We start from the raw sequence: 115,343 nt of genomic DNA on the forward strand, positions 1-115,343 counted from the left end.
GCTGCGTCGCCTGCAACCTTTGCGCGGCGGTGTGTCCGGTGGACTGCATCGCGCTGCAGAAGGCCGAGGACGTTGACGGCCGCTGGTATCCGGAATTCTTCCGCATCAACTTTTCCCGCTGCATCCTCTGCGGCCTGTGCGAGGAAGCCTGCCCGACCTACGCGATCCAGCTCACCCCCGATTTCGAGTTATGCGAATACGACCGCCGCAACCTGGTGTACGAAAAGGAGCACCTTTTGATCCAGGGCACCGGCAAGTATCCGGGCTATGGTTTCTACCGGGTAGCGGGCAAGGCCATCGCCGGCAAGGACAAGGGGGAGGCGGAAAACGAAGCACACCCGATCGACGTCCGAAGCCTCTTGCCCTGACCGTAACCCCACAGGCACCGACATGGAACTGACCCTCTTCTACCTCTCTGCCCTGGTCGCCGTCGCCGCCACCTTCATGGTGGTGATCCAGTGCAACACCGTGCATGCCCTGCTCTATCTCATCGTCTCGCTCCTCGCCTCGGGCTTCATCTTCTACCTGCTGGGGGCTTTTTTCGCGGCGGTGCTGGAAGTCATCATCTACGCCGGGGCGATCATCGTGCTGTTCGTGTTCGTGGTGATGATGCTCAATCTCGGCAGCAAGACCATCGAGCAGGAGAGACAATGGCTGTGTCCCGGCATCTGGCACGGACCCGCCGCGCTCTGCACCGTCCTGTTCGCGGAGCTGCTGATCACCCTGACGCGTTCCGGCGCCCACGAGGCGGGCCGGATCGTCGAGTCCAAAGCGCTCGGCATCGCCCTGTTCGGCCCCTATCTGCTGGCGGTCGAAACGGCCTCCATGCTGCTGCTGGCGGGTCTGGTCGGCGCCTATCACCTGGGCCGCCCTCTCAGGTCCGGGAGCTGAAGCGATGGCGCCAATTCCCTTCGAACACGCGCTGCTCCTGGCCTCGGTTCTGTTCGTGCTGGGCCTCGTCGCCCTGCTCATCCGCCGCAACCTGATCGTGATGCTGATGTCGGTGGAGATCATGCTGAACGCGGCGGGGCTGGCCTTCATCGCCGCCGGGTCGCGCTGGGGCCAGCCCGACGGCCAGATCATGTTCCTGCTGATCCTGACCCTCGCCGCCGCCGAAGTCGGCGTCGGCCTGGGGCTGGTGCTTCAGATCTACCGGCGTTACAAGACGCTGGACGCGGATCGCCTGAGCGAAATGCAAGGCTAGGAGTCGTCATGCTGAATCTGTTGTGGCTGGTTCCCTTCCTTCCTCTGGCGGGCTTCCTGATCCTCACCGGGAGCGAAGGCCGGCTGCCCAAGGCCTACGTTCCCTGGATCGGCGCCGGCTCGGTCGGATTGTCGGCGGCCCTGGCGGCAGCCCTGGCTTTCGAGCTTCTGGCCCTGGCTCCGGAGGCCCGGCTGTTCCGGCAGACGCTGTGGCACTGGATGGCGGCGGGCGACTTCGGCGTCGACTTCGCCTTCTACCTCGACGCCCTGTCGCTCAACATGCTGCTGGTGGTCACCGGGGTCGGTTTCCTGATCCACGTCTATTCCGCCGGCTACATGGCAGACGACCCCGGCATGGCCCGCTTCTTCGCCTACATGAATTTGTTCGTGTTCGCCATGCTGATCCTGGTGCTGGCGGACAACCTGCCGCTGCTGTACCTCGGCTGGGAAGGCGTGGGGCTATGCAGCTACCTGCTGATCGGATTCTGGTACGAGAAACCCGAGAACGGCTACGCGGCCCGCAAGGCTTTCGTCGTCACCCGCGTCGGGGACACCGCCATGGCGCTGGGCCTCTTCCTGCTGTTCGCCCAGCTCGGCACGCTGGACATCCAGGAGGCCATGGCCAGGGCGAGCGCTCAATGGCCGGCGGGCTCGACCCTGGCCACCGCAGCGGCCCTGCTGCTGCTCGGCGGCGCCGTCGGCAAGTCGGCCCAGTTGCCGCTGCAAGTCTGGCTGCCGGACGCCATGGCCGGGCCCACGCCGATCAGCGCCTTGATCCACGCCGCCACCATGGTCACGGCGGGCGTCTACCTCATCGCCCGCACCCACGCCCTGTTCGCCCTCGCTCCCGAGGTACAGACCCTGGTCGCTGTCATCGGCGCGATCACCCTGCTGATGTCCGGCTTCAGCGCCCTGACCCAGACCGACATCAAGCGCGTCCTGGCCTATTCCACCATTAGCCAGATCGGCTACATGTTCCTGGCGCTGGGCGTGGGCGCCTGGTCCGCGGCGATCTTCCACCTGACCACCCATGCCTTCTTCAAGGCCCTGCTGTTCCTCGGCGCCGGCGCCGTCATCCTCTCGCTGCACCACGAACAGGACATCTTCAGAATGGGGGGCTTGCGGCGCAGCCTGCCGCTGGTGTTCTGGACCTTCGTCGTCGGCCTGGCGGCCCTGGTCGCCCTGCCTTTCACTTCGGGCTACTACAGCAAGCACGAGATCCTGCTCAACGCCCATGGCGCGGGCGCTGCCGGCCCCTGGCTATGGGCCGCGGGCACGGCGGGCGCGGTCCTCACCGGCCTCTACAGCACCCGGCTGCTCCTGGTCGCCTTTTTCGGCACGGAGCGGACGCCAGCCCGCCCGCACTATGACTCCAATATCGGCGTGCCGCTGGTCGTCCTCGCCATTCTTTCCCTGGCCGGGGGACTGGCGAAGCTGCCCCTGTTCCCGGCACTGCCTGAAACCGGCACCGAGCTCGCCCCGAGCGGAGCCGAGGGGGAAGCCGGCGGTTCGATCGGCCTCTTGACCACGGCGGCGCCCTTCCTCGGCGTCGCGATCGGCTACCTCGTCTACCGCGCCGGAACCGCTTCCGCCGAAGCCGTGCTGAAGCTCCCCGGAGGCGAGGCATTGCGCCGCCTGTGGTTCAGCGGCTGGGGCATGGACTGGCTGTACGACCGGCTGTTCGTCCTGCCTTTCGTCGCTCTCGCCAGGCTGAACAAGGGCGATGCCGTCGACCGGCTGTATCAGGGAATCGTCGCCCTTACCCGCCTCGGCCACCGCCTGCTGGTGCCCACCCAGACCGGGCAGCTCCGGCGCTATGCCGCCGGTATGCTGTTCGGAGCCGCGCTGGTCCTGGCCGTGGGGGTATGGGCATGATCCTGCTCTGGCTGATCCTGGTTCCCCTGATCGGCGGGCTGCTGTCGCTCCCGGCCGGGCGCTGGCGGGACGACGCTCCGCGCTGGCTGGCGCTGGCCGCCTTGGCCGTCGACGCCGCGCTGGTCCTGTCCCTGTTCGCGGACACCGGCGCCGCGCCCAAAACCGCCTGGCTGGCGCAGATCGACTGGGCCTGGATCCCGCGCTTCGGAATCCGCTTCCATCTGGCTCTGGACGGGCTCAGCCTGCTGCTCGTCGCCCTGACGGTATTTCTCGGCTTCGCCGCGGTGCTCTGCTCCTGGACCGAGATCCGCGAACGCCAGGGTTTCTTCCATTTCAACCTGCTGTGGACGCTGGCGGGGGTCATCGGGGTGTTCCTCGCCCTGGACCTGTTCCTGTTCTTCTTCTTCTGGGAAGTCATGCTGATCCCGATGTATCTCCTGATCGGCATCTGGGGCCACGAGAACCGGGCCTATGCGGCCATGAAGTTCTTCATCTTCACCCAGGTCAGCGGACTCTTGATGCTGATCGCGATCCTCGGTCTGGTGTTTCTGCACTACCAGACGACGCGGACCCTGAGCTTCGACTATTTCGAGCTGCTCGAGGCCGATCTTTATCCCGGCGCTGCCCGCTGGATCATGCTCGGCTTCTTCGTCGCCTTCACGGTCAAGCTGCCAGCCATTCCCTTCCACACCTGGCTGCCGGACGCCCATACCCAGGCGCCGACCGGCGGCAGCGTCCTCCTCGCCGGGGTGTTGCTGAAGACCGGCGCCTACGGCCTGCTGCGCTTCGTGATCCCGCTGTTTCCCGGTGCGGCGCAGGATTTTGCGCCTTTCGCCATGGCGCTGGGCGCGGTCAGCATCCTCTATGCCGCCAAGCTCGCCTTCGCCCAGACCGACCTCAAGCGCCTCATCGCCTACACCAGCGTCAGCCACATGGGCTTCGTGCTGCTCGGCGCCTTCGCCGGCAATGCGCAAGCACTGCAGGGCGCGGTGATGACCATGCTGGCCCACGGCGTCAGCGCGGCAGCGCTGTTCATGGTCGCCGGCGCCCTGCAGGAGCGGCTGCACACCCGCGACATGGACAAGATGGGAGGCTTGTGGGCACTGGCGCCCCGCATCGGAGCGATCACCCTGTTCTTCTCGGTCGCCGCGCTGGGCATGCCTGGGCTGGGCAATTTCGTCGGCGAATTTCTGGTGCTGCTGGGGAGCTTCCGCGTCGATGCCGCCATCACCGCGTTCGCCGCGCTCGGCCTCATCCTGGCGCCGGTCTATGCGCTGTACGTGATGCAGCGGGCGTTCCACGGGCCGGCTTCGCCCCGCGAAATCCGCGACTTCGGCCTGCGCGAAATGGGGGTGATGCTGTTCCTGATCGCCGCGACGACCTGGATGGGGCTCCATCCCCAATCCATGCTGGCCTACACCGACGCCACGGTGAACGGACTGACCCGGACCCTGGCCCAGCGAGGAACCTGACGTGACCGCCGACGCATTCACCGCCCTGCTCCCCTTCATCGTTCTGTCGGCGGCCGCCGTCGCCGTGATGCTGGCCATCGCGATCCGGCGGAGCTTCCGCCTCATTTTCTGGCTGACGGTCGGCGGGCTGCTGGCGAGCCTGTCCACCCTGCCCCACGCTTTGTCCGTCGCACCGCTCCGGGTCACGGACCTGCTGCTGGTCGACGCCTACGGCCTGTTCTTCCATGCGCTCTTGCTTCTCGCCGCGCTCGCCGTCGCCCTCCTGTGCCTGGCGTATTTCCGCCGGCGCGAGAATGAGAACGAAGAAATCTTCGTGCTGCTCCTCACCTCGACCCTGGGGGCACTGCTGCTGGTGTCCAGCGCCCATCTCGCCATGTTCTTCCTCGGCCTGGAGGTGCTGACGATCTCCCTGTTCCCCATGATCGCCTACAGCGTCCGGGCCTCCCGCCCGCTGGAAGCGGGCATCAAATACCTGATGCTGTCGGGACTCGCCTCCTCTTTCCTCATGTTCGGCATGGCACTGGTCTACGGCGACCTGGGCGTGCTCTCGTTCGAACAGATCGGCGCGAGCGGCGCGGAACTGGAGCAAAAGCCGCTCGCTCTCGCCGGCCTGTTCCTCATCCTGGCCGCGATCGGCTTCAAGCTGTCGCTGGTGCCGTTCCACCTGTGGACGCCGGACGTCTACCAGGGCGCGCCCGCGCCGGTCACCGCCTTCCTGGCGACCGTGTCGAAGGCGTCCGTGTTCGCCCTGCTGCTCAGGTTTTTCACCACCGTCCATGCCGAGCGCTCGGAAACCTTTCTCTGCGTGCTCGGACTGCTGGCCGTCGTGTCCATCCTGGCCGGCAATCTCCTGGCGCTGCTGCAGGACAGCCTGAAACGCCTGCTCGCCTACTCATCGATCGCCCACATGGGCTACCTGCTGGTGGGATTCGTCGCCGCGGGGCTGCTGCGGCGGGACCTGCAGGCGGAAACGATCGCCTTCTACCTCGCCGCCTACACGCTCACCAGCCTGGCGGCCTTCGGCGCCATTTCGGCCATTTCCGACGACGCCCGCGAATCCGACCGGCTCAGCGACTACGCCGGCCTGTTCTGGCGCTCGCCTTGGCTCGCCGCGGTACTGACGCTCTCCCTGCTGTCTCTGGCGGGCATCCCGCTCACGGTCGGCTTCGTCGGCAAGTTCTACGTCTTCGCCGCCGGCGTGCAGGCGGAGACCTGGCCACTGGTGGCCACCGTCGTCGTCGGCAGCGGCATCGGCATCTACTATTACCTCCGGGTCGTGCTGGCCATGATCCAGCCGGCTGACGCCGGGCATCGGCTCGCACTGCATCCGGCGGCCCGAACCGCCTTGGCCGTCACGGCGCTGCTCGTCCTCGCGGCCGGATTGTTCCCTCAGCCGCTGATCGATGCAGCGGCGAACACGCCACATTCGCCCACCACCGCTGACAACCAGCACCGGGCCGCCGCTTTGCCGGCCGCCGGCCGCTAGCTGCGCACCCATCTTGCAACGATGTTCCGCCCGTCCCCGGCTCCATAACCGCCTTCACTCCCCCGACCATGTCCGACTTTGAATTCAGCCGCCGCCCGATCAAAGCCCGCGACACGCGCTGGGCCGCTTCCATCGCGTCCTGGCTCGCCTACTCCGGCATACGTCCCAACCTCATCTCGGTTTTCAGCGCCGTCTTCGCCGCTGGGGCAGGCGGATGTCTGGCGGCGACGCCCTACTGCGAGGCGGCCGGGGCGGCGGTTCTTTTCGTGACGGCGGCGCTGTGCGTACAACTGCGGCTGCTGTGCAATCTCTTCGACGGCATGGTCGCCATCGAAGGCGGGTTCAAGACGAAATCGGGCGAAATCTTCAATGAACTCCCGGACCGGTTTGCCGATGCCTTCATCCTGACCGGTCTGGGCTATGCAAGCTCGATGTGGCCCTACGGCCCGACCCTGGGCTGGCTGGCCACGGCCCTTGCGCTGGGCACCGCCTATGTGCGCGCACTCGGCGCGGCGGCGGGCGCCGGTCAATGTTTCCTCGGGCCGATGGCCAAACAGCATCGCATGGCGGTCGTCACCGCCGCATCGCTCGCAGCGGCCGCGGCGTGCTTCGCGGACTGGCAGGCGTGGGTGCTGATGGCCGCGCTCGTGATACTGGTCGCCGGCACCGCTGCTACTCTCCTGCGGCGCACCCGTTGGGTCGTGCGGGCGCTGGAGGCCAAGCCGTGATCGCGAAGTCCTTCGTCATCCTGCTGGTGCGGCTGCTGACCGGCATCCGCGCCCACTGGCAGGGCACCGAGCCCGACGCCAGGCAGCGGGTCTATTTCGCCAACCACACCAGCAATCTCGATGCGGTCGTGATATGGGCGGCGCTGCCGGAGGCGCTGCGCAAGATCACCCGGCCCGTCGCCGCACACGACTACTGGTCGCGCGGCCTGGTGCGGCCCTATCTGGCGAAACGCGTTTTCAACGCCGTGCTGATCGAGCGCCGGAACGTGACGGTCAAGAACAATCCGCTCACACCCATGCTCGCCGCGCTGGATGCCGGCAGCTCGCTGATCATCTTTCCCGAAGGCGGGCGGATGGCCGGTGGAGAACCCGCGGAATTCAAGAGCGGCATCTACCATCTCGCCGCCCGCCGCCCGGAGGCCGAACTCATCCCTGTGTGGATCGACAACGTGAACCGCGTGCTTCCCAAAGGCGAAATCTTCCCGGTGCCGATGCTCGGCAGCATCACGATCGGCGCGCCGATCCGGCGGGAGGAAGACGAGACGAAGGAAGACTTTCTGCGGCGCACCCATGCGGCACTGTGCCGCCTCGGAGGATTTTCGCCATGACGATGGACCGGCACATCCTCTGGCTGGCTGCGGGTATTCTCGGCGCGCTCGTCGTGGCCTCGGTCATCGGCGCAATCCTGGCTGCCCGAATCAAGACCGAGGCGGGACGCGCCACCGTCTCCAACCTCAATGCCCGAACCCGCGCCTGGTGGGTGATGGCGTTCATCTTCGGCGGTGCACTCGCCCTCGGACAGGTCGGCGCGGTGGTACTGTTCGGCCTGCTGTCCTTCCTCGGCCTGCGCGAATTCATCACCCTCACGCCGACCAAACGGGGCGACCATCGCGCCCTGTTCTGGATGTTTTTCGTGATCACGCCGGCGCAATACTGGCTCGTCGCCCGCGGATGGTACGGGATGTTCGCCATCTTCATCCCGGTTTACGCCTTTCTGTTCCTGCCGGTGCGATCGGCGCTGGCGGGCGACTGCGAAAACTTCCTCGAACGCACCGCCAAAGCCCAGTGGGGCCTGATGGTCTGCGTATATTGCCTCAGCTACACGCCGGCGCTGCTCGCCCTGGAAATACCGGGTTTTGAGGGACGCAATGCCGAACTCGTGATCTTCCTCATCCTGGTCGTCCAGATGAGCGACGTGCTGCAGTACGTCTGGGGCAAGACGGTCGGCCGCCACAAAGTCGCGCCCACCGTCAGCCCCGGCAAGACCTGGGAAGGCCTCATCGGGGGCGTACTGTCCGCATCGGCCCTCGCCGCCGGCTTGTGGTGGGCGACGCCGTTCACGCCCTGGCAGGCGGGCCTGACCGGATTTGCGATCTGCATCGCTGGTTTCTGCGGCGGCCTCGTCATGTCGGCGATCAAACGCGACCGCGGCGTCAAGGACTACGGTGCCCTCATCGAGGGGCACGGCGGCGTGATGGACCGCGTCGATTCGCTGTGTTTCGCGGCTCCCCTGTTCTTCCACCTCGTTCGGTATTTTTGGACGTGACACCGGCCCGAATTCTCCATCACCGCGTGAGCCCACAAAGCGGCGGCAAGCTTGCCGCCACAAGGCGGCCCGCCGGGGTGGTGCTATGATCCGTTTCGACATCAACCAGCCGCACCCTTCGCCAAATGATTTGGCCCGGTCTGCCCATTGCCCGCTATCGCTTCGAATTCTCCTCCGAGTTGCCGGTCCGGCTGCCCGAGTATCCCGGCTCCGCCTGGCGCGGCGCCCTCGGCCATGCGCTCAAGCGCGCGGTCTGCGTGGTCCGCGGCACCCCCTGCAAGGACTGCCTGCTCTACCGCGCCTGCGTCTACTCCTACGTATTCGAGACACCGCCACCGGCGGCGGCCCTCAAGATGCGGAAATACAATGCCGCCCCGCATCCGTTCGTGCTCGACGTGCAGCCCAATCCCGAGCCCCAAGTCTTCCGGCTCGGCCTGACCCTGATCGGCCAGGCCGAACGCCAGTTGCCTTACCTCGTACACGCCCTGCAACAGGCAGGACGGCAGGGCATCGGCAAACGGGACAACCGGCTCGAACTCCAGGCCATCCAACAGACCGACGGCAACGGCGGCATCCACCCGATCTGGACCGCCGAACAGCCGCTCATTCCGCTGCCGGCCTCAATCCCCGTCATCCCGCCGCCGCCGGAACGCTGCCGGGTCCAACTGGAAACCCCCCTGCGCCTGCGCCGGGAAGAGCACCAGGTCGGCCCCAGGGATTTCGGCTTCGCCGACCTGTTCGGCACGCTGCTGCGGCGCCTCTCCATGCTCAGCTATTTCCACACCGACACCCCCCTGGAAACCGATTTCGCCGGTCTCATGGCCCAGGCCCGCAGCCTCGTCGTGAAAGAAGCCGAGCTGGCCTGGCACGACTGGACCCGCTATTCCTCCCGGCAAGACACCACCATGCAGATGGGCGGACTCACAGGCAGCTTCGTCCTCGACGGCACGGCCCTCGCCCCGTTCTGGCGTTACCTCTGGCTGGGCCAATGGACCCACGCCGGCAAGGCCACCAGCATGGGCTTGGGCCGCTACCGGCTCCACACCGAACCCGCGGACGTACCGCAGCCCGCGGCGACGGCCTGATTCCGCATATCTCCGCCTCCGTGCCCGACCTAAGCATCGTATGGAAACGCCAGAACTCCCCTACCCCCGGCGCATTCTGCTTGCAGTGACCGGCCTCACGCCGCAAGTCGTCACTGAAACCCTCTATGCCCTTCGCCGTCGAGGGGATCAAGCCCTGCCGACCGAAATCCATCTCCTGTCCACCGCCGACGGCATCGAACGCGCCCGGCTCACCCTGCTCAGCGACGAGCCCGGCTGGTTCCACCGGCTGCGGCGGGATTACGCGCTGCCGGCCATGCGATTCGACGAATCCTGCCTGCACGTCCTCGAAGACGGCGCCGGGCGGGCGTTGACCGACATCCGCACCGAAAGCGACAACATCGCCGCCGCCGACACCATCACCGACTGGATCCGCCACCTCACCGACGACGACGCCTCCCAGCTACACGTCTCGCTGGCCGGCGGACGCAAATCTATGGGATTCTACGCGGGCTACGCCCTTTCGCTGTATGGCCGGCCCCAGGACCAGCTCTCCCATGTGCTGGCGATGCCGCCGTATGAATCGTACCCGGACTTCTTCTACCCCACCCCGGCCAGCCGCATCATCTATACCACCGGCGCCGACAGCCGGCCGCTGGACACCAAGGCCGCCGCCGTCACCCTGGCCGACATACCCTTCGTCCGGCTGCGGCAAAACCTCCCCAAGACCCTGCTCAAAGGCCGCGCCCGCTTCTCGCACGTGGTGGACGCCGCTCAATCCTCGCTGACCCAGCCCAAATTGACGATTGATCTTGAACGCCGGAGTATCCAGGCCGGCGGCCTCAGCCTAACCCTCGCCCCGACTCAACTGGCCTTCCTCGCCTGGTTCGCCCGCCGCCGGCTGGCGCAAGCGCCGGCGCTGTGCTGCCCCTCGGACGGCGTTTCCGAACCCGACTACGCCGCCGCCTACCTCAGCAAATACATGAAAATCATCGGCGCCATGGGTGACGGCGACCGCACCCAAGAGCGGCTTCGGCACGGCATGGACAAAGCGTTCTTCGAGCAGACCAAATCCAAACTGCACCGCCGCATCGACGACCTGCTCGGCCATGCCGCCGGCCCCTACCTGATCGGTCACGACGGCGGACGCCCCCGGCGCTTCGGCCTCACCCTCCCGCCGGAAGCCATCCGCTTCGGCCGCATCGAAGGCTGAAGCCGCCCCCCGCACACCGACCTCCACACCGGCCACCACGGCGCCAGACCTTCGAGCGCGACATGTTCCTGAAATCACACCTTGATGAAGAAACCAATCTTCGCGGTCGCCGGCCCACACCTGTCCGCAGGCAGCACAGCTTGGCAACGGACAGAACGCTCCGAAGCCATGAATACCGGCTACAAGCTCGTTGGCGGCGCGCTCCGATGCCCAGTACCCCATCGCTCCGGTCACTTGCCCACCTACCGGCCGTGTTTTGCCTCCCCACGGAATCCCATGTCGCATACCGACCAAGTCGGCGAGTGAATTCCGCGGCTTGCTCACCACCGGCCTCGATGCTTAACTACGGCCTGGAACCTGCGCCGTCAAAATCCAGCGAGGCGCCGGTTCGCGCATGGCTGCCGAAAGTCAGCTTTTCGAGCGGCCGATTTTTCTTCAACCCCCTCTATAACAAAATGATTTTTAAGGAGAAATATGACGAAGCAGGTAGTAATCGAGACCTGATGAAGAAGGGATTAAGACACGACAGGCGCGAACGTATTCGTCTATCCGTCCCAGGTAGTAATCGAGACCTGATGAAGAAGGGATTAAGACTCCACCAACTCGACGGACGCAAGAATCGCATTCGGTAGTAATCGAGACCTGATGAAGAAGGGATTAAGACTAGTCTCAAGTCAGTCTGTTAGTGTCGCTCTAGCGGTAGTAATCGAGACCTGATGAAGAAGGGATTAAGACAAGACTTCTTCATCAGTTGTGTTTAGCTTTTCAGGGTAGTAATCGAGACCTGATGAAGAAGGGATTAAGACTAGAGCAAGCGTATCAGCGTTCATAGTCTAGTCGGTAGTAATCGAGACCTGATGAAGAAGGGATTAAGACCGCCATTCGGAATCTGGCTGTTCAGCACAGCCGCGTAGTAATCGAGACCTGATGAAGAAGGGATTAAGACCGCCGGGGTAGAACCGGCACTCCCCGTCCGCTCCGCCCGCCATCACCCGGCAAGCTTGCGATATCTGACAAGGATCAGTCGCTTGCACTACACTTCGCGGCGCCGTGAATGCTCAGGCGCACCGCGGCGGATACGCCCCCCTCGATCAAAGGAGCACGGCATTGATCCTTCAGGAACGTCTCGACGCGTCGAGCCCGATGGCGCCGGCGGCTGTTCTTCGCTATCCAGGGAAAGTCGGCGGACGCGCCCGCCTCGGCGGAAAGGAAGGCTACGCGAATTTCCGCTCCGGTCTGGACACTTTGGAAAGTTAGCCTCGGCTCCCCTCGTCACGTAATCATGGAAAGCGAAGTTCTCGTCATCCCACAGCCCTATTGGTCGGCCCTGGAAACCGTGATGACGGATGATTCCGCACGGTCTCCTGCCAAAGCCGGCAAAGCCTCCCCGCCGGACGAGCAAGATCCGCACGCGGCCTGGTCCCGTGCCATGAAGCATTGGCCTGCCGAGACTGTCTGGCTGCGGCGGGCCGATGCCGAGGGCGACGAGGGCTACCTGCAGATCATTCCTTATGCCCTGCTGCGGGACGGCTCCGGCGCCCTTTGGTGTTACCGCCGCCGAGGGGGTGATGCACGGCTGCGGGAACGTTTCAGTTGCGGGGTCGGTGGGCATGTGGACCGGGAGGACGAAGATGCCACCCTGGCTGCCACCGTATGGAACGCCCTGCTCAGGGAACTCGGCGAAGAGCTGAACTGGCAACCGCCGCCCGAGCCCCACCAACCCCTGGCCTGGATTTACGAAGGAGTTTCCCCCATCGGCAGAGTCCATGCAGGCCTGCTTTATCTGCTGGACTGGCGAGGCGCCGAGCCGCCCCGGTCGGTCGATCCTGCCTTGGCCGGCATGGGTTTCCTCCCGGCGGCGGAAATCATTGCCGAACCTCGTTTCGAATTGTGGAGCCGGCTTGCCGCCCGGCATGTTTCGGAGCGCGGCGAATGACTCACATCCTGCTTTGCACCTTGGGCGCCTCCTGGGCCGTCATCCCCGAGGCATACGGCTTTCTCGCCCCCGACCGTCTGCCACTGTTGCAAAATCATCCGGCGAGCGAGGAACTCGCCGCGCTGCGCTCCCGCTACGGTTTGGCCGCACCCGACGAGATCTGGGTGTGCACGACGCAAGGCGACAGAACCCGCGAGAGCATCGATTCTCTGCTCGACTGGCATCGCTGCCTGGATTTCCCGGTCGCACTGCGAATCTGGCAGGCACAAGGCACGGACCAGCTCGCCAGCCAGGCTGAATGCGACCACATGCGTGAACTGATCCTCCGCGCGGCGCTGCTCGCCCACGATCACGCCCGAGGCGGGCAAGTGCTGCTGTCGCTGGCCGGCGGGCGGAAGACCATGAGCGCCGATCTGCAGCGGGCCGCTTCGGTGTTCGGCTGCCAGGCCTTGCTGCATGTGATCGAAAACGAGATGCCGCCGGTATTGAAGAATCCCAAGCCGGAATTCCTGACCCGCCCGCTTCCCGCCACGGTCGACGCAGGCCGGAGCTGCGCCGGAACCATCCTGCCGCTGATCGCCACCGGGGCTTCGCCCCGCAGCGAGTTGTTGGACGTCGCCTTGGATGAGCGTCCGCCGGTCTCCGCCGGCCGCTTTCCTTTGCCCCTGCCCGAGCCGGGGGCCGTTCTGGCTTGGGCCGCACCGCCAGCCTGTGCCTTGGCGCAGGAGTTGGGCGAACGCGACACCGCGGGGAGCCGCCTTCTCGGCAATTACCTGCAGCAACTGAGCCACGCCGAGCAGCACGAAAACTGGCGCAGCCTGTACCGCCTGCCGCCTCGCACCATCGAAGCGCTCCGCGCCACGCCGCTTGCGCCCGATCACCGGGGCTGGCTGGAACGCCTGCCCAAGGCGGATCTGCACCGGCATTTGGGGGGCTGTCTCGACCTCGCCGCCCAGCGGGACGTCGGCCAGGCGATCTGGCAGACGCTGACGGACACCGAACGCTCTGCGGCTTTGGCCCGTGTGGCGTCGCTGCTCCAAACCCCGGACTGGCCCGATGACTGGCCGAACCAGCTCCGCGCAGCGCCGCAGCCCCGGTCGCATTGCGCCGCAGCCCTCTTGGTGGAAGCCGACGACGATTGGCTCCACCGCAATCTGTACGGCGTCACCGAGCCGCGCATTGCCCTGCGCGAAAGGCATCCGCTGAAATTCGCCGCTTACGAACGTCCCGGCGAGTTGTCCGGTTCCGCTCTGTTGGCGCACCCGGCAGCCATCGAGCCGTATGCCCGCGCGGTCGTCCGCCAGGCCCTCGATGAAGGGCTCTTGTATGTCGAGCTACGCGGCAGCCCCCAGAAATACGGCGATGGCCTCGCTTTTCTGCGGCAACTGCGCGAGGCCTTGCACAAGGCCCTGCCCTGTCCCGCCGACGGCCCGGTTCCGCGCTTTTCCTTCACCGTCATCGCCGACCGCCGCCAGCGCGACCGCATCGCCCAGGTGATCGAGCTCGCCGTGCAAGCCAAGGAGGCGATGCCGGATTTCGTGGCGGGGTTGGACCTGGCCGGCGACGAGGGCACCACCCGGCCGGAGGAGATCGCCAGCCCGTTCAAAAAAGCATTCGAGATTTGCCTCCCGATCACCATCCACGCCGGCGAAGGCGAATCGGCCGAATCGATCTGGCAGGCCGCCTATCATCTGCACGCGGACCGGATCGGCCACGGACTCAGCATTGCCGAACATCCCCAATTGGCGGAGCGCTTCCGCGACCGCGGCATTTGCCTGGAGCTTTGCCCGACCTCGAATCGGGAAGTCGTCGGCTACCGCGATCCCGCCGTGGAATCGAGCCAGGGCTGCCCGGCTTACCCGGTGTTGGAGCTCTGGCAAAAAGGACTGCCGCTGACCTTGTGCACCGATAACCCCGGCATCAGCCGCACCCGCTTAAGCGATGAATACCTGGCGGCGGCGCGCATGAGCGGCGGCAAACTCTGTCTTTGGGATGCGCTGGCCATGATCCGGCAGGGATTCACCCACGGCTTTCTGCCGGCGCCTGACAAGGCGGAATTGCTCCGCGCCGCCGATGCCCAAATCTATCGGCGGGTGCTCGATGATTTTGCTGACATCCCGGCTTGATATCGTTTTTCAACGGATAACTCATCGGATAGCTCGATGGCTTCGCTCGTTAGGTGTCCACGAGTTTTTAGTTTCGGGGCAGAGGCGAAACCAGCACTCCCTTCCCGTACCCCCGCCCCGTTCTCATCCGGCAAGCTTGCGATACCTGACAGGGATCAGCCGCTTGCACTACACTTCCGGCCCTTGCTAACACCCAGGCGCACTGCGGCGGATACGGACCGCGCATCTATCAAAGGAGCATGGCATTGACCCTTCAGGAACGGCTCGACGCTTCCAGCCGCATGGCGCTGGCGGCTTTTCTTCACGATCTGGGTAAGTTCGCCGAACGCGCCCGTATAGGCGAAGCCAATGAAAAACGCGCCGATGGGACCACACGCATCGCGCTGGAAAAACAACTCCACTGCCCCAGTTTCAACGGTCGACATACTCACATCCATGCGGCTTACACCTCGATCGGTTTCGATTTGCTGGAACAGCACCTGCCTAATCTGGTAGGGGAACACATGACGCCGTTCGCTCCCTGGCGCGATCGTGATGTCGACGACTCCATCATCAACGCCGCCGCTCGACATCATCGGCCAGGCACCTATCTGCAATGGATCGTAGCGACGGCGGATCGGCTCGCGTCCGGCTTCGAACGTGAAGAATTCGATGCCTACAATGCTGCGCCGGACGAGGAACAGCCAAAGCTCAATCATTACACCAAGCGGCAGCTCACTCTGCTCGAAGGGATTCGCCTTCAACCCAAAGCTAATGCGGAATCGGCCCCCCAATATCGCTACCCTCTCAAGCCGCTGTCGCCGAAGTACTTGTTTCCGGTATTGGCCGAAAGCGCGGAGCAGGCCGACAGCAAGAAAGCCCAGGGCGAATATCTCGAGCTTTGGGACAGCTTCAGGGCGAATCTGGAAAAAATCCCGCAAAGCCACCGGACCGATTTGGCGCTGTGGCTGGACCATTTCGACTGCCTCTGGCAGACGTTCACTCACGCCATTCCTGCGGCCACCGCCGGGCAGGTCAAACCGGAAGTGTCGCTTTACGACCATTCCCGGACTACGGCGGCCTTGGCGGTAGCGCTATGGCGCTTCCATCAGGACCGGGGCGAGGACACTGACGCCATCCGGGAACAGTTGCGCGTGCAGTGGGACCGCCAACGTGCTGACAGCGGCGAGAGTCTCGAGGCTTGGGAGAGCGAGAAGTTCCTGCTGATCCAGGGCGATTTCTTCGGCATCCAGGATTTCATCTTCGCCAGCGGCGGCGAAACCCAGAAGCGGGCCGCCAAGCTGCTGCGAGGACGCTCCTTCTACGTCTCGCTGCTCACCGAGCTGGCAGCGCTACGGCTGCTGGAGAAGCTCGCCTTGCCGCCGACCAGCCAGGTCGTGAACGCGGCGGGCAAATTCCTGATCGTCGCGCCGAATACGGCAGAAGCCCGCGCTACGGTGGCAGAGGTTCAAGCGGAATTCGATGTTTGGTTCCTGCGCCACACTTACGGCCAATCCGGCATCGGGTTGGCCATGCTGGCGGCTCGATCGCGGGACTTCCAGGCCGGCAAACAAGATCAGGAAAGTCCGTTCCGAGCGCTCATGAAGCGTCTGTTCGAGCAACTGGATGAGGCCAAGCTCAGGCGCTTCGGGTTGTGCGGCGAGACCCCGGCCGACCCGCTGTTCCGGGATTTTCTCAACGCCTTCACCTCAAAAGGAGTTTGCGGCATCGATGGGCGTTCCCCGGCAACGGTCGAAGAAGACGGCATGCAGATCGGCGCCATGGCGGCGGACCAGATCAAGACCGGGCACCTGCTGGCAAACCGGCAGCGCGTGCTGATATCCGTCGAACGCCTGAACCACCGCGGCCTTAGCCTGCCGATCTTCGGCTTTCATGTGAGCTTTACCACCGGCGAGGATGACAGCGGCCGATTCGGGCGCGAGGCGAAAACCGCCAATCTGCGCCGTTGCTGGGATTTTTCCCTCCCCGAATCGCCGGACGCGCCACTGTGGAAAGGTTACTCCCGCCGCCACATCAATGCCTACGTGCCGCGCTTCGACGCCGTCAACGAGTGGGAAGCGGAACGCTACCGCGGTATAGAAAACCCGGCAACGTTCGATCCCCACCCGAATGAAATCAAGACTTTGAACCATCTGGCGCGAGATGACCGGCAGGTCGACCCTAACGGAAACTGGTATGGGCAGGAAGCGCTCATGACGCTGAAGGGAGACGTGGACGATCTGGGACAAATATTCCAAAAAGGGCTCGAGCGACCGAGTTTCGCCAAGATGGCGGCACTTTCGCGGCAGATGAACGCCTTCTTCGCCATCTACCTGCCCTGGCTGTGCGAACACGGCGAGGACGGCGGCGTTAAGCGCTACCGCAACATCTACACCGTGTTCGCCGGCGGTGATGATTTTTTCCTGATCGGCCCTTGGCATTCGACCCTCAAACTGGCGCAGCGCATGAAGAGCGATTTCGCCAGCTACGTGGCCCATAACCCGGAAATCCACTTTTCCGCCGGGTTATCCATGACCAAACCAGGTCTGCCGATCCGCCAGTTGGCGGCGCTCGCCGAAGAGGGGCTGGAGGCGGCGAAGGCCTATCGTCCGGCCGACGCCCCGGACGCGGGTCCGGCAAAAAATGCCGTCACCTGCTTTGGCCAGCCGGTAAGCTGGAAAGACTTCGACGCCATTCTTACGCAGGAGACGGAGTTGGAACGGCTCGCCGGTGAATTCGGATTGTCGACCGGCTATGTTTACGGTCTGCTTAATCTGACCGACATGGCGACGGCAGTGAGCCAGCATCCGGAAAACGCACTCTGGCACGCCTATTTCGCCTACCGCACCCGGCGCATGCTGGAATCGCGCATCAAGGGCGGCGAGGACCGCGAACGCACCGAGCGGAAGCGCCGCACCTTGCAAGGCGAACTAGCCGCGGAGATCGCACACAAGGGCATCGAACAATTCGGGGCGGCCTACAAGATCGCCCTGTTTACCTATCTGTATCAGCAACGGGATTGAGGTGAGACACATGGCGGACAATCGCGGACAGCGGCATAACACGGGACAGGGCGGGCGCGCCCCGGAGTATCGGCCCCAGCCGCCGGTACTGGACACCAGCACGGTGACGTTCGCGCCGATCAACGCCGAGCTGTTCTGCCAGACGGCAAAAAATATGGCGCAGGCCGTGGCCGACGCGGATCGGAACAGGAATAAATCGACTCAGTTGCGCCGTTTCTACGACGAGCTGGTGTTGTGGGAAACCCGAGTGAGCCAAGCTCCCAAGGAACATCAAGCTGACAAGTTCAACGAGTGCCTGCCTTTCATCCGCATGATCAACGCCAAGGCGGCCTATGCCGAAGGCCGCAAGCTTGTCGACTCCACATTCGTCGGTCTGCTGCACCATACTCTGGCGCAAGTCACGGACGCCAAGGCACTCGGCACCTGCAAGCTGTTCTGGGAAGCCTTTATGGGCTTCTACAAGCAATTACGCGGTGACAACTGAACCGCCCCCGACGACAAGGACACCCTCCATGAAACTCATCGCCATCCAGAAGCTCACCGGCACCCTCCAACTGGTCTCCGGCCTGCACATCGGTTCCGGCAACACCGAGATGCACATCGGCGGCACCGACAACCCGGTGATCAAGCATCCGCTGACTCAGCACCCCTACATCCCCGGCTCCAGCCTCAAGGGCAAGATCCGCAGTCTGCTCGAATGGGAGCTGGGCGTGGTAGGCATCACCGACAGAGATCCGCTGGGCTTCAAACACATCGGAAAGATGGAGCCTGCGCAGCGCGAGACCGCCAAGGACCTGCTGCGGCTGTTCGGCGGCGCGCCGGAGGGCGGCAATCACTACAGCGACCTGGTGAAGGAGATTGGCCCCACCCGCTTGGCGTTCTGGGACTGCGCTCTGGAGCCCGGCTGGATCGAGGAAATGAACGGCCGCAACCTGTTACTAACCGAGAACAAGTCGGAAAACATGATCGACCGCATCCGTGGCGTGGCCGAACATCCCCGCAACACCGAGCGGGTGCCGGCTGGGGCACGCTTCGAGTTCAGTCTGACCCTCCGGCGCCACGATACCGACGGTGACCTGCTGGCAGCCGTGTGGAAAGGCCTGAAACTGCTGGAACTGACCGGCCTGGGCGGGTCCGGCTCGCGCGGCTATGGCAAGCTGAAATTCACCCGGCTGGAACTGGACGGGGAAGACCGGCTGCCGCAACTGCGGGAAATCCGCTTCAATGCAGCTGCCTGAAAATAGGGGGCGGTGATTGAAAGAGCGAATCTTCATGCGGCAGGCACCGAACTTCAGGAACTGACATGAACCTTTACCGGCTCACCCTGCGCCCACTCTCCGCCTTCGGTTCGGAACCCCTGGGCGACATGCTGTTCGGCCAGTTGTGCTGGGCTGCGCGCAACCGCTACAGTGAGGAACGGCTGGGTGAGTTGCTGACGGGCTATACCGCTAACCGACCCTTCGCCGTGATTTCCGACGCCCTGCCGGCCGGTCATCTGCCCCGTCCCGCCCTGCCCGGACATTGGTTTGAGACTATCGACAACGAAGACCGAAAGGCAGCGAAGAAGCGAGTCTGGATGCCTCTGGAGCTTGCCACTGCCCCCGTCGCCGAATGGGTCCGACACTGCAAGGCTCCGGGGGATATCGCCGGCGCGATTCCCCGCGAGCATTCCCAGCCGCACAACACCATCCACCGCCAGACCGGCACCACCGGCGAAGGCCAGTTCGCTCCCTATGCCATGAGCCAGCTCTGGTACGGCCTGGATTCGGTGCTCGAGGTGTACGCCGGACTGGACGAATCACGCCTGAGCGCTGGCGAGCTAGAAGCTTTGTTCGGCGACATGGGGACGTTCGGTTTCGGCCGCGATGCCAGCATCGGTCTGGGCAAATTCCAGGTGCTGCGCATAGAGCCGTTCGCTTGGCCCGAGCCAGCCAGCACCGATGCCTGGCTGACGCTGGCCCCATGCGCGCCGCAGGGATTGGGCTTCGATGCCAGCCGCAGCTTCTATCGGATATTCACCCGCTTCGGCCGTCACGGCGATATCGGGGTGCATCAGGGCCATCCGTTCAAGACCCCTGTCCTGCTGGCTCAAACCGGCGCCGTGTTCGCCCCTATCCCGCGTGCGGGAGCTGAATCGACGGGAGGGGCATTCATCGGTCAGGGCTTGGGCGGTGGCAATACCTTGTCCCGCGCCATACCCGGCACCGTACACCAGGGCTATGCGCCCGTCATCGGCATCCAACTGCCGCAGAGGGAGGCGGCCGCATGAAGGCTTTCGCCAGTTATCGGCTACACATCACCCCCCTTTCGCCCATTCACATCGGCACCGGTGAAAGCTTCCAGCCAACCAATTATGTCATCGAAGGCGGCATCCTCCATGAATTTGATAGCGGCGCGGTGACGGAGGCGCTGTCGGCCGGGGAGCGCAAGGAACTGCTGCGGATCGCCAGCGCAAAGCCGAACGAGGAGATGATCAAGGCGATGCAGGGCTTTTTTTACAACCGCAGGGAAGCACTGCTGCCTTGGGCAGTCCACCGGGTGCCGGTTCTGCCCCAAGTCGCTAGTCTTTATGCAAGCCGGGTGGGTCAAACCGCCAATCAGGAAAGCTCTGGCGGACAAGTGTTGAACCGCCTGGAAATCGACCGCACCGCCTTCAATCCGATCAGCCGCCAACCGGTGCTGTTCGGATCTTCGCTGAAGGGCGCGATACGGACAGCTTTGCTGGATAAGGTGAATGGAGGAAACCGGGCACTGCCCGACGAACGCAAGGGCTTGCATGAGTTCCAGGGCCGTTTGCTGAGCTATCGCGATCCGGGCAGCCGGAGGCTCAAGTTGGAACGCGATCCGCTGCGTTTGGTACAACTGTCGGATTCGGCCTGGCGAGAGTCTTCCGGACTCACAGCCACCTCGGTGCATCTGGCCGTGAACCGCAAGAAAACGCCGGTCAAGGACGAAAAAGGCCAGTTACGCAGAGCGATGGGCGAAAATCTGTACCAGATTCTGGAATGCGTATCGCCCTGGCGCTACCGGACATTTTCCGGGCAGCTCAATCTGCAACGGCTCGACGGTTTACCCCGGCAAGAGCAAATGCCCGCACGGGAATTTCGCTATACGGTGGAAGCGTTGGCCACGGCCTGCAACCGCTTCTATCTCCCGGTGCTGGCCGGGGAAACCAAGGCTCTGAAAGAACGCGGCTTCGCCGATCACAAATGGTGCGAAGCCCTTCAGAAGACGCTGAAGCAGTCTCAAGACAGACTCAAGGCCGGTCAAACCTTCGTGCTGCGGGTGGGACGCCATAGCGGCGCCGAGTCGATGACGGTTTCTGGCACCCGGAAGATCAAAATATTGAAAGGCAAGGGTCAACCAGCCGATGACGCCGATGCCGCCAAAACCCTCTGGCTCGCCGCCGAAACCAAGGACCAACAAACCGGCCTGCTGCCGTTCGGCTGGCTGCTGATGGAAATCGAACCCCTGGACGCACCCGAAACCGATTGGCCGGAACTGAAGGCCTTGTGCGAGGAACGCCTGGGCGGGGCGCGCGAGTTGGCGGAGCGCCTGCAGGCGCAGACCGTTCAGGCCGAAAAAACTCGCGCCGCCGTAGCGGCAAAGCACCGCGAGGAACAAGAACGTACCCGGCTGGCAGCCGAACAGCAGGCCCGAGCCGAGCAAGAACGGGCAGAGCGTGAGCAGCGGCTGCAAACGATGGGACCGGAACTGCGCGCCATCGAGGAGTTTCGCGTCTATTACGCCGACCAAAGGCAGAAAGGCCGCTACCAGCCCGGCAGTCAATTCGACGAAAAACGCCGCGCACTCCTCCAGGCAGCCCTTGGCTGGACCGAGCCGGCGACGCGCCGGGAAGCCGCCGCGCTGCTGCGTGAAACCATCAAGAACTGGACCGATTGGCCATCGAAAAAGGAACGCAAGGCGGAATTCCGCTCCGGCCTGGAAGCGCTGGAAAGCTGATTTCCCGAATGGACGCCACAAAACCTGCCAAAGCGTGGCACTGAGCGTATGGAATCGAACCCATGTCAGCCATCCCACACGGTCTTGATCTGGTAACGCCGAATCATCGGGTCCGGCGTAACGAGTGCCATGCCTTGAGCGATGATCTGACAGATCAGTATGCGATCAAAGAGGTCTCGGTGGATGGGCGGAAGGGTTGAAAAATATCGGACGGCCAGCACTTCGCGCACCGGCCCGGTGAGAGGGGCTGATCCCAAATGAGTCACAGAAAGCTGCAGGTATCCAGCAGCAGCCTCATTTCCTGTCCTCAGCTTCGGGCTTCCAGTTTGGATCAAAGTCTGGATTCAGCGGGTCGGATGGCAGCATATACGAACCTTCCCACAAGCCCAGTTCTTCCTCGCTCAGCGGCTCGAAAAATTCAGGGCCCACATAGCCCATCCCTTTGGTCAGGCCGATGGGGCAGCGGTGTTTCTCCGCTTCTCCCGGCTTGATCGGCATCAACTGTGCGATCGGCTTGTTTCCCCGAGCTATCACCACCGTTTCACCCGCTTCAACGGCAGCGAGATATTCCGAAAGATGCGCCTTGGCCTCATGAATGTTGACCAGATTCATTATCCAATTCCCAACAAGTTGACCTACCTTCGCCTGGCTGCGTTGGATGCGCCAGATGGCCCCCGCGAGGAAGCCGCAATGAACGGCTTTGGCAGTTCAGCAGATGCCGCGCAAACGCGTGTACGCCTCGCGCGGTGCGATGACGGGCAGGCCCTCGATTTCGCCCAGCGCCAGCAGTGCCTTGTCACCGGTCACGAACCAATCGGCGCCGGCAGACAGGGCGGCCGCGATGATCCAGGCGTCGTCCGAGTCGGGAATGCCTGCCGCGGGTTGGCCGGCGGCAGGCACGACCACTGCGTATTGGCGGAAGAACAGCTCCGCGCGCGCCACGGTGTCGCCGTCCACCTTCAGCTTGTCGCGGGCAATCCTCCTGAACTCGCCGAATACCCGTTCGTCCAACAGGATGACCGCGTCCATCTCCACCAGCGCCTCCAGCAGCTCCGCGCACAGTCCTGGCCGGAACCGTCCGCTCAACCAGACGTTGGTGTCGACAAATATCTTCACGAGAAGTCGCGGAAGAAATCCTCATCCGTCAGGTATCCGGCGCGATCAGCGTATGGCTTCAACAGCGCCCGTGTCTGCCGCAACTCTTCCAGCGCCGCCTCGCGGCGGAGCATCTCGCGCACCAGGTCGCTCTTGGTACGGTGCATTTGCGCCGCAAGCCGGTTCAGTTGCTGGTCAAGCTGGTCGTCGAGCCGAATGGTGAGTGTGGACATGCTGGAATCTCCCAAACAATGTAAGACAGCGTATCACAAAAGGATAACGCCATGAGCATCGCCGCCGTACCCACCTATTTGGGCAACGACTTTCAGGACGCTTCGCCGGGAATGCGGTTTGGAATGTATTTAACGCTTTGGGAAGGTGCTGCTTGGTCAAAAACGAGAGACAAACCACTTGATGGGGTCAAGCGTCTTGGCGACAACGATAAGAAGACCATGCAGGCGCTGATTGCCCGGCAAGAACGATGTTTTGACGCCGTTGCGTCGTCTGAAAGCACGCTCCGCCTCGAAGCCCAATCCATCGCCCCCTTCACCACCGGCCTCGGCAACGAGCACCCGCTGGAAAACGGGTTCGCCTTTCTCAATCCCTACGGCCTGCCCTATCTTCCGGGCAGCGGGGTCAAGGGCGTGCTGCGGCAAGCGGCGCGGGAATTGGCTTCGGGCGAATGGGGAGAAACGCACGGCTGGGACGAAGAGCACCCTCACCCTAAATCCCTCTCCCAGGGGGAGAGGGACTTGGCAGAGAGGGAGTGCCTGTCCGTCGTCGACATCCTTTTCGGGTTGGAATCGAAAAACGGCGATACCGAGCACTTACGCGGCGCGCTGAGCTTCTGGGACGTCATCCCCCGAATCAAAGGCGACAGCCTCATGGTCGAAATCATGACCCCGCACCAGAAGCATTATTACCAGGATGGCCAATCCCCCCACGACTCCGGCCAGCCCACCCCCATCAGCTTCCTCACCGTGCCGCCCGGCTCCGGGTTCACCTTCCACGTTCAATGCGACCCCGCGCATCTCAAGCGTCTCTCACCGAAGCTTGCCATCGATGGCCAATGGCAAAAACTGATCGAAGCCGCGTTCGAGCACGCGTTCCAATGGCTCGGCTTCGGCGCCAAGACGGCGGTGGGATATGGGGCGATGCGCTCGGACAAACAGCGCCAAGCGCAGGAAGCCGCAGCCGCGGAACGTGCAGAACAACTGAAGGAAATCGCCAGAAAACAGGAGGAAGAGCGGCAAGCCGAGCAGGCTGTTCCATGGCCCGGTGCGCGCATCAAATTCAACCGGAACAACGGAACGCTCTCGGTCGAGAAGGACGGCAAGAGCGCCTCCGCCCTCGCGCCACAAGGAAAAGAATTGCTGGAAACCTTGCCATCGGAAATTCAAAAGAAGGTACTCGCCAATCAGTTCATCAAAGTCACAGCCTACGTGTGCGAAAAAACCCTGATACGGCTGGAGATGGCATGACCACCTTCTTGGTCACCCGCCACTTAGGTGCACGAGTTTGGGCGGAACAGGAAGGCATCCGCGTCGACCGGCTGGCCGACCATCTCGATCCGGCGGAAGTCGAGCCGGGCGATACGGTGCTCGGCACCCTGCCGGTCAACCTCGCCGCCGAGGTTTGCGCCCGCGGCGGCCGGTATCTGCACCTCAGTCTGGCCTTGCCAGGGGAATGGCGCGGGCGGGAACTTTCCGCCGACGATCTCCGCCGCTTCGGGGCGCGCCTGGAACAATTCGAGGTGCGGGCCATCCCGTCGGCTTGACGGCCGTACGGTCCCGTCGGTCGTGATGCTGGAGACGAAACCGAAGCTCGGCATTGCCAGCGGACTACCGATTCCGTAACGGGAAATCCTGGAATGTAAGTTCCGAACAAACCGATCCGTGGGAACCAAGCACACCCGTGAAAACCCTCATCAGCTTCCTCGGCAAAGGCCAACTCAACCCCGCTACCGGCTACCAAACCGCGACCTACCGTTTCGAAGACGGCAGCGAACGCACCTCCCCCTACTTCGGACTGGCCCTGGCTGAACATCTACGGCCCGACCGGCTGGTCATCCTCGGCACCTCCGGCAGCATGTGGGACGTATTCATCGAGCATCAGGCCCAAGCCGGCGAACATGAAGAAGCCCGGTTGCTACTGCTTGACGCCGCACAGGCAAACCGGGTTGACGATGCGCTGCTCGAAAAACTCACTCCGTTGCTGGAAGACCGATTGGGCGTGCCGGTATACCCGGCCATCGTGCCTTATGCCGTGAGCCAGGAAGAACAGGTTGCGGTACTGCGAAGGCTCGCCGACACCGTGAAGGAGGGCGACGAGGTTTTTCTGGACATCACCCACGCCTTCCGGACGCTGCCGATGCTGGCGCTGGTCGCCGCCCAATATCTGGAGCGGGTCAAGAAAGCCCAAATCGCCGATATTTACTATGGGGCTTTCGGCATGGAGAGCGGAAACGCCACTCCCGTAGTGCGTCTGAACGGCCTGCTCCGGCTCATGAACTGGGTTCAAGCCCTGGCCGCCTATGACAAGGACGGGGACTATGGCGTTTTCGCCCCTCTGCTCGAGCAGGAAAACTTCGATAAGGGAAAAGCCGAACAGTTGAGCCTGGCCGCCTTCCGTGAACGCACCGGCAATCCGGTCCAGGCCCAGCAATCGCTCAACACCGTCTATTCAGCGATAGAGCAACTGAATACGCCGATCGGCGGACTGTTCCAACCCGAGCTACTGCGCCGCCTCGCGTGGTGCCGCAAACCCCGCCGCGCCGACTGGGAGCTGGCATTGGCGGATGCCGCGCTGGAGCGCTCCGATTTCCTGCGCAGCGCGATCTTCCTGCAGGAGAGCTTCATCACCGGCCAGGTCTACGGGCGCAGGGAAGACATCAACGACTACCAGGCACGAGAGGCAGCCCGCACTGACCATCGGGATCGGGAAGGCTTCAAGCTGCTCACCCGATTGCGCAACGCCATGGCGCACGGACTGCGGACCAACGACAACGATGTGCGACAGGCGATGACAGACGCGAATAAGCTCCGGACAACGCTCCAACAGATTCGTAAGGCGCTCTTCGGTTAAAACCGGCAGCCCCCTCGTCACCGCTCGGGGAACGGCAAGCAAAAGCCACCGGCTGAGCGCAGTCGAAGCCGGCTCCCCCGGCAAGCTTGCCACCCCACCCTCCCCGCCCTTCGCCCGGTAATGTTGCGTCATGGCGAAACGCACCCTCTACCTCGGCGCTTACGACATCTCGAACGACAATCGGCTGCGGGCCGCGCTGAAAGTGCTGCGCAACTACAGCACCGGCGGCCAGAAATCGGTGTTCGAATGTTTTCTCAGCGCCAGTGAAAAACGCCAACTGCTGGAAGACATCGGCGGAGTGATCAACCCCGCCGAAGACCGCTTCTTCTTGATCCGGCTCGATCCGGCACCCAAGGTCGCCGTCCTCGGCATTGCCATCCCGCCGGCCGATCCCGAGTACTACTACGTCGGATGACATTCCCATGGGCACACTGTATCTGGACCGCAAAGACCTCGAACTCCGCCACGAAGGCAAGCATCTCTGTCTCTATGAAAACGGCGCCAAAAGCGGCACGGTACCGATCAACCTGATCGACCGGGTCGTGATTCGCGGCGCCACGACCCTGACCACCGGCGCCATCGGCGCCCTCACCGAAGAAGGCATCAGCCTGGTCCTGCTCAGCGGCCGCCATGGCAAGCACCTCGCCACCGTGCTGGGCCGCCCCCAAGGCGATGCCTGGCGCCGCATCGGCCAGTACCGCTGGTACCACGACGCCGATTACCGCGCCCGCTGGGCCCGTACGCTGGTGCTGCACAAGCTGCGTGCGCAGCAGCGCATGCTCGCAGACGCCCTGCCGCTGCGGCCCGATTGCCGCAAGCCGCTCACCGATGCCTACAACCGCCTGGCCGAACTGCTCGGCAAAGTGCAGGCGCAGACCCTCGAAGCCGGCACCCTGCCCAGCCTGCGCGGACTGGAGGGGGCGGGCGCCGCCGCTCATTTCGGCGCCATGCAAAGCCTGTTTCCCCCGGCACTCGGATTCACCGGCCGCAACCGCCGGCCGCCACGCGATCCGGTCAACGCCGTGCTGTCGCTGGCCTACACCCTGCTCCACTTCGAAGCCGTCGCCGCCTGCCATGCCGGCGGGCTGGACCCCTACGTCGGCTTCTATCACGAACCCGCCTACAACCGGGAGTCGCTGGCCGCAGATCTGATCGAACCCCTGCGTGCCCACATTGACGGATGGGTCTGGCGGCTGTTCGCCGACCGTGTCCTGCGCGAAGACCACTTCACCCGTAACAGCGATGCCTGCCTGCTTGGCAAAGCCGGACGCGAACGCTTTTACAGCACCTTCGAAGTGCGTTGCCGCCCCCTGCGCCGCTTACTCCGGCGCTACGTCCACCGCATCGCCATGCGGCTCATCGAAGACCACGACGCCCAACGGAGTCCGGGCGCATGAAACCGCTTTACCTCTACGGTACCGGCATTCAAGTCACGGTGGACGGAACCGCACTGCGGATCAGCCAGCCCGAGCACGCCGCGCGCTGGTATCCCCTGGTTCGCCTGTCCAGGGTCGTCTCCACCCGCAGCGTGGAATGGAGCCTCCCGGCATTGTTGCTGTGCGTCGAAGCGGGGATCACCGTCACCTTTCTGGGCACGGACGGCACAGTCGCCATGCGCTGCCTCGGCGCCCGTCCGTCCGCGCACGACCGCTTCGCCCAGCGTCTCGCCGAATTCCTCCAGCATCCCGACCGCGACTCGCTGTATGCCGATTGGCTCAACAGCGTGGAACGCAGCGCCGTCCGCGCCCAGCTACGTCGGGCAGGCCTCGACCCGGCTCCGGATCTGACCGCCACCGAACTGCGCCGGCTGTTCCTGCATTCCGCACGCGAAATGGGCGGCTATGCAGCGTACCGGGCCATCGGCGCTCACCTGCGCAATCTCCTCGACGCCTACGTCACTCAAACCCAGCATGACCTCGGCGTGGACCTCGGATTATGCGCCTCGCTCGGTTTCGACCCGGTAGCCGGCTGGGTCCGGCTGCTGCAGTGGGAATTCGAACTGCCCTGCGCCGCCTGGCTGGAATCACGGCTCCGGCGTAACCGTATCGCCGAGGCGCCGGAACCCGGTGAAATCCTGGCCTGGTTCGAACAACGGCGGGAACGGCTGGATTGGCTCAGTCACAGCATCACCCGCCGCATGCACCGCTGGCTGATCGAAATGAATTGAACCATGGCCTTCAACGCCCCCCGTCTGCACATCATCAGCTACGACATCGCCGATCCGCGTCGGCTGACCCGACTGCACCGCTATCTCAGTGGCATTGGCATGCCGCTGCAATATTCCGTGTTCGTGGTCGAACTCTCGCCCCGCAAACTGGCTCGCGTGCTCGAAACCATCCAAGACATCATCGATCCGCGCCGGGACGACGTCCGCGCCTATCCCTTTCCTCTCAACGGCGAACGCATCCGCCTCGGCCGCCAGAGTTTTCCCGAAGGCGTTTTTCTTATCGACAGCGAATGCGACCTGCTTTCCCTGACCAAAATCTGAACCGCCCGCCTTGTCCGGAGCGCACACCGATGGTTTACTACGTGAGGGCCAAGAGCCTTGAAGACCGAGAAAGCCCAGCTCACAGGAGTCAGCTTTTGGAACCAGCGATTTTTCTTCAACCCCCGTTGCAAACCCATGATTGGAAAGGAGAAAAATGACGAAGCAGTAGTAACTGAGACCTGATGAAGAAGGGATTAAGACAGTCCGGCATCAGTGAGAGTTAGGCGATAGATGTGGTAGTAACTGAGACCTGATGAAGAAGGGATTAAGACTAGCAGTGCTTGAAGTATTTGCGTTCATTGTAGTGTAGTAACTGAGACCTGATGAAGAAGGGATTAAGACCTCTTGCTCAGCGTATGCCTTGCGCTTCTGCTCGGTAGTAACTGAGACCTGATGAAGAAGGGATTAAGACGGACGGCGAACTCGGAATCCACCTTGATGCGGTAGTAACTGAGACCTGATGAAGAAGGGATTAAGACGTCACATTGTAAACCCGTGCCAGCTCACTCAATGCGTAGTAACTGAGACCTGATGAAGAAGGGATTAAGACATGCGCTGCTCCAGCGCCTCCAGGAAGGCCTTCGGTAGTAACTGAGACCTGATGAAGAAGGGATCAATACTCGAGGGCCCCTTCGAGTAGCACCGCCGCAATCGGTAGTAAATGAAAGCTGATGAAGAAAGGATTCAAAGTAACGGTCCACCGGCAAGGCAGGAATTTTCGAAGGACGGCCACTTACAGCCTAACTGCCGTCGGGCAAGAGCCATCTAACCGCACGCGTCGTTCGGCGGGCCGTCTGCGGCCGGCGGCGTTTCGGCAATCGGCCTGCTGACAGCAACCGGCCGATTGCACTAGACTTTGCGCCGCGACCGGCGGTACGGCCGTATCGCGTGGGGTGTCGCTGCGTCGGGTTGGGCTCGGCGCCCCCCATCGATGGGCGCTTCGAGAGCTTCTACCGGAAGCGGCCTACGCTTTACACTTCATGCGTCTCTCTTCACGAAGATCGGAAGCCGGACTTCGGCTACTCCCCTCGGCGTTTCGCTGAAAATTTGCCAGCCCGAACGATGCGTATCGAATTGCACAATGTCACCGTCGCCCTTGCCTACGCCGCGGCAGGGTTCGGCACCTCGGCGCTGCTCGCGGGATACAGCTTCTTCCCTTCGCCGTTCTGGCCGCCGGCCGGCATCGCCCTGGCGGCGGCGCTCTTGGGCGGCACCCGGCTGTGGCCCGGCATCTTCGCCGGCGCCTTCTTCGTCAATTGGGGACTGTTCGGCGAACCCTTTCTCCTGGCGGCGGCCACATCCCTGGTCAACGTCGCCACCCCGGTTCTCGGCGCGCTGCTCGTCCGCTGGACGACGCGCTCCAGACAGCCTTTCTTCCGTCTGCGCCACGTGGTCTGCTTCGTCGTTTTCGGCGCGCTCGTACCGGCCTGCCTTGCGGCCTCTGCGGGGGTCGCCCTCGCGGTCGCCTCCGGGCTCGTTCCGCTGACCGGCGTAGACAGCGCCTGGTGGCGCTGGAACCTTTCCGAAGCGGGAGGCATTTTTCTTCTGGGACCGACGCTGATCCTCTGGTGCGGCAGGCGCCGCGGGCGCCCGCTGCCGGGCAAACCTTGGGAGGCAATCACGGTGGCGGTCTCGACGCTGGTCTTCGCCGCCGTCGTATTTCTGGGAATCCGTGCGCCGGTGCACCCGTTCGAAGGACTTCCCTACCTGCTGTTCGCTCCGGTTCTGTGGCTGACCGTGCGCAGTTCGCTGCATGCGGCCACCGCCCTGTTGTCGGCCGTGGCACTGGTCGCGATCGGCGGCACCCTGCTACGGCATGGGCCGTTCCATCTCTTGGGAAGCACTCAGCCCTTGCTGAACGTCGGCTTGCTGGTGGTAGCCCTGGGGACCTCCACGCTGGCCACGGGGGCCCTGGTCAGCGAACGCCGCACTGCCGAACAGAAACTGCTGCGGATGAACGAGACTCTCGAACGGCGGGTGGCGAAGCGCACCGAAGAACTGCATTACCGCGCCACCCGCGATGGCCTCACCGATGTATGCAACCGCGCCTATTTTTTCGAGCGGGGCCAGGCGATACTGGCCGAGGCGCGCGATTCCGGCCGTCCCCTGGCAGCCCTGGTCGTCGATGTCGACGATTTGAAAGTCATCAACGACAGCTACGGCCATCACATGGGCGATGCCGCCATCACTCGGGTCGCTGAAGCCTGCCGTGCCGGACTGCGGGCGGGCGACCTGGTCGGGCGGATCGGCGGCGACGAATTCGCCGCGCTCCTGCCGGACACGGACGAGGCCGGCGCCCGCCGGGTTACCGCCCGGATCGTCCGAACGCTTCGATCGGTTTCGGCTTCCGGGCCCGGCGTCGGAGCCAGCATCGGCGTAGCGATGCGCGAAGCATCCGATACCGGACTGGACACCTTGCTGCGCCGGGCCGATGCCGCCATGTATGCGGAGAAGCAAGGCCGTTCCGGCGCGGAGCCGTAGCGATGACCGAGGCCCGCGTCCATGCCGCCCGCCGCGAGCTCCGCTTGGCCTGCCGGGTCGAGTTTTCCGGCAGCTCGGCAATCAGCGGCACCACTCGGGACCTGTCCCCCGTCGATGTCTCGCTGCAAAGCGCGGCCCTGCTGACACCGGTTCCGCGCCGCCCCAAGCCGGGAGACCGGGGCGTACTCACCCTCACCGTCCGCGGTCCCGGTCTGACCAACGCCTTGCTGAAAATCCCCTGCCGGGTGGCTTTCATCAACGGCAATATTCTCAACGTGCAGATCATGACGGCGGGCCTGGACACCCACCAGCAGGAAACCTTCGATCTCTTGTTCAAGCACTGAGCTAGCGGTTTTCGAGGCGATTGAAATCGAACAGCGACGCTTCCACCCGGTCGGCCTTGCCAAAGGCTTCGTGCAAGGCATCGGCGTGCGCCCAGAAGCCCGGATCCGTGCGCCGGACGGCAAAGCGGGCGGCGAGTGCTGCGTAACCCTGCTCCGACCGGAGGCGGCTGACCAGATCGACGAACGCCGCCAGCCGGTTGCTCCTAAGCCGGTAGAAGGCATTGGGATAGGCGCCGATGAAGCCGGGTGTGACCAGCAGGGTGTCCTCGTCGGGCAGCCGCCGGTTTGCCTCGGAAAACAGCTCGGATATGTTGCTGTGGGCGCTGTTGCGGATCAGGGTGTAATGGCGGTCGACGCCGTCCACGCCTTGGACCGTCAGGAAACTCGATTCGGGAAGAAAGAACAGCACCCTCCCCCGCAAGCCGGCGAGTTTTTTCAAGAGGTCGGCGTTGGGGTCGTCCCGGGGGTTTTCGGCCAGGTCGTAGCGATGATCCAACACCGGCGCGAGATGCGCTTTCCAGAGTCCGAACAGTTCCGGCAAGGGATCGCCGGTCCGGTATTCCACGCCCGTGCGCTGGGTGAAATAGGCCTTGCTGCCATTGAGATAGGACTTCACTTCGCCTCCTGCCCCGCGATACCAGAGGTCGCGCACGGCGTTGCGGTCTCCCCCCGGCAGCAGGCCGAGGAAGTTCAGCTCTCCCTCCATCCGCAGAAAATCCATATACAGGCGGGCCTCTAACTGGTGCGCGGTGTTGCCGTAGACGTCGAAGCCGGCGACCAGGAGGTAGTGGATGCGCTCCAGCAAGGTGTAGCCCATGATGAGGGCGGTCTGCGGCCGGTCGCCCAGCAGTCCCTTGACCACGCTGGCACTGTCGAAATGACGGAACACGGTGAGCGCGGCGTTCGCGTTGGTCCCGTCGCCGTCCCACAGCATCGACAGGCTCGGGCTGCTGCTGCCGGTGAATCGCCGGTTCGTCAGTTCCGATTTGCGTTTCAAATATTCGGTCTGACCCTGCGAATAAGACAGCCATTTGGTGAGAAGCGCATTACTCTGCTGTTCCGTCGGAAGGCTGACCTCCTTCAGTACGTCGGCCAGAAACGCCGAGGTTTCGTTGAACGTCGGGTTATCGGGATGCATGAACCCGATCCAGAAGTGGTCGGTGATCACGTTGAGGGCCACCTGGCCCCGGCACACCGGCCCTTTGATGAAACTCATGACGGTGAACTGCGCCTCGTCCAATAACAGCCGGTAACGGGAACGTACCGGAATCTGCTCGAAGGCGATGAACGGATTCGCCGAGACCTTCGGATCGTAGGACGGCAGCGCCTTCACCGCATACGTCTCGTCCAGAAACCACGCCTTGATGCGCGCCATGCGTGCCGTGTCGAGGGCATAAGGCATGTGGGTCTTGGACACCAGGGCCGGGCGATGCGGGCGGAGGCGGTAGTAAACCCGCGCCACGCCCGGATCGTCGTAGGGGCGACGGGTCGCGATGAGATCGATGGGCCGACCCGGCGGCGTGCGGGAGCGGACGAGCTCGAAGTAGTCGCCAGGCGGAAGCTCGTCGAAATGGAGATGGGCGAGGAACCAGTGTTCGTACAGATAGCGGCTCATCAAGCGCGTCTTGGCATCGGCGCCGTTGAGGAATGCCTCCCAGCGGGCAATCTGATCGCGCTGCGCCCCGGTCAGGGCGGGCTCCGGGGCGGCGGGAGCGCCTGCTTCCAGCCACGCCGTGACCGTGCGGTTTTCCCGCTCGGGGAGCGGCGGAAGTCCGTAAGGCATGCCCCATTCGGGGTGCTCCGATTCGAAGCGGCCGATCTCTTCGATGGCCGGGCACTGCTGGCTGCGGTCCAGGGAAAAATCGTAGCGATCCTGGGGCAGTGAGCCGAATCGGGGGAAATCGAACCGGCGCTTGAGGGCCAGCAGGCGCGCCATCACGCCTGCTTCACGATTGGGCTTGGCGCCGGGGTTGCGCTCGTTGAGCACGGGTTGGAATCCCTTGTTTCGCCATTCGGCATTGCTGGCGGCATCCTGGAACAAACGGGTGGGCTGGGCTGCCAGCAGGCGGGCGGCATCGTAGACCCGCTCGCCGTTGGCGCCGCGCGTCACCCCGTCGTAACTTCCCAACTGCAGTTGGCAGGGCGCATCGTAGCAGGCATGGCAAACCACGCAGCGGCTGTCCAGGATGGGTTTGACGTCGCGCCGGTACTCGATGGGCAGTGCCGCGATGCTCCGGGACTGGTCGAAACGGCCGGGGTCGGGCGCGCCGTAGCGCTGGTCCAACTGGTATCGGCCATAGGCGGCGCAGCCGGCGATGAGGGCGGCGAGGAAAAGCGCGACAAGGGTACGCATTCAGAAATCTCCGGAAGCAACGCTCGGTATTTTCGCCCGGCAGCGGCGTCATCAAGGGTACATCGGGCCTAAGGTAGCAAACACGCCGCCACGGAGCTAACGCCGATCTTGGTTTCCCCTGGGCGATCAACTATCCTCCAGCCGGAGTTGTCTCGCCCGCCTTCCTGTCCATCGAGCCGAAACCGGATATCAATCGCATGCGCCATAAATTACGCAACACCTTCGTCCTGGCCCTCACTGCCGCCACCGCCGGCTGTTCGAGTCTCCAGTCGGCCTCCGGTACAGCCAAGACGGCGGCGGTCGAACCGGCACCGGATGCCGGCTTCATCGCCCAACCCGGTCGCCAGACCAAACGCGCGGACCTGCCGTTCCAGAAAGTCTGGATCAAGCCCGGATTCGACAAGAGCGGCTACCGGGAGCTGGTGGTCGCACCGATTAACACCCAGTACATGATGGAAATGGACTGGCTGCACAACCTGAGTTCGGCGGCATGGGTCAGCGACGTCAAATCCGACATCGCGGAACTGGGCCAATACTTCCACGACCAGGTCGTGAAAGCGTTCAAAGAGGATCCCAAGCATCGTTTCAAGATCATCGAGCGCGCTGGCCAGCACAAGGACCCGGCGCTGCGCCTGGAACTGGCGTTGATCGAAATCGACCCCTCCATGCCGGTGCTGCACGCCCTGAGCTGGGCCGGGCCGATCGGCACCGGCAGCGCGGCGGGCGCCGTCAACCAGCGCCGGGCCGCCTTCGAAGGCCGGCTGCGCGACCTGCAGACCGGCGAGGTGGTCGCGACTTTCGCCGACCGCGACATGGCGGACGTCGGCCCGCTCGACCTGACCCGCCTGACCTGGTACGGCCCCGCCAAGGGCATCATGGACCGCTGGGCGGCACAATTCGTCCAGATCGCCAACCGCAATCCCGGCGAGGTAGTCACCGATCCTACGGCCTTCACCCTGCGGCCTTTCTGAAATCCGCGGCCGGCAGCGGATGGACCACGAAATCGCTCGCACCTCCTCGGAAGCACGGGCCGCAACCCCTATCGCCGCCTTCCGCACACCTGCCGACCGCCGGCCTAAGCGCGTCCTGCTCGCGGGCTTGCTGCTCACGGCAGCAGGCTGCGGCGGGCTGAAGCCGCACTCGCCGCCGCCGGCCGGAGTCGAATCCGAGGTTCGGATTCCCGGCATGCCCGGGGTAAGAGCATGGGGCGACGAATTCAGCCCGGCCTTTCAGCGGGATATCGTGGACTCCATCCGCCAGGAAGAACGCAGCGGCCTGTTCCGACAAAACGGGACCGTGGACTTCCTCGCGATTTCGGGTGGAGGCGGCGACGGCGCTTTCGGTGCGGGGCTGTTGTGTGGCTGGAGCGCCGCGGGCAACCGGCCCAACTTCAAGATGGTGACCGGAGTCAGCACCGGCGCCTTGACCGCGCCCTTCGCGTTTCTGGGGCCGGCCTACGACGATAAGCTGAGAAAGGTGTACACCACGGTCTCCTCGCAGGACATCTTCCACCTGAAATCCTTGTTCGGGATGCTCCAGACCGACGCCCTGAGCCTCAGCGACCCACTCGCCAAGCTCACGGCCGAATACGTCGACGACAAGATGCTGGCGGACATCGCCGCCGAGCATGCCAAAGGCCGCCGCCTTTTCATCGGCACCACGGCGCTCGATGCCCAGCGTCCCGTAGTCTGGAACATGGGCGCAATCGCGAAGTCGGGCCATCCGGACGCGCTCAAGCTGTTCCGGCAGGTCATGATCGCCTCCGCCGCGGTGCCGGTCGTGTTTCCACCGGTCTATATCCCGGTCGAGGCCGGCGGGAAGCATTACGACGAGATGCATGTCGACGGCGGCGTCGCCCACCAGGTATTTCTCTATGGGCCGGTGCTGAGGCCCCTCGCCGCGGTCAAGCGCCTGGGATTTTCGGCCCCGCGCCGGCAAGGTCGGGTGTTCGTGCTGCGGAACAGCCAGATCAAACCGGCATGGCAGCCGGTGAAGCCACTGATCCGCTCCATTGCCCCTCGAACCGTTTCGTCCCTGATCAAGGCTCAGGGAGTCGGCGACATCTACCGCATTTTCACGACTGCCCAGCGCGATAGCGCCGATTTCAACCTTGCCTACATTCCGGACCAGTTGGACACGACCCGGTCGGACGAATTCGACAACCGGGTGATGAACGTGCTGTTCGAAACCGGTTACCAACTTGCACGGCACGGTTATCGCTGGCAGAAAGCACCGCCCGGCTTCACCCGCGACGCAACCGATGACAGCACCGCATCTGCGCCGGTCAGGGAAAAACTGGACGGCGGCGGGCCGATCGTAGCGCCTTGATGGCGATGACCATTGAACTGCACCGGGCTGGCAACGGAGAATGTGGCCCGCGGTGGCACTCTCCGTTTCCATGCTGCAGGTTCCTGCGAGGATAAGCCTATGCCCCAACGCAATTCCATCCGTCCCGCACTTCGAGCGCTGCCCCCGCTTCTGTTGGTCAGCTTGGCGCACATCGCCGCTGTTTCCGGAACGGCGCTGGCTGCCCCCGGACTCGCTGCGGGTCCGGGCGCAACGCCCAGCTCAGGTTCGACGCCTCCCGAAGCCACCCGGCCTCCTGCCGACGCGGGCCATCCGCTCACCGAAATCGAGTCGCTGGTTGCCCCTGTCGCGCTTTATCCCGACCCGCTTCTCGCCGAAATGCTGGTGGCATCCACCTACCCGCTGGAAGTGGTCCAGGCGTCGCGCTGGCTGGGTTCCCACCCCGAGCCCTCCGCCGTAAAAGACAAGGATTGGGATGCCAGTATCCAGCGCCTGATCGAGCTACCCTCGATCATCAAGATGATGAACGATCACCTCGAATGGACAACCCAACTCGGTGATGCCTTTCTCGCCAAGCCGGCGGAATTGATGGACGCGATTCAATCCTTGCGGCAACGCGCCAGGGAATCCGGCTTCTTGAAAGACAGCGCCGAACAGAAAGTCACGACCAAGACCGTGCCATCCGCCGCTGGAACCGAGGTGCAGGCCCCCGAAGGCCAGCCTCAGGCAACACCGGCAACTCAAAGAAAAGAGGTGATCGGGATCGAACCGGCCAAACCCGATACCGTTTACGTGCCGCAATACAACCCCGAACAGGTCTATTCCGCGCCCCTGGCATCGCCCCCCTATGCTTATCCCGCTGCCGCGCCGGCTGGCGGCTACGCCTATTACCCCGCACCGACGCCGGCGTCCACGACCTCCGGCACCGACCCGTGGATGACATTCGGTGCAGGCGCGCTGATCGGTGGACTGCTGACCTGGGGCATCATGGAATGGGCGGATGACGACGACTGGCATGGTTACTACGGCGGTTACTACCCGCCCGTCAGCCATTACTACGGCAACGCCGTATGCAGAAGCGGAAGCTGCTGGTACGGCGGCGGTTCCGGCGGCGTCGCCGTCGACCGGGGAGACGTCAACCGCAACCGGAATATCAATATTTCGGGCAACGAGATCAATATCGACCGGGATGGGACCTTCCGCCAGGACCGGCTGAAGGATCTGCGTCAGCGCACGGACTGGACGCCCGACCCCCGCCACCGGCGGGGCCAGCCGTACCCGGAACCCGTCAAGCAACGGCTCGGCCAAACCGCACAACCCGGATTGGCCGGAGACCGCCGGGGCGTGCCCGACGCCCTTCCGGCCGACAGACGAGGGTTCGGCAAGCCCGGAGAGTGGGAGGGACCGCCCGGGCAAGGCGGCGAGCGCAGACCGTCGAGCGCCGAAATTCGCAGCCGGCTGGCACAAGGGCCAGACGCCTCGGTCGAATCCGCCGGAGCGCTGGCACAGAACCGAGGAAACGCCGAAATGCAATCCCGTTCTAAGCGGGGAAGCGGCTCCAGTTCCCTGGAAGGCGTCAGGACGGCCGGCTCGGAGACCCGGATCGAGAGCCGGCGCGGCGCGCAAAGCCGCCGGACCGAGTCCCTGGCCGGATTTCAGCAGCGCCTGCCGGAGCCATCCGGGGAACGGCTGGGTGGGCAGTCCAGGTCGGAGCAGCGCCAGCGTCTGCAGGCCCCGGACAAGCCGCAATCGGCCGAACGGCGCATTGCCGCACCGCAACCTGGGCAAGCGCTTGGCGGAGGGCGCAACCCCGCGCGGCAGGGCAACGCCGCCCGGATGGGAGAATCCAACAAGCCGAATGCCTTCGAAGGCATGGGCGAAACCAGGCGAACTCAGAATTTCAGCCAGCGCGGAGCGGCCAGCCGGGCCAATATGGGCGCGGCAAACCGGCAAAACCGGGGCGGAGGAGGGGAAAGGGCCGGACTTCGCGGCGGCGGAGGTCGGCGCCGATGACGCCGGTATCCAACATTCAGATCAAACGTCGCGTCCGCGCCGGAACTCCGTACGGACATCCCGCGCAAGGCTCATCCGCATTCGTCAATCCCCTTCTGGCATCCAAGATCGAGGTTCCCGTCATGCATCCTGCGTTTCGAATGTTCCTTCTCACGGTATTCGCGCTGGCTCCTTTGTCCTGCTTTGCTTCGCCGGCCAGTTCTGCTCCACCGGCCGGCGTCTCCAGACGGCCGGAGAGCGATGCCCGACGCTTCCCTTCGCCGGAAGAAGCCGTTAAAGCCCTGGTCGATGCGGCCCGTGGGGGAGATCAAAAACGGTTTGCCGATCTGTTCGGCAGCCGCTATGCGGAGCTTCTGTCTTCGGGAGACGCGATCCAGGACAAGAACGACCGGGACGCGTTCGTGGCGAAAGCACAAGAACGGACCGCCATAAAAAACATCGACGATCACCGCGCCATTCTGCAGGTAGGCGCCGCAGACTGGCCATTCCCGATCCCGCTCACCAAACAAGGAGAAAGCTGGCAGTTCGACGCCGAACAGGGCCAGGAAGAAATCATCAACCGACGGGTGGGCCGCAACGAACTCAGCACCCTGGGGGTGATCAACGCTTATGTGGAGGCCCAATTCGAGTACGCTGGCGCGGACAGGGATGGCGACGGGGTAGCCGAATATGCGCAAAAGCTCGGCAGCACGCCGGGCTCGTTCGACGGCCTCTATTGGGCCCCGGAACCGGGTCAACTGCAAAGCCCTCTGGGTCCCTTGGTTGCCGAAGCGAGGGCCGCCGGCTACCAAGCTAAAGGCACGGCGGATAAATCGTGGCCCTACCACGGCTATTATTACCGGATCCTGACCCGGCAGGGCAGCGATGCGCCCGGTGGGAAATACGATTATGTGATAAACGGCAACATGATCGCCGGCTTCGGTTTGGTGGCCTTTCCCGCATACTACGGTTCGTCCGGAGTCATGACGTTCATCGTCAATCATCAAGGCAAGATCTACCAGCGGGATCTGGGGCCGGAGACGGCCAAACTGGCGAACACCTTGAAGGAGTACAACCCGGGAGCCGGGTGGGAACTGGTCACGAATGGCGGGAAGTGAATTGAGCAGTATCCCAACCCTGCGCTGGCGTCCTTGCGACAGCAAAAATGCGGAGGCTCAGCGGCTCGTCGAGGAATCCCTATGAACACCCGGAATCCGCGCTCCATCAAGGAAACCAGCTTTCTCCAAAGTCCTTCGGGTTTGAAACTCGAGGTAAATTCCAACGGCTCGATCCGGCGCATGGATCACCGGGATGTTCTCCTCAATCTTTTCCCCGGCTCAGAGATCGAGGGAGGACCGGCCAATCTTTATCTGCGCCGCCTCGCGAAGCCTGCCCTGAGCGTAGCCGAAGGGCCGGCCGAGGCCGTGCCGCTGCTCGGACCGCGCAGTCCCGGCCACTTCCGGTGCGACGGGCGAGCGCTGTCGGTCGTGGGGGAATGGGCGGGCATCCGGTTCCGCGTTTTCCTGGTGCTGGCCGAAGCCGCGCCCGCCTGGTTCTGGCACGTGGCCCTGGAGAACGTCGGCGGGAGCGCCGAGACGGTGGAACTGATCTATGCCCAGGATCTCGGGCTGGCGCACTACGGCGCGGTGCGGCTCAACGAATACTACGTCAGCCAATACCTGGACCATACACCGCTCCCTCACCGCTCACAGGGTACGGTCCTGGCCTCCCGCCAGAACCTGGCGATGGGCGGCCGTTTTCCCTGGGTCGCCATCGGCTCGCTGAACCGGGCCCGGAGTTTCGCCACCGATGCACTGCAATTTTACGGTCTGGAGAGCCGCGCCGGCCACCCGCCACGGGGGCTGATGGCAGGCCTCCCCGGCTCGCGCCGCCAGCACGAACACGCCATGGCCGTGATCCAGGACGCCCCGCTGACACTGGCACCGGGCGAGGCATCGGCGGTGGGTTTCTTCGGCTGGTTCGAACCGGATCACCCGGAGGCGACCTCCAACGCCGATCTGGCCTTCGTCGACCGCGCCCTGAGCCTGCCGGAAGCGGCGCCTCCCGCGGCATGGCAGGATCCATCCGAAGGTTTCGCGCCGTCAGCCAATCTCTTCAGCGCCGCGCCGCTCCTCGAAACCCTCGATCTCGGCGATGCCGAGATCGCCGGGCTGTCCGGCGGCACCCGGCGGGAGCCGGAATTGGAGCATGGCCACCTGCTGTCCTTCTTCACCGGCGACCGCAGCCACGTCGTGCTCAGGGCCAAGGAACTCGAGGTGCTGCGTCCCCACGGCCACATCCTCCGCACCGGCAGCGGCCTGGTGCCCGACGAGGCCGGCCTGACCTCTACCGTCTGGATGGCCGGCGTGTTTCATTCGATGGTGACCCAGGGCCATGTGAGCATCAACCGCTTCCTGTCCACCACCCACAGTTACCTGAGCCTGTTCCGGGCGCACGGCCAACGGCTTTTCGTCGAGCTCGAAGGCCGCTGGCGGCTGCTGGACGTGCCTTCCGCCTTCGAGATGCAGCCGGAGGGCTGCCGCTGGATCTACAAGCACGCCGGCGGAATGCTGCAGGTGCGCAGTGAGGCCACTACCGGGAGTCATGAACTCTCGGTAACCCTGGACGTGCTGGACGGACCGCCCGTCCGCTGCCTGCTCTGCAACCATGTCGCCCTCAACGGCGACGACGGCGCCGAGGCCGTGCCTGCGCAGTTCGTCCGAGACGGGGCGGGGGTGTTCGTTCGCCCGGTACCCGAATCCGACGTTGGCCGCCGCTTCCCGGACGGCGGCTTCCGCATCGATCCGCTGCCCGGTACCCCGCTGGAGACCGTTGGCGGAGACGAACTGCTCTACGCCGATGGCCAGTCCCGGGGAGAACCCTTCCTGTGCCTCGTCACGGTCCCGGTCTCGTCGGCCGGCTTCCGCATCACCGGCGGTCTGGTGCCGGCAACCCCGGCCGCAGCCGACGCCGGCCAGTATTGGCGCGAAATGACTGCGGCCTTGCGGGTCCATCCACCGACCGGCAGTGCGCTGGGGGGAGACATCGAGCGCCTGCAGGAGGCCCTGCCCTGGTTCGCCCATAACGCCCTGATCCACTACCTCAGTCCGCGCGGGCTGGAGCAGTATTCGGGCGGCGGCTGGGGTGTCCGCGACGTCTGCCAGGGGCCGGTGGAAATGTTGCTGGCCCTGGGCCGGTTCGAACCGGTCCGCGACCTGCTGTGCCGGGTGTTCAGGAACCAGAATCCGGACGGCGACTGGCCACAATGGTTCATGTTCTTCGAGCGGGAACGCAACATCCGCCCCGGCGACTCGCACGGCGACATCGTTTTCTGGCCGGTCCTGGCCCTCGCCCAGTACCTGTTGGCTTCCGGGGACGGCGCGCTGTTGGATGAGGTTCTGCCCTTCTTCCATCCGGAGGGCGACGACAAGGCCGAACTGGCGACGCTCTGGGGACACGTGGAGCGCGCGCTGCGGGTCGTGGCCGCGCGGACCATTCCCGGCACCCGGCTGGCCGCCTATGGCCACGGCGACTGGAACGACTCCCTGCAACCGGTGGATCCGGCCATGCGCGAAAGGCTGTGCAGCGCCTGGACGGTGACCTTGCATTACCAGACCCTGACCACGCTGGCCGAAGCGCTGCGCCGCTTGCAGCACGACGGTCAGGCGGCGGCCTTCGAGGCCGCGGCGGAGGGAGTGCGGGAAGACTTCCAACGTCTGCTGATCGCCGACGGCGTCCTCGCCGGCTACGCCCATTTCGGGGAGGAGGGCGAAATCGGCTATCTCGTGCATCCGCGCGACCGGGCCACCGGGCTTTCCTACAGCCTGCTGCCGATGATCCACGCCATCAGTAACGGACTGCTGACGCCCGCGCTGGCGGCGCGGCACCTCCAACTCATCGAGGATCACCTGCTCGGCCCCGACGGCGCGCGGCTCTTCGACCGGCCGATGTCCTACCGCGGCGGACCGCAGAAATACTTCCAGCGGGCCGAGAGCAGCAGTTTCTTCGGCCGCGAAATCGGCCTGATGTACACCCACGCCCATCTCCGCTATGCGGAGGCGCTGGCCTGCTACGGCGATGCGGAAGGCTTTTTCGCGGCGCTTTGCAAGGCCAACCCCATCGGCCTCCGCACCCTGGTGCCCGCGGCCACCCTGCGCCAATCCAACTGCTATTACTCAAGCTCCGATGCCGCCTTCGCCGACCGCTACCAGGCTTACGCCGAGTACGACCGGGCTCGAAACGGGGAAATCGCCCTCGACGGCGGCTGGCGGGTGTATTCGAGCGGCGCGGGCATCGGCATGGGCCTGATCTTGCGCGGCTTGCTGGGATTGCGGGCGGAAAGCTCGAAGCTGGTAATCGACCCGGTAATTCCGAAAGCATTGGACGGCCTCCGGGTCGAATTGGATCTTGCCGGATGCGAGTTCGAAGTCGTTTACTCCGTTCGGAATTCAGGCTCCGGCCCCCTGTCGCTCAGCCTGAACGGTTCCGATCTGCCGTTCAGCCGGACGACCAATCCGTACCGGACCGGCGGCGCCGAAGTCTCCCTGGATACACTGCGGACGAAACTGATGGAAGGCCGGAACCGGCTGACCGTGACGCTGGGCTGACTTGCCCGAACCGTTAGCTAAGGATGTGGCCGAAAATAACTTCCCTGAATGACCGAACGACATTTTCGTTCAGAGCGCCGTCATGCCGGCAAGGATCGCCGGCATCCAGGCTACCTCGATGTTCCCAGGCGACTCCATCCCTGGAACCCGGGTTCCGGCACTCGCCAGAGCGCGTATGCGAATCCATGCCGGAACGACGGCTGTTAATTTCGGGAAGTTATTCTTTGCCAAATCCTAAGGGGCGGCGAGCACTTTCCACTCCCAGGTGCCGCCGCCCTTGAGTTCCAGCACCGCATCGTAGCGCTCCGGCCGGTCTTCATCTTCCGCAAAAACCACATAGGCGATAGCGTGCCGGCTCAATTGATTCAAGACCATGTCGAGCTGATCAGCGCTCAGAGTTGCAGCGGGGCGATCCAATAGGGCGAAACGGGGACGGCTGATCAACAGCCGCGCAATCACCAACAGCTGCTGTTCCGCTAAAGGCAGGATATTGCTCCAGTCCTGCTCGGCTGCCAGTCCGCCGAAGCGGGTAGAGAGCGTCCCCAGCCCCAGGGCCGCCAGCGCTCTGCTAATCTGTTCCTCCATCACTGTCGGCGCCCCGAGTCCTGCAACAGAATCCGGCCGGGTCGCACCCATGAACACCGCTTCGAGCGGATGCGGCGGCAGGAGCAACTCTTGAAGCGAGCCGAAAGGTAGAAAAGGCCGTTCGGTCACGAACATCAATTGATCTAAAGCCGGACGCATCAATCCTCCCTCGCCCGCGTCCCACAGCCCCGCGGTCACCCGGAGCAGCGCCGTCCTGGCGGATTCGTCCGGCGCCCTGACCAAGACTCTCTCGCCGCGTGAGAAAGCTACCGTCAGATTCTCGACCAGAATTCGTCCGCTGCGCGGAGAACGCAGCGTCAGCCCCAGATAGACAATCTGCTCCGCGCCTTCGGAAGCGAGGATCGGCGATTTTCTCTGCAGGACCTCTTGCGCCACCGCCTCGCTGAAGGAACTCAATCTGGCCAGCACGGCCGCGAAGGACGAGATCGACTGGAACTGCGTCACGATCAGCGAAAACGCGCCCAACAAGGCAGTGAACGCTATGGCTGACTGGGTAATCACTCCGAACTCGACGTCGCCCCGGATGAACATGGGCGCGACGAACAAGGCGGGGATGATCTGGATCATCCAGTTGTAAAACGTCGCGAAAAAACCGACGTTCCGATTGACTCCGACGATAGCGCGGAAGTTTTCGGCCAACTCGGCCAAGCGCTGCTGCAACCGCCGCAGCAGCGGAATTTCCCGCCGGGACAGTGCCACGGCGTCTGCATTCTCCTTGAGATAAATCAGCCCGGAGCGGAAATCGGCCTCCTTGTCCAACTGATCGAAGTTCAGCTTCACCAAAGGCCGGCCCAAGCTGACGGTGCAGTACGTGCCGAGCGCGGCATACAGCACGGCGACGATCATCAGCAAAGGGCTGATCGACCACAACACCCCGGAGAATGCCACGACCGTGAAGCTGCCGTTGATCAGCATCAGAGTGAAGGACAGCGTCGTGGTCGTAAAAGTCTTGATGTCGTCCGCGATACGCTGGTCGGGATTGCCGATCTCGCCGCTTTCCTCGAGATAGAAGTAAACCCGATGCGTCGCGTAGATATGAACCGACCGCTGGGCTAGAAAGGTCCGCCACAGCAGGGCCAGACTCTCTTCCATGTACCGGGAGACCACCGATACCACCGTCGCCACGGCGAACACGCCGATCCAAAGCCAGGCGTACTCAACGAACCCGGCGCGGTTACGCTCCGCGATGGCCGTCATGAAATCGCGGCCGACATAGCTGTTGACCACATTGAGCCCGTTGATGCCGACGAGGAAGACGATCAGCAGCAGGAACAGGCCGAGCGCCTTGCCGCCGACCTCGGAGTGCAGCAGCACCCTCATATGCCGCTTGAACCGCTCCCAGGCCAAGCGATCTAGGGGAATCTGTTCGTCGTTCATCATGGCCTCCCTTCGGATGGAATTTCGGCGTCTGGATTCGATGTGAACCGGCCGGCAGGAACGCCATACGGAACTCCTGCGCGCGCGGACCGGGCCATAGGCGATACTGTGCCCTAGAAAACCGCCAGTCCTCTTGCCTTGTCACAATCGCTGGGCAAAATAGCCGGACCCGCTCCGGATTATCGCGGTTTCAAGCGCCCCTTACCAATGACTGTTCCGTCAAGGAGATCACCTATGGATACCTCCGCCTCTTACTCTGCCGCACTCGAACAACTCACTGCCTACGGACCGGCCCGGTCGACGGTAAGCGGCGCTCCGCTGACCCCGGAAGAAGCCCGGAAGATCCACGCCTTCTGGCGGGCCTGCAACTACCTGGCCTTGGGCATGATCTACCTGCGCGATAACCCGCTGCTGCGCGAGCCGCTCAAGCCCGAACACATCAAGAACCGCCTCCTCGGCCATTGGGGTTCCAGCCCTGGGCTCTCGTTCGCCTACACCCATTTGAACCGGGCCATCCGCAAACACGACCTGAACATGATCTTCATGGCCGGCCCCGGCCACGGCGCCCCCGGCGTGCTCGGCCCGCTGTATCTGGAAGGCAGCTATACCGAAATCTATCCCGACAAGGACTTGAGCGAAGAAGGTTTGCTGAATTTCTTCAAACAATTCTCCTTTCCCGGCGGCATCGGCAGCCATTGCACGCCGGAGACGCCGGGCTCGATCCACGAGGGCGGCGAATTGGGCTACGTGCTGTCGCACGCCTGCGGCGCGGCCTTCGACAACCCGGACCTGATCGTGGCCGCCGTGGTCGGCGACGGCGAAGCCGAAACCGGCCCGCTCGCCACCTCCTGGCACATCAACAAATTCCTCAACCCGATCCGCGACGGCGCGGTGCTGCCGATCCTCAACCTCAACGGCTACAAGATCAACAACCCCACCCTGCTGGCACGCATCAGCCATGACGAGCTGGAAAATCTGCTCAAGGGTTACGGCTACACGCCTTATTTCGTGGAGGGGTCGGAACCGGAAAGCATGCACCAGGCCATGGCCGCGACGGTGGACCGCTGCGTCGAGGACATCCGCGCCGCCCAGACCGAGGCCCGCGCCTCCGGCATCCCCCGGCGGCCGCGCTGGCCGATGATCGTGCTGCGCTCGCCCAAGGGCTGGACCGCGCCGCGCCAGATCGACGGGCGCAACGTCGAGGGCTTCTGGCGCGCCCACCAAGTACCGGTGGCCGACGTCACGAAGAACCCCGAGCACCTGAAGCTGCTGGAAAGCTGGATGCACAGCTACAAGCCGGAAGAACTGTTCGACTCCGAGGGCTGCCCCGTCGCCGAAATCCGGGAAATGGCGCCGGCCGGCTTCCGCCGCATGGGTCTCAATCCCCACGCCAATGGCGGCCATCTGAAACAGGCCCTGCGCATCCCGAACTTCCGTAACTACGGCATCGAAGTCGCCAAACCGGGCCAGATCGAGGCGCCGAACACCCAGCCGCTGGGCGTGTTCCTGCGCGACGTGATGAAGGAGAACATGCGCAACTTCCGGGTGTTCGGCCCGGACGAAAACACCTCGAACAAACTGGACGCCGTCTACGCCGCCGCCAAGAAATTCTGGATCGCCGAGTATTTCCCCGAAGACCAGGACGGCGGCGAACTGGCCACCGACGGGCGGGTCATGGAAATGCTCAGCGAGCATACCCTGGAAGGCATGCTGGAAGGCTACCTTCTGACCGGGCGCCACGGCTTCCTCTCGACCTACGAAGCCTTCGTCCACGTCATCGATTCGATGTTCAACCAGCACGCCAAGTGGCTGTCCATCTGCAACCAGCTGTCCTGGCGCCAGGACGTGGCCTCGCTCAACCTGCTCATCACTTCGACGGTCTGGCGGCAGGACCACAACGGCTTCACCCACCAGGACCCCGGTTTCCTGGACGTCGTCGTGAACAAGAGCGCGGACGTCACCCGCATCTACCTGCCGCCCGACGTCAACAGCCTGCTGTCGGTCGCGGACCACTGCCTGCGCAGCCAGAACTACATCAACGTGATCGTCTCCGACAAGCAGTTGCACCTCCAGTTCATGGACATGGACGCCGCGATCGCTCATTGCACCGAGGGCTTAGGCATCTGGGAATGGGCCAGCAACGACGAGGGTCAGGAGCCCGACGTGGTCATGGCCTGCGCCGGCGACATTCCGACACTGGAGGCGCTTGCCGCCACCGCCCTGCTGCGTGAGGAATTCCCGGAACTGAAGATCCGCTTCATCAACGTGGTGGACCTGTTCAAGCTGCAGCCCGAGTCCGAGCATCCGCACGGCCTCAGCGACAAGGATTTCGACAGCCTGTTCACCAAGGACAAGCCGGTCATCTTCAATTTCCACGGCTATCCCTGGCTGATCCACCGCCTCGCCTACCGGCGCACCAACCACGCCAACATGCACGTGCGCGGCTACAAGGAGAAAGGCAACATCAACACCCCGCTGGAACTGGCGATCAACAACCAGATCGACCGCTTCAGCCTGGCCATCGACGTCATCGACCGGATTCCGGAAATCGCAGTCTCCGGCGCCCACGCCAAGGCCAGGTTCCGCAAGCAGCAGATCGCCTGCCGCCAGTACGCCTACGAACACGGCACCGACGTGCCGGAAGTCGCCGGCTGGCGCTGGCCGGGCTGACCGGCCGCGGGGAGGCCGGCGCGATCCCGCATGCCCCTCCTCTTTCCCCTTACCCACCGCACTCAAGGAATCCCCATGACGGAAGTCTCCAAAGACGAGGGCATCGCGATCGCCCTGCTGACCGAGTTCACCACGCACGGCTTGCCGCGGGCGCTGGACATCCAAGCGAAAGTCGAACGCAAGGAACCGCTCGGCGACCTGGACATCGGCTTTCTCCGGGAAGTCTTCGAAACCGCTCAGGCCATCAAGCCGCAGGTGGACCGCCAGCCGGAATACCAGGAGATTTACGCCCGCGCGGTCGAACTCTACAAGGAGATCATGGACAAGGCGATGGAGAACGAGCGGGAAAGGCTGGGCCCCGCTTCCCTGCCCTAAAAACCCCATGGACGCTCCCATCGCCGTCGTCAACGCCGGCTCCTCGACCGTCAAGTTCTCCCTCCTGAACGGCGAAAAGCGTCTGCTGGCCGCCCTGCTCGACCGGCTCGGGAGCAAATCCGCCCACGGCGCGTGCGCCAGCTTGCGCGATGCCGAGGGCAGCACGCTGTTTCAAGGGCCGATCCCGGCGGAAAATCACGAAGATGCGCTGGTCTGGCTGTTCGACTGGCTGGCCCGGAACAACGGAGGATTCAAGCCCGCCGCGGTCGGGCACCGGGTGGTCCACGGCGGCGACAGCCTGATCCGGCCGGAACCGGTGACCGATGAGGTCGTCGGGCGGATCGAGGCGCTGATCCCGCTGGCGCCACTGCACCAGCCGCACAATCTGGCCCCCATCCGCCTGCTGGCGGCGAAATTTCCCGACTTGCCGCAGGTGGCCTGTTTCGACACCGCCTTCCACGCCACCCAATCCGCCGTGGAAAGGCGCTTCGCCCTGCCCGGGGAGTACGAGGCGGCCGGCATCCGCCGTTATGGTTTCCACGGACTGTCCTACGAATACATCGCCGCGCGCCTGCCGGAGATCGACCCCGCCGCGGCGGAAGGCCGCACCATCGTCTGCCATCTCGGCAACGGCGCCAGCCTGTGCGCCATGCGAGCGGGCCGCAGCGTCGCGACCACCATGTCGTTCACCGCCCTGGACGGCATCCCCATGGGCACCCGCTGCGGCGCCATCGACCCCGGCGTGCTGCTGCACCTGATGACCCAGCCGGGCATGGATGCCGTCGCCCTCTCAGACCTCTTGTACAAGCGCTCGGGTCTGCTGGGACTGTCCGGCCTGAGCGGCGACATGCGCGATCTCCTGGCCAGCGACAAGCCTGAAGCCGCCGAGGCCGTCGAATATTTCTGCTACCGCATCGCCCGCGAAATCGGCTCGCTGAGCGCCGCGCTGGGCGGGCTCGACGCATTGGTCTTCACCGCCGGCATCGGCGAACACGCCGCGCCCGTGCGCACCCGCATCTGCCAGCTTTCGGCCTGGCTGGGGGTCGCGATCGATCCGGCCGCCGGCAGGATCCTGCACACGCCGGACAGCCGCGTCCATGTGCTGGTGGTCCCCACCAACGAGGAAGCCATGATCGCCCGCCACGTCCGGCAAACCCTGGGCCTGGCGCAAGGTTCCCCCCAGTCCCTTTAAGCCTTAACATTCGCCCCCCGAGATAGAGAAGCGAACAGGAAACCTCCCATGAGCAACCCTCTCCAGGAACAATTGCGCAAAGCGGGCCTGGTCAACGACAAGCAATTGAAGAAAGCGCAAAAGGACCAGCGCAAAGAACGCCAGCGGGCCAGCGAAAACAAGGGAGCCGCCCCTGAGGCCGAGAAAGCCCGGCTCCAGGCCCAGGCCGAAAAAGCCGCGCGCGACCGCGAACTGAATCTGCAGAAGAAGGAGGCCGAGGAGCGCAAGGCGCTGGCCGCGCAGATTCGCCAGCTCGTCGAAGCCAACCGCCAGCCCGCCGAAGGAGAGGTCGCCTTCAACTTCGCCGACGGCGGCGCCGTCAAGCGCCTCTACGTCAACGAGGCCCTGCGCAAGCGCATCGCCCAAGGCCAGATCGCGATCGTCAAACTGGACGGCAAATACGAACTGGTGCCGGCGGAAGTCGCCGAACGCATCGCAGCGAGGGATGCCTCCTGCGTCGTGCTGAAAAACGCGCCGGAGCGCACCGGCGAGGAAACCAAGGACGATCCCTACGCCGCCTACCAGGTGCCGGACGACCTGATCTGGTAGTCCGCACGGCCCATCGACGCCTATGGGCCGGATTTCCCCCGCCTCAGGCTACCCGGACGGTAGCCGAACTTCTTCGTGAAGGCGTTGCTGAAATGGCTGACGTTGGAATAGCCCAGCCGGGCCGCCAGCACTTTTAACGGCGTGCCGCTGCATTGCAGCGCCGCGTGCGCGGCCTCCAACCGCTGGCCGGTAACGTAGGCATAGATCGACTGCCCGGATTCCTGCTTGAACAGCTCGTTCATCAGCCTTTCCGACAGCCCGTAGCGCTTGGCCAGTTCGTCCAGGCACGGCACCGCTCCCTCCAATTGGTCCAACTCCTCGCGCAGCCGCCTGACGGCTCGAATCTTGCGCGATTCCCCCTTGGTTTCGCCGGCCAGATGATCGGCCAGGGCCACGATGAAATCCAGCACCTTGGCCTGGGCGTGCAGTCTGCGCAGGTTCCCGGCCAAATGATCCGCGAAACAGGATTGCAGTATTCCCGTGACGTGCTTCGGTACCGCGCGCACGCTGGCAGACGGAAGCTGAGTCAGACCCAAGGCATCGAACAAGCTCCCGACGATCGGCTCCCCGAGCGTACGCTGCAGTTTGGACGTCCTCATCCCTAAGGCCGTCACCTCCACCGTCACCGACGTATCCGCCCAGTGCTGATGATCGATACGGTCCATGTGCTGAAAGATGCACACGCCGGGATCGTGCGCCAGCTTGACATCCAACCGGCGGTCATGCAGCACCCCCCGCCCGCGCCGGGCCGTCTGCACGAACAGCACGGGCTCGGTCAGCTCGGTCACAACTTCCGACATCGGCTGCAGGTTCGCCTCCCCTGCCTCGAAATGATGCACGACCCGGCAAAGATGAATCCCGAACGCCAAGTCCAGCATTTCGATCCAGCCGTGCCCCTCGCCTTGCCGGAACGGCAACTCGGTTCTGACCAGTTCCTTCTGGTTCGCCTTGACCAGCACCGGTTCGGCGTCCGGGTCGCTGAGCCAGCGGATATTCATTTGAGTGGCAACGGCTTCCATGAGCGGCATCGTGACTACGGGGCAGCGATTCTAACCGACGTCACTTTCCGCATAAATGATTCCGTTTTTCGCATAACGGCAATTCATAGCTTCCCAAAAGCCGCGGTCTAAACTAGTGGATGCAGAGAACAATGCCGGTTCAAGTCTATGAATCAGAAATTGTGGCGAAATGCATGCCAGGGCTTTACTCCAGCATCCGGGCCGCGAATCATCGTGCGATCGCAACAAGGAGAGTTTACCGCTGCTGCCCTGGACGGCAAAAAACCTGCGCGCGGTTCCCGAAAATATCCGGCTGAAAGTCCAAGTGGATCCGGCATGGCGACACCTCCTACCGGAACATCGCGCGTATCTCCCACCCGAGTGGTCCTAATTCTGGGGCTGCTATGCGCCTTTCCGCCGCTGGCGACCGATATGTACCTGCCCGCGTTCCCGCAGATGGCCCAGGCTTTCGGGGTCGGGGGCGGCGCCATCGAGGCGACACTGTCGGTGTTCTTCATCGGGCTCGCCGTGGGCCAGGCGATCTACGGGCCGCTGATCGACCGCTACGGCCGCCGCAGCCCCTTGCTGATCGGCATCGCACTCTACGTGCTGAGTTCGTCCCTGTGCCTGGTGACGAGCCGGATCGAACCGTTCATAGGACTGCGTTTCCTGCAGGCCGTCGGCGGCTGCGCAGGCATGATCGTCGGCCGCGCCATCGTCAGCGATCTGTTCGATGAGCGCGAAAGCGCACGGGTGCTGTCGTTGATGTTGGTGGTGATGACCCTGGCGCCGATCCTGTCTCCGGTATTGGGTGGCCAGATCCTGGCCGTTTCATCATGGCAGGCGATTTTCGCCGTCATGCTGGCCTTCGGCCTGGCCGGCGCTCTGCTGGTCTGGTTCGGACTGCCGGAATCCCTGCCGGCCAGCCGCAGACGGAACGACGGTCTGGCCGGCATCGCGCAAGGCTACTGGAACCTGTTATGCACGCGCGGATTCATCGCGCCCACCCTGGTGGGCGGCCTGGCCCAGGCATGCATGTTCGCCTTCATCACCGGCTCGCCCTTAGTGTTCATCGGTCTGTACGGCGTCGGCGAACAAGCCTACGGCGGGCTGTTCGCCGCCATCGCCGCCGGCCTGATCCTCGCGGCCCAGGGCAACCGCATCGCCTTGAAACACTGGAGTCCCGCCGCCCTGCTCGGCGCCGCGCTGGCGCTAAACGCCGTGTCCGGAGCGGTGCTGGTCGCCATCGCCGGCCACAACAGCCTGACCGCCCTGCTCGCTCCGCTCTGGTTTTCCATTGCCTCGCTCGGCTTCATCGGCGCAAATGCCACGACGATCGCCATGGCCGCAAGCGGGCCGTATCTCGGCAGTGCCTCGGCGCTAATCGGCGTCGTGCAATTCGGCTGCGCCTTCCTCGTCAGCAGCCTGGTCGCCGGTCATCAGAACGGCACGGCCTACCCCATGAGTCTCGCCATCGCAGGATCGGGACTAAGCGCCGGCCTGGTGTGGCTGGCGTTTTGGCCCGGCCGGCCAAAACCAGTGCCGGAAGCAATGCCTGCCGGGAAAAAACGACGGCAAAGACAGGACAAACCCAGACAAGCAGCCCTCTGAAACGCGGCATCAGATAATAACTATCAAAACAATATAACGGGGGATAAATTAATAGAAGCTCCTGACCCAAATCCGGCGATACAGTCATGAAAACAACAAGCTGGCGCAACCGCATTGCATTTTGAGAAACGGCGGATACCGAACATTTGAAATGGGGGAATCGGATGAAAACCTTACTACCAGCTGCCCTGGGCAATCGCCTAGAAATCACTAGACGCCGCTTCATGGGGATCGGCGCGGCGCTTGCCGGTGGTGCCCTATCGGAACGCGCATTTTCGGCTTCGGAGGCTCTTGCTTCTACAGCGGCACAGGCGGCACAGGCGCCACAAGCGCCCCCAAATGCTTGGAAGAAACTGAAGAGAAATCTAAGCGGACAACTCGTCCGTCACGGACAATTTGGGTATACCCGCCTGTCAATGCCGAACAATGTCCGCTACCGTGGAATCAAACCCGCAGGTGTCGCGGTGTGCGCAACTGCGGAAGATGTCGCCACCTGCCTGAAATGGTGCCAGCAGGAAAACATGCCTTTGGCCATCCGTGGCGGCGGACATTTCTATGCCGGTTATTCCTGTACCCGCGGACTCTTGATTAATCTCTCGTCGCTCAACGACGCAAGCTACGATGAAACCAGCGGACGCATCACTATCGGGGGAGGTACCCTCAACGGTGCGGTTTATACCGCATTGGGAGGCATAGGCCGCTCTATTACGCATGGCCGGTGCACGACAGTTGGCGCGGGAGGCTATCTGCTGGGGGGCGGCATAGGTTTCGAAATGCGCGCCCACGGCATAGGCAGCGACAAACTCGTATCCACCGAGATCGTGACGGCAGACGGTTCGATACTGACGGCGAACGCATCGGATTATTCAGATCTATTCTGGGCCTGCCGCGGTGGGGCCGGCGGCAATTTCGGAATCAATACCGCGTTCACCCTGGAAACCTTTCCGATCGATCGGATCACGGTATTCGATCTGACCTGGATGGACGCATCCGACGAACTGATTACCGCCGTGATACGTGCTTTAGAGGCGGCGCCGCACGGACTGGGTTCCAAAGTTTATATGGAACCCTACACGAGCACGAAATTCGGCTCGCCACCGGAGATTCTATTGAGGATCTACGGTCAGTTCCACGGAACTGAAGCGGAGCTTACGGAGATCATCGCGCCTATGACGGCAAATACCAAGGCCGCTTCGGAAACGATCGAATCCCTACCTTACTGGGAAGGGCAATATTTCCTGGCCGAGGAGGGAACTCCCGCGTGCTATCAATCGCGCTCACGGTTCGTCAACGGCAGCCTGCCTGAAGCCTTTATTGAAGAAATCCGCCTGTGGATGAGCCGCTGGGAGAGTTCCCAGGGCGGTGCCTATCTATCCTTGTTTCAGACCGGCGGCGCCGTCAACGAGTATCCTTCCGACGCCAGTGCCTTCGTCCACCGAGACAGCCAGTGGCTGTTCGACCTGGGGATCGGCTGGGATCGAACCCAATCGCCGCAATCCAAGCACCGCGCCCACCGTTGGCAGAATGGATTCCATGCCGCGCTCACCCCTATTGCCGGTGGCGGCGCTTTCCAAAATTTCCCCGATCCGTCGTTGAAGGATTGGGAAGACGCCTATTACGGCAGCAACCTGTCCCGTCTAAGGAGGGTCAAGACGAAATACGATCCAAACGACTTATTCCGGTTCCCCCAATCGATACGACCCTGATAGGAGCTCCGAATATTTGACCCCATAAACCTTACTGGCTAGCAGAATAAAAACGAGGTCATGCCGTGATCAAGGGAGCCATCTCATTACCGGCAGTCGCTATTTGCAGGTTCTCCCATGGCCGTCGCGATTGCCTGCTCGGGACTGGCGGCCAGCCTAACGTGGCTCGGTTTCGGGTGGACACCGACCGAGCCTAAAGTCGAAACCCTGGACGGACGGCAAAAGCAGTGCCAAAAACCCAAGCAGCCGGCAACTGGCGGAAAGCCGAGGAGGCATCGCCTCAAGCACGTCACGGTCGTTTAACAAAACCGCTTAGCTTGCCCCGGCGCGCCGCAGACCGCGGCAGGGACAGGATGGCAGTTCTACAAAAATAATTCGATGCACGGAAACTAGGAGAGAAAAGATGATGAAGTTAACGAAATACGTCGTATCCGGCCTTGCGGCGGCCAGCGCCGCCCTGGCCGACACGCCAACCGCAAGCCCGACGCCAGCTCCCAGTCTGGTCTTCCAGGATGCCACCGGGCTGGGCAGCGGCCAACCCCTGATCGAGATTCCGGTCATCCGCAGCCGCAACGGACGCCTGCGCGCCTCGGTGGACATGGTCTCTGCGGGGGTCGAGATGAACCCGATCCGCTACGGCGACGTCGATCTCTACAGTTCCAATGCGCCGTACCCCAATCCCTCCCAGCCGGACGGAGAACAGCCGTTCACCATGGCCAACGCCTATCGGATCGATGCCTACGGCAAGCATTACCCCGCGATGTTTCCGGGGCCGATGCTGCAGCTCAAGGTCGGCGAAGCCCTGGAGCTGAGCCTGCGCAACTCGCTCGCCGGCAACATCGGCCATGCCTCGGATTCGCTGTTCCAGACCAACTTCCACGCCCACGGCTTCGAGGGCAGTCCGCTGTCGATGAGCGACAACGTCTACCAGTCGGTCAACGACCCCGGCACGGACGCCGCGCCGCAGCACATGTGGGCGCATCTGACCGTCCCCGGCAAGCAGTACCCCGGGCTGGACTGGTATCACGTCCATCTGCACGGCCAGACTACCTCTCAGGTCTACGGCGGCCTCGCCGGCCTGCTGATGCTCGGCGACGCCCTCGATGCCTGGCCGCGCTATAAAGCCGACGGCGCCCAGCCGCTTAAACAACTTTTTCTCACCCTGACTGAAATCAACATCCAGAAGGTCGATACCACAGGGAAAGTTTACACGCCTGCAGGCGTCAATCGTCTGCTGGAATACGGCCCGGATACACCAGGCACGGGCAATGCCAGTCCGATAATGAACTGGCAGAAGCGGGTCAACGGCCAGCTCAATCCGACCATCCGCATCCGGCCTGGTGAAACCCAGGTCTGGAATCTCGCAGCTGCCGGATCGACCGGAACATTCAGCTTGGCGGTGACGGACGCCAATCTACAGAATCCCTGGAACGCCACTGTACTGATGCTGGACGGCAACGGCTACAACGTGAAGCCATTGAAATTGGCGTTATCAGCGGACCCGGAGCGCATGCAAGACAGCGACTCGAACACGCTATTGATGGCCGGTAACCGCTTGACCCTGGCCCTCACCGCCCCCACAAGCCCCGGCACCTATTATCTGACCGACGGGCGGGATGGCACCGGCAACGTGAAAAACGATAACTACTACGTGCTGGCGACCATAGAAGTGAGCGGCCGGCCGGTGATCTCGCCGCCCCCGGTGTTTCCGCCCCGCGGCACCGATTACACCCTGTTCGATACCCCCGCCGACGTGAAACGTCGCTTCGAGTTTGCACTAAAGCCCGATCAGAGCCCCAAAGTCTATCTAATCAATGGTCAACCCTTCGGCGAGGCAGATATGCCGCAGCTCCAGGTCGGCACGGTCGAGGAATGGACGCTGGTCAATGTCACCAGCGTCAACAAGGACGGGACGAGAAACGTGGCCGATCATCCCTTCCACATCCACCAAGGCAATTTCGTCGTCACAGCCATAAACGGCCAGCCCATCGACCCGAGAACCCAATCGACGACCAACTCTCTCAATTACGTTTCGGAGCGGGATACGATCAATATTCCCCCTGGACAAAACCTGACCATCAAGTTCAAGGTATCGGACAACCCCGGCAAATACGTATTCCACTGTCACATCCTCCGACACGAGGACAGTGGCATGATGTCGCCGGTGCTGGCCTTCGGCCCCGCCGAAGGGCTGCGCAACGCCTTCGGCCCGACGCTGCCTGGCCAAACCGGCCCCGCCAACGTCATCGACGGCACCGGCCAGATCGTCGCGCAACGCTTTCCCTTCGGCCGCCGCTTCGACGGCGGCATCGCCGCCAGCGCCACCCTGGGCGCCGCCCGCTTCTATTCGAGCTACGCCCTGGGCCAGGCCAGCGGCGGCAGTAAAGTGGCCGTGTTCTCCGGGCAGAAGGAAAAGCTCGTCGGACGCTTCACGGCCTTCGCCGGCGACCGCGACCGTAAAAACCAGGGCGTCTCCGTCGCCCTGGGCGACATCTCCGGCGACGGCTCCCCCGAGGTCGTCGTCGGCTCCCGCGCCGGCGGCACACCGGAAATCCGCATCTTCTCGGCCAAAGGCAAGCTGCTGCACCGCTACAGCGGCTTCCTGGCCGGCGAATTCCCTCATGGCATCAACGTCGCCTCCGGCGATGTGGACACGGACAACTTCGACGACGTGATCGTCGGCGCCGGCGCAGGCCACGCGCCGGAGGTCGTCGCCCTGAGCGGACGCGACATCGCCAACCATCTGCCCAACCCGCGCGTCCTGTTCGGCTTCACCGCCGGCGGCGGCGATACGGCCGGGGCGCGGGTCGCCGTCGGCTATGTGGCGCCGGCCACCCGTCCCAGCTATCTCGCCAACTTGGCCACCACCCCGGAAACCGGCGACGCCGCCGGCACGGTCGAGGTCTGGAACGTCTACGGCCTCATGTCCGGCTCGGCCCATGGCGGCATGGTGATGGAGAGCGAGAGCTTCCCGGCCAGCCTGCAGCGGATGGCGGCCTACCAGCCCTTCGCCGGCCAGACCACGCCGCTGCAACTGAGCACGGGTTATCTGGGACTGCCCGGCACGCCTCAGGTCTTCGCCTGGTCGCAATCCGGACAGGTGGCCGCCACTGCGTTGGACGGCGATAACAAACCGAGTACAAATATTTTGAATTGGCGATGAGTTTCAATGAAAACCCTTGAATTTCATCTTCAATATATAAGTCAAACTCAAACTTCGCTTGGGTTTTAAAGAAAAAAACCGCCATGGCGGCGGTTTTTGGGTGTTAAACTATAGATCGGAGAAAATCATGTCAGACTACAGCCGTATAATAAAAACCATGGTTGCCGGATTCAGCCTGTTCGGTATCTTTTCTTCAAGCGAAACGCTCGCAGCCCCGCTTACTTCGTTCAGCAAGCGGCTGTGCGATTCAAATGCGCCTGCCGTCCTGTGCGACTCTACTCAACCGGCCTTGCCGACTTCATTTACGGTAGTTCATAAAATAGGTAGAAAAAAAGTCAATCAACTCGTGATCGATTTTGTTTCAGGAGCTTGCACCGGCAGCGGGCGATCAGATGTTATTTTTATTTCAGCCACCCCGGATGGAGGTGCGAAAAGCAATCCAGATTCGGGAGATAACTTCAGCGACAATTTTTTCTATTTCACACCCAACCAATATATTCCTCCCGCCGGGACTAACGGCGTGCAAGTCTTTTCGCAATCCTCTAAGATATATCTGAATCCTGGGGATACCGTTACGCTCAGCCATGATTTAGCGGAGGCAGGGGTTCAGCGTTGCACTGCGGAGCTGAACGGGCATTACGACATCCGCTGAATATTGAGGACATTTTATAAGCCTTGGCTCGCAGTCGCAGGTATTGAGACAAATGCCGTTTGGTTAAAAATTACACAGAGATTGACCGGGTAAAAGCGTAGTTTCTTCGCCAAGGTCCATACCCAAATCCGCCGGGTTTAATTTTGAACCCGGCGGATTCGAATGGCAAACGATTTGGGATAACAGGGCCGCAGAAATACCGCCGCAACGCAATCGCCGAGCGGTAGTAAAACCGGCAGACCGGGATACGAAACTCGGACTGCAAGTACAAACCGAGGCGCATCGTCGTCGAATGCGGCTTCGGCTTCTACATCCAACCACCATTATTTTTTAAGGAGAGTGTCATGGAAAACGCTACTTCGTGCCGGCCCCGGCACCTCATCGGGCTGCTTCTGCTGGGGCTCTGGGGGATACCCGCTCTGGCCGCGCCGGGCATCGAAATACCGGCAGACCTGGAGAGCGCGATCGGCCAAAGCCTGAGCGCCTACGATATCCGGCAGAAACTCACGGCCCAAACCAACGAAGGCGGCAGCGATGCGCAGAAGTCCGCCGCGTTCGGTTTCCGCATCGCGCTTTCGGCGGACGGCAACACGGCACTGGTTGCCGCAGCCGGGGCCGAGGTCGCCGGCCTGCCATCAGCCGGAGCCGCATACGTCTACACCCGCACGAGTACCGGCTGGACCATCCAGCAGAAGCTGACGGCGCAGAACGGCGACGGCAGCGACGATGCGCAGAAGGATGCGCTCTTCGGCGGTTCGGTCGCTTTGTCGGGAGATGGCCAAACCGCTCTGATCGGAGCCTACAGCGTTTCGGTTTCCGGCCAAGCCGACGTCGGTGCCGCCTATGTGTACCGCCGCAACGGCTCGCTCTGGCAGATTCAGCAGAAAATCACCGCCCAGAAAGCCGACGGCACATCCGACGCTTGGCAGGATGCCAACTTCGGCTCGGCGGTCGCCTTGAGCGCGGACGGCCATACCGCCGCCATCGGCGCCCGCCAGGCCCTGGGCGAAGGCGCGCTCAACCATTCGTATACCGGCGCGGTTTACGTCTATCGGAGCACCGATACGGGCTGGCAGATCCGGCAGAAAGTGATGGCGCAGAACACCGACGGCACCAGCGATGCCACGCCCGGCGCGCAGTTCGGCGCTGCCGTCGCGCTGGCCCCCGACGGCACTACTTTGCTGGCGGGCGCCGACGCTGCCCAATACGAAGCCGGCGCCACCTATGTCTACACCGCCACCGACGCCGGCTGGGCCATTCAGCAGAAGCTGACCGCACAGACCACCCGCGGCAAGGACGACAGCGAGCCGGGCGCCCGTTTCGGCGGCGGATTGGCGATATCGAACGACGGCGGGACGGCCTTGATCTCCGCCTTCCAGGCGAGCGTTGCCGGATTGCAGCACGCCGGTACCGCCTACGTCTATCAGCGCAAGGGCTCCCGATGGACGATCCAGCAGAAGCTGATTGCCCAGACCCGCAACGGCAAGAGCGATGCGGCTGCGGAGGCCTGGTTCGGCGCCTGTGCATTGACGGCCGATGGCAATACGGCGCTGATCGGCGCCCCCTACGCCGATGCGGACGGGCTGGCCCATGCCGGAGCCGCCTACCTCTATCGCCGCGAAGGCAAGCGCTGGAGCATCCAGCAGAAGCTCACGGCGCAGACGGAATCCGGAGCGAGCGACGCCGAGGCCAACGCCCATTTCGGCAAAACCGTCCTGTCCGCAAACGGCGGTACCGCCTTCATCGGCGCTTACGATGCAACGGTCTCCGGGTTGGCTAACGCCGGCGCAGTCTACGCCTACGACTCCGCCTACCGGCTGACCGTGACCGCCAACGGCGGTACCGTAACGAGCCTGCCGGTGGGTATCGACTGCGGAGCCATCTGCGAAGCCGGTTTCGCCAAAGGCACCGCCGTCACCCTGACTGCGGTCCCCGCCGAAGGCTACCACTTCAAGGGCTGGAGCGGCGGCGGCTGCTCCGGCAAGAAACCCTGCACGGTGAAGCTGAACCGGTCCAAGACTGTCACAGCCAAGTTCGTGCAGGCCGGAGGATGAAACAAGCCGCAGCCGGCGGGGAGCGAGCATCCGGACGGCATCCAGATACAGGGCCGGGAACACCTGATGGCCCTGGACAAGCGCTATCGCCTCGCCCGCCCTCGGCGACCGCGACGCGCAGGTCAGCGACTTGTTCTCGATATTCGACGCTGTGCCGTCTCAGACCACGCCCGCGCCACAGGACTCAAATTTTAAGAACCCAACATCATTGAGAAAGAGCATGCATTCAAAAGCCCATAAACTCCTGGCCGCCATGATCGCCGCCGCAATCTGGACCCCAGGCACAACCCGCGCCGAAACATCGCCGGCCGTACCCGCTGTCCATACGACGGCAGGCCTAAAAGCCGCCCCATGGGGCAAGAACCTCACGATTACCTTCGGCAAGGACGCGTATACCCTGGCATCCGACAGGGTTCCCAACCACGCCCGCCCGGCCCAGTATCTGCTCCCGAAGCCCGGCATCCTGGTGCCTGAATCGGCGGCAGGCCTGATCGCGGGCGACGACCCGTCCCGGCTGCAAAATTATTCGTTTGCCCTGCCGCTTCACCCCAAGAAGAACGCCACCGCCACGCCGACCCCGCTCGGCCCTATCGGAATATTGGTGAGCGGTGCCGCGCTGTTCAATCCCTACGACCATACGATCGCCCTGCAGCACAACATCACGGTCGACGGCGTTTCGTTGGTGGACGCGTGCAACGGCCATGCAACCCCGGCGGGATTCATACCGGAGGGGACTTACCACCACCGTGGCGTGCCGCACTGCATCGCCGATGTCCTCGACAAGCCCGGCCAGCACTCGAAGCTCATCGGCGTCGCCCTGGACGGCTTTCCCATCTACGGCCCGCTCGGCAAAGAGGGAGCGAAACCCGCGCAGCTCGACGGCTGCAACGGGCACTCCGAGCCGACGGGCGAGTTTCCGCAAGGCATGTCCCACTATCACCTGACCGAAGGCTCCCCTTACAGCATCCGCTGCCTGGCCGGGAGATGCGCCGGCCATCACCGGCCAGCCTGAGTTCATTGATTGAACCCGTCGCGGTGTAGCATTTCGGCCAGAACATACGGAGGAAGTCGCAATCGTGCCTTTAGATATTGGCTATTACCTGCCCGGCTCCCTAGCAATCGCGGCATTCGTACTCTGCGCCATGGGTGGACTCATGGCGGTCCGCCGGTTCTCCAACCTCGACCGGCTGAGGCTGCACCATGATGTGGCGGGGAATATGTTCGCCGTGGGCGGAACTCTCTATGCGGTAATTTTGGGTTTGGTGGTCGTGGATGCCATAGGGACATTTGAGACCGCCCGTACCACGGTAGAGAAAGAGGCCGATGCGATAGCCAACGTTGTCTTGCTCGCCGAGCGATTGCCGGCGGATAAATCCGCCGCGATCAAATCGCTCTGCGAGCGTTATATCCTGGAAGCAGTCGATGGGGAGTGGCCGCTGATGAATCAAGGCAAGGTTGACGAGAAAGCGCAGAACCTCGTTGTGCAGCTGCTACGGGAGGTCTCTGACTTCGAACCCGTAACCGAGAACCAGAAAATCATCTCTCCGCTCTTAATTCAGCGATCTCTTGATTTAATGGATCAACGGCGTGCACGAATTGGCATATCTCTCAATGGATTGCCCTCTGTCGAGTGGCTGGTCCTCTGTGTGGGAGCCATCGTCACTATCGTCTTGACCTATTTTTTCCACCTCGAAAGCTATCGGACTCAGCTAGCCATGACGGCCCTGATCGCTCTCCTGATCGCCCTCAACCTCTATCTTGTGTTGCTATTTGCCGCACCCTTCACTGGAGACCTTACCGTGAGTGCAGGCGTCTTCGGATATGTGCTGAGCGCTATGAGGGCTTCATAATTCCATCCTCGGCCCGTGAACACTCCAGCCTAAAGCATGACCGCTCGCTCTTCCTTGTGCAGCGCTCCGTTAACGGGCATAATGTGCATTCTCTATGAGCAGCCGGCTCACCGATTCTATGGCAAGCCGCATTGGTCCCCTCGCAATGATACGCTGTGAACCCCGCCAGGCCCGGAAGGGAGCAACGGTAACAGCGGACTCGTGTGCCGGGGTGTGGCTGGTGCGGTGAGCCACCCATTCCCTACTCTTTCGCCGCAACTCCATGCTCTACCAGGCACTTGCGCGTAAGTGGCGACCCCACAATTTCACTGAAGTCGTCGGCCAGGAGCACGTCGTCAAGGCGCTGACGCATGCGCTGGAAGCCGGTCGTATGCACCATGCCTATTTGTTCACCGGCACCCGCGGCGTCGGCAAGACCACGCTGGCCCGGATTCTGGCCAAGGCGCTCAACTGCGAACACCTCCAGGGGGCGAACCCCTGCGGCCACTGCCTGATTTGCCGGGAAGTGGACGAGGGCCGCTTCATCGACCTGATCGAAGTCGACGCCGCCTCCCGCACCAAGGTCGAGGACACCCGCGAACTACTGGACAACGTCCAGTACGCCCCCAACCAGGGACGCTACAAGGTCTACCTGATCGATGAAGTCCACATGCTGTCCGGGCACAGCTTCAACGCCCTGCTGAAGACCCTGGAGGAACCGCCGCCGCACGTGAAATTCCTGCTGGCGACCACCGACCCGCAGAAGATCCCGGTCACCGTGCTGTCGCGCTGCCTGCAGTTCAACCTCAAACGGCTGACTCCGGAGCAAATCCGCGCCCAGATGGCTCAGATCCTCGCGGCGGAGAATCTGGAGTTCGAGCCCGGCGCCGCCAAGGCCCTGGCCCGCGCCGCCCAGGGCAGCATGCGCGACGGACTCAGCCTGCTGGATCAGGCCATCGCCCACTGCGGCGGCCGGCTCACCGACACCGGCGTCAGCGCCATGCTCGGCACCGTGTCGCGGGAGCCGGTTTACGGCCTGCTCGAGGCGCTGGCCGATGCCCGCGCAGATGACCTGCTCAGGATGTCCGCGACGCTCGCCGAATTCTCTCCGGACTACCAGGACGTGGTCCAGCAACTGCTGGCGATCCTCCATCAGGTCGCGATCGCCCAGTTTGCGCCGGATGCCGTCCGCCGCGACGACGAGGCCGAGCGTGTCCAGGAACTCGCGCGCCGTCTCGCGCCGGAGGATACCCAGCTCTACTACCAGATCGCGCTGCAGGGGCAAAAGGATCTGCAACTGGCCCCCGACCCGCGCGACGGCTTCGAGATGCTTCTGCTGCGGATGCTGGCCTTCCGGCCGCACTCCGCCGAAGCCGCGCCGAGGATCGTCCCGACCGCGGCCGCCCCGGCGATGCGAGCACCATCTGATACCGGCATTCGGGAGCCGCACCGCGCTCGGGAAGTCACCCGGCAGGCTCCGCCCCCGGCCGCTGCCGAAGCTTCCTCGTCCGAGGCAAGCCTTGGGACGACAAGCGACGCGCAGAACTGGCCACGGATGATCGAGGCCATGAACCTCGCTGGCATGACCCGCCAGCTCGCCAGCCATTGCGTGCTGAGGACGCTGACCGAACATGCCTGCGAGTTGGCGCTGGACCCCAGGCAGGCCCAAATCCACACGCCAACGGTGACAAGCAATCTCGAGACTGCCTTGCAAAAGCTCCTCGGCCGCCCCATCAAGCTGATAATCCGCAGTGAATCCTTGCAGGAAGAAACGCCGGCCGCCGCCGATCAGCGCGCGCAGGTCGAAAGACAGCACGAAGCCGAACTCGAAATCGAAAACGATGCGACCGTCCACGCTCTGAAGGACATGTTCGGCGCACAGATCGTGGCCGGGTCGACCCGGCCACTGGATAGCCACGAAAACCCGAGGTAACCCATGAAAAACCCGTTGGCCAACCTGATGCAGCAGGCACAGCGCTTCCAAGAGAGCTTTCAGAAGACCCAGGAAGAGATAGCGGCGACCGAAATCCAGGCCGAATCCGGCGGCGGCTTGGTGAAAATCCGCATGAACGGCAAGCGCGAAGTGCTGAAGGTGGAAATCGATCCCAGCCTGCTACAGGAGGAACGTGAGGTGCTGGAAGATCTGATCGCCGCGGCCTTCAACGACGGCGTGCGCCGGGTGGCCAAGCTCAAGCAGGAGAAGATGGCCGGACTGACGGGAAGCCTCGGCATCCCGCCCGGCTTCAACATGCCGTTCTAGTCCCGCATGCGGCAGTCCGGCGCCATTTCCGAGCTGATCGAAGCGCTGCGCTGTCTGCCCGGCGTCGGGCCCAAGACCGCCCAGCGCATGACGCTGCACCTGTTGCAGCGCGATCGAAACGCCGCCGGCAGGCTGAGCGACGCGCTGCGCCGTGCCCTGGACCAGGTGGGGTTGTGCGGCCAGTGCCGTACCCTGACCGAGCACGCACTATGCGAGCACTGCGCCAATCCCGACCGGGATCGGTCTCTGCTCTGCGTCGTGGAATCGCCGGCCGAGGTGTTCGCGATCAGCCGTTCCACCGCCTACAAGGGCCTGTTTTTCGTGCTGAACGGACGGCTGTCTCCACTCGACGGCATCGGCCCGGAGGAACTGGGGCTGAACGTCCTGGAGAACCGGCTGAGGGAAGACGGCGTCGCAGAACTGATCCTGGCGACCAACACCACGGTCGAAGGCGAAGCGACCGCCCATTACCTCAGCGACATGGCCGGGCGCCACGGCGTCCGGACCACCCGGATCGCCCATGGCATCCCGTTCGGCGGTGAACTGGAATACGTCGACGGCGCCACGCTCTCGCATGCCTTCGACGGCCGCAAGGACTTCTAAGACCCCACCCACTCAAGGAGCCTAGTATGCCGCAATGTATCTTCTGCCAGATGGTCGCCGGGGACATTAAACCCGCCGTGGTCTACGAGGACGAGTTGACGCTGGCTTTCCGGGACATCAATCCCCAGGCGCCGGTGCACGTCCTGGTGATTCCCAAAGCGCACGTCGCGAACCTCAACGAGCTGCCGGCGGACCCGCCGGGACTGGCCGCGGCGCTATTCGAAACGGTCAAGCGGGTCGCTGCGCTGGAAGGGATAGCCGAATCCGGCTACCGGACGGTGGTCAACTGCCTGGGCGACGCCGGCCAGGCGGTCGACCACCTGCATCTGCACGTCCTCGGCGGCCGCCGCCTGCACTGGCCGCCGGGTTGAGCCACCCGCAGCCGGCCTCGGCGGCGGACGGTAACGCCTATTCGGCGGCCTCGGCGGGATTAAGCTCGGTACCGAGGATGGACCAACTGTCCGGGTTTGCCTGGTCCTCGCCCGTCATACGCAGTTTGCACACGAATTTCTCGGCAGTCCGGCCCTGCTCGGAATCGACCAGCACCTCGGACCGCAGGATGTAATTTCTGCCGCCCAAAGCCCAGGCTTCGTATTTGTCATCCAGGAATTCCGAGTTCTCCGGCACCACATGGTCTTCCAGCATCGCGGCTTTGCAATGCAGGTAAGCGAAGTCGGTACGGGCGTTCTTAACCTTGCCAAGCGGCTCTTCCTCGTCCTCCTTGACATCGAAAAAATCCGACTCCAGAACTTTCATCACGAATGGCGTCACGCCCTTGTTCTGCAGCACGTAAAGGCCGACGATGAATAAAACCAATAATAGGAGGGAGATATTGCGGCGCATGATGCTCCTCTTGTTTTGTTCTGCTTTTGTTCTGTTTGCCAGGAATCCGGGAACCCCTCGGGGAGACTCCGCGGAAAACGATCAATTGTGCGGCACCGCTGCCGAAATGTATACCGGCGCCACCGAAACCTTAGCGATATTCAAGCCATGAACCAGCCCTCCAGCCTCGTCGTCGCCATCTCCTCTCGGGCGCTTTTCGACCTCGATGAATCGCACCGTATCTTCGAACAGGAAGGCCGGGAAAGCTATTGCCGCTACCAGAGCGAGCACGAGGACGAAATTCTGGCGCCGGGCGTCGCCTTCCCCCTGGTCCGCAAGCTCCTGGCGATGAATGACCGGCTCGGCGCCCCGATGGTCGAAGTCATCCTGCTCTCGCGCAACAGTGCGGACACCGGCCTTCGGATATTCAACTCCATCCAGCACCACGGACTGGACATCACCCGTGCCGCCTTTACCGGCGGGCGGTCGCCGTTCAAGTACGTCGCGGCCTTCGGCGCCCATCTGTTCCTGTCGGCTGATGCCGGCGACGTCGCCGACGCGCTCAACGACGGCCAGGCGGCTGCCACGATCATCACCGCCCCCGCTCGCAGTAGCGAGTCTGACCAGTTGCGTATCGCCTTCGACGGCGACGCCGTGCTGTTCTCGGACGAATCCGAGCGCATCTACCGCTCGGCGGGACTGGAAGCCTTTTCCGAGAACGAACGCGCCACCGCACGCGAACCATTGCCCGGCGGCCCATTCCGGAACTTCCTCGCGGTGCTCCATCACATTCAGACCCAGTTCGACGCCGACAGTTCGCCGCTACGCACCGCCCTGGTGACAGCCCGGGGCGCCCCCGCGCACGAACGGGTGGTGCGGACCCTGAGGGCCTGGAACATCCGGATCGACGAGGCGCTGTTCCTCGGCGGGCGAGACAAGAGCCAGTTCCTGGCGGCGTTCGGCGCGGACATCTTCTTCGACGACCAAAAAAGCAATTGCGAGGCGGCGAGCCACCATGTAGCGACTGGCCATGTGCCGCACGGCGTGGCCAACCAGTCTAGCTGACCGGCTGCTTGTAGGGCTGCCCCTCGATTTCCCGAACCAGGCGCGGCACCAGATATCCCGGCAGCCGGCGGCGCAAGGCTTCGTGCAGATCTCGGGCCTCCGCCTCCGGAACTTCGAAATGGGCGGTGCCGCGCACTCTGTCCAGCAAATGCAGGTAGTAAGGCAGTACCCCACGTTCGAACAGGCATTCGCTGAGTTCGCACAAGGTTCCGACGGAATCGTTCACCTGCCTCAGCAACACGGCCTGGTTCAGCAGCATCAGCCCCCCATGGCGCATGGCGGCCAGCGCGCCGCCAGCTTGGCCGTCCAGCTCCCGCGGGTGATTGGCGTGAATCACCAGCACGGTCCGCAGCCGGTGGCCGGAGAGGACTGCAAGCAGCCGATCATCGATGCGGGATGGCAGCACCAGTGGTACCCGGCTGTGGATACGCAGCCGCCGCAAGTGCGGAATCGCCGCGAGCTGGCCGATCAGGCGCTCCAGGCGGTCGTCGCTCAACAACAGCGGATCGCCGCCGCTCAGAATGATCTCGCTAAGCTCCGGGTCCCGGGCGATGTACTCCGTAGCGGCCGTCTCCCGCTGCCGGGTGAACTGGCTTTCGGCGTAAGGGAACTCCCGGCGGAAACAGTAGCGGCAGTGGATCGCACAAGCCCCCGTGGTTATCAAGAGTGCCCGGCCCCGGTACTTGTGCAGCAGGCCGGGCACCTTGAGAGCGTGCCGGTCGCCGACCGGGTCACTGACGAAACCTTCGGGCGACTCCATCTCCTGCACAAGCGGCAGAACCTGTCGGAGCAGCGGGTCATGCGGGTCGCCCGGCCTTATCCGCAGGGCATACGCACGCGGAACACGGAACGGAAACCTTTGCGCGGCCTCCGCCGAAAACGGCACGGCGGTGCCGAGAAAATCCAGCAGTTCCCGAACGCTGCCAAAACCCTCGGCCAGCTCAGCCTGCCATAGCTCACTCATGTCGTCTACCGTCCCTGACCGGGGCTGCGCGGTTTCGCGATAAAAAATGGTCCATTATAATGATCTGTATTTTTTTCAGATGTACTGACCCGAGGTATGCATGGCTATTGTTAGCACGAGTGAATTCAAGAACGGTATGAAGGTGATGCTGGACGGCGACCCCTGCACGATGCTCGAAAGCGAGTTCGTCAAACCGGGCAAGGGCCAGGCTTTCAACCGGGTCAAATTGCGCAACCTCAAGACCGGACGCGTGATCGAGCGGACCTTCAAGTCCGGCGATACCCTGGAAACCGCCGACGTGGTGGACATGGAGATGCAGTATCTCTACAACGACGGCGAGCTCTGGCATTTCATGGTACCCGAGTCGTTCGAGCAGTACGCCGCCGAGCCGAATGCCCTCACCGACGCCAAGAAATGGCTGAAGGAACAGGACATCTGCATCCTGACCCTGTTCAACAACGTCCCGCTGGCAGTTCAGCCGCCCAATTTCGTCGAGCTCACCATCACCGAAACCGACCCCGGCGTGCGCGGCGACACCTCCGGCGGCGGCGGCAAACCCGCCACCCTGGAAACCGGCGCCGTGGTCCGGGTACCGTTGTTCGTCCAGACCGGTGAGGTCATCAAAGTGGACACCCGCACGGGGGAATACGTCTCCCGTGTCAAATAGGGCGCCATCCGACTGGCGTCCTTCCTGCCCGCCGGCGATGCTGCGCCGGCGGGCGGAACTCCTGTGGAAAATCCGGCAGTTTTTTGCCGAACGGGAAATTCTCGAAGTCGAGACCCCCCTTCTTTCGCACGGCACCGTGACCGACCCGCACTTGAGCGCTTTCTCCACCGGTTACGGTGGCGGCGCACCGAGGCGGCTGTACCTGCAAACCTCGCCGGAATTCGCGATGAAGCGGCTGCTTGCCGCAGGCAGCGGCTCGATCTACCAGATATGCAAAGCCTTCCGCAACGACGAATCCGGCCGTTTCCACAACCCCGAGTTCACTCTGTTGGAATGGTACAGGGTCGGCTTCGGGCTCGATGCACTGATCGAAGAAACCGATGCGCTATTGCAGGCGTTGAGCGACGGTGTCCGCCCGCTGGCGCCGTCCGAGCACCTGAGCTACCGCGGGGCATTTCTGGCGCACGCCGGCATCGACCCGCTGGAGGCCGGGCTCGGCGATTTCGCCGGCTGCGCCGCGAGCCATGGCTTGCAGGAAGCGGCGGCGATCTGCGGAACGGACCGGTCGATCTGGCTCGATCTGCTGTTCAGCCATCTCGTCCAGCCGCATCTGGGGCGGGACCGTTTCACGTTCGTGCGCGATTTCCCGGCAATCCTGCCGTCCCTGGCCAGGTTCAAGCCGGACGATGAGCGGCTGGTGGAACGGGCGGAAGTATTCCTGGACGGGATGGAGCTGGGCAACGGTTTTTTTGAACTCACCGATCCGCTGGAGCAGGAACGTCGCTTTGATCGGGACATCGCAACCCGCATCAACGCCGGCCTGCTCGCGCCGGAAAAAGATCGCCGCCTCCTGGACGCTTTGAAAGCCGGCCTGCCGGATTGTGCCGGAATCGCTCTGGGAGTCGACCGGCTGCTGCTCGGCCTCCATCGGCTGGAGACGATCGCCGATGCCCTGGCCTTTCCCCTGGCGCGAGCCTGATCCAATCAGGCTTGCGGGACGATCCTCACCCGCTGACACCCCTCCGGCGTCCAGCGCAGGAATTCGCCTTCGCCGCGCCACTCCGCCAGTACGATCCGGCGGACCGGACGTCCGCCACAGGTCAGATCATGGTCTGCCGGACGGTGGGTGTGGCCGTGGACCATGGCCTCCACGCCGAAGCGCCCGAATACCCGCTCCACCTCGCCGGCGTTGACGTCCATGATCTCCGGCGCGTTGCTGCGCTTATCGAGCGCCGAGCGAAAGCGGTACCAGCGCGCATAGAGCCTGCGCGCCCACAACGGCTTGCCCAGGGCATGGCGCTTCCACTCGTCGGTGCGGATCCGCGTCCTGGCTTGCTGATATTTGAGATCGTCCGTGCACAGCAGGTCGCCGTGGGTAACCAAAACCTTGCAGCCGTACAGGTCGATGACTGCGTAATCATCGAGCAGATGTGCCCTGGTCGCCGCGGCGAAACCCGCCCCCACCAGGAAATCGCGGTTGCCCTGCTGGAAAAACACCCGGGTGCCGGACCCCGCCAGTTCCCGAAGACTTTGCCGAACCGCGGCAGCGGGAAAAGCGGTCTCGTCGTCGCCGATGTACGCATCGAACAGATCGCCCAGTATGTACAATGCCTCGGCGCCGCGGGCATGGCCGCCGACGAAGTCCTGGAACAGGCGAACCCGCTCAGGCCCTGCTGCGCTCAGATGCAGATCGGCAATGAACAGCGTCTCCGGCCTCAATGTCTGCTCCGTGGATTCAAAGTGAAAAGCATCGGTTCGACCGAATGGCTGGGTAAAGTGCTTGAGAAATTGGGGGTTTATCTCCCTGAGATATTTATGTTAGCATACGCGGACTGATGAGACGGGTTCTCCAGAGTGGAGGGCCGGCGTCCCGAACAGCGCCCCTTGCGGGCGTTTTTAGTTTCTGAAGGAACGGGATAACAACATTGGGCCTTGCGCCCTTTTTTTGTGGGCCGGAAACTGACCATGCGGATGCCCGAACACTTGCAGCGATTGATCGAGCCCGTCGTTACGGGGTTGGGTTACGAACTGGCCGGAATCGAATTTGACGCCCGCGCCAGGATTCTGCGCGTCTATATCGACCATCCCGACGGGATAGGCCTCGACGACTGTTCGAAGGTCAGTTACCAGCTCAGCGGCATGCTGGATGTGGAAGATCCCATTCCGGGCCAGTATCAGCTGGAAATATCTTCGCCCGGCCTCGACCGGCCGCTGTTCACCATCGAGCACTTCGAACGCTTCGCGGGCCGCCAGGTGCGGCTGCAGACAATGCGGTCCCTGGGTGGGCAGCGCCGGTTCAAGGGCCGGATCGCGGGCGTTCGGGAGGGAGTGGTCGACATCGAGGACGAAACCGGCACGCACGCCATTCCTTTCGACCTGATCGACAAGGCCCGGCTCATACCCGAATTTGATATCTGAATTGTAGGACGACCTGATGGCGAATAAAGAAATCCTGCTGGTAGTCGACGTGGTGTCGAACGAAAAGGACATCGAAAAGGAAGTCATTTTTTCCGCGATCGAAGAGGCACTCCGCACCGCCACGATCAAGCGGCACGACGGCAGATACGACGTACGCGTGAGCATCGACCGCAAGACCGGCGACTACGAGACATTCCGCCGTTGGCAAGTGGTGGAACCCAGCGAGGAACTCGGCGGCGGCGTCGAATTCCCGGACAAGGAGATGCTGCTCGAAGAAGCGCGCAAGACCCACTCCGGCATCGCCGTCGGCGAGTTTGTGGAAGAACCTTTCGACTCCATCGAGTTCGGCCGGATCGCCGCCCAGACCGCCAAGCAGGTGATCGTCCAGAAGGTGCGCGAGGCCGAACGGCGCAAGATCGCGGATGCCTACCAGGGACGCGTCGGCGAGCTGATCACCGGTGTCATCAAGCGCATCGAGCGGGGCAACGTCTTTCTCGACCTGGGCGGCAACGTGGAAGCCTTCATCCCGCGCGACGAAATGATCCCGCGCGAGGCCGTCCGCTCCGGCGACCGCCTGCGGGGCATCCTGAGTGCGGTCCGGCCGGATGCGAGGGGACCCCAGCTTTTCGTCAGCCGCACCGCGCCCGAACTCCTCATCGCCCTGTTCCGCCTGGAAGTTCCGGAAGTCAGCGAAAACCTCATCGAAATCAAAGGGGCAGCGCGCGACCCCGGCGTACGTGCCAAGGTCGCCGTCAAGAGCAACGATCCGCGGCTCGACCCGGTCGGTGCCTGCGTCGGCATGCGCGGTTCTCGGGTACAGGCCGTGTCCAACGAACTGGCGGGGGAGCGCGTCGATATCATCCTGTGGAACGAGAACGAGGCCCAGTTCGTGGTCAACGCCATGTCGCCGGCTGAAATCGTGTCCATCGTCGTCGACGAAGACCGCCACAGCATGGACATCGCCGTCGCCGACGAAAACCTGTCGCAGGCCATCGGCCGCGGCGGCCAAAACGTCCGGCTGGCTTCCGAACTGACGGGGTGGACCTTGAACGTCATGAGCTCCACCCAGGCCGACGCCAAGACCCTGGAAGAAACCCAGCGCCTGATCCAGACTTTCGTCGAGCAATTGAGCGTGGACGAAAACGTCTCGGAAATCCTCGTCAGGGAAGGTTTTTCCAGTGTGGAAGAGCTGGCCTACGTGCCAAGCAAGGAATTGCTCGAGATCGAAGAATTCGACGAGGATATCGTAGAAGAATTGCGCAACCGGGCGCGGGACGCGCTGCTCATCAAAGCCATCGCCTCCGAGGAAAAGCTCGAGGACACCGAGCCCAGCCAGGAGTTGCTGGAACTCGAGGGCATGGACCGCGAACTGGCCTACCGCCTTGCGCGCCACGGCATTCGCACGCTGGAAGACCTGGCCGACCAGGCCGTCCCGGATCTTTTGGACATCGAAGACATGGAAGAGGAAAAGGCCGCTGAGCTCATCATGAAGGCGCGCGCCTCGTGGTTTTCCTGAAGACGTAAGGACGATTACCGATAGGGGCTGAATCATGAGTGACGTAACAGTGAGACAATTGGCCGGGATCGTGGGGATTCCCCTCGACAGGCTGCTCCATCAGCTCGGAGACGCGGGTCTTCAGATCTCCGATGCAGACGATGTGCTGAGCGATGCCGAAAAGATGAAGCTGCTCAACCACCTGCGCCAGAGCCACGGCAAGGTGCAGGAAAGCGTGACCGAGCCCAAGCGGGTCACGCTCCAGCGCCGATCCGTCACCGAACTCAAGCAGGGCACGGTACCGGGCAAGGGCGCGAAGACGATCAGCGTCGAAGTGCGAAAGAAGCGCACCTACGTCAAGCGCAGCGAACTGCCTGAAACCAGTGAGCGCCTAACCGAAGCCGAACAGGCCCGGCGGGCCCTGGAGGAACAGCAGCAGCGCGAACTGGCCGAACAGGAAGCACGCCAGCACCAGGAAGAGTTGCTCCGCCAGCAGGCTGCCGAAGAAGAGCGCCGCAGGCAGGAGGAGTCCGCCCGAACGGACGAGGAGCGCGCGCGCCGGGAAGAGGAGGAACGCAGAGCCGCAGGCGAGCGGGAAGCCGCAGCGCCCAAGCCCGCACCGGCCGCCGCTCCTTCGCCCGCCCGCCCTGCGCCGGCACCTCGCCCCTCGGCGCCGCGCCCTCCCGTTGCCAAGCCCAAGAGCGAGGCACCCCGCGGCCAAGTCGCCGAACGCGAAACCGAAGCGCGCGGAGAGAAGCGGGGCGCGGGCTTGAGCCGAAAGGACGAATATCGGGAGCTCCAAGGCGACGATTTCCGCAAAGGCGGCGGAAAAAAGAAAAAAGGCAAGCTCGGCAGGCCGATGGTCATGCCGGAGCAGAAGCACGGTTTCGAGAGACCGACCGCCCCCATCGTTTACGAAGTCGCCGTTCCGGAATCCATGACGGTCTCGGACTTGGCCCAGCGCATGTCGGTCAAGGGCATCGAGGTCATCAAGGTTCTGATGAAAATGGGCGTGATGGCCACCATCAACCAGGTGCTGGACCAGGAAACCGCCATTCTGGTGGTCGAGGAAATGGGCCACAAGGCTACCGCGCAGAAGGAAGACAACCTCGAAGCGGAAATCATGGCCAATCTCGCCGCCGAAGCGGAAGCCCCGCACCTGCCGCGTCCGCCCGTGGTCACCATCATGGGCCACGTCGACCACGGCAAGACCTCGTTGCTGGACTACATTCGCAAATCCCGGGTCGCCGCCGGCGAAGCGGGTGGCATCACCCAGCACATCGGCGCCTATCAGGTCAAAACCGGGCACGGCTCCATCACCTTCCTCGACACGCCCGGCCACGCCGCGTTCACCGCGATGCGGGCCCGTGGCGCCAAGGTCACCGACATCGTAGTGCTGGTCGTCGCAGCCGATGACGGCGTGATGCCGCAGACCAAAGAAGCCGTGGAGCATTCCCGCGCCGCCGGCGTACCCATGGTCGTCGCCATGAACAAGATGGACAAGGCCGACGCCGATCCGGACCGCGTCAAGCAGGAGTTGGTCGGACTCAACGTGGTCCCCGAAGAGTGGGGTGGCGACGTGCAGTTCGTTCCGGTATCCGCCAAAGCCGGTACCGGCATCGACGCCTTGCTGGACGCCATCCTGGTCCAGGCCGAAGTGCTCGAACTCCAGGCGCCGGCCGAAATTCCGGCCACCGGCGTGGTGCTGGAATCGAAGCTGGAAAAGGGTCGCGGCCCCGTGGCCGACATCCTGATCCAGCGCGGCACCCTGAGGAAGGGCGACTTCCTGCTCTGCGGAAAGGAAATCGGCCGCGTCCGCGCCATGTTCAACGAGAACGGCAAGCCGCTGAAGGAAGCGGGTCCCTCGACCCCGATCGAGGTTCTGGGACTGTCCGGCGCACCGGATGCCGGCGATGAGTTCATCGTCGTGGCGGACGAGCGCAAAGCGCGCGAGATCGCCATGCACCGCGAAGAGAAACTGCGTACCACCAAGCTCGCCGCGCAACAGGCCGCCAAACTGGAGGACGTGTTCTCGCTCATGGGGAGCGAAGAAACCATCGACCTCAATCTGGTGATCAAGGCCGACGTCCAGGGCAGCCTGGAGGCCCTGCGCAGTTCGCTGACCGAGCTGTCCACCGACAAGGTCAAGGTGAGAGTCATCGGCGGCGGCGTCGGCGGCATCTCCGAAACCGACGCGAATCTGGCGCTGGCCTCCAGCGCCATCCTGATCGGCTTCAACGTGCGCGCCGACGGCAGCGCCCGCAAGCTGATCGAGGAACGGGGCATCGACTTGCACTACTACAGCGTGATCTACAACGCCATCGACGAGGTCAAGAAGTCGATCAGCGGCATGCTGGAACCGGAGTTCAAGGAACAGATCGTCGGCATCGCCCAGGTACGGGATGTGTTCCGTTCGTCCAAGTTCGGCACCGTGGCCGGCTGCCTGGTCATCGAGGGCCATGTCCGCCGCAACCTCCCGATCCGGGTGCTGCGAGAGAACGTAGTCATCTTCGAGGGCCAGCTCGAATCGCTGCGCCGCTTCAAGGACGACGTCAACGAAGTTAAATCCGGCATGGAATGCGGCATCGCGGTCAAGAACTACAACGACGTGCGCGAAGGCGACCAGATCGAAGTGTTCGAAAAGGTCCAAGTCATACCGCACTGACACGGTGATCCGGAAATATGCCTAGAGAATTCACCCGCAGCGACCGGGTGTCCGCCCAGATGCAGCGGGAAATCGCAGAGTTCCTGCGCACCGGCATCGATGCGCCGGAACTTGGGATGGTCACCGTCAGCGACGTCGAGGTCAGCCGCGACCTCGCCGTGGCCAAGGTGTTCGTCACTTTTCTCGGCGGGAGGCTGGAAACCCGGGCGGCCGTGAAGCGGCTGAGCGAGTTCGCGCCCCAGCTCCGGCAGGTGCTGGGCCGGCGGATGCGCATGCGCGTCATTCCGGAAATCCGCTTTGCCTACGATGATTCCCTCGAGCGCGGCCTGCACATGGACGAAGTGCTGCGCTCTCTCGATAAAGACGGCGATACCTAAGGCATGAGGTCCGCTTCGACAGCCACGCTGTCGGGGGTTCTGCTGCTCGACAAGAGCAGCGGCATGACCTCGAACAGCGCTTTGCAGCGTGCCCGGAAACTGCTCAATATGCGCAAGGCTGGCCATACCGGCAGCCTGGATCCTCTCGCCAGCGGCATCCTGCCCCTCTGCTTCAACGAGGCCACCAAGCTCTCTGGCTATCTGCTGGATTCGGACAAACGCTACCGGGTCGTGGCCCGACTGGGCGTCTCCACCAATACCGGCGACGCCGACGGTGAAATCCTGTCGCGGGCGCCCGTCCCCGTGCTCGAGGAACCTGCCCTCCTCGCGCTCCTGGCGCGGTTCACCGGCCCCATCCTGCAGGTGCCGCCGATGTTTTCGGCCCTCAAGCACCAGGGAAAACGGCTCTATGAATTCGCGCGCAAAGGCGTGGAAGTCGAACGGCCGGCCCGCCCGGTGACGATCTTCAGCATCGAACTGGCCGGAAGGGGGGCGGATTACCTGGAACTGGACGTCCACTGCTCCAAGGGTACCTATATCCGGACCCTGGTAGAGGACATCGGCGACGCTCTCGGCTGCGGCGCCCATGTCCAAGTGTTGCGGCGTACGGCCGTCGCGGGCTTTTCCGTCGACCAGGCCATGACTCTGAACCAACTGGAAGCGATGGCACCGGCGGCCCGGCTCGATTGCCTGCGGCCGATGGACAGCATGGTGCCGCACTGGCCCGAGATATCGCTCGATGCCGAACTGTCGCGGCTTTTCCTGCACGGGCAGGCCGTTACCCTGATCGATGTCCCCGTTGGCGACCTGCTCCGGGTCTATGACGACGAACGCGCGTTTCTCGGCATAGGCCGCAATGACGGCAAAGGAGGGGTCGCCCCCAGGCGGATATTTGTCCTGCGCGGCGGCGATGCGGAGTCGAGGCCTTCATGAGCCGGTCTTCCGTGACGGAACCTTGTCCTGCTCCCATCCCAGACGGTACAATTAACGATTGTTCAAAAGGTTTTCAACGAGTTTTTTGGAGATTATCCCCATGGCTTTCACAGCAGCAGAAAAAAGCGCCATCGTGCAGGAATTCCAGCGCACCCCAGGCGATACCGGTTCCCCCGAGGTCCAAGTGGCCCTGCTGACCAACCGCATCAACTACCTGACCCCTCACTTCGTCAAGCACAAGAAGGACTTCCATTCCCGCCGCGGCCTGCTCCGTCTGGTCAACCAGCGCCGCAAGCTGCTGGACTACCTGAAGAGTACCGACAACGAACGGTACCGTACGCTCATCGAGCGACTGGGTCTCCGTAAATAATTCTGGCCCGCCGACACCCCAAGGAGAACCCGTGAACCCGATCCGGAAGCAATTTCAGTACGGCGATCATACCGTTTCGATCGAAACCGGCGAGATCGCCCGTCAGGCCGATGCCGCGGTCATGGTGGACATGGCCGGCACCGTGGTGCTGGTCACCGTCGTAGGACGCAAGGAGGCCTCCCCGCACGGCGATTTCTTCCCTCTCACCGTCAATTACCAGGAAAAGGCCTACGCTGCCGGACGCATTCCGGGTGGATTCTTCAAACGGGAAGGACGTCCCAGCGAAAAGGAAACGCTGACCGCACGACTGATCGACCGGCCTATCCGACCGTTGTTCCCGGACGGCTTCATCAACGAAGTCCAGGTCGTCGCCACCGTCATGTCGCTGAATCCGGACGTGGACCCGGACATTCCTTCGATGCTCGGTGCATCGGCGGCGCTGACGCTGTCGGGCCTGCCCTTCAAAGGCCCGATCGGCGCCGCCCGCGTAGGATTCGTGGACAGCGCCTACGTCCTGAATCCGGACAAATCATCCATGGGAGTTTCGGAGCTCGACCTGGTGGTCGCAGGCACCGCCAATGCCGTGCTCATGGTCGAATCCGAAGCGAAGATTCTGCCCGAGGAAGTGATGCTCGGCGCGGTCGTCTTCGGCCACGAACAGATGCAGACGGCCATCCGTGCCATCGACGAGATGGCAGCGGAAGCCGGGGTGACGCCCTGGTCATGGGAACCGCCGGCCGTGGACACCGGGCTGGTCGCCGCGGTCGACCAACTGGCGCGGGCAGGATTGAACGAAGGCTACAGCATCGCCGACAAGCAGCTCCGCCAGCAGAAGCTCAAGGAAATCCGGAAGGCCGTGATCGATAGCCTGGCCGCCGAAGGCAGCCATGACGAAAACGCGGTCAAGCGGCAGATCGAAAAGCTGGAGGAAGAGATCGTCCGCGGCAATATCCTCCACCACGGTAAGCGGATCGACGGGCGCGACCTCGCCACGGTGCGTCCCATCACGATCCGCACCGGCGTCCTGCCCCGCACCCACGGCTCCGCCCTGTTCACCCGCGGCGAAACCCAGGCGCTGGTAGTCGCGACCCTGGGTACGGGCCGCGATGCGCAGCTCATCGACGCGCTGGAAGGCGAGTACAAAGAAAATTTCATGCTGCACTACAACTTCCCGCCCTACTGTGTGGGAGAAACCGGCGCCATCGGCTCGCCCAAGCGGCGCGAGATTGGCCACGGGCGCCTGGCCAAGCGCGGCGTGCAGGCGATCATGCCGACGACGGAAGAATTTCCCTACGTCATCCGCATCGTTTCGGAGATCACCGAATCCAACGGCTCCAGCTCCATGGCCTCGGTCTGCGGCAGCAGTCTGGCACTGATGGATGCCGGCGCGCCGACCAAGGGGGCCGTGGCCGGCATCGCCATGGGACTGATCCTCGAAGGTGAAGAATTCGCCGTCCTGTCGGACATCATGGGTGACGAGGACCACCTCGGCGATATGGACTTCAAGGTCGCCGGCACCCGCGACGGCGTCACCGCGCTGCAGATGGACATCAAGATCGACGGCATCACGCCGGAGATCATGCGCCAAGCACTGCATCAGGCCCGCGACGGACGGATGCACATCCTGGACAAAATGGCGCAGGCCCTGCCGGCGCCGCGCAGCGAAATGTCCGATTACGCGCCGCGCATCACCAGCTTCACCATCGACCCCAGCAAGATCCGGGAGGTGATCGGCAAGGGCGGTGCGACCATCCGCGCCATCACCGAAGAGACCGGCACCAGCATCGACATCACCGACGACGGCGTCATCAAGATCGCCTCGGTCGACAAGCAGGCCGGTCTGGAGGCGCGCCGCCGCATCGAGGACATCACGGCGGAGGTCGAAGTCGGCAAGGTCTACGAAGGCAAGGTCGCACGGCTGATGGACTTCGGCGCCTTCGTCACCATCCTGCCGGGCAAGGACGGACTGGTGCACATCTCCCAGATCTCCGACGAGCACGTCGAGAAAGTCAGCGACAAGCTGGCGGAGGGCGATGTGGTCAAGGTCAAGGTGCTGGAGATCGACCGTCAGGGCCGGGTGCGGCTCAGCATGAAGGCCGTCGACTAATCTCACGTCGTCCTGATACGAAAAACCCCGGCCTAGGCCGGGGTTTTTTATGCCCGAAAGATCGGAGGATCAATCGTCGCTGCTGAACACGCCGAGCAGCTGCAACAGGCTGGTGAACAGGTTGAAGATCGTCACGTACAGCGAGACGGTGGCGAGGATATAGTTGGTTTCGCCGCCGTGGATGATCGCGCTGGTCTGGAACAGGATCATCCCGGCCATCAGCACCACGAACATCGCCGACACCGCCAGGCTCAAGCCCATCAGGCCGGGCACGAAGGCGGCGACCAGGCCGGCCAGGAAGGCGACCAGGATGCCGGCGCCGAGCATGCCGCCGAGGAAGCTGAAATCCTTTCGGGTCGTCAGCGCATAGGCCGAAAGACCCAGGAACACCGCGCCGGTGCCGCCCATGGCCATCATGACCAGCTGAGTGCCGTTGGCAAAGTGCGTGATGTAGGCGTTCAGGATCGGGCCCAGCGTGTAGCCCATGAATCCGGTCAGGGCAAACACCCAAAGGATGCCGAGTGCGCTGTTGGCATATTTGTTGGTCAGCCACAGCAGGCCAAAATAGCCCACCAGGGTGATGATGATGCCCGGATGGGGCAACGCCAGCGCCATGGACACGCCGGCAGTGAGCGCACTGAACAGCAGCGTCATCGACAGCAGCGCATAGGTGTTGGTCAACACCTTGTGGCGCGGCAGGACAGCGTAGGCGCCGCGGCTCAGAACCTGTTCACGGGGGATACTCATTCGATAACTCCTCAAGTTATTTCCACACAAGACTAATAGACCGCTTTATATTAGCGGAGTTTCATTGCGACAAGGCGCACGCTCACACGCCGATGTCTTCATTCCAGAGCGCCCGGTGGGCTGCGATGAATTCCCTCATCAGCGCGGCGCATTCCGGATCGTCCAGCATCACCAATTCCACGCCGCGCGAGCGGACATAGCCTTCGGGACCCTGGAAAGTGCGGTTTTCCCCGGCGACGATGCGGGGAATACCGTAGAGCAGCGCCGCGCCGCTGCACATGTCGCAGGGCGACAAGGTACTGTAGAGCGTCGCTCGCCGGTAATCCGCAGCGCTCAGGCGGCCGGCGTTTTCCAGGCAATCCATTTCCGCGTGCAGGATCGCGCTGCCCTGCTGGACACGCCGGTTGTGGCCTCGGCCCACGATCTCGCCGTCGATCACCAGCACCGAGCCGATCGGGATGCCGCCCTCCTCCAGCCCTTTGCGGGCTTCGGCGATGGCGGCCTGCATGTAGATGTCCATGGAATCTCCTTGAGAATGAAAACATCGTAAACAGCGCCCTCACCCCCACCCTCTCCCAAAGGGACAGGGAGACCAGGGTATCCGCTGCGTGCCGCTAATCTAGTCGACCAGCCGCAAGCCCGGCGGCAGACCCTCGCCGAAGATGCGCTTTTCGTCTGCCGCGTCCAGCATTTTGACAACGGTCACCAGCTCCAGCCAGGATTCGGGCGAGCGGGATGCAGCCAGCTTTTCCGCAACCCGATGTCTCAGCGAGGCCTCGAGGTCGCGCTCGCGGTCGCCGGTGAGCCGCGCCATCATCGTCGCGGCGAAGGCGACGAAGCTCTGCTTCTTCCAGTCCCGCTGCAGGGCCTTCTCTACCCAGCATTCGACGACTTCGCTGCCGACCAGATTGTGGGCGCTGCCGTGGAAGGGCGCGCGCGCACCGACCCTTCCCAAGGCCCACCAGAGCTCCGCGGAATCCGGCGCCTTGTCCAGCCGCTGGAGGAGCCAGTCGCCCAGCATGGCCTTGTCCCCGGACGGCAGCCGCTCCAGCGATGCCGCCAGGCGCAGCATGTCCTCGAAACCGCGTTTTTTGGCCAGCGCTTCGGCATTGCCCCGCCGCGCCCGGACCGGATCGATGAATCCGGCAATGTCGGCGAAGATGCGCTGCTGCGCCTGCGCATCGAGGCCGCCGGCGATGCGCCGCCACAGTATCCACCACTCGGACCAGTTCTGCGCCTCGTTCACGAACTGCAAGCCCTGCGAATACAGATTCCAGACCTGCCCTACCCGCCAGTCGTCCAGCGGCGCGCCGAATCCGGGCCTCAGACAGTAGCCGGCCAGGCTCAGCCATAGCCGTTCGTGATCGGCCGAGCGGCGCCTGCGAGGGGCGCCTTCGAGCACGGCCGCGAACAGCTCGCGGCACAGCGCGGTGTCCCAGTCCTCACGCTTGCCCAATATTTTTTCGAGATCGTTGCGCAAGGTTTTGACGGCCTTGGGATCGAACTGGCGGGTCTTCTTGCCGAAGATCAGCGCGATGTGCTCCAGCGCCTCGGCGGCGCGCGGATGCAATCCCGTGGGCATCGAAGGCTTGGCTGCCCCTGGCCGGAGCTGCAGTTCGACATTCCAGCGCCGGGCGGCATCGGCCACCGCCACGCACTGCAATTGCAGCGTGCCGATTTCGGTGAGCTGGGCGGCTAGCCGCACCTCGATCTCGCCGCCCTCCCCGCCCTCGAAAGCCACGGCCAACGGCGGCAGTTCGCCGAATGCGCCTTCGTCCAGCGCCACCAGGTCGCCAGGGGTGTGGCCGGAATCGACGGTGGAAGAGAACACATGAAAGCGCACCGGCTGGCCGACGCTCAGCAGAAAATGCCGCTGCTCCACCGCCCATTCCCGCCCCTCGCCGGCGCCGCGCGGCAGGATGCACACGCCGCGGCGGGCATCGCTCCCGCCATCGCCGACCAAGAGGTAATAGCTGCGGGCCGAACCGCTCTCGATCCGCTGCACCGCCAGTCCTCGCCTTGCAAGGCCAAAGGCTACGGCCCCGAAGGCGACGGCCTGGTCGGGGCGTTGATTCCGCAGCAGGACCGGCGCACGCCCCGCCCAGGAGCCGACGACTTCGGCCATCCTTCCGGCGATCATCGGGCTATGGAAAGCGCCGCCGTTGAACAGCAAGCCGTCGGGGACGGTCATCCCCGTCTCGCTCCGGTGCTGAGCCAGGAATGCCGCGGCATGCCGGGTGATCGCCGGATCGGACGCATACGGCAGGCCGAACTCGACCACGCCGCTGCGCCGCTCCGGCACCGCCCCGGCGTCGACCTGCGGAAAGAATCCGTCCAGGACGACCTCGAGCACTTCGTTCCGGCTCAATTCTACCGAGCGGGAGCCGCCGATCAGGCCGCCGCCCTTGCCGAGCAGGGTGACGGTCACGGCGTCCGGCCCCTGCTCCGCCAGCAGTTGCTCCTTAGCCGACCGGCACTGTTCCGCCAGCAGGATCAAATCGGTGGCCGATAGGCTGCGCTCCCCGCCGGTCAGGCGCGGCTCGAGCCGGTGCGCCAGGGTCAGGTCGATGTTGTCCCCGCCCAGCATCAGATGGTTGCCCACCGCGATGCGTTCCAGCTCGGGTTCAGGCTCGCCCGCCCCGATCCGGATGAGGGTGAAATCGGTAGTGCCGCCGCCGACATCGCAGACCAGCAGCAGGCTCACGCCTTCCAGGGTCTCCGCCAGGCGTCCGCGGTGGGTCCACAGGAAGTCATAGCAGGCCGCCTGCGGTTCTTCGAGCAAACGGATTTGGCCGAGGCCCGCCTGGCGCGCCGCCTCGACCGTCAGGGCGCGGGCGGCATCGTCGAAAGAGGCGGGAATGGTGACGGTGATTTCCTGCGCCTCTAGCGGATGCTCCGGGAAGCGCCGGTTCCAGGCCTGCCGCACGTGCAGCAGGAAACCCGCGGAAGCCTCCACCGGCGAGACCTTGGGCACCGTGTCCGGCGCACCCCAGGGCAGGATCGCGGCGGTGCGGTCGACGTTCGCATGGCATAGCCAGCTCTTGGCGCTGGCGACCAGCCGGCCTCGACTGCGGCTGCCGAGCTGGCGGGCCAGCTCGCCGATCACCGGACGGCAGCCCGGCGCCAGCTCCTGGACCGGCCACGGCAGCGTATTGTCGGCCTCGGCCAGTTCGCCCTCCGCCGGGTGATAGCGCACCGAGGGCAGCAGCGGCCGTTCGGCGACCTGTCCCGGCGCGACGAGTTGCTCCAGGGGAAACAGTTCGATCCGGGACGGATCGCCGCCGTCGGCATAGGCGACGACGGTGTGGGTGGTGCCGAGGTCGATGCCTACGATGTAGCGTGGCGAAGCGGGCACGGAGGGCATGCTTGGGGGTTCAGTTCAGAAGGACGGCCTGTTGCATCCATGCCTCGCTCGCCGTCCACTCTCGGTCAGGTTTTGTTGAATGACCAGAACGGCTTTCTTTCGCCGGATTCGTCCGCAGCCACAGGCGCTTCATCCGCAACCGGCGCAGGATCGGCCGGCTCATCGGTGCCGCCGAGATAAGGCGCTTCCGGAACGGCCTCGTCCAGCGCGGCGTTCGGGGTCTCGCCCTGCCGCACCTCGAACTCGACCTTCCAGCGCTGGTGGCTGTCGCGCGCCACGGCTTCGAGCTGGAGCGTACCGACCTCGGTCACCCGCGCCGCCAGCCGCACCGGCACCACCTCGCCGGGCTGATGGCCTTCGACCGGCAGGGTCACCTCGATCTCGTCCAGCTCGTCGATCTCGTCCTCGCGCCAGTCTTCCATCCGGGTGCCGACCAGATCCTCGCGGCGCAAGGTCGAGGCGAAGAAACGGAAGCGCACCGGCTCGCCGACCACCAGGCCGAACTCTTCCGGCGGCAGCTCGGCTTCGGTGCCTTCTTCCATGCCGAAAGGGGCGATACACAGCGCCTGCAAGGGAGCCGGGAAACCCGGCACCGCCGGCATCGCGCTTTCCACGCCGACGTAATAGGCCGCAGCCGTGCCGCCCCGGATGCGCACGCCCTGGCCCTTGCGGACATAGCCGTAATAGGCGGCACCTCGGGCCACGGCCAGATCGAGATCGGCTCCGTGCAGCAGGCGCGCCGCAGGCGCGCCGTCGGCCTCCAGCCAGCCGTTCAGCACGTCCAGCAGCCGCCGTTCCAGCGCCTCGGATTTGAACACGCCGCCGTTCAGCAGCAGCGCCGTAGGATGGATGAAGCGCGCGCCGTCCGGCACGGAAAATCCGTCCAGCTCGGCGGCGGCGTTCACCTGCTTGCTCAGGAACCCGGCCAAATGGCAGGTGATGCGGGCGTCCTTGGCATACGGCAGGCCGATGGTCGTCAAACCGGTGCGGGCCTGGACCAGCGGCTTGTCCGCGATCGAAACCTTGGGGAAGAAGCCTTCGACCAGCGTACGGTTGACTTCGTCCTTCGTCAGCGCGGTACGCAAGGTGCCGCCGATCAACGAGGAACCGCGGCTGGGCACGACCACCGCCACTTCCGACACGTCCGGATCGGACAGCAGCGATTCCTTGGCATCCCGGCAGCCGTGCATCAGTGCCTGCACCTGCCAGGCCTCGAGCTTCCTGCCCTCGCCTTCCAGCTTCAGCTTGAGACCGTAAGCCAGCGCCAGGTCCATGTTGTCGCCGCCCAGCAGGATGTGATCGCCGATGGCGACGCGGTTGAGCTCCAGATTGCCGTCGGCTTCGGTGACCGCAATCAGCGAGAGGTCGGTGGTGCCGCCGCCCACGTCGACCACCAGGATGATGTCGCCCGGCCGGACCTGCTCGCGCCAGCCGCCGCCGCTGGTCTGAATCCAGCTGTACAGCGCCGACTGCGGCTCTTCCAGCAGGATCGCCTGGCGCAGGCCCAGAGCGTGGGCCGCTTCCACCGTCAGCTCGCGCGCCGCCGGGTCGAACGAAGCCGGCACCGTGATGGTCAGGTCCTGCTCGCTCAAGGGATATTCGGGACAACGCGCGTTCCAGGCATCGCGCATGTGGCGCAGATAGGCGATCGAAGCCTGCAAGGGCGAGACCCGGTGCACTTCTTCCGGCGACTGGACCGGCAAAATCGGCGCGCGGCAGTCCACGCCGCTGTGGCACAGCCAGCTCTTGGCGCTGGCGACCAGGCGGATCGGGGTCTTGGAACCCAACTGGCGGGCCAGATCGCCGGTAAGGGCTTCCGGATGCTCGTCCCAGGGCAGGACGACGTCGCCCGGCGCCAGTTCGGCCTCGTGGGCCTGGTACAGGAAGGACGGCAGCTGTTTCTTGTCGCCGACCGTGCCCGGCGCAGTGAGCTGCGGAATTTCGAGGACTTCCAGCGGCGCTTTTTCGCCGTCGCAGCCGCTCAAGTCCACGTAGGCCACCACGCTGTTGGTGGTGCCAAGGTCGATACCGACCGAATAGCGGGTCTCGCTCACAGCTCCACCTCGGCCTGGGCAACAATGCGGCTGTCGTGGCCTTCGGCGACCTTGGGCAGGCGGATGTGTTCCACCCTCCAGCCGCGATGCACCAGGGTGCCGGTGAACGGCGGCTCGCCCACTATGTTGCCGGCCAGCCGCACGCTGGCGGCGTCGAAGCCCTTCGGGAGCGTCAACCGGCTGCCTTCGGTCTCGGTGCGCACCGGGGCCAGCTCGAAGGCCTGGCCGATGACCTTGCGGCAGCCCTCGTGCACCACCCGCGCCGCCGCGCCGATTTCGGCGTCGGAATACTGAGCGACGTTTTCCTGCACGAAGTCGATGAAGCGCGCCTCCTTCTGCAGCAGAGCCAGGAGCTGGAGCGCCGCATCGGGCGTGGCTTGCTTCAGCACCACGGTTTCCTTCTTCACGACCGGCTCCGGCGCTCTCACGGGCTCGGGCACCGGAGCCGCCGCCACAGGTGCGGGCTGAACCGTCACGGCGGGCTCGGGCTTCCGCCGCAACAGGGCGATCACCGCCACCGAAAGCAGGATGATTTGCACCAACAGCAAGGCCACTACTATGGCGGCCAGGCCGGCATGCACCGCGTCCAGCTTCGCGGGAATCAGATTCAAATCAATTTCCATGGGTTTCCCTTCTGGGGGGTGAGGATTGAGGGAGGGTGCATCGGCCGTCGCCTGCGGATTCAATTGGGCCTCGGCATCCGCGGCGCGCGCAGCCTGGGCCGACATCAGCAGCCGGACGAGGTCTCGGGCACCCCGCGTGCGGTGCGAACGCATGTAGCGCTCGCTGATCGAATCGGGCACTTTCTCGGCATCGAACGCGGCTTTCATCGGGGTCAGCCGGTTTTCGCAGGTGTGCAGAATCCGGTCGGTTTGAAGACGGGAATCGACGTCTTCGCCGACATGGGCGCGGAATTCTTCGTTCAGGCAATCCTGGTACGCCTTGGCCGCCTCGTGCACCTTGGCCAGGGTCGCCTCGGACAGCGTCGTCGGTTGCCACTCGCCCTCCGCCCGGAGGAGGGCCGGCGCGCCCAGCGCCGCCAGAAGCATGGCGCCGGCCACGCATCGGCAATGCAATCGTGTTGTTCTCAATGGTCTTCTAATCATCGGCAACCGCGGGGATGCGATTTTACGCCATGTCGGAGTGCTTCTCATGCCCTGGGCCGATATGAGGCCGCCGCGCCGGCATTACAAGCGTGCGGGCGGAAACCGCCCCGACTTCGGGAACACGCCGTTTCCGGATTGGGGCTTGCCCGCCGGCTCGAGCTTGTTAGGCTTTCCGGAAATCCGACTTCGCGAACCGCACCCGATGAAACTCTACATGACCCCCGGCTCCTGCTCGACCGGCATCCACATCCTGCTGGAAGAACTGGACATCCCCTTCGAGGCCTACATCGTGAACCTCCCGGCGGGCGACCACCGCAAGCCGGAGTACCTCGCGATCAATCCCAAGTCCACCCTACCGACGCTGGTGCGCGACGACGGATCGGCACTGACCGAGTTCCAGGCCATCGCCTATTGGCTGGCGCTGACCTACCCGAAAGCCAAGCTCCTGCCGGAAGACCCCGATGGCGCGGCCAGAGTGATCGAAATGCTGGCCTACGTGGTCGGTACCCTGCACGGGCACGGCTTTGCCCGGATATTCACCACCGAGAGCTTTACCACCAACGAAGCCGACCACGAGGCCGTCCGGGCGCGCGGCCGGGAGATCGTCGAACGGGGATTCGCGATCGTGAATGAAGCCCTGGCGGGGAAGGACTACGTGGCCGGCACATTCTCGATCGCCGATGCCGCGCTGTTCTACGTCGAATTCTGGGCCGACAAGCTCAAGTTCGAGCTGCCCGGGCACTGCCTGGCGCACTACCGGCGAATGCTCCAGCGCCCCGCGGTGCAGCGGGTACTCCGGGAGGAGGGTTACCGCTGACGGCGCCAGCGGGCTAGAACAGGGTCCAGCCGAGCCCCTGGAGGCTCAGGGTTTCCGAGTCGGAGGTAATGGTGCCGCCGCAGGATTTCGACCAGCTCACCGTATACGCCACCGTCCCGTAGAGCGGCGTCAGAATCTGGGCCAACGGATCGGCGAAAACCGGTACGCTGACGGAGAATACCCCCGTGTCCGACAGCAGGTTGTAGCCCTGGATCTGTCCCGCGGCGTCGACGGAAAAATACTGAAGCCGATAATGGTTGACGGTCATTCCGTAGACGACGAAGCAATCCCCCTCCACGGCCTCCCAGGCATTCGACCGATTGGCCGCGCTCAGCCGGATTTCGTAGTCGAATTTGAGCGTATCGCCTTCTACCCGCTCGAAAGTGGCCTGGACGGACCGAAACGGCGCCGGGGGCGACGAGGTCGACTCCTTGAGGATGCGCGCGCCCTGGCCCGTGAGTCGGCCCGACTGGAAAAGCTCAAAGGTCGTTCCACGATATTTCCAGCTGTCCTTCCCGCCGAAACCCGCCCCCACGGCCGAGCGTTTCACGAGGTAGTAGGATTCGCCGGCATCGAACAGCGACACGCTGGCTTCCTGGGCCTGGTCGTCGTAGCCTCGCCTGGAGAGCGCCGCGATGTAGGTTTCATAAGGATGCACCTGATCGAAGACGAACCGCCCCTTGGCATCCGTCGAGGTGCTCTTTTCGCCGGGGTCGTACCGCCCCCCTTTGAGCACGACCGACACCCGCGCCAGCGGCTTGTGGCTCTTGGAATCATAGACCCTGCCGTGGATCCGGGTGCGCCAGCCGTCGAAAGCCTGCGCAGCCGCGTTGTCGGAGGTTTGCTGGCCGGCAACCGACACCGGCCGGCCCGTGCGGATCTGGCCGGAATAGAATGTGGTGCCCGCCGTCTCCTCCCGCCGGATCGCGAGATAGCGCCCGAGCGTCCGCTTGCCGTTGACGAAATACCGCCCCACCGTTTGCGGCTTGCCGTCGCGCCAGACTTGCAGCGCCCGCCCGCCGCCGTCGGCATCCGGACTCAGGTGCATGAACTCGTTGGCGACCACCCACCAGCCCATGACGTCATCGGCCGGCGCATCGTTGCACGCCGCGCCGTTCAGGTATCCCCACGCGGCGTTGATGAATTCATCGGCGCAGGCGTCGTCCGTGCCCGTGGTCGGGATGATCGTGTCGTAGTCGACTTCGCCGATGCAGGCGTCATGGGCATAGCATTCCGCCGTCACGGTGTAGTCGCTGTTGCCGAGATAATCGCCGAACGAGCCGAAGCAGCCGGGCCCGCACCGGCCGACGCAGAAGGCGTCCGGTGGATTTCCCGGATAAAGGCGGATATGGCCGATGGGCATGTTGCCGCCATGCATGCGGGTACGCCGCCGCCGGTCGTGCACGGTGGCCGCGTCCAGCAGCGGGAGGATACTGACGTAGCCCGGCCGTCCCCGGTACGGCCGTCCGACCGTACCGCACAGCCGGGTGTAACTCAGCCCGCAGATTTCCCTGCGGCCACGGTCATAGGTCCAGCCGTGATCCATCAGCCATACATCCATCAGACCCTGCTCGATGAGCGTGGTTGGCACCTCGCCGAGAAGCTGGGACAGGGTCACCCCGAGTTCGACACACAACGGGGGGGCAGCCTGCATCGGCTCCACCGGGGCCTTCCTGAAATGGAGCGACAGCGGTACGCCTTCCGGCGCCCTGGCGAGCGCGAATTCGACGAGCCTCGCGAACGCGGTGCGGCCCGTTTCGTCGAGCGAATCGCCGAGGGTCCGAAGGAACGATTGCAGCAGGAGCTTTTCCTCGTCGCTGACGGCGGCGACGGCCCCGTTCCCGGCGAGAACCTCGATCCGCAGGAAGTCCCCCTCGGCATCCAACTCCCCGAGCAGCCGCTTGCCGCCGGGATGGAGGACGATGGAGATTTCCGTGGCGCCGCTGAAGTCCCGTTTGGAGGAAAAGGAGATCGTCGCCGGCCCGTTCGCGCTCCGTGCGATGCGGACTTCTCCGTCGATCGTCTGGTCAGTGCGCTGGCTGATGTTCAGTTCGCCCGGCGCGACGTCGACACTTTCGCCGAGGGACGATGGCTCGACCGGGTAGCTTTGCCCCGCCCCCGACGGCTGCATCGCCAGAGCCGCGACGAGCGCCGCTGCCGCCAGGAACACTTTTCTGAAGTTCAATGGCTCTGTGCTCATTGGCATGCCTCCCAGATCCGGACCCTGGTAGGGCTACGATACGCCTCCGGGACCGTTTTCGGAATTGGCTCAAGCCGCTGGTTGGTATGGCTGCGGCGCGCTGCGGCGCTACGCCTCCCACGAGTCCACCCATTGTGACCTTGTTTGCCTCCCCAAGCCCCACGCCACATGCTCGCGCACCAGCGGAGATGCATCGTCGAGCCGCTGCCGCAAGGCATCCGCCAGTTCCGGTTGGGGCGGCGCGTTGCCGATGGCCACCGCCAGATTGCGCAGCCAGCGCTCATGGCCGATGCGGCGAATGGCCGACCCTTCCGTCCGGCATAGGAATTCGGCCTCATCCCAGGCGAAGAACTCCTGCAGCAAGGCACGGTCGAGGCCCTGCCGCGGAAGGAAGTCGGCTTCCCCCGTCATCCGCGCGAAGCGGTTCCAGGGACAGACCATCTGGCAGTCGTCGCAGCCGTAGATGCGGTTGCCGATGCCGGGGCGCAGCGCCTCCGGAATCGATCCCTTGAGTTCGATGGTCAGATAGGAGACGCAGCGGCGGGCGTCGAGCCGGTAAGGCGCGACGATCGCCTGGGTCGGACAGACGTCGATGCAGGCCCGGCATTGGCCGCAGTGGTTCGCAACTGGCCGATCCGGAGCCAGCGGCAGGTTCGTGTAGATTTCGCCGAGAAAGAACCAGGAGCCGGCCTCGCGGTTGATGAGATTGGTGTGCTTGCCGATCCAGCCGAGTCCGGCGTTCTCCGCCAGCGCCTTTTCCAGCACCGGCGCGCTGTCGGTGTAGACCCGGTAGCCGAACGGGCCGACGTGCTGGGCGATCGTCTCCGCCAGCCTCTGCAGGCGGCGGCGCATCAGCTTGTGATAATCCCGTCCCAACGCGTAGCGCGACAGGTAGGCGGCGGCCGGGTCCGCCAGCACCTCTTTCATGTCGCGCATGGATTCGGGCAGATAGTCCATCCGCACGCTGATGACCGACAGCGTGCCGGGCTCCAGCTCGGCTGGACGGCTGCGCTTCATCCCGTGCCGGGCCATGTAGTCCATTTCGCCGTGAAACCCCGCCGCCAGCCATTCGAGAAACCGGGCTTCGTTTTCGCCCAGGTCGACGCCGGCGAAGCCGATCTGCTGAAAGCCCTGCGCCCTGCCCCATTCGCGGATGCGTTCCTTCAGCTCCGCGAGGTCGGGGGATGAAATGGCGGCATGGGGCACTTAAGAATCCTTGGCGTAGTCACGGGGTTCGGCCAGAATAGCGCCTTTCCCAGCCCTCCGCACAACGCGCCTTCGCCCACCCGATGCCGCCCCATTCGAACGACACCCTTCCCACGTCACTTTTCACCGCGGCCCAAGTGCGGGCCATGGATCGCCATGCCATCGATGGCCTGGGGATTCCGGGACTGGAACTGATGCACCAAGCCGGCACAGCGACCTTCTCGGCGCTGCGCCGGCGCTGGCCGGACGCGAAGACCCTATCCGTGGTCTGCGGCCCCGGCAACAATGGCGGCGACGGCTATGTGATCGCACGGCTGGCGCTAGCGGCGGGCTTCGACGTCCGCGCCTATCCGGTAGGTCCGGTAGAGTGGCTGCGGGGCGATGCCGCGGCAGCGTTCGCGGAGTACCGGGACGCCGATGGGCCGGTGTTGAACTTCATTCCGCCCGGCTTCGAAGGCGCCGAAATCCTGGTCGACGCCCTGCTCGGCACCGGCCTGGACCGGGACGTGGCCGGTGAATACGCCACCGTCATCGAGGCGGTCAACGAGTTCCCCGGTAAGGTGGTGGCCGTGGACATTCCGTCCGGACTCAACGCCGACACCGGGGCGGTTATGGGAAACGCGGTCCATGCCGATCTTACCGTCAGCTTCATCGGCCTCAAGCAGGGCCTGTTCACCGGCGCCGGTCCCGCGCATTGCGGCGCAATCGTCTTCGACGATCTGGATACGCCGCCGGAGATCCGGCTTGGGCAAACGCCTTCGTCGCGCTTGCTGCGGAGCGGTGAGTTCGCCCTGCTCCCCCGGCACAGGGATGCGCACAAAGGCCAATGCGGGCACGTGCTGGTGATCGGCGGGGAACACGGTTACAGCGGGGCGGCGCGGATGGCGGCCGAAGCGGCGGCACGCACCGGTGCGGGACTGGTCAGCATCGCCACCCGGGCGTCTCACTCGCCCCTGCTGAACCTGGGCCGGCCCGAGCTGATGGTGCACGGCGTCGAATCCGGCCGAGAGCTCGAGCCGCTGCTGGGGCGCGCATCGGTGCTGGCGCTCGGTCCAGGCCTCGGGCGGAGCGAATGGGCGAAGGCGTTATTCGACGCCGCCCTCAACTGCGGCAAACCGCTGGTGGTCGACGCCGACGCACTGAATCTGCTGGCGCACTACCCGCACTGGTGCGATCGCTGGGTGCTGACGCCGCATCCCGGCGAAGCCGCCCGCCTGCTCGACCTCTCCGCCGCCGAAATCGAGCGCGACCGCTTCGCCGCCGTGTCCGCCTTGCAGCGGCGTTACGGCGGCATCGCCGTGCTCAAGGGCGCCGGCACGCTGATCGCAGGACCGGATGGCGTCCCGCATGTCGCCCGCTGGGGCAATCCCGGCATGGCCAGCGGCGGCATGGGCGACGTGCTAACCGGCGTGATCGCAGGACTTCTGGCGCAGCGCGTTCCCCCGTTCGAAGCCGCCTGCCTGGGGGTTCGGATACATGGTCAGGCCGGCGATCTGGCCGCCTCGGGCGGCGAGCGGGGCCTCCTCGCCGGCGACGTGATCGAAGCCTTGCGCGCCTGCGTCAACCGGTGATCGTATACCTGCCCGACGAGGAGGCGACGCTGGCCTTCGCCGCCCGCCTGCAGACGACTCTGCCGCCCGGATACGTCGTGTTCCTCCACGGCAATCTGGGTGCCGGCAAGACCACCCTGGTGCGCGGTTATCTCCGCGCCGCCGGCTACCAGGGTACGGTGAAGAGCCCGACCTACACGCTGGTCGAGGAATATGCGCTGGCCGACCGCACCGTCTACCATTTCGACCTGTATCGCCTGAACGACCCGGAAGAATTGGAATGGATGGGCATCCGCGATTATTTCCGTCCGGACAGCCTGTGTTTCGTGGAATGGCCGGAGAAGGGCGAAGGCTTCCTGCCTCCGCCCGACCTGGAGATTGACCTGGAACCGGAGAACACGGGAAGGCGGCTCAGGATCAGCCCGAATCCGTGTTCTGAGCACGCCTCCCCGGCATGAACTGGCTGGTAACAATCATCTACTTCACCGTCAAACTGAGTTTCGACCGGCTACAGACGTCGGCGTTGAGGCAGCCGATCAACCACCGATGGATCGATCGCCAAGGCTTACCCGTACATCGGGTCGGGCACCCGTGAAAATTCAAGGTGTTCGAGATTGATGAATGGATGCGTGCCGGGGACACAGCGACGATCCGAATTCAAAATTCAAATGAATCGCGCGATTGAGGGGAATAGATGCCAAGAATCTTCGACAACATAGAAAATCCGCTGCTGCCCGCATTGCAAGAAACGCTCAAGGTCGCAGAGCGCGCGGATTTCTGCGTTGGGTACTTCAACCTTCGCGGCTGGAGCCATCTTTCCGAGTATGTTGATCGCTGGGGTGGCGGTGACGGCCAAAGCTGCCGATTGCTAGTTGGCATGCATATCGCTCCAAGTGACGAACTGCGACGAGCTCTTCGAAGCCGTGAAGACGAGGATTTACTCGACAATCAGACCGCGCTTCGGGAGAAGCGCCGCATTGCAGAAGAATTCCGCGAACAGCTGACTTTCGGTGTGCCAACCAATGAAGATGAGGCCGCGCTGCGGCAACTCTCTGCGCAGATTCGTGCGAAAAAATTACTAATAAAGATTTACTTACGTCACCCGCTACACGCCAAGCTCTACTTGCTGCATCGACAGGACGCCAACAACCCGGTCACCGGCTTTCTCGGCAGCTCAAACCTGACACTCGCGGGCCTTGCCAAACAGGGGGAACTGAACGTCGATGTGCTGGAGCACGACGCCTGCAACAAACTGGTGGATTGGTTTGAAGACCGCTGGCGGGACCGCTGGTGCATCGATATTTCCAAGGAACTGGCAGACATCATCGACGAGAGCTGGGCGGGGGAACGTCTGGTGCCGCCCTATCACGTCTACCTTAAGATGGCATTTCACCTGGCTCAGGAAGCGCGTGCCGGCCTTTCAGAGTTTCGCATTCCCTCGGTTTTTGGCGAAACGCTGTTCGACTTCCAGGTCGCTGCCGTCAAAATTGCCGCCCACCACCTGAACAAGCGTGGCGGCGTGCTGATCGGCGACGTGGTCGGTCTGGGCAAGTCGATGATGGCCACCGCACTCGCCAAGGTATTCGAGGACGATTACCACACCGAAACGCTCATCATCTGCCCCAAGAACCTTGTTTCGATGTGGGAAGACTATGCCCACCGGTATCGCCTGCACGCCAAAGTACTGCCGCTATCCAAAGTACTGACCGAACTCCCGGAGAAAACCCGACGTTACCGGTTGGTCCTTATCGATGAATCCCACAACTTGCGCAACAAGGAGGGTAAGCGCTGGAAAGTCATCCGCGAGTACATCGAGCGCAATGACAGCCTTACCGTTCTGCTCTCGGCCACACCTTACAACAAGACCTACCTCGACCTTTCCGCGCAACTGGCCTTGTTCCTGAATGAAGATGCAGACATCGGTATCCGCCCCGAAAAACTGCTGACCGAGTTGGGCGGCGAGCACGAATTCATCCGCCGTCATCAGTGTGGCGTGCGATCGCTGGCAGCATTCGAGAAGAGCGAAATTCCCGATGACTGGCGCGATCTCATGCGCCTGTACATGGTGCGCCGCACGCGCGGCTTCATCATGCAGCACTACACCCACGAAGACGAGCGTGGCAAATACCTACTGTTCTCGGATGACCGGAAATCCTACTTTCCGAAGCGCCTGCCCAAGAACCTCAGTTTCAAAATCGATGATGCGAATCCGTCTGACCCCTACGCACGCTTCTACAGCGAACCGGTGGTCAATGCGATCAACGAACTGATCCTGCCGCGCTACGGCCTGGGCAACTACATCGCCCCCAAGCCCAAGACGCCACCCACGCCGCATCAGGCGAAGGTTATCGAGGGGCTTTCTCGCGCCGGCACGCGCCTGATGGGCTTTTGCCGCACCAATCTGTTCAAACGCCTGGAAAGTGCCGGCCCGGCATTCATCCTGTCCATCGAGCGCCACATCCTGCGCAACTTCATTGTCTTGCACGCCATTGAGAACGGTCTGGACATCCCGCTGGGCACGCAGGATGCCGAACTGCTCGATACACGCCACTACGACGAAGATCCCGATGGCCTGCTGGCGGATGACAATGGTGACGATGACGTTACCGATCCGACGGCCACCAATGGCCTGCGCACCGAGGCCGACTACCGCGCCCGCGCTGCCAAGGCCTATGAGGCCTACAGCGGTGCGCTGAAAAGCCGCTTCAAATGGCTTCCGGGAACACTGTTCGTCAAGGCGCTTGCCAAAGACCTGCTCTCGGATGCGCTGTCGCTGTTGAAAGTCTTGGCGATGTGCGGCGAATGGAATCCAAAGCAAGATACGAAACTCGATGCCCTGATCGATTTGATCGAGAAACGCCATCCGAAGGAAAAGCTCCTCGTATTCACCCAGTTTGCCGACACGGCCCGTTATCTCAATGCACAGTTGGTCGCACGTGGTATCAAACAAGTGGAGGAGGCCACCGGGCAGAGCGCAGACCCGACCTCGTTGGCCTGGCGTTTTTCGCCGGAATCGAACGGCAAACGCGAGCAGATCAAAAAGGCCGAAGAGCTGCGTGTGCTGATTGCGACCGATGTGCTCTCCGAAGGCCAGAACCTGCAAGACGCGCACATCATCGTCAACTACGATCTGCCCTGGGCCATCATCCGGCTGATTCAACGTGCCGGCCGCGTCGACCGTATCGGCCAGCACTCCGACACCATCCTCTGCTACTCTTTTGTCCCGGCCGAAGGGGTGGAGCGGCTCATCAACCTGCGCGCCCGGGTCAAGCAACGCCTAATCGAAAACGCCGAGGTTGTGGGTTCCGACGAAAGCTTCTTCGACGACGACACCGACGAAGAACTGATCCGCGATCTCTACACCGAGAAGAACGGCATCCTCGACGACGACGGCGACACCGAGGTCGATCTGGCCTCCTACGCATACCAGATATGGAAGAACGCCACGGATGCCGATCCATCGCTGGCAGCCAAGATCGAGGCCATGCCCAACGTCGTCTACGCCACCAAGGCCCACGAGCACAATCCAGCATCACCTCGGGGCGTGCTGGTTTATATGCGCACCGCCCAGGGCAACGACGCGCTGGCCTGGATGGACAAAGCCGGCAAGCCGGTCACCCAGTCCCAGCTCACCATTCTGAAAGCCGCCGCCTGTGCGGCGGACACGCCGCCCCTGCCACGTACCGAGCATCACCACACGCTCACGCAGCAAGGTCTGGCTCACATTGTTGAAGAAGAAAAATCCTTCGGCGGTGCGCTGGGCCGACCCTCGGGCGCGCGCTTCAAGGCCTTCGAGCGCCTCAAGCGCTTCCGCGAAGGGCTGGGCGACAAACGCGATCTGTTCATCACCGACGAATACGTGCGCCGCATCGACCGGGTGATGGAAGAAATCTACCGTTATCCGCTCTACCAGTCGGCTACCGACAGCCTCAACCGCCAGATCAAGGCCGGCATTGGCGACCACCAGCTACTGGACATCGTTTTCTCTCTGCGCGAAGACGGGCGTTTGTGCGTGATTGACGATCAAGATCAGCAGAAAGAGTCCAAACTCATCTGCTCGATGGGCCTGGCCTGAGCCCACAGGGGAAAGAAAAGAACATGACGATTGACGCCGCCCGCTTCCAGAAACTGCTTGGCGAATTCAAGCTGGAGCAGCTTTTCAACGAACTCGGTTGGGAGCGCCCCCACCTCAAGCCGCAGGCCATAACGGCTAACGGCGAGTCTTTCTCGCTGACCAACATCGCGCACAAGCGTGGCGTGGCTGTCTTCCGCTGTTCGCCGGATAGCAGTGGCAAGGTGCCCGCGCGACCGATGCTGCTCAAGATCGAGAAAGAAGCCGCCAAGCTCGCCCACGAGCATCTCTTGGTCTTTGCCGATGCCGGTGAAACCATGCTCACCTGGCTGTGGGTGTCGCGTGCGCCGGGACAGCCCACCACGACCCGCACGCATACCTGGCACAAGGGGCAGAGCGGCGAATCATTGCGGCAGAAGCTCACGCAGATAGTCTGGTCGCTGGAAGAGGAAGAGGCCATCACCCTCACCGACGTGATCACCGGCTTGCGCAACGCTTTTGACCGCGACCGCATTTCCAAGAGCTTTTACGACAAGTTCAAGGCCCAGCACGAAGCCTTCGCCGATTTCATCGAGGGCCTCTCCGCTGCCAGCGACAAGGCCTGGTATGCCTCGCTGATGCTCAACCGGCTGATGTTCGTCTACTTCATCCAGAAGAAGGGTTTTCTGGATGGTGATGAAAATTATCTGGCCAATCGGATGGCTCAGGTTCAGGCCGCGGCCGGCAAGGGCAAGTTCCACAGCTTCTACCGCCAGTTCCTGCGTCGCCTGTTTCACGAAGGTCTTGGTCAGGCCAAGGGCGAGCGCAACCCCGAACTCACCCGCCTGATCGGTGATGTGCCGTATCTGAACGGCGGCCTCTTCTCTCTGCACGAATTGGAAGAAGCCAACCCAAGCATCGAGGTACCCGACGAAGCCTTCGAACGCCTGTTCGCTTTCTTCGACGCCTGGGACTGGCACCTCGATGACCGGCCGCTCGCCAGCGGGAAGGAAATCAATCCCGATGTGCTCGGCTACATCTTCGAGAAATACATCAACCAGAAGCAGATGGGGGCGTACTACACCAAGGAAGACATCACCGAATACATCAGCAAGAACACAGTCGTGCCGCACCTGATCGAGCAGGCACGCGAGCGCTGCAAGGTCGCGTTCGACGGCGAAGCCTCGGTGTGGAACCTGCTCAAAGCCGACCCCGACCGCTATGTCTACCCGGCGATGAAAACCGGAGTTATCGACGCTGCCGGCAACGTCGTGCCCGAAACCGCTTTGCCCGACTTTGTGCAAGCCGGCATGAAGGACGCCAAGGCACGGATGTTCGAACGCCGCTATAACCTCGGCGAAGCCGTGTTCCACACCGCCTTCGGCGAGCGCGGCACGCTGCCCACCGAAACCTGGCGCGAATACGTTGAGCGCCGCAGCCGCTGCCTGGCCGTGCGTGGCAAACTGGTCAGGGGCGAAGTGAAGAGCGCCGACGATCTCATCACCCTCAACCTCAACATCCGCCAGTTTATGCAGGACGTCATCGACACCTGCACCGGCCCCGACCTGTTGCGCGCCGTCTGGCAGGCCATCGTCGGGCACGTGCCGGAAAAAGCGAACGAAAAGTTCCGTCACGGCATCACCATCCTCGACCCCACATGTGGTTCGGGCGCCTTCCTCTTCGCCGCACTGGGCGTCCTGGAACCGCTCTACGAAGCCTGCCTGGAGCGCATGGAGGGTTTTGTCGAGGATGCGAAAAAGCTCGGCAAGGCCGGGGAGGCCGATTTCGCCAAGGTGCTGGCCGAAGTGGACAAGCACCCTTCGCGCCGCTACTACATCTTCAAGAGCATCATCCTGCACAACCTCTTCGGCGTGGACATCATGGCCGAGGCGGTGGAAATCTGTAAGCTGCGCCTCTTCCTCAAACTGGTGTCGCAAGTGGATGCCGGGCGCGAACTCGAGCCGCTGCCCGACATCGACTTCAATATCCGTGCCGGCAACACCCTGGTCGGCTACGCCACCGAAGCCCAGTTCGACTCCATCGGTACAGGGAAGATGGAGTACGGTGAGCAGCAAGATCACAAGGCACGAATCAAAGCTGATCTGGCGGACCTTGCTGATGCCTTCGATTTCTTTCGCGGGCAGCAGACCGTGCATGGCGGCAAGGTTACGGCGGACGACAAACGCAAGCTGCGTGACAAACTGAACGGCCTGAGTCTGGAACTGGATCGGTATCTGGCCCGCAACTATGGTATCGACCCCGACAAGGCCAAGCCCCTCGCCGCCTGGCGCGAGAGCCACCAGCCTTTCCACTGGTTTGCCGAGTTCTACGGCGTAATGAGGGGGGGCGGATTCGATGTGGTGATTGGGAATCCGCCGTATGTCGAGTACAAGGATGTCAAGCAAAGCTATACGGTCCGCGCGTTTCAAAGCGAAAGTTGCAGCGACCTATATGCGTTTAGTACTGAGCGGTCCGTGGAGATTATTGGAACCCAAGGACGTCTCGGCCTGATCGTACCAATTTCTGTTTTCGGAACCGATGGCTTTCAGCCGTTGCAACGTCTTGTTCTTGATGCAATCAATCCGATTTGGGTATCAAGTTTCTCGAATCGCCCGTCTCAGTTGTTTGATGGAGCCCAAAAGAGACTAACCATACTTTTGGGGCGACAATCAGTTGAACGTTCCGGGGCAATCTACACGGCTCGGTATTATCGATGGAAGCGCGAAGAATTCGAAAGCCTTTTCCGATCTCGAATTACATACGTTGCACAGGACTCCGCGTTCCGCGTGTTCCCGGCGTCGCTTGAGAAACTGGGTAGCACTATCGAGACAAAGGCATTTGAGCAGTTGGTTGCATCCAGGGAGAGGTTAGCGGCGGCGACAGCTCGAACGGGCCAGTCGAAGGTCTATTACACAAGGAAGTTCGGGTATTTTCTCGCCTTCCTGGATTTCGTGCCTGAGGTGGTCAATAGCAGGTCTGGGGTTCGGGTTCTACCGTCTGAGCTCAAGGAGCTCGGATTCGATTCAAGCGAATCAGTTTGCGCAGTAGTCGGTGCACTCAGTTCGTCTACATTCTTCTGGTTTTGGAACGTTCTTTCTGACTGCCGGAACCTTAATCGTCGAGATCTTCTCGCTTTCCCGTTTGACCCACACCGAGTGCCTCGTGATTTCGGGAAAAAAATGTCCGATCTGGGAAGGCTCTATCTGAAGAAGCTACGCTCAACATCCAGCTCGATGATCAAGAGCGGGCTCACCATCGAGACATTCGATTACGCCCAGTGCAAGCAGATCGCAGATGACATTGACGTGCTACTCGCATGGCATTTCGGTCTGGATGACGAGGAACTAGACTTCATCGTCAACTACGACATCAAATACCGCATGGGTGGGGCCGACGAGGAAGCATGAAGCCCACACTCGTCACCTTGCCACATCTATGCGCCCAGCGTGTCGGCATTGAAGCCGCCGCCCAAATAGTCGGCGCTGGTGAGACGGCATTGCTAGCGGAACCGCTGCTCGGCCTCATTGCATCCCGCGAATGCCCCGGCCACGTCCTGCTCGAAACCCTCGACTGCGTGCCGGAATGGGTCAAGGCTGGCCGGGTCATCGTCAGCGGTTATCACTCGCCGCTGGAGCAGCAGGTGCTGCGCTCGGTGCTCCGGCGCAAGGGGCGCGTGGTCAAGGTGCTGGCGCGCGGCATGAAGGAATATCGCCCGCAACCCGAGGAACGCGAACCACTGACGACCGGTCGGATGCTGGTCATCACCGCCTGTCCCACAGAGGTGCGCCGCACCACTCGCGAAACGGCGCTGGCCCGCAACCGGTTGGTGCTGGCGCTAGCCAGCGAGATCATCGTGCCGTATGTCGCTGACGACAGCCCCATGGCTCGGCTACTGGAGGAAATCTGCCATGCATGACCTCATCGGCCCTCAGGCAGAAGCCCTGGTTGCCAGTCTCCTGGCCCAGCCCGAAACTGCCCGCTTCGAATCCAAGAGGGTCTCCGGCAAGATGGTAGGCAAGGCGCTGGAAACGATCTGCGCCTTCTCCAACACGTTGGGCGGCACGCTGGCCCTCGGTTTGGAAGACCCTGGCAAGGCCGCGGGACAAGAGCGATTGTATGGGATGGAAGAAAACTCCGAGGCGGTGGACGAACTGCGCCGCAAGACGCTGACCCACCTGCTGCCGGCGGTGGAGGGACTGCGTTGGGTGCGGGTAGCCTGCCGGTTACGGGACGGCCGCGAAGGGCATGTTCTTCTAGTCATCGTGCCGCAAAGTCCCAAGGTTCATTCCATTCTGGACGACGGCACCTGGACCCGGCTGGATGCCAGCAACCGCGAGATGTCCGCCGCCGAGATCACCGAGCTTTCCTACCGGCGCGGCGTCATCAGCGCGGAATCCGAACCGGTGGCTGTGCCATTCGATCTGCTGGATACGGATACGTGGCGACATTTCGCATCGAGCCGGGGCTTTATCTCCGGCGATATTGCCGACCGCCTATTCCGAATTGGACTCGCCAAGCGCATAGGTGGTGAACTGCAACCGGTACGCGCGGCGGTATTGCTATTTGCGGATGAGCCGGGCGGTTTACTGGCTGCCCACCAGACGCGAGCGGATATACGGGTCTTTCACTACCGAGGCAACCGCATTGAGCCAGGCGCCATCCCCAATCTGCTCAAGCCGCCAAAAACCATCGCCGGCCCTATACCGCTGCAAATTAGCCGTGCCAGCGCCTATGTGCTCGACGAGTTGGCTGCCGGTCTGACTCTGGCGGACTCCGGTTTCAGAACTGTACACCGCTATCCGGAACGGGTGATCAAAGAGGCTATCACCAATGCAGTGATTCACCGCGATTACCGCCTCAACCGCGATATCCAGATCCGCATTTTCGATAATCGTATCGAGGTGGAAAGCCCCGGCCTATTTCCCGGAAACATCACGCCGGCCAATGTCGAGAAAGCCGGCTCGTTCGCTCGCAATCCGCTTGTCGCTCGCAATCTGCGCGAGTTTCCCGAGCCGCCCAATGTAGATGCTGGCGAAGGGGTGCGTATGATGTTCGCCGAAATGCGCTCGGCCAACCTATTCCCGCCTTTTTTCAAAGAAAACCGTGATGCCACCCAACCTTCGGTACTCGTGATCCTGCTGAATGAGGAACGGCCGCCAGTTTGGGAGCAAGTCAGCGACTGGATGGATCGCAATGGCCCACTGGCCAACAGCGACCTATGCCAGATTGCAGGGGTGGATACCCTTAAGGCATCGAAGATGCTGAAGCGCTGGGTAGAACAAGGTGTGCTGCTGCGGGATGATTCCGCGGGCAAGCGCCACACGGTCTACCGAAAGCCTGTGCCAGACAGTGCAGTCGAAACAGCTTCCTCTTTATCTTTGGCACTGGATAATGGGCAGGATAAATAAATAAAGTATTGAAAAAACAATAGCTTGATGTTTTTCTTATTATCCATGGCGGCCGCTCGGCGCCTCGATAACAACACCTACGATATTGAAGTGTTGAAAGCGCTGGCCGTCTATTCGGCCAAAGGCTTCACCCAGGCGCTCGATGTGCTGTGCACGAAGAACCCCGCGCATCGCCGTCCGCACACTCGGGTTCGGGTAACGCACTTCGCTTCCGACAAGGACGGCGAGGCTTATCTAGATGTCCGTCAGTTGCAAGGGCCACTAGTGAAGGTGTTCGAGCAGGCGTTTGAAATTCTGTCTCCGCACGTACGCCGGGAGGCGAGATTATAGGCCGAGGATGTGCGTCGCACGGATCGGCCCGAGCATCCGTTCGAGGCTTTGCACGTCTGCGTCAACCGATGATGCTGTACCTTCCCGACGAGGAGGCGACGCTGGCCTTCGCCGCCCGCCTGCAGACGACTCTGCCGCCCGGATACGTCGTGTTCCTCCACGGCAATCTGGGTGCCGGCAAGACCACCCTGGTGCGCGGTTATCTCCGCGCCGCCGGCTATCGGGGCACGGTCAAGAGCCCGACCTACACGCTGGTCGAGGAATACCCTCTGGCCGACCGTACCGTCTATCACTTCGACCTATACCGGCTGAACGACCCGGAGGAACTTGAATGGATGGGCATCCGCGATTATTTCCGTCCGGACAGCCTGTGCTTCGTGGAATGGCCGGAGAAGGGCGAAGGCTTCCTGCCTCCGCCCGACCTGGAGATTAACCTGGAACCGGAGAACACGGGAAGGCGGCTCAGGATCAGCCCGAATCCGTTCTGATCCGGCCCGCTCCCTGCGCGTGACCGGAGCCGCTCCGCCGGGCCCTGCCGGAGACCCACGCATCCAGGCTGTATCGCCCCGCGCCGCCGAACAGCAGCGGCAGGAGCATGGCGAGATACATCAGCGGCAGTTTGAAATTGCCATGGCCTTCATCGGTGATCGCATACCCCTCGGCCAGCTCCGAGAGGCTGGACCATTCGGAAGGCCAATGGACGGCAGCGATGGCGACGACGGTCAGCACAGCCAAGGCGAGGCTGAACAGCCGCGTTGCGACCCCCAGCGCCAAGGCGATGGCGCCGAGCAGTTCGAAACCGGTCGCGAGCCACCAGTTGACGGATGGCGGGAATAGACTGAAGGGAAACGGAAAGCCGAGATCCGCGAACCAGTTTTCTCCGTAAAGCTTCATCGACCCGGCCTCCCAAAACTCCCAGGCGAGAAGCAGCCGGAGCAACAATGGCGGTACTCCCGAAGCCTGTGCGTCCAGCCAGCCGGACACCCGCCGATACCCCGAACGGAACCCCGATGGCGACAACAATCCGATGAGTGCACGGGCCGGCCAACGTGGACTCCGATCCTCGCGCGAGGCATCGGCGCCGCAAATTTCAGACGAGTTTTTCATGGATCACTCCATCAGGTTTGAACGCGACAAAGCGGACCGGATGCCCAGGATGGCCCCTTGCTCCCTCAACCGGGACAGAATGCCCAAACCGAATGCCGAGAAGGCATCCGGATCGCGAAAATCGAATTCCCAAGCCAGTTGCCGCAGCACGTCTCTGCCGGTCGAACCGCCCGCCATCAGCCGTTCGATCAGTGCCGAGCTGGCCGCATTGAACTCGATGAAGCGCACCGTGTCGGCCCTGTCGCGGAAGCCCAGCAGGAACGTCGCCTCCTTCCGCCCGCCGAACCCCGCCCGGTGCTCCGGAACAATCCGGTGGACCGGGTAGGCATAGCGCAGCAGCGCCCTGACGGGCACGAATACCGGGATGCCGTCCAACAGACTGCCGTCCTGGTCGAGCGGTTCGTCGGAAAGCCCGTCGTTCGCGATGGCGAGGTGAAGCTCTATCCATTCGAAATGAACCAGCTCCGCCAGGAACGGCGGCTCCGATGTCTCCTTCCAGTCGCTCTGGATGAAGGCCAGGAATTCGTCGGGAATCTGGCGGTAAAGGGGCGAGAGACAACGGTGCCGGGCGATGAAGCGGCGGACCAGGCTATCCCATCGGCTAGCTCCGAGCAGGGCGCGGGTGACGGGAAAACAACTCCTCAGGCTGTCTTCGATCTTGTTCCGCACCAGTTCCAAGTAAATCCCGATGCGCTCCGCCGGTACCTGTGCCGGCGGCCCGAAACGGGACGGATCGCGAAGATGCCGAACGAATTCGCGCTGGTAGCCTTGAAACGCGGGCGATGACGCCGCCTCCTTGCAAATCCGCCGAGGCGCACTCATGTCGCCGCCCCGCCGCAAGCCGCGCGCTTCCGCTGCCTCCAGCACCGGGCCTTCTGCAGCTCGGCGATGCGGGCGACCTCTGCAAGCAAGTCGTCCAACGACGGCATATTGAAATCCCGCTCCAGCAAAGTCGGAAACACGCCGAACGCCTCGTAAGCCGTCTCCAGCAGGTCCCATACGGGATAGACCACGGCCTGTCCATGGGTGTCGATGATCAGATCCGGCCCGTCCCGGTCATGACCCGCGACGTGCAGGTAGACGATGCGATCGGCCGGCAAACCGAGCACGAATGCCCGCGGATCGTAGCCGTGATTGACGCCGTTGACATAGACATTGTTCACATCGAGATGCAAATCGCAGTCGGCCTCTTCCAGCACGGCCTTGAGGAAAGACAACTCGTCCATCTCCGAAATCGGCGCCTGGACGTAGTAAGAGGCGTTCTCGACGGCAATGCGCCTTTCCAGGACATTCTGGGTGCGGCGAATCCGCGCCGCCACGTAATGAACTGCCTCTTGCGTAAATGGGATAGGCAGCAGGTCGTAGAGATGGGCACCGTCGCTGCAATAGGCCAGATGCTCGGTGTAGAGGGCGATCCGGTGGGTGTCCAGAAAAGCTCTGATCCTCCGCAGAAATCCTTCCTCCAGAGGCGAGGGACCGCCCAGGGACAGCGACAGGCCGTGGGCGACGAAGGGAAAGCGTTCGGTAAACCAGCGCAACTCCCTGGCCCACTGGCCGCCGATATCGATCCAGTTTTCCGGCGAAATTTCGAAAAAATCGATGGCGGATGCTCCAGCGGCCCGCAGGGGGAGCATCAGCTCCCGCCTGAGACCGAGGCCCGCCCCATAGATGCGTGGGGTATCCATGACAGGCCTTGTGCTGGGCTATTGCCGGGGTTGAGCGGTTTCTTCCTTTTTCACGTTGCCGCTACAGCCGCCTTCCTTCATTTTACTGGCGCCGCAGTTGCCCTCTTTGGCTTTGCTTGCGGTGCCGGTGCCGGTACGGGTCTCGGCTTTTTTCCCGGCACCGCATTTCCCTTCCCCGCACTTTCCGTCTTTCATCTTTTCGCCGCTCTCGGCCATTTGGGTCGGCGCCGACAGGACTTTCATAGCAAAGGGATTTTCCGCCGCATCCGCGGCAGGGGCGAGGATCAAAGTGGTTGCGATGGCTCCGCCAAGGCTCAGGGACAAGGCTTTCTGATTCATGTGTCACTCCATAAGTTGTAAGGAACGTCGAAGGGGAGCGATACGCACATGAACCTGAAAAATCATGTCATTGGCGCATCGCCTTTCTGATGCGTTCCCGCGCCTCGGTACCCAGTTTGACTCGGTCCGAGTGGAGCATGTCCTCATCCAGCCTGCGGGCCGCCCGTCTCAAGAACAAAAGCTGTTTCTCGATGTTCGGGCAGGCCTTGCAGAACCAGATGTGGAGACGAATCTCCATCCGCTTGCGTAGCGGCAGCGACTGGTCCATGGAGAGCGACAGCAGGCGGCTGACGTCTTTGCAGCTCAGCATCAGCGCGCCTCCCGGTCGTTCTCGAACCATCGGAATTCCAGGCATTGCCGCAAACTCAAACGGGCGCGGTATAGCATCACCCATACGTTGGTCGCGCTCACATCGAGTTCCTTACAAATTTCTTCGTTGCTCATATCATGAAATTCCTTCAGGACGAACAACTGGGCCAGCCTGGGCGACAGCCGCTGGATGCATCGCCGCAACACCTCGAAAAACTGGCTCTGTTCGAGAGCGCCGTAGGGATTGCCCCAGTGCGCCGGCTGCCGATCCCAATGGCCGTCGGCGGCGAACAGCTCGTCCATGCCGAAGTCGTCGGCCCCATCGGCGGGCGGGTCGTCGGCCAGAGGCTGCTCACGCCAGGTCCGGCGGAAATGATCGACGACCTTGTGCTTGAGGATACCCGTCAGCCAAGTCCTTTCGCTGGACTCCCCCGAGCGTTGAACCTGCGCCGACATCGCCGCAAGCAGGGTTTCCTGAACCAGATCTTCGGCCGTGCTTTCGTCCAGGACGCGTATCAGCGCAAACCGGAACAGGTAGTCGCCATGCTCGTCGAGCCAGCGCTCCGGCGCGGATGGCTGCGGGGATCTGCGATTTGTCACGAAATCTGCTCCGCGCTGCGCTTGGCGGGTTTATCCGCTTACTCGCTCAGCCGCCTGGTCTGCTCGACCGGCGTTACCCACACGATGCCATCGCCCAGCCGGCCGGAATGGGTGTTCTCGTAGATGATACGGATGATTTCCTCGACCTGGGCTTCTTCCGCGAGAATTTCGATCCGTACCTTGTGCGAGAAATCGGTCAGCTCGCAACGCAGGCTGTCATGCACTTCCTCGCCTTCGTGCGAACTGCAGCCCTCGACCCGCCACACGCTCATGCCGGGAAATCCGGTCATGCGGCGGAAGGCGTTGCGCAGGGCTCTCAAACGGTAGGGTTGAATGACTGCCTTGATCTCTTTCACATCATCACCTGAAGTTTCTTGATTTTATGGTTCGCGCTCAGGCTTCGATCCGCTTTTCCTCGAACCAGCGATACATGGTCGGCAGGACCAGCAGGGTCAGTGCGGTGGAAAACACCAGTCCGCTGATCACCACGATCGCCAGGGGCCGCTGGATTTCCGAACCCGGACCGGTGCCGAACAGCATGGGGACCAGCCCCAGCAATGCGGCCGATGCCGTCATCAGCACCGGCCGCAAACGCTGCATGCAGGCCTGCACGCACGCATCGTACTGGCTGTAGCCATTCTTGCGCAGGTCGATGATGCAGGAAACCAGCACCACGCCATTCAGCACCGCGACGCCGAACAGGGCGATGAAGCCCACCGAGGCAGGCACCGACAGGTATTCGCCGGTCGCGAACAGGCCGAAAACCCCGCCGATGCAGGAAAACGGCAGCTCCAGCAGGATCAGCGCTGCGTAACGCAGGGAGTTGAACAGCACGAACAGCAGAAAGAAGATCATGGCAATGGTGATCGGCACGGTGATGCCGAGCCGGGCCATGGCCCGCTGCATGTTCTCGAACTGTCCGCCCCAGTCCAGCGAATAGCCGTCCGGCAGGTCGACCAGACGGGCGATCTTTTCCTGGGCTTCCGCGACATAGCCGCCGACGTCCCGGTCCTCAAGGTTGGCGCCGATCACGATGCGGCGCCGCCCGGTTTCGCGGCTGATCTGCGCCGGCCCGTCCTGCAGCCGGATATGGGCGACGTCGTCCAGCGGCACCACGGCGCCGTTCGGAGACAGCAGGGCGATCGTATGGATACGCTCGACGCTGTTGCGGAAGCCCTCCGGATAACGCACCACCGCGTCGAATCGGCGCTGGCCTTCGTATATTTCTGTGGCCTTCTTGCCGCCCACGGCGGTCTCGATGATATCGTGGACATCCGCGGCGTTGATGCCGTGGCGGGCGATGGCGGCGCGGTCCACGTCGATGGTGAGATACTGCTGGCCGGTCACGCGCTCCACCCGCAAGTCCTTGGTGCCCTTGATGTCCTTGAGGACTTTGGCGATATCGTCGCCCTTTTCTTTCAGCACCGACAGGTCGTCTCCGAACAACTTGATGGCGACCTGGGAACGCACGCCGGACACCATTTCGTCGAGCCGGTCGGCGATGGGCTGGCTCATCACCAATTGGATACCAGGCAACGCATCGAGCTTCCGGCGGATTTCCTCCTCGATGCGGGTCTTGTCCCAGCCGTCCGGCATGTCGTTTTTCGGCAGCAGCGTCACCACAGGATCGGCCTCGTTCGGCCCGGCCGGATCGGCCGGACTCTCGCCGCGGCCCAGCTTGGACACGGCCATCTTGACACCCGGGACTTCCATCACCAGTTTCATGGCTTCCATTTCCATGCGCAGCGATTCGTCGAACGCGATGCTGGGCACGCGGGTCACACCGGGCGTGATCGTGCCTTCGTTGAGCGTAGGGATGAACGAAGTGCCGAGGAAGGGAAACATCCCCAAGGCCACGATCAGCAACGTCCCCATGACCCCGCAGACCAGGACGCCGCGCGGCATCAGCCAGTGCAAAAGCCTGGCATACGGACGCTTGATCCAGGCAATGACCCGGGTTTCAGCATGCGCCTGCGGCTTGAGGACGTAGGACGAGAGCACCGGTGCCAGCACCATGCCCAGCACCAGCGAAATCGCCTGGGCGATGGCGATGGTCAGAGCCAGCGGGGCGAACAGCTTGCCCTCCATGCCCTCCAGCATGAGCAGGGGCAGGAACACCAGCACGATGATCCCGACGCCGAAGATCACCGGAATGCCCACCTCCAGGGTCGACTCGAACACGATGCGGACCTGGCTTTCGCCGGTATCGCGGCGCTCGCTCAACTGGGTCACCGCGTTCTCCACCACCACCACCGAACCGTCGACCACCATGCCGATGGCGATGGCGAGCCCGCCGAGCGTCATCAGATTGGCCGAGATGCCGTAGTGATTCATGACCAGGAAGGTCAGGAGCGGGGTCAGGATCAGGGTGGAAACCACGATCAGACTGGAGCGGATTTCCCCCATGAAGACGAAAAGTACCCCGATCACCAGCAGGATGCCTTCGGTCAGCGCCTTGGTGACGGTGTTCAAGGCCGCGTCGACCAAGTCGGTCCGGTCGTAGAACGGCACGATCCTGAGTCCGTCCGGCAACATTCCCTTGTCGTTGATCTCATCCACCCGCGCCTTGATCCGGGCAACGATTTCCTTGGCGTTTCCACCCCGCACCATCATCACTACCCCAGCGACCGACTCGGTGTAGCCATTCTTGACGATGGCGCCGGCGCGCCCTTCGTGCCCGAACCGGACTTCCGCCACGTCTCCCAGATGCACCGGCACGCCGCTGATCTCCTTGAGGACGATGCTGCGTATGTCTTCCAGGTTCGAGATCAGGGCCACGCCGCGGATCAGGTATTGCTGGGCGAAATGCGGAAGTATTCCGCCGCCACTGTTGGCGTTGTTGCGGGCCAGGGATTCGTAGACCTCGCGCAGGCTGATCTGGTAGTGGCGCAGCCGGTCGGGGTTTGCCAGCACCTGGTATTGTTTGACGAAGCCGCCCTGCGAATTGATCTCCGCCACGCCCGGGATGCTCCGCAGCAGCGGCCGCACCACCCAGTCCTGCACGGTGCGGCGCTCCACCAGCGCGTCGTAACTCAGCGCCCGCTGGCCATCGTCGGGACGCTCCAGCGTGTATTGGTAGACCTCCCCGAGTGCCGTCGACACCGGGCCCAGCACCGGAGTGACGCCCTCCGGCATGCGCGAAGCCACTTCGATCAGCCGCTCCATCACCAGCTGGCGGGCGAAGTAGACGTCGGTGGCATCGGTGAACACCAGAGTCACGATGGACAGGCCGTTCTTGTTCAGGGAGCGCAATTCGGTGAGGCCGGGCAGCCCGGTCATGGCGACTTCGATCGGCACCGTGATGAAACGCTCGACCTCCTCCGGCGAGCGGCCGGGCGCCTCGGCCGCGATCTGGACCTGGACATTGGTGACGTCGGGGAAGGCGTCGACCGACAGCTTGCGCGCCGCATCGATGCCGAAGCCCAGGAGGGCAAGTGCCACGACCAGCACTACCAGCCGCTGCTTGAGCGCGGCCCGCAGCAGAGCTTCTATCATGGACTACTGCTCCAGCTCCTTGCGGAGACGTTCGTTGTTGAGATGGAACGAACCCTCGGTGACCACCTCTTCGCCGGCGGCGAGGCCCGAAAGGACGGGGCGCTGACCGCCGATTTCCTTGCCCAATTTCACCGGCTTCAGGCGGAACCGGCCGTCGCCGGCCGGAACGAACGCGGCATCATGGTCACCGTCACGGACCACGGCTTCCGCCGGCAGCATGGGCAGGCGGCTCACCTTGCCGGAAATCAGCATGGTCGCCAGCATTTCGGGCTTGAGCGAGCCGTCCGGATTGGCGACCTCCATGCGGACGGTGACGGTGCGGGTCTCGGGATCGACAGTGGGCGCGATATAAACCAAATGGCCCTTGACACGGCGGTCCGACAATGCGGGGATTTCCGCTTCGACCTGTTGGCCGACACGAGCCCACTCGGCCTGCTGCTCGGGCACTTCGGCGACGATCCAGAGCTGCGACAGGTCGGCGACCACGAACAGGACGTCCGCCGGCTGGACCACCAGCCCCTGGCTGACATGGCGCTCCATCACGATGCCGTCGATGGAGGAGGCCACCGGTACCAGCGGCTGGATCGTCCGGTTCTTCTCCAGCACGGCGATGGATTCGTCCGACATACCGAGTACCTGCAACTGGTCGGCCATGGCGTTGTACTCGGTTTCCGCCTGGGACAGCTCGCTGGCGCGGCGCTGGAACTCCAACTCGCTGATCACGCCGGATTTGTAGAGCTTGCGCGCCCGTTCGACGATCACTGCGTGCAACTGTTTCTGGGCAAGCGCCTTGAGAAACGCCCTCTGGGTATCGGAAAACTCAGTGCTGTTCAGGACAGCGAGCTTCTGGCCCCGCTTCACGCGCTGCCCTACCGAGGCATCGATATGGGTGATGCGTCCCGTCACCGTCGCCCCGATGCGCGCAAGGCGGCTGAATTCTTCGATGCTGACCCGGCCCGGCACCCGCAGCGGCTCGTGCAGTTCGCCTTCGGACAGCACCGCGGTCCGCAAACGTTTCATGAGGTCTGGGGCAGCCACGACGACCGCGCTGTCCGGTTCCGTGGATTCCTGTGGAGTCGCGGCGGCTCCAGCTTCCGCCTGCACCGTTTCAGAGCGTTCGGGTTCGGGTTCGCCGTGGCAGGACCACAGAAAAACGGCGGCCCCGGCAAGCAGCGCCACACGTATCACATCAGCCAACACGAACCTCATATCGCCAACTCCTAAGAAAACCTGGAAAAATGAATTGCAGCCATCGTGCCATAACCCATTATATCCATGCCTGCGACGGCGTCCGGTATGTACGCGCCTTACCATGGTGCGAAAGCAGAGCACCCTTCCCTACGCCCGTCCGTCCAAAACGGGGCATCCTGTTGCGGAGCCCCGGCACGCGGAGTATCGTTACGGCGCCCCGCCCCACGCCTTCCACAGATGCGATATCTTTTCATAGCCACGCTGGTCTTCTTGGCCCTCGCCCTGCTCGCGCCGGTCGGATCGGCGGACTCCGCGGCGAATGCCTCGCTGAGCCTCAGGTCCGGACCGAACGTGACACGCCTGGTGCTCACAGGGCCGAAAGGTGCGAGCTTCAGCCTGCGGGCCGGACGCGCCGATCAGGTGATGGTTGCGATGGAGGGCGTCGAAGCGCTACCGGGACTGCCGAACCCAGTGGGAGACCGTTATGTCTCTGCCCTGCATACCCGCAACAAGGGCAAGGGCAAGCTCGAACTCATTGTGGAACTGCGCCCCGCAGCACAGTATCGGACCGCGCAGTCGATGACCGGCTTGGGGGGCCCCAGCCTGACCGTGGACTTCACGGCAGGCAAGGCGACGGCATCCCGCCCACCGCATGCCCCTGTGGCCGAAGCGGGAGACCGGCCGCTGCGCAAACGCTTCGTGGTCGCCGTGGACGCGGGTCACGGCGGGAAGGACACGGGTGCATTGGGCGCCGAAGGCAACCAGGAAAAAGACATTGTCCTGGCAATCGCCCGAAAACTGGAAGCCCTGCTGAAAGCCGAACCCGACATCCGTCCGGTCATGATCCGCCAGAATGACGAGTTCATCGAACTGCGGCAGCGTATGGAGCGGGCACGCAAGGAACGCGCCGATTTGTTCGTCTCCCTGCATGCCGACGCCTATAACGACCCCAATGCCAGAGGCGCGTCGGTATTTACTCTTTCGGAGCACGGCGCCACCAGCGAAGCCGCCCGCCGCCTGGCCGACCGTGAAAATGCAGCGGACCAGATCGGCGGCGTCGCCCTGCACGACAAGGATGAGGTCCTGGCCTCGGTGCTGCTCGACCTGACCCAGAACGCCACGCTGGAGGCCAGCGACCGGGCCGCAGCCAGCGTCCTTCGAGCGCTGCAAAAAACCCATGCAATCCATCAGCCGGGGATACAGAAAGCGGGTTTCGCCGTGTTGAAGTCGCCGGACGTGCCTTCGATCCTGGTGGAAACCGCCTTCATCTCGAATCCGGAGGAAGAGCTGAAACTGCGTTCCCCCGCTTACCAGGACCAGATCGCCGCCGCGATCGCCGAAGGAATTCGCACCTATTTGAAGCGTACCCGGCCCGCCACGGCCGCATCCGCCGGCCGGCCCGTCCGCCAGGAGGTCGCGGTGTCGGCAACCGAGAAAGCGGTCAAATAGCCCGCCGGTTCAGGTCTCGCCGCTCCGCTCGCGTTCACCCTGCACAACGACGAGCCCCAGCGCGATTGCGGCCATCCCGCCCGCCAGTATGGCGGCTCCCTCGACCGTACCGTCTGCGTAGCGTTCGTAATGGTGTACGGTCCCGCCGTAAATCAAGCGGAAGCTCCAGTCGACGAACATGTATATGAAGTAATAACCCACGATCCCGATGATCGCCGCCGTGGCGGGATTCCGCTTGCGGACCATGGCTCGGTGAAAGAACCAGACTCCAATGCCGAGAGCAACCAAGAGACTGAGCATGACACACCCTCCCCGATGTTGTAATGCCGGCCAGTCTATCGGGCCAATATTGCAGCGCCTTGACTCCGAACGGCTGCCGTCAAACGGCAAAACCTGCGTCGCCGCCGTGCGATAATGGCCCTCCACGAAAACCTCCGGCCTGCCGGTACGAACAGGCAGCCGCTTTCCGTCCCGGATGAAACCTCCCGATGAATTTGAGCGAGCTCGCAAAGCGCATTCCTGACGCAATACTAAGCGGCGATGCCGAGACCGGCTTCGATGGCGTATCGACCGACACCCGTGCCATCCGGCCCGGCTCGCTGTTCTTTGCCCTGCGGGGAGAACGCTTCGACGCCCATGACTTCATCCCCGATGCAGTGGATCAAGGCGTGGCGGCACTGGTCGTGGAACGGCGGATCGACACCAAAGTGCCGCAGATCGTCGTCCCGGACAGTCGGAGGGCGCTGGGTGCCGCCGCCGCCGCCTGGCGGGCGCAGTTCGACATCCCGCTGATCGCCGTCGCCGGCAGTAACGGCAAGACCACCGTCACCCAGATGATCGCAAGCATTCTGGCGGCCGCTTTCGGCGGGGAGCACCGCTTGGCGACGCGCGGCAACCTCAACAACGAAGTCGGACTGCCGCTGATGCTGTTCGAACTGACCGCTGGCCACCGGATTGCGGTGCTCGAGCTCGGCATGAATCATCCCGGGGAAATCGCCTACCTCGCGAGTCTCGCCCGGCCCACCGTGGCGCTGGTGACCAACGCCCAGCGCGAACACCAGGAATTCATGGCCAGCGTGGAGGCCACGGCTCACGAGAACGGGTCGGTAATCGCGGCGCTGCCGGCCGGCGGCACCGCCGTATTCCCGGCGGACGATGCCTGTGCGGGCATCTGGCGGGAACTGGCGGGAACTCGCCGGGTGATGGACTTCGCGCGCGCCGGAAAGGCGTCGGTCACCGGGAAGTTCAGCGCCGGCGCTGGCAGCACCGAAGTTTCGATCACGACTCCCGCCGGCGCCTGGCAAACCGCGCTCCCGCTCGCCGGCGAGCACAACGTCCACAATGCGCTGGCAGCGACGGCGGCTGCGTTGGCAGCCGGCGCACCTCCAGCGGCCATCCAGCAAGGCCTGGCATCCTTCCGGCCCGTCGCCGGCCGCGGCGTCCACCTGCAGACACGGACCGGCGCGAGGCTGATCGACGACACCTACAATGCCAATCCCGATTCCGTGCGGGCGGCGATCGACCTGCTCGCCGGCTTTCCATCACCCCGCATCCTGGCGCTTGGCGACATGGGGGAGGTCGGCCCGCAAGGCCCCGAGTTCCACCGCGAGATAGGCCAGTATGCGCGAATGCGCGACATCGACACTCTGCTCGGTCTGGGCGACCTGTGCTCCGAGGCGGTCCGGGCGTTCGGCGAGAACCGCGGCCGCCACTTCGGTTGCATGGACCAGCTCATCGAGGCGCTGGCGTCCACCGACCGTTCCGATGCCACGCTGCTGGTCAAAGGCTCCCGCTTCATGAGGATGGAACGCGCGGTCAAGGCGCTGGCAAAGCCCGAGTGATCCAGGAATTTCACCTTATCGGCACCCGGCATCCCGGAATGAATCCTGGCGCCCTATCTGGAATTTTCAAACGTATCTGCCAGGCGAGAGAATCGAATTGGGGTCGAGCGCCCGTTTGAGCTCACGCACGACTTGCCAGTAGGTACCGCCCTCCGCCGATAACCAACGCATGGTTTGGATGCCTACCCGATAAGGAAGAAATCCCGCTTCTTTTCCGGCTTCCAGCAAAGTCCAGTAGCAACGCTCGGCCCGATTACGATCCGGCTCGGAACTCGCATCGAAAATCAGAGGTATAGTGCTGTCGAAACATCGGTCCGACATACTGGTCAAGGTGATAAGCGGTTCCATCTCATGATCCCGCAGGATTCCTTCGGCCAGGGACAAATAGTCGGCGACGGCCTCCGGTTTCATCGGTATCAATGGGGCATACCAGATTAACCCGCAGGCATCGCGGGCGGGATCGAGCGGAAGCGCAGGGGCAGTCGATCGGTCTCGCAACCAATAGGCGAGAGGTAAGGCCATTTCGTTTGGCCGGCCGGCCACCAGTTCCATCAAGCGCTTGAGCGTCGCGACCGAAGCTCCAAACCTGTTGCCGAAACCGAACGGAATCCAGGAGGTGAACCTGCTCAGACGCTCCACCCAATTCAGGGAGACGAACTGCAGGAATCTGACCGGCGGCCGCAACCCCGAACGAAGCTCCTTTTGCGCGGCAGCCACTACGCCCGCCGTCCCATACAACGTCCCGAGTCCCGTCCAGGCGGGCACCCGGAACTTCTTGCGCAATTCCGCAACAAGCTCCGGTCGTACCAGGCCCCCCGTCCCAGGCAGCGCGCTGGAAATTTCCCCTGTCATCGCCAATACTTGATGCGCATTCATCAGCTTCACGCCGCCCACAACTCCCGGATAACGGACCAGTATCTCCCTCATCTGCGGAATAACCTCGCGAATCTGGCTTTCTTCCTCAATCGCGAACACGAAGATTTTTACGGTCTCCGGTTTGCGCGCCAAAGCCACGCTCATCCGTGTAACCACGCCTAGACCCGACTGAGTAAACAAACCGTCCAGATACGGACCAATGCCCCATTTGAATACCCGATCCAACGGCGCGCCCTTCAATTCCGAAAGCGCCGGACGATAGATCCTACCATCCGCCAAGACAGCTTCGAGGCTGGTAACGGCACTGAAGTGATCCGAATAGGGCGCAATGCCGTACCCACGCTCCAGGGCATTACCGATGATGCTGCACTGGGGCCCAGCGCCGGTTACCGGAACCATGTAAGGATGGTTCCCGCGCTCAAGGAAATCGGCCAGCATACCCTGGGTCACGCCGGGCTCCAGCGTGACCACACCCGACTCCGGGTCGAAATCCAGAATGCGGTTCAATCCCGACAAATCCAGGACTACGCATCCGTCTTCCACTGGCAAAGCAGTCCCATAACCCCAATTGCGACCCGTACTGATAGCATAGAGGGGAATGGAACAGAGATTCGCAATGGCCAGAATTGCTGGAATATCGCCACCGCCGGATGGCCGGACTGCTCCAAGAATGCGCCGGTTCTCACCCGTGGTACAGCGCCCATATTCCCCTTGGGCTTCACTCTCGCCCAAGACCCCACCTTCTCCTACAATACTGGCCCACTGCTTAAACGCGTCTTCTAATTCCATCGTCCAGCGGTCCTCTGCATTCAAATATACTGACCTTTTCGAAGAGCTTCTTATTGGGGTCTCCCAAAATGGCCGATGATAAGTGGAAGATGCCTCAGCATGACGCCATGATCGATTGTCATTAGGCAAAATCATTTCGCGCATTTACCAAGAGCAAAGAAAGCAATGCCATATACCGCCCCTCACCCCGGACCTTTCCCTGAAGGAGAGAGATGTATGCGACATCCCTCTCCTTATAATTAGTAAAATGGCCCTTTATGCGCCCGCCATCAACCAAGAATTTATCCCAATTCCGTACTGACGGGTAGGCTCTGGGATTTTTATATCACCCTTATTCACGAACCCCCATATATCTGGCCGAGACTGTCGCAATCCCGCCAGAACATCTGATACTGCGCCCGCGCACGGAATTCTATCTCCGTGATAATTGGCGACTGGCCCCACCTGCGTCAACACCACCCCCAACCCTTTAAGCAGTCTTAACAATTGCGGTTCCATCACAGCCACCCAATAAGTAACGTTCTGCGCGTAACTCATAATAAAAATAGCCTGAAGCAGTCCTAACGTCATTAATGGCATTAAGCTTCGCCTCTCTTCACGAAAGCTTGATACACCAGCCATTTCGGAGACGCCATGGACATTATGGCGTTCATATAAACGCCTGCGAAATTGCTTTGAAACCGCGAAACGGGATATTTCGGCAATCTGCTCGCGAGGAACATGCGACAGTTTCTGACGAAAGGCGGAATCGATTTGACAATTTAATTCCACTGGCAGCAGACCGTTCTCGATGTCCTGGTTAGGTCTTATAAGACGCACGGTCCCGGCCACTTCCCGTGTGGCGCGATGACGCAACAGCGCATGAGCCGACCCTTGATCGAACTCGTCTTTTTCCAGGCCATCTTGGAAATTTCTTGG

Annotated in this window: 96 protein-coding genes, 1 other RNA gene and 2 CRISPR repeat arrays (2 of these 99 only partly in view); of the genes, 69 read left to right on the top strand and 28 right to left on the bottom strand. The window is 63.1% G+C overall.

Features of this window, described 5'->3' with window-relative positions:
* From nuoI to OOT43_RS03065, 18 genes are all read left to right on the top strand, one after another.
* Positions 1–368, top strand: partial view of an NADH-quinone oxidoreductase subunit NuoI gene (gene nuoI, locus OOT43_RS02980; protein WP_266023201.1) — the 3' portion only. The gene continues 148 nt to the left of window position 1, outside the view; only the last 368 of its 516 coding nucleotides appear in the window; its start codon lies off the left edge, out of view; it ends in the stop codon at positions 366–368.
* Positions 369–390: 22 nt separating this feature from the next.
* Positions 391–891: an NADH-quinone oxidoreductase subunit J gene (gene nuoJ, locus OOT43_RS02985; protein ID WP_266023202.1), complete on the top strand. Its 501-nt coding sequence runs from the start codon at positions 391–393 to the stop codon at positions 889–891.
* Positions 892–895: 4 nt separating this feature from the next.
* Complete coding sequence (gene nuoK / locus OOT43_RS02990) at positions 896–1,204, top strand: NADH-quinone oxidoreductase subunit NuoK (protein ID WP_266023203.1); 309 nt, start codon at positions 896–898, stop codon at positions 1,202–1,204.
* Positions 1,205–1,212: 8 nt separating this feature from the next.
* The gene (gene nuoL, locus OOT43_RS02995; protein ID WP_266023204.1) at positions 1,213–3,078 is read left to right on the top strand and encodes an NADH-quinone oxidoreductase subunit L; all 1,866 of its coding nucleotides are present in this window, start codon (positions 1,213–1,215) and stop codon (positions 3,076–3,078) included.
* The gene (nuoM, locus tag OOT43_RS03000) at positions 3,075–4,550 is read left to right on the top strand and encodes an NADH-quinone oxidoreductase subunit M (RefSeq protein ID WP_266023205.1); all 1,476 of its coding nucleotides are present in this window, start codon (positions 3,075–3,077) and stop codon (positions 4,548–4,550) included. Before nuoL ends, nuoM begins: the two co-directional genes overlap by 4 nt.
* A 1-nt stretch (position 4,551) precedes the next feature.
* A complete protein-coding gene (locus OOT43_RS03005; RefSeq protein ID WP_266023207.1) occupies positions 4,552–6,036 on the top strand; it encodes an NADH-quinone oxidoreductase subunit N in 1,485 nt (494 codons plus the stop codon).
* Between the two features lie 68 nt (positions 6,037–6,104).
* Positions 6,105–6,764, top strand: coding sequence for a CDP-alcohol phosphatidyltransferase family protein (locus tag OOT43_RS03010; RefSeq protein WP_266023208.1), 660 nt, complete (start codon positions 6,105–6,107; stop codon positions 6,762–6,764).
* Entirely contained in the window at positions 6,761–7,372 is a 612-nt protein-coding gene (locus OOT43_RS03015) for a lysophospholipid acyltransferase family protein (protein ID WP_266023209.1), read from the top strand. Before OOT43_RS03010 ends, OOT43_RS03015 begins: the two co-directional genes overlap by 4 nt.
* Entirely contained in the window at positions 7,369–8,310 is a 942-nt protein-coding gene (locus tag OOT43_RS03020; RefSeq protein WP_266023210.1) for a phosphatidate cytidylyltransferase, read from the top strand. Before OOT43_RS03015 ends, OOT43_RS03020 begins: the two co-directional genes overlap by 4 nt.
* A gap of 125 nt (positions 8,311–8,435) precedes the next feature.
* A complete protein-coding gene (gene cas6, locus OOT43_RS03025) occupies positions 8,436–9,395 on the top strand; it encodes a CRISPR system precrRNA processing endoribonuclease RAMP protein Cas6 (protein WP_266023211.1) in 960 nt (319 codons plus the stop codon).
* Between the two features lie 40 nt (positions 9,396–9,435).
* Positions 9,436–10,566 carry a CRISPR-associated ring nuclease Csm6 gene (gene csm6, locus OOT43_RS03030; RefSeq protein ID WP_266023212.1) on the top strand — a complete coding sequence of 377 codons (1,131 nt, stop codon included), beginning with the start codon at positions 9,436–9,438 and terminating at the stop codon, positions 10,564–10,566.
* A gap of 485 nt (positions 10,567–11,051) precedes the next feature.
* A CRISPR array of direct repeats spans positions 11,052–11,512; the repeat unit is 37 nt; unit sequence GGTAGTAATCGAGACCTGATGAAGAAGGGATTAAGAC.
* A 336-nt stretch (positions 11,513–11,848) separates the two neighbouring features.
* The gene (locus OOT43_RS03035) at positions 11,849–12,502 is read left to right on the top strand and encodes an NUDIX domain-containing protein (protein WP_266023213.1); all 654 of its coding nucleotides are present in this window, start codon (positions 11,849–11,851) and stop codon (positions 12,500–12,502) included.
* Positions 12,499–14,628, top strand: coding sequence for a CRISPR-associated ring nuclease (locus OOT43_RS03040; protein WP_266023214.1), 2,130 nt, complete (start codon positions 12,499–12,501; stop codon positions 14,626–14,628). Before OOT43_RS03035 ends, OOT43_RS03040 begins: the two co-directional genes overlap by 4 nt.
* Positions 14,629–14,867: 239 nt before the next feature.
* On the top strand, positions 14,868–17,630 hold the full coding sequence (gene cas10, locus OOT43_RS03045; RefSeq protein ID WP_266023215.1) for a type III-A CRISPR-associated protein Cas10/Csm1: 2,763 nt from the start codon (positions 14,868–14,870) through the stop codon (positions 17,628–17,630).
* 10 nt (positions 17,631–17,640) lie between these two features.
* Complete coding sequence (gene csm2 / locus OOT43_RS03050) at positions 17,641–18,114, top strand: type III-A CRISPR-associated protein Csm2 (RefSeq protein ID WP_266023216.1); 474 nt, start codon at positions 17,641–17,643, stop codon at positions 18,112–18,114.
* A 28-nt stretch (positions 18,115–18,142) separates the two neighbouring features.
* A complete protein-coding gene (csm3, locus tag OOT43_RS03055; RefSeq protein ID WP_266023217.1) occupies positions 18,143–18,868 on the top strand; it encodes a type III-A CRISPR-associated RAMP protein Csm3 in 726 nt (241 codons plus the stop codon).
* Between the two features lie 65 nt (positions 18,869–18,933).
* Positions 18,934–19,899 (top strand): type III-A CRISPR-associated RAMP protein Csm4, encoded by a 966-nt coding sequence (csm4, locus tag OOT43_RS03060; protein ID WP_266023218.1) that lies wholly within the window; start codon positions 18,934–18,936, stop codon positions 19,897–19,899.
* The gene (locus OOT43_RS03065) at positions 19,896–21,593 is read left to right on the top strand and encodes an RAMP superfamily CRISPR-associated protein (protein WP_266023219.1); all 1,698 of its coding nucleotides are present in this window, start codon (positions 19,896–19,898) and stop codon (positions 21,591–21,593) included. Before csm4 ends, OOT43_RS03065 begins: the two co-directional genes overlap by 4 nt.
* A 294-nt stretch (positions 21,594–21,887) precedes the next feature.
* On the opposite strand, the gene OOT43_RS03070 is transcribed toward OOT43_RS03065, so the two are convergent.
* The 3 genes from OOT43_RS03070 to OOT43_RS03080 all read right to left on the bottom strand — a co-directional run bounded on the left by OOT43_RS03070 (position 21,888) and on the right by OOT43_RS03080 (position 22,921).
* Positions 21,888–22,205 carry a type II toxin-antitoxin system Phd/YefM family antitoxin gene (locus OOT43_RS03070; protein ID WP_266023220.1) on the bottom strand — a complete coding sequence of 106 codons (318 nt, stop codon included), beginning with the start codon at positions 22,203–22,205 and terminating at the stop codon, positions 21,888–21,890.
* 96 nt (positions 22,206–22,301) lie between these two features.
* The gene (locus tag OOT43_RS03075) at positions 22,302–22,709 is read right to left on the bottom strand and encodes a putative toxin-antitoxin system toxin component, PIN family (RefSeq protein ID WP_266023221.1); all 408 of its coding nucleotides are present in this window, start codon (positions 22,707–22,709) and stop codon (positions 22,302–22,304) included.
* Positions 22,706–22,921: a ribbon-helix-helix protein, CopG family gene (locus OOT43_RS03080; RefSeq protein WP_218806821.1), complete on the bottom strand. Its 216-nt coding sequence runs from the start codon at positions 22,919–22,921 to the stop codon at positions 22,706–22,708. The genes OOT43_RS03075 and OOT43_RS03080 overlap by 4 nt, the downstream gene beginning before the upstream one ends.
* Positions 22,922–22,972: 51 nt before the next feature.
* Between OOT43_RS03080 and cmr6 the strand changes: the two genes are divergently transcribed.
* The 9 genes from cmr6 (at position 22,973) to OOT43_RS03125 (ending at position 31,085) form a co-directional block, all read left to right on the top strand.
* A complete protein-coding gene (gene cmr6 / locus OOT43_RS03085; protein ID WP_266023222.1) occupies positions 22,973–24,169 on the top strand; it encodes a type III-B CRISPR module RAMP protein Cmr6 in 1,197 nt (398 codons plus the stop codon).
* The gene (gene csx16 / locus OOT43_RS03090) at positions 24,166–24,465 is read left to right on the top strand and encodes a CRISPR-associated protein Csx16 (RefSeq protein WP_266023223.1); all 300 of its coding nucleotides are present in this window, start codon (positions 24,166–24,168) and stop codon (positions 24,463–24,465) included. Before cmr6 ends, csx16 begins: the two co-directional genes overlap by 4 nt.
* Before the next feature lie 137 nt (positions 24,466–24,602).
* Entirely contained in the window at positions 24,603–25,772 is a 1,170-nt protein-coding gene (gene csx2 / locus OOT43_RS03095) for a TIGR02221 family CRISPR-associated protein (protein ID WP_266023225.1), read from the top strand.
* A gap of 130 nt (positions 25,773–25,902) precedes the next feature.
* A complete protein-coding gene (locus OOT43_RS03100; protein WP_266023226.1) occupies positions 25,903–26,187 on the top strand; it encodes a CRISPR-associated endonuclease Cas2 in 285 nt (94 codons plus the stop codon).
* Positions 26,188–26,194: 7 nt separating this feature from the next.
* Positions 26,195–27,169: a CRISPR-associated endonuclease Cas1 gene (cas1, locus tag OOT43_RS03105; RefSeq protein ID WP_266023227.1), complete on the top strand. Its 975-nt coding sequence runs from the start codon at positions 26,195–26,197 to the stop codon at positions 27,167–27,169.
* A complete protein-coding gene (locus OOT43_RS03110) occupies positions 27,166–27,939 on the top strand; it encodes a CRISPR-associated endonuclease Cas1 (RefSeq protein WP_266023228.1) in 774 nt (257 codons plus the stop codon). The genes cas1 and OOT43_RS03110 overlap by 4 nt, the downstream gene beginning before the upstream one ends.
* 3 nt (positions 27,940–27,942) lie before the next feature.
* Positions 27,943–28,260: a CRISPR-associated endonuclease Cas2 gene (cas2, locus tag OOT43_RS03115; protein ID WP_266023229.1), complete on the top strand. Its 318-nt coding sequence runs from the start codon at positions 27,943–27,945 to the stop codon at positions 28,258–28,260.
* Between the two features lie 165 nt (positions 28,261–28,425).
* A CRISPR array of direct repeats spans positions 28,426–28,950; the repeat unit is 36 nt; unit sequence GTAGTAACTGAGACCTGATGAAGAAGGGATTAAGAC.
* A gap of 372 nt (positions 28,951–29,322) precedes the next feature.
* On the top strand, positions 29,323–30,741 hold the full coding sequence (locus OOT43_RS03120) for a sensor domain-containing diguanylate cyclase (RefSeq protein ID WP_266023230.1): 1,419 nt from the start codon (positions 29,323–29,325) through the stop codon (positions 30,739–30,741).
* 2 nt (positions 30,742–30,743) lie between these two features.
* On the top strand, positions 30,744–31,085 hold the full coding sequence (locus OOT43_RS03125) for a hypothetical protein (protein WP_266023231.1): 342 nt from the start codon (positions 30,744–30,746) through the stop codon (positions 31,083–31,085).
* 1 nt (position 31,086) lies between these two features.
* Here the strand turns inward: OOT43_RS03125 and OOT43_RS03130 are convergent, their stop codons facing one another.
* Positions 31,087–33,438: a fatty acid cis/trans isomerase gene (locus tag OOT43_RS03130; RefSeq protein WP_266023232.1), complete on the bottom strand. Its 2,352-nt coding sequence runs from the start codon at positions 33,436–33,438 to the stop codon at positions 31,087–31,089.
* 197 nt (positions 33,439–33,635) lie between these two features.
* Here OOT43_RS03130 and OOT43_RS03135 point away from each other — a divergent pair, with 197 nt between their 5' ends.
* The 5 genes from OOT43_RS03135 (at position 33,636) to OOT43_RS03155 (ending at position 42,344) form a co-directional block, all read left to right on the top strand.
* Positions 33,636–34,409, top strand: coding sequence for a DUF3313 family protein (locus tag OOT43_RS03135; protein ID WP_266023233.1), 774 nt, complete (start codon positions 33,636–33,638; stop codon positions 34,407–34,409).
* A gap of 19 nt (positions 34,410–34,428) precedes the next feature.
* Entirely contained in the window at positions 34,429–35,766 is a 1,338-nt protein-coding gene (locus tag OOT43_RS03140) for a patatin-like phospholipase family protein (RefSeq protein WP_266023234.1), read from the top strand.
* A 99-nt stretch (positions 35,767–35,865) separates the two neighbouring features.
* Complete coding sequence (locus tag OOT43_RS03145) at positions 35,866–37,758, top strand: DUF3300 domain-containing protein (RefSeq protein WP_266023235.1); 1,893 nt, start codon at positions 35,866–35,868, stop codon at positions 37,756–37,758.
* On the top strand, positions 37,755–38,855 hold the full coding sequence (locus OOT43_RS03150) for a DUF2950 domain-containing protein (RefSeq protein ID WP_266023236.1): 1,101 nt from the start codon (positions 37,755–37,757) through the stop codon (positions 38,853–38,855). Before OOT43_RS03145 ends, OOT43_RS03150 begins: the two co-directional genes overlap by 4 nt.
* Before the next feature lie 81 nt (positions 38,856–38,936).
* Entirely contained in the window at positions 38,937–42,344 is a 3,408-nt protein-coding gene (locus tag OOT43_RS03155) for a GH36-type glycosyl hydrolase domain-containing protein (RefSeq protein ID WP_266023237.1), read from the top strand.
* A gap of 234 nt (positions 42,345–42,578) precedes the next feature.
* Here the strand turns inward: OOT43_RS03155 and OOT43_RS03160 are convergent, their stop codons facing one another.
* Positions 42,579–44,330, bottom strand: coding sequence for an ABC transporter ATP-binding protein/permease (locus tag OOT43_RS03160; RefSeq protein WP_266023238.1), 1,752 nt, complete (start codon positions 44,328–44,330; stop codon positions 42,579–42,581).
* Between the two features lie 231 nt (positions 44,331–44,561).
* Between OOT43_RS03160 and OOT43_RS03165 the strand changes: the two genes are divergently transcribed.
* The 4 genes from OOT43_RS03165 (at position 44,562) to OOT43_RS03180 (ending at position 49,152) form a co-directional block, all read left to right on the top strand.
* Positions 44,562–46,997 carry a phosphoketolase family protein gene (locus tag OOT43_RS03165; RefSeq protein ID WP_266023239.1) on the top strand — a complete coding sequence of 812 codons (2,436 nt, stop codon included), beginning with the start codon at positions 44,562–44,564 and terminating at the stop codon, positions 46,995–46,997.
* Between the two features lie 75 nt (positions 46,998–47,072).
* A complete protein-coding gene (locus OOT43_RS03170) occupies positions 47,073–47,372 on the top strand; it encodes a hypothetical protein (RefSeq protein ID WP_266023240.1) in 300 nt (99 codons plus the stop codon).
* Between the two features lie 7 nt (positions 47,373–47,379).
* Positions 47,380–48,564, top strand: a complete 1,185-nt coding sequence (locus OOT43_RS03175; protein WP_266023241.1) for an acetate/propionate family kinase — start codon at positions 47,380–47,382, stop codon at positions 48,562–48,564.
* Between the two features lie 48 nt (positions 48,565–48,612).
* On the top strand, positions 48,613–49,152 hold the full coding sequence (locus OOT43_RS03180) for a DUF2058 domain-containing protein (protein WP_266023242.1): 540 nt from the start codon (positions 48,613–48,615) through the stop codon (positions 49,150–49,152).
* 20 nt (positions 49,153–49,172) lie between these two features.
* Here the strand turns inward: OOT43_RS03180 and OOT43_RS03185 are convergent, their stop codons facing one another.
* A complete protein-coding gene (locus OOT43_RS03185) occupies positions 49,173–50,150 on the bottom strand; it encodes a helix-turn-helix domain-containing protein (RefSeq protein ID WP_266023243.1) in 978 nt (325 codons plus the stop codon).
* Between the two features lie 336 nt (positions 50,151–50,486).
* On the opposite strand from OOT43_RS03185, the gene OOT43_RS03190 reads away from it, so the two are divergent.
* The 12 genes from OOT43_RS03190 (at position 50,487) to OOT43_RS03245 (ending at position 64,399) form a co-directional block, all read left to right on the top strand.
* Entirely contained in the window at positions 50,487–51,761 is a 1,275-nt protein-coding gene (locus OOT43_RS03190) for a multidrug effflux MFS transporter (protein ID WP_266023244.1), read from the top strand.
* Between the two features lie 164 nt (positions 51,762–51,925).
* Positions 51,926–53,467, top strand: a complete 1,542-nt coding sequence (locus OOT43_RS03195; RefSeq protein ID WP_266023245.1) for an FAD-binding oxidoreductase — start codon at positions 51,926–51,928, stop codon at positions 53,465–53,467.
* Between the two features lie 403 nt (positions 53,468–53,870).
* Complete coding sequence (locus tag OOT43_RS03200; RefSeq protein WP_266023246.1) at positions 53,871–56,630, top strand: multicopper oxidase family protein; 2,760 nt, start codon at positions 53,871–53,873, stop codon at positions 56,628–56,630.
* Positions 56,631–56,757: 127 nt separating this feature from the next.
* Complete coding sequence (locus OOT43_RS03205) at positions 56,758–57,282, top strand: hypothetical protein (RefSeq protein ID WP_266023247.1); 525 nt, start codon at positions 56,758–56,760, stop codon at positions 57,280–57,282.
* A gap of 344 nt (positions 57,283–57,626) precedes the next feature.
* Positions 57,627–59,336, top strand: a complete 1,710-nt coding sequence (locus tag OOT43_RS03210) for an InlB B-repeat-containing protein (protein ID WP_266023248.1) — start codon at positions 57,627–57,629, stop codon at positions 59,334–59,336.
* 220 nt (positions 59,337–59,556) lie between these two features.
* A complete protein-coding gene (locus tag OOT43_RS03215) occupies positions 59,557–60,348 on the top strand; it encodes a YHYH protein (protein WP_266023249.1) in 792 nt (263 codons plus the stop codon).
* A gap of 64 nt (positions 60,349–60,412) precedes the next feature.
* Positions 60,413–61,186: a bestrophin-like domain gene (locus OOT43_RS03220; RefSeq protein WP_266023250.1), complete on the top strand. Its 774-nt coding sequence runs from the start codon at positions 60,413–60,415 to the stop codon at positions 61,184–61,186.
* 129 nt (positions 61,187–61,315) lie between these two features.
* An RNA gene (gene ffs, locus OOT43_RS03225) (signal recognition particle sRNA small type) lies at positions 61,316–61,412 on the top strand.
* Between the two features lie 36 nt (positions 61,413–61,448).
* Complete coding sequence (dnaX, locus tag OOT43_RS03230) at positions 61,449–63,098, top strand: DNA polymerase III subunit gamma/tau (protein WP_266023251.1); 1,650 nt, start codon at positions 61,449–61,451, stop codon at positions 63,096–63,098.
* Positions 63,099–63,101: 3 nt separating this feature from the next.
* Positions 63,102–63,425, top strand: a complete 324-nt coding sequence (locus tag OOT43_RS03235) for a YbaB/EbfC family nucleoid-associated protein (RefSeq protein WP_266023252.1) — start codon at positions 63,102–63,104, stop codon at positions 63,423–63,425.
* Between the two features lie 6 nt (positions 63,426–63,431).
* On the top strand, positions 63,432–64,028 hold the full coding sequence (gene recR, locus OOT43_RS03240) for a recombination mediator RecR (protein ID WP_266023253.1): 597 nt from the start codon (positions 63,432–63,434) through the stop codon (positions 64,026–64,028).
* Between the two features lie 26 nt (positions 64,029–64,054).
* Entirely contained in the window at positions 64,055–64,399 is a 345-nt protein-coding gene (locus OOT43_RS03245; RefSeq protein ID WP_266023254.1) for a histidine triad nucleotide-binding protein, read from the top strand.
* A gap of 37 nt (positions 64,400–64,436) precedes the next feature.
* On the opposite strand, the gene OOT43_RS03250 is transcribed toward OOT43_RS03245, so the two are convergent.
* Positions 64,437–64,871 (bottom strand): hypothetical protein, encoded by a 435-nt coding sequence (locus OOT43_RS03250; protein ID WP_266023255.1) that lies wholly within the window; start codon positions 64,869–64,871, stop codon positions 64,437–64,439.
* A 147-nt stretch (positions 64,872–65,018) separates the two neighbouring features.
* Between OOT43_RS03250 and OOT43_RS03255 the strand changes: the two genes are divergently transcribed.
* Complete coding sequence (locus OOT43_RS03255) at positions 65,019–65,915, top strand: 5'-nucleotidase (protein WP_266023256.1); 897 nt, start codon at positions 65,019–65,021, stop codon at positions 65,913–65,915.
* Here the strand turns inward: OOT43_RS03255 and epmB are convergent.
* Positions 65,908–66,879 carry an EF-P beta-lysylation protein EpmB gene (gene epmB, locus OOT43_RS03260; RefSeq protein WP_266023257.1) on the bottom strand — a complete coding sequence of 324 codons (972 nt, stop codon included), beginning with the start codon at positions 66,877–66,879 and terminating at the stop codon, positions 65,908–65,910. The two genes, OOT43_RS03255 and epmB, sit on opposite strands and share 8 nt — an antisense overlap.
* 100 nt (positions 66,880–66,979) lie before the next feature.
* Between epmB and efp the strand changes: the two genes are divergently transcribed.
* Positions 66,980–67,546: an elongation factor P gene (efp, locus tag OOT43_RS03265; protein WP_266023258.1), complete on the top strand. Its 567-nt coding sequence runs from the start codon at positions 66,980–66,982 to the stop codon at positions 67,544–67,546.
* Positions 67,536–68,525 carry an EF-P lysine aminoacylase EpmA gene (epmA, locus tag OOT43_RS03270; RefSeq protein WP_266023259.1) on the top strand — a complete coding sequence of 330 codons (990 nt, stop codon included), beginning with the start codon at positions 67,536–67,538 and terminating at the stop codon, positions 68,523–68,525. The genes efp and epmA overlap by 11 nt, the downstream gene beginning before the upstream one ends.
* A gap of 5 nt (positions 68,526–68,530) precedes the next feature.
* On the opposite strand, the gene OOT43_RS03275 is transcribed toward epmA, so the two are convergent.
* Positions 68,531–69,265, bottom strand: a complete 735-nt coding sequence (locus tag OOT43_RS03275) for a UDP-2,3-diacylglucosamine diphosphatase (protein WP_266023260.1) — start codon at positions 69,263–69,265, stop codon at positions 68,531–68,533.
* 246 nt (positions 69,266–69,511) lie between these two features.
* Here OOT43_RS03275 and rimP point away from each other — a divergent pair, with 246 nt between their 5' ends.
* The 7 genes from rimP (at position 69,512) to pnp (ending at position 77,911) form a co-directional block, all read left to right on the top strand.
* Positions 69,512–69,964 (top strand): ribosome maturation factor RimP, encoded by a 453-nt coding sequence (rimP, locus tag OOT43_RS03280; protein ID WP_266023262.1) that lies wholly within the window; start codon positions 69,512–69,514, stop codon positions 69,962–69,964.
* A 16-nt stretch (positions 69,965–69,980) separates the two neighbouring features.
* Positions 69,981–71,480, top strand: a complete 1,500-nt coding sequence (nusA, locus tag OOT43_RS03285; RefSeq protein ID WP_266023263.1) for a transcription termination factor NusA — start codon at positions 69,981–69,983, stop codon at positions 71,478–71,480.
* Positions 71,481–71,514: 34 nt separating this feature from the next.
* A complete protein-coding gene (gene infB / locus OOT43_RS03290; RefSeq protein ID WP_266023264.1) occupies positions 71,515–74,124 on the top strand; it encodes a translation initiation factor IF-2 in 2,610 nt (869 codons plus the stop codon).
* Positions 74,125–74,141: 17 nt separating this feature from the next.
* On the top strand, positions 74,142–74,501 hold the full coding sequence (gene rbfA, locus OOT43_RS03295) for a 30S ribosome-binding factor RbfA (RefSeq protein ID WP_266023266.1): 360 nt from the start codon (positions 74,142–74,144) through the stop codon (positions 74,499–74,501).
* A 3-nt stretch (positions 74,502–74,504) separates the two neighbouring features.
* Entirely contained in the window at positions 74,505–75,434 is a 930-nt protein-coding gene (gene truB / locus OOT43_RS03300; protein ID WP_266023268.1) for a tRNA pseudouridine(55) synthase TruB, read from the top strand.
* A 100-nt stretch (positions 75,435–75,534) separates the two neighbouring features.
* Complete coding sequence (rpsO, locus tag OOT43_RS03305) at positions 75,535–75,804, top strand: 30S ribosomal protein S15 (RefSeq protein WP_266023270.1); 270 nt, start codon at positions 75,535–75,537, stop codon at positions 75,802–75,804.
* A 31-nt stretch (positions 75,805–75,835) separates the two neighbouring features.
* Positions 75,836–77,911 carry a polyribonucleotide nucleotidyltransferase gene (gene pnp, locus OOT43_RS03310; RefSeq protein ID WP_266023272.1) on the top strand — a complete coding sequence of 692 codons (2,076 nt, stop codon included), beginning with the start codon at positions 75,836–75,838 and terminating at the stop codon, positions 77,909–77,911.
* A 69-nt stretch (positions 77,912–77,980) separates the two neighbouring features.
* On the opposite strand, the gene OOT43_RS03315 is transcribed toward pnp, so the two are convergent.
* The 5 genes from OOT43_RS03315 to OOT43_RS03335 all read right to left on the bottom strand — a co-directional run bounded on the left by OOT43_RS03315 (position 77,981) and on the right by OOT43_RS03335 (position 85,152).
* Entirely contained in the window at positions 77,981–78,658 is a 678-nt protein-coding gene (locus OOT43_RS03315; RefSeq protein WP_266023275.1) for a Bax inhibitor-1/YccA family protein, read from the bottom strand.
* Between the two features lie 82 nt (positions 78,659–78,740).
* Entirely contained in the window at positions 78,741–79,178 is a 438-nt protein-coding gene (locus tag OOT43_RS03320) for a nucleoside deaminase (protein WP_266023276.1), read from the bottom strand.
* A gap of 99 nt (positions 79,179–79,277) precedes the next feature.
* Positions 79,278–82,022: an Hsp70 family protein gene (locus tag OOT43_RS03325; protein ID WP_266023278.1), complete on the bottom strand. Its 2,745-nt coding sequence runs from the start codon at positions 82,020–82,022 to the stop codon at positions 79,278–79,280.
* Positions 82,023–82,087: 65 nt separating this feature from the next.
* Positions 82,088–84,076, bottom strand: a complete 1,989-nt coding sequence (locus OOT43_RS03330; RefSeq protein ID WP_266023280.1) for an Hsp70 family protein — start codon at positions 84,074–84,076, stop codon at positions 82,088–82,090.
* Positions 84,073–85,152: a DUF2760 domain-containing protein gene (locus OOT43_RS03335; RefSeq protein WP_317134047.1), complete on the bottom strand. Its 1,080-nt coding sequence runs from the start codon at positions 85,150–85,152 to the stop codon at positions 84,073–84,075. Before OOT43_RS03335 ends, OOT43_RS03330 begins: the two co-directional genes overlap by 4 nt.
* Positions 85,153–85,384: 232 nt before the next feature.
* On the opposite strand from OOT43_RS03335, the gene OOT43_RS03340 reads away from it, so the two are divergent.
* Positions 85,385–85,999 (top strand): glutathione S-transferase family protein, encoded by a 615-nt coding sequence (locus OOT43_RS03340; RefSeq protein WP_266023282.1) that lies wholly within the window; start codon positions 85,385–85,387, stop codon positions 85,997–85,999.
* 13 nt (positions 86,000–86,012) lie between these two features.
* Here the strand turns inward: OOT43_RS03340 and OOT43_RS03345 are convergent, their stop codons facing one another.
* Together OOT43_RS03345 and queG are read right to left on the bottom strand one after the other, a co-directional pair.
* The gene (locus tag OOT43_RS03345) at positions 86,013–88,199 is read right to left on the bottom strand and encodes a carboxypeptidase regulatory-like domain-containing protein (RefSeq protein ID WP_266023284.1); all 2,187 of its coding nucleotides are present in this window, start codon (positions 88,197–88,199) and stop codon (positions 86,013–86,015) included.
* Between the two features lie 108 nt (positions 88,200–88,307).
* Positions 88,308–89,405, bottom strand: coding sequence for a tRNA epoxyqueuosine(34) reductase QueG (gene queG / locus OOT43_RS03350; RefSeq protein WP_266023285.1), 1,098 nt, complete (start codon positions 89,403–89,405; stop codon positions 88,308–88,310).
* Positions 89,406–89,488: 83 nt separating this feature from the next.
* Between queG and OOT43_RS03355 the strand changes: the two genes are divergently transcribed.
* From OOT43_RS03355 to tsaE (OOT43_RS03390), 8 genes are all read left to right on the top strand, one after another.
* Positions 89,489–90,976: an NAD(P)H-hydrate dehydratase gene (locus OOT43_RS03355; protein WP_266023287.1), complete on the top strand. Its 1,488-nt coding sequence runs from the start codon at positions 89,489–89,491 to the stop codon at positions 90,974–90,976.
* Entirely contained in the window at positions 90,973–91,413 is a 441-nt protein-coding gene (tsaE, locus tag OOT43_RS03360) for a tRNA (adenosine(37)-N6)-threonylcarbamoyltransferase complex ATPase subunit type 1 TsaE (RefSeq protein ID WP_266023289.1), read from the top strand. The genes OOT43_RS03355 and tsaE (OOT43_RS03360) overlap by 4 nt, the downstream gene beginning before the upstream one ends.
* A 236-nt stretch (positions 91,414–91,649) precedes the next feature.
* Entirely contained in the window at positions 91,650–95,030 is a 3,381-nt protein-coding gene (locus tag OOT43_RS03365; protein ID WP_266023291.1) for a helicase-related protein, read from the top strand.
* 23 nt (positions 95,031–95,053) lie between these two features.
* The gene (locus tag OOT43_RS03370; RefSeq protein WP_266023292.1) at positions 95,054–98,413 is read left to right on the top strand and encodes an Eco57I restriction-modification methylase domain-containing protein; all 3,360 of its coding nucleotides are present in this window, start codon (positions 95,054–95,056) and stop codon (positions 98,411–98,413) included.
* Positions 98,410–98,922, top strand: coding sequence for a DNA-processing protein DprA (locus tag OOT43_RS03375; protein ID WP_266023293.1), 513 nt, complete (start codon positions 98,410–98,412; stop codon positions 98,920–98,922). Before OOT43_RS03370 ends, OOT43_RS03375 begins: the two co-directional genes overlap by 4 nt.
* Positions 98,915–100,414, top strand: coding sequence for an ATP-binding protein (locus tag OOT43_RS03380; RefSeq protein WP_266023294.1), 1,500 nt, complete (start codon positions 98,915–98,917; stop codon positions 100,412–100,414). Before OOT43_RS03375 ends, OOT43_RS03380 begins: the two co-directional genes overlap by 8 nt.
* 27 nt (positions 100,415–100,441) lie before the next feature.
* A complete protein-coding gene (locus OOT43_RS03385; RefSeq protein WP_266023295.1) occupies positions 100,442–100,744 on the top strand; it encodes a hypothetical protein in 303 nt (100 codons plus the stop codon).
* Between the two features lie 68 nt (positions 100,745–100,812).
* Positions 100,813–101,232: a tRNA (adenosine(37)-N6)-threonylcarbamoyltransferase complex ATPase subunit type 1 TsaE gene (gene tsaE / locus OOT43_RS03390; RefSeq protein ID WP_266023296.1), complete on the top strand. Its 420-nt coding sequence runs from the start codon at positions 100,813–100,815 to the stop codon at positions 101,230–101,232.
* Here tsaE (OOT43_RS03390) and OOT43_RS03395 read toward each other — a convergent pair.
* From OOT43_RS03395 to OOT43_RS03435, 9 genes are all read right to left on the bottom strand, one after another.
* On the bottom strand, positions 101,213–101,851 hold the full coding sequence (locus tag OOT43_RS03395) for an HvfX family Cu-binding RiPP maturation protein (protein WP_266023297.1): 639 nt from the start codon (positions 101,849–101,851) through the stop codon (positions 101,213–101,215). The genes tsaE (OOT43_RS03390) and OOT43_RS03395 overlap by 20 nt on opposite strands.
* Positions 101,852–101,854: 3 nt before the next feature.
* Positions 101,855–102,673 (bottom strand): HvfC family RiPP maturation protein, encoded by an 819-nt coding sequence (locus tag OOT43_RS03400; RefSeq protein ID WP_266023298.1) that lies wholly within the window; start codon positions 102,671–102,673, stop codon positions 101,855–101,857.
* Positions 102,670–103,536, bottom strand: coding sequence for an HvfB family MNIO-type RiPP peptide maturase (locus tag OOT43_RS03405; protein WP_266023299.1), 867 nt, complete (start codon positions 103,534–103,536; stop codon positions 102,670–102,672). The genes OOT43_RS03400 and OOT43_RS03405 overlap by 4 nt, the downstream gene beginning before the upstream one ends.
* A gap of 18 nt (positions 103,537–103,554) precedes the next feature.
* A complete protein-coding gene (locus OOT43_RS03410; RefSeq protein ID WP_266023300.1) occupies positions 103,555–103,875 on the bottom strand; it encodes a hypothetical protein in 321 nt (106 codons plus the stop codon).
* 67 nt (positions 103,876–103,942) lie between these two features.
* Positions 103,943–104,185 (bottom strand): zf-HC2 domain-containing protein, encoded by a 243-nt coding sequence (locus tag OOT43_RS03415; protein WP_266023301.1) that lies wholly within the window; start codon positions 104,183–104,185, stop codon positions 103,943–103,945.
* Entirely contained in the window at positions 104,185–104,784 is a 600-nt protein-coding gene (locus OOT43_RS03420; protein ID WP_266023302.1) for a sigma-70 family RNA polymerase sigma factor, read from the bottom strand. Before OOT43_RS03420 ends, OOT43_RS03415 begins: the two co-directional genes overlap by 1 nt.
* A gap of 38 nt (positions 104,785–104,822) precedes the next feature.
* Positions 104,823–105,140 carry a P-II family nitrogen regulator gene (locus OOT43_RS03425; protein WP_266023303.1) on the bottom strand — a complete coding sequence of 106 codons (318 nt, stop codon included), beginning with the start codon at positions 105,138–105,140 and terminating at the stop codon, positions 104,823–104,825.
* Between the two features lie 37 nt (positions 105,141–105,177).
* Positions 105,178–108,279, bottom strand: coding sequence for an efflux RND transporter permease subunit (locus OOT43_RS03430; protein ID WP_266023304.1), 3,102 nt, complete (start codon positions 108,277–108,279; stop codon positions 105,178–105,180).
* Between the two features lie 3 nt (positions 108,280–108,282).
* Positions 108,283–109,488 carry an efflux RND transporter periplasmic adaptor subunit gene (locus OOT43_RS03435; RefSeq protein WP_266023305.1) on the bottom strand — a complete coding sequence of 402 codons (1,206 nt, stop codon included), beginning with the start codon at positions 109,486–109,488 and terminating at the stop codon, positions 108,283–108,285.
* Between the two features lie 219 nt (positions 109,489–109,707).
* On the opposite strand from OOT43_RS03435, the gene OOT43_RS03440 reads away from it, so the two are divergent.
* A complete protein-coding gene (locus tag OOT43_RS03440) occupies positions 109,708–110,919 on the top strand; it encodes an N-acetylmuramoyl-L-alanine amidase family protein (protein ID WP_266023306.1) in 1,212 nt (403 codons plus the stop codon).
* A gap of 9 nt (positions 110,920–110,928) precedes the next feature.
* Here OOT43_RS03440 and OOT43_RS03445 read toward each other — a convergent pair whose 3' ends face one another.
* The gene (locus tag OOT43_RS03445; RefSeq protein WP_266023307.1) at positions 110,929–111,219 is read right to left on the bottom strand and encodes a hypothetical protein; all 291 of its coding nucleotides are present in this window, start codon (positions 111,217–111,219) and stop codon (positions 110,929–110,931) included.
* 188 nt (positions 111,220–111,407) lie between these two features.
* Between OOT43_RS03445 and OOT43_RS03450 the strand changes: the two genes are divergently transcribed.
* Entirely contained in the window at positions 111,408–112,760 is a 1,353-nt protein-coding gene (locus tag OOT43_RS03450; RefSeq protein ID WP_266023308.1) for a UDP-N-acetylmuramoyl-tripeptide--D-alanyl-D-alanine ligase, read from the top strand.
* A 66-nt stretch (positions 112,761–112,826) separates the two neighbouring features.
* Here the strand turns inward: OOT43_RS03450 and OOT43_RS03455 are convergent, their stop codons facing one another.
* The gene (locus OOT43_RS03455) at positions 112,827–114,425 is read right to left on the bottom strand and encodes an FAD-binding oxidoreductase (RefSeq protein ID WP_266023309.1); all 1,599 of its coding nucleotides are present in this window, start codon (positions 114,423–114,425) and stop codon (positions 112,827–112,829) included.
* A 255-nt stretch (positions 114,426–114,680) separates the two neighbouring features.
* Positions 114,681–115,343 carry the 3' portion of a PEP-CTERM/exosortase system-associated acyltransferase gene (locus OOT43_RS03460; protein WP_266023310.1) on the bottom strand. The gene runs 186 nt beyond the window's last position, so the window shows 663 of its 849 coding nt (coding positions 187–849); its start codon lies off the right edge, out of view; its stop codon occupies positions 114,681–114,683.

It is taken from the genome of Methylococcus mesophilus (assembly GCF_026247885.1).
In the GTDB taxonomy this organism is placed as follows: domain Bacteria; phylum Pseudomonadota; class Gammaproteobacteria; order Methylococcales; family Methylococcaceae; genus Methylococcus; species Methylococcus mesophilus.

Bases quoted from the DNA above. Each gene is read 5' to 3' on its own strand.
- nuoJ (WP_266023202.1), top strand. From the start codon at position 391: ATGGAACTGACCCTCTTCTACCTCTCTGCCCTGGTCGCCGTCGCCGCC.
- nuoK (WP_266023203.1), top strand. From the start codon at position 896: ATGGCGCCAATTCCCTTCGAACACGCGCTGCTCCTGGCCTCGGTTCTG.
- nuoL (WP_266023204.1), top strand. From the start codon at position 1,213: ATGCTGAATCTGTTGTGGCTGGTTCCCTTCCTTCCTCTGGCGGGCTTC.
- nuoM (WP_266023205.1), top strand. From the start codon at position 3,075: ATGATCCTGCTCTGGCTGATCCTGGTTCCCCTGATCGGCGGGCTGCTG.
- OOT43_RS03010 (WP_266023208.1), top strand. From the start codon at position 6,105: ATGTCCGACTTTGAATTCAGCCGCCGCCCGATCAAAGCCCGCGACACG.
- OOT43_RS03020 (WP_266023210.1), top strand. From the start codon at position 7,369: ATGACGATGGACCGGCACATCCTCTGGCTGGCTGCGGGTATTCTCGGC.
- cas6 (WP_266023211.1), top strand. From the start codon at position 8,436: ATGATTTGGCCCGGTCTGCCCATTGCCCGCTATCGCTTCGAATTCTCC.
- csm6 (WP_266023212.1), top strand. From the start codon at position 9,436: ATGGAAACGCCAGAACTCCCCTACCCCCGGCGCATTCTGCTTGCAGTG.
- OOT43_RS03035 (WP_266023213.1), top strand. From the start codon at position 11,849: ATGGAAAGCGAAGTTCTCGTCATCCCACAGCCCTATTGGTCGGCCCTG.
- OOT43_RS03040 (WP_266023214.1), top strand. From the start codon at position 12,499: ATGACTCACATCCTGCTTTGCACCTTGGGCGCCTCCTGGGCCGTCATC.
- cas10 (WP_266023215.1), top strand. From the start codon at position 14,868: ATGGCATTGACCCTTCAGGAACGGCTCGACGCTTCCAGCCGCATGGCG.
- csm2 (WP_266023216.1), top strand. From the start codon at position 17,641: ATGGCGGACAATCGCGGACAGCGGCATAACACGGGACAGGGCGGGCGC.
- csm3 (WP_266023217.1), top strand. From the start codon at position 18,143: ATGAAACTCATCGCCATCCAGAAGCTCACCGGCACCCTCCAACTGGTC.
- csm4 (WP_266023218.1), top strand. From the start codon at position 18,934: ATGAACCTTTACCGGCTCACCCTGCGCCCACTCTCCGCCTTCGGTTCG.
- OOT43_RS03065 (WP_266023219.1), top strand. From the start codon at position 19,896: ATGAAGGCTTTCGCCAGTTATCGGCTACACATCACCCCCCTTTCGCCC.
- OOT43_RS03070 (WP_266023220.1), bottom strand. From the start codon at position 22,205: ATGAATCTGGTCAACATTCATGAGGCCAAGGCGCATCTTTCGGAATAT.
- OOT43_RS03080 (WP_218806821.1), bottom strand. From the start codon at position 22,921: ATGTCCACACTCACCATTCGGCTCGACGACCAGCTTGACCAGCAACTG.
- cmr6 (WP_266023222.1), top strand. From the start codon at position 22,973: ATGAGCATCGCCGCCGTACCCACCTATTTGGGCAACGACTTTCAGGAC.
- csx16 (WP_266023223.1), top strand. From the start codon at position 24,166: ATGACCACCTTCTTGGTCACCCGCCACTTAGGTGCACGAGTTTGGGCG.
- OOT43_RS03100 (WP_266023226.1), top strand. From the start codon at position 25,903: ATGGCGAAACGCACCCTCTACCTCGGCGCTTACGACATCTCGAACGAC.
- cas1 (WP_266023227.1), top strand. From the start codon at position 26,195: ATGGGCACACTGTATCTGGACCGCAAAGACCTCGAACTCCGCCACGAA.
- OOT43_RS03110 (WP_266023228.1), top strand. From the start codon at position 27,166: ATGAAACCGCTTTACCTCTACGGTACCGGCATTCAAGTCACGGTGGAC.
- cas2 (WP_266023229.1), top strand. From the start codon at position 27,943: ATGGCCTTCAACGCCCCCCGTCTGCACATCATCAGCTACGACATCGCC.
- OOT43_RS03120 (WP_266023230.1), top strand. From the start codon at position 29,323: ATGCGTATCGAATTGCACAATGTCACCGTCGCCCTTGCCTACGCCGCG.
- OOT43_RS03125 (WP_266023231.1), top strand. From the start codon at position 30,744: ATGACCGAGGCCCGCGTCCATGCCGCCCGCCGCGAGCTCCGCTTGGCC.
- OOT43_RS03130 (WP_266023232.1), bottom strand. From the start codon at position 33,438: ATGCGTACCCTTGTCGCGCTTTTCCTCGCCGCCCTCATCGCCGGCTGC.
- OOT43_RS03135 (WP_266023233.1), top strand. From the start codon at position 33,636: ATGCGCCATAAATTACGCAACACCTTCGTCCTGGCCCTCACTGCCGCC.
- OOT43_RS03140 (WP_266023234.1), top strand. From the start codon at position 34,429: ATGGACCACGAAATCGCTCGCACCTCCTCGGAAGCACGGGCCGCAACC.
- OOT43_RS03145 (WP_266023235.1), top strand. From the start codon at position 35,866: ATGCCCCAACGCAATTCCATCCGTCCCGCACTTCGAGCGCTGCCCCCG.
- OOT43_RS03150 (WP_266023236.1), top strand. From the start codon at position 37,755: ATGACGCCGGTATCCAACATTCAGATCAAACGTCGCGTCCGCGCCGGA.
- OOT43_RS03155 (WP_266023237.1), top strand. From the start codon at position 38,937: ATGAACACCCGGAATCCGCGCTCCATCAAGGAAACCAGCTTTCTCCAA.
- OOT43_RS03160 (WP_266023238.1), bottom strand. From the start codon at position 44,330: ATGATGAACGACGAACAGATTCCCCTAGATCGCTTGGCCTGGGAGCGG.
- OOT43_RS03165 (WP_266023239.1), top strand. From the start codon at position 44,562: ATGGATACCTCCGCCTCTTACTCTGCCGCACTCGAACAACTCACTGCC.
- OOT43_RS03170 (WP_266023240.1), top strand. From the start codon at position 47,073: ATGACGGAAGTCTCCAAAGACGAGGGCATCGCGATCGCCCTGCTGACC.
- OOT43_RS03175 (WP_266023241.1), top strand. From the start codon at position 47,380: ATGGACGCTCCCATCGCCGTCGTCAACGCCGGCTCCTCGACCGTCAAG.
- OOT43_RS03180 (WP_266023242.1), top strand. From the start codon at position 48,613: ATGAGCAACCCTCTCCAGGAACAATTGCGCAAAGCGGGCCTGGTCAAC.
- OOT43_RS03185 (WP_266023243.1), bottom strand. From the start codon at position 50,150: ATGAATATCCGCTGGCTCAGCGACCCGGACGCCGAACCGGTGCTGGTC.
- OOT43_RS03190 (WP_266023244.1), top strand. From the start codon at position 50,487: ATGGCGACACCTCCTACCGGAACATCGCGCGTATCTCCCACCCGAGTG.
- OOT43_RS03195 (WP_266023245.1), top strand. From the start codon at position 51,926: ATGAAAACCTTACTACCAGCTGCCCTGGGCAATCGCCTAGAAATCACT.
- OOT43_RS03200 (WP_266023246.1), top strand. From the start codon at position 53,871: ATGATGAAGTTAACGAAATACGTCGTATCCGGCCTTGCGGCGGCCAGC.
- OOT43_RS03205 (WP_266023247.1), top strand. From the start codon at position 56,758: ATGTCAGACTACAGCCGTATAATAAAAACCATGGTTGCCGGATTCAGC.
- OOT43_RS03210 (WP_266023248.1), top strand. From the start codon at position 57,627: ATGGAAAACGCTACTTCGTGCCGGCCCCGGCACCTCATCGGGCTGCTT.
- OOT43_RS03215 (WP_266023249.1), top strand. From the start codon at position 59,557: ATGCATTCAAAAGCCCATAAACTCCTGGCCGCCATGATCGCCGCCGCA.
- dnaX (WP_266023251.1), top strand. From the start codon at position 61,449: ATGCTCTACCAGGCACTTGCGCGTAAGTGGCGACCCCACAATTTCACT.
- OOT43_RS03235 (WP_266023252.1), top strand. From the start codon at position 63,102: ATGAAAAACCCGTTGGCCAACCTGATGCAGCAGGCACAGCGCTTCCAA.
- recR (WP_266023253.1), top strand. From the start codon at position 63,432: ATGCGGCAGTCCGGCGCCATTTCCGAGCTGATCGAAGCGCTGCGCTGT.
- OOT43_RS03245 (WP_266023254.1), top strand. From the start codon at position 64,055: ATGCCGCAATGTATCTTCTGCCAGATGGTCGCCGGGGACATTAAACCC.
- OOT43_RS03250 (WP_266023255.1), bottom strand. From the start codon at position 64,871: ATGCGCCGCAATATCTCCCTCCTATTATTGGTTTTATTCATCGTCGGC.
- OOT43_RS03255 (WP_266023256.1), top strand. From the start codon at position 65,019: ATGAACCAGCCCTCCAGCCTCGTCGTCGCCATCTCCTCTCGGGCGCTT.
- epmB (WP_266023257.1), bottom strand. From the start codon at position 66,879: ATGAGTGAGCTATGGCAGGCTGAGCTGGCCGAGGGTTTTGGCAGCGTT.
- efp (WP_266023258.1), top strand. From the start codon at position 66,980: ATGGCTATTGTTAGCACGAGTGAATTCAAGAACGGTATGAAGGTGATG.
- rimP (WP_266023262.1), top strand. From the start codon at position 69,512: ATGCGGATGCCCGAACACTTGCAGCGATTGATCGAGCCCGTCGTTACG.
- nusA (WP_266023263.1), top strand. From the start codon at position 69,981: ATGGCGAATAAAGAAATCCTGCTGGTAGTCGACGTGGTGTCGAACGAA.
- infB (WP_266023264.1), top strand. From the start codon at position 71,515: ATGAGTGACGTAACAGTGAGACAATTGGCCGGGATCGTGGGGATTCCC.
- rbfA (WP_266023266.1), top strand. From the start codon at position 74,142: ATGCCTAGAGAATTCACCCGCAGCGACCGGGTGTCCGCCCAGATGCAG.
- truB (WP_266023268.1), top strand. From the start codon at position 74,505: ATGAGGTCCGCTTCGACAGCCACGCTGTCGGGGGTTCTGCTGCTCGAC.
- rpsO (WP_266023270.1), top strand. From the start codon at position 75,535: ATGGCTTTCACAGCAGCAGAAAAAAGCGCCATCGTGCAGGAATTCCAG.
- OOT43_RS03315 (WP_266023275.1), bottom strand. From the start codon at position 78,658: ATGAGTATCCCCCGTGAACAGGTTCTGAGCCGCGGCGCCTACGCTGTC.
- OOT43_RS03320 (WP_266023276.1), bottom strand. From the start codon at position 79,178: ATGGACATCTACATGCAGGCCGCCATCGCCGAAGCCCGCAAAGGGCTG.
- OOT43_RS03325 (WP_266023278.1), bottom strand. From the start codon at position 82,022: ATGCCCTCCGTGCCCGCTTCGCCACGCTACATCGTAGGCATCGACCTC.
- OOT43_RS03340 (WP_266023282.1), top strand. From the start codon at position 85,385: ATGAAACTCTACATGACCCCCGGCTCCTGCTCGACCGGCATCCACATC.
- OOT43_RS03345 (WP_266023284.1), bottom strand. From the start codon at position 88,199: ATGAGCACAGAGCCATTGAACTTCAGAAAAGTGTTCCTGGCGGCAGCG.
- OOT43_RS03355 (WP_266023287.1), top strand. From the start codon at position 89,489: ATGCCGCCCCATTCGAACGACACCCTTCCCACGTCACTTTTCACCGCG.
- OOT43_RS03365 (WP_266023291.1), top strand. From the start codon at position 91,650: ATGCCAAGAATCTTCGACAACATAGAAAATCCGCTGCTGCCCGCATTG.
- OOT43_RS03370 (WP_266023292.1), top strand. From the start codon at position 95,054: ATGACGATTGACGCCGCCCGCTTCCAGAAACTGCTTGGCGAATTCAAG.
- OOT43_RS03375 (WP_266023293.1), top strand. From the start codon at position 98,410: ATGAAGCCCACACTCGTCACCTTGCCACATCTATGCGCCCAGCGTGTC.
- OOT43_RS03380 (WP_266023294.1), top strand. From the start codon at position 98,915: ATGCATGACCTCATCGGCCCTCAGGCAGAAGCCCTGGTTGCCAGTCTC.
- OOT43_RS03385 (WP_266023295.1), top strand. From the start codon at position 100,442: ATGTTTTTCTTATTATCCATGGCGGCCGCTCGGCGCCTCGATAACAAC.
- tsaE (WP_266023296.1), top strand. From the start codon at position 100,813: ATGATGCTGTACCTTCCCGACGAGGAGGCGACGCTGGCCTTCGCCGCC.
- OOT43_RS03395 (WP_266023297.1), bottom strand. From the start codon at position 101,851: ATGAAAAACTCGTCTGAAATTTGCGGCGCCGATGCCTCGCGCGAGGAT.
- OOT43_RS03400 (WP_266023298.1), bottom strand. From the start codon at position 102,673: ATGAGTGCGCCTCGGCGGATTTGCAAGGAGGCGGCGTCATCGCCCGCG.
- OOT43_RS03405 (WP_266023299.1), bottom strand. From the start codon at position 103,536: ATGGATACCCCACGCATCTATGGGGCGGGCCTCGGTCTCAGGCGGGAG.
- OOT43_RS03410 (WP_266023300.1), bottom strand. From the start codon at position 103,875: ATGAATCAGAAAGCCTTGTCCCTGAGCCTTGGCGGAGCCATCGCAACC.
- OOT43_RS03415 (WP_266023301.1), bottom strand. From the start codon at position 104,185: ATGCTGAGCTGCAAAGACGTCAGCCGCCTGCTGTCGCTCTCCATGGAC.
- OOT43_RS03430 (WP_266023304.1), bottom strand. From the start codon at position 108,279: ATGATAGAAGCTCTGCTGCGGGCCGCGCTCAAGCAGCGGCTGGTAGTG.
- OOT43_RS03435 (WP_266023305.1), bottom strand. From the start codon at position 109,488: ATGAGGTTCGTGTTGGCTGATGTGATACGTGTGGCGCTGCTTGCCGGG.
- OOT43_RS03440 (WP_266023306.1), top strand. From the start codon at position 109,708: ATGCGATATCTTTTCATAGCCACGCTGGTCTTCTTGGCCCTCGCCCTG.
- OOT43_RS03445 (WP_266023307.1), bottom strand. From the start codon at position 111,219: ATGCTCAGTCTCTTGGTTGCTCTCGGCATTGGAGTCTGGTTCTTTCAC.
- OOT43_RS03450 (WP_266023308.1), top strand. From the start codon at position 111,408: ATGAATTTGAGCGAGCTCGCAAAGCGCATTCCTGACGCAATACTAAGC.
- OOT43_RS03455 (WP_266023309.1), bottom strand. From the start codon at position 114,425: ATGGAATTAGAAGACGCGTTTAAGCAGTGGGCCAGTATTGTAGGAGAA.